At 58.0% G+C, this 115,343-nt stretch carries 79 protein-coding genes and 1 tRNA gene (2 of these 80 only partly in view); 38 read left to right on the top strand and 42 right to left on the bottom strand.

Annotated elements, in window-relative coordinates:
• The 4 genes from ACUZ9Q_RS13210 to ACUZ9Q_RS13195 all read right to left on the bottom strand — a co-directional run.
• On the bottom strand, positions 1–226 hold the 5' portion of the coding sequence (locus ACUZ9Q_RS13210) for a SlyX family protein (protein WP_022657521.1). Its footprint begins 11 nt before the window's first position; 226 of the gene's 237 nt are visible here — the first part of the coding sequence; it begins with the start codon at positions 224–226; the stop codon falls past the left edge of the window.
• Positions 227–259: 33 nt separating this feature from the next.
• Complete coding sequence (locus tag ACUZ9Q_RS13205) at positions 260–2,338, bottom strand: YgiQ family radical SAM protein (protein ID WP_449248145.1); 2,079 nt, start codon at positions 2,336–2,338, stop codon at positions 260–262.
• A 331-nt stretch (positions 2,339–2,669) separates the two neighbouring features.
• Positions 2,670–3,053: an EF-hand domain-containing protein gene (locus ACUZ9Q_RS13200; RefSeq protein WP_192112653.1), complete on the bottom strand. Its 384-nt coding sequence runs from the start codon at positions 3,051–3,053 to the stop codon at positions 2,670–2,672.
• Positions 3,054–3,169: 116 nt separating this feature from the next.
• A complete protein-coding gene (locus tag ACUZ9Q_RS13195; RefSeq protein ID WP_192112654.1) occupies positions 3,170–3,571 on the bottom strand; it encodes a hypothetical protein in 402 nt (133 codons plus the stop codon).
• A 200-nt stretch (positions 3,572–3,771) separates the two neighbouring features.
• Between ACUZ9Q_RS13195 and ACUZ9Q_RS13190 the strand changes: the two genes are divergently transcribed.
• From ACUZ9Q_RS13190 to ACUZ9Q_RS13150, 9 genes are all read left to right on the top strand, one after another.
• Positions 3,772–5,550, top strand: coding sequence for a methyl-accepting chemotaxis protein (locus ACUZ9Q_RS13190; RefSeq protein ID WP_323390222.1), 1,779 nt, complete (start codon positions 3,772–3,774; stop codon positions 5,548–5,550).
• A gap of 536 nt (positions 5,551–6,086) precedes the next feature.
• Complete coding sequence (locus ACUZ9Q_RS13185) at positions 6,087–7,874, top strand: RHS repeat domain-containing protein (protein ID WP_215648256.1); 1,788 nt, start codon at positions 6,087–6,089, stop codon at positions 7,872–7,874.
• Between the two features lie 137 nt (positions 7,875–8,011).
• On the top strand, positions 8,012–8,455 hold the full coding sequence (locus ACUZ9Q_RS13180) for a hypothetical protein (RefSeq protein WP_215648258.1): 444 nt from the start codon (positions 8,012–8,014) through the stop codon (positions 8,453–8,455).
• A gap of 17 nt (positions 8,456–8,472) precedes the next feature.
• A complete protein-coding gene (locus ACUZ9Q_RS13175) occupies positions 8,473–8,937 on the top strand; it encodes a hypothetical protein (RefSeq protein ID WP_215648260.1) in 465 nt (154 codons plus the stop codon).
• A 192-nt stretch (positions 8,938–9,129) separates the two neighbouring features.
• A complete protein-coding gene (locus tag ACUZ9Q_RS13170; RefSeq protein WP_215648261.1) occupies positions 9,130–9,567 on the top strand; it encodes a hypothetical protein in 438 nt (145 codons plus the stop codon).
• 11 nt (positions 9,568–9,578) lie between these two features.
• The gene (locus ACUZ9Q_RS13165; RefSeq protein WP_215648264.1) at positions 9,579–10,049 is read left to right on the top strand and encodes a hypothetical protein; all 471 of its coding nucleotides are present in this window, start codon (positions 9,579–9,581) and stop codon (positions 10,047–10,049) included.
• A 190-nt stretch (positions 10,050–10,239) separates the two neighbouring features.
• Complete coding sequence (locus tag ACUZ9Q_RS13160) at positions 10,240–10,680, top strand: hypothetical protein (RefSeq protein WP_215648266.1); 441 nt, start codon at positions 10,240–10,242, stop codon at positions 10,678–10,680.
• 17 nt (positions 10,681–10,697) lie between these two features.
• Positions 10,698–11,162 (top strand): DUF3828 domain-containing protein, encoded by a 465-nt coding sequence (locus ACUZ9Q_RS13155; RefSeq protein ID WP_215648268.1) that lies wholly within the window; start codon positions 10,698–10,700, stop codon positions 11,160–11,162.
• Positions 11,163–11,286: 124 nt separating this feature from the next.
• Positions 11,287–11,784: a GNAT family N-acetyltransferase gene (locus ACUZ9Q_RS13150; protein WP_215648270.1), complete on the top strand. Its 498-nt coding sequence runs from the start codon at positions 11,287–11,289 to the stop codon at positions 11,782–11,784.
• A 126-nt stretch (positions 11,785–11,910) separates the two neighbouring features.
• Here the strand turns inward: ACUZ9Q_RS13150 and ACUZ9Q_RS13145 are convergent, their stop codons facing one another.
• Complete coding sequence (locus tag ACUZ9Q_RS13145) at positions 11,911–13,176, bottom strand: phenylacetate--CoA ligase family protein (RefSeq protein WP_022659670.1); 1,266 nt, start codon at positions 13,174–13,176, stop codon at positions 11,911–11,913.
• A 148-nt stretch (positions 13,177–13,324) separates the two neighbouring features.
• Positions 13,325–14,719, bottom strand: coding sequence for a chloride channel protein (locus tag ACUZ9Q_RS13140; RefSeq protein WP_449248024.1), 1,395 nt, complete (start codon positions 14,717–14,719; stop codon positions 13,325–13,327).
• A gap of 173 nt (positions 14,720–14,892) precedes the next feature.
• Here ACUZ9Q_RS13140 and ACUZ9Q_RS13135 point away from each other — a divergent pair.
• The 8 genes from ACUZ9Q_RS13135 (at position 14,893) to ACUZ9Q_RS13100 (ending at position 24,407) form a co-directional block, all read left to right on the top strand.
• Positions 14,893–14,968, top strand: a tRNA-Phe gene (locus tag ACUZ9Q_RS13135).
• 396 nt (positions 14,969–15,364) lie between these two features.
• Positions 15,365–16,789, top strand: a complete 1,425-nt coding sequence (locus ACUZ9Q_RS13130; RefSeq protein WP_449248023.1) for a LuxR C-terminal-related transcriptional regulator — start codon at positions 15,365–15,367, stop codon at positions 16,787–16,789.
• A gap of 211 nt (positions 16,790–17,000) precedes the next feature.
• Positions 17,001–17,561: a TorD/DmsD family molecular chaperone gene (locus ACUZ9Q_RS13125; protein WP_449248022.1), complete on the top strand. Its 561-nt coding sequence runs from the start codon at positions 17,001–17,003 to the stop codon at positions 17,559–17,561.
• Positions 17,554–19,824 carry a molybdopterin-dependent oxidoreductase gene (locus tag ACUZ9Q_RS13120; RefSeq protein WP_449248021.1) on the top strand — a complete coding sequence of 757 codons (2,271 nt, stop codon included), beginning with the start codon at positions 17,554–17,556 and terminating at the stop codon, positions 19,822–19,824. Before ACUZ9Q_RS13125 ends, ACUZ9Q_RS13120 begins: the two co-directional genes overlap by 8 nt.
• Entirely contained in the window at positions 19,821–20,378 is a 558-nt protein-coding gene (locus ACUZ9Q_RS13115; protein WP_022659675.1) for a 4Fe-4S dicluster domain-containing protein, read from the top strand. The genes ACUZ9Q_RS13120 and ACUZ9Q_RS13115 overlap by 4 nt, the downstream gene beginning before the upstream one ends.
• 4 nt (positions 20,379–20,382) lie before the next feature.
• Positions 20,383–21,171, top strand: coding sequence for a DmsC/YnfH family molybdoenzyme membrane anchor subunit (locus ACUZ9Q_RS13110; protein ID WP_192112666.1), 789 nt, complete (start codon positions 20,383–20,385; stop codon positions 21,169–21,171).
• Between the two features lie 260 nt (positions 21,172–21,431).
• Entirely contained in the window at positions 21,432–23,006 is a 1,575-nt protein-coding gene (locus ACUZ9Q_RS13105) for an alkaline phosphatase (RefSeq protein ID WP_449248020.1), read from the top strand.
• A 225-nt stretch (positions 23,007–23,231) separates the two neighbouring features.
• Positions 23,232–24,407 carry a YibE/F family protein gene (locus tag ACUZ9Q_RS13100; protein ID WP_449248144.1) on the top strand — a complete coding sequence of 392 codons (1,176 nt, stop codon included), beginning with the start codon at positions 23,232–23,234 and terminating at the stop codon, positions 24,405–24,407.
• Positions 24,408–24,482: 75 nt separating this feature from the next.
• On the opposite strand, the gene ACUZ9Q_RS13095 is transcribed toward ACUZ9Q_RS13100, so the two are convergent.
• The 3 genes from ACUZ9Q_RS13095 to ACUZ9Q_RS13085 all read right to left on the bottom strand — a co-directional run bounded on the left by ACUZ9Q_RS13095 (position 24,483) and on the right by ACUZ9Q_RS13085 (position 33,378).
• The gene (locus ACUZ9Q_RS13095) at positions 24,483–28,457 is read right to left on the bottom strand and encodes a PAS domain-containing protein (protein ID WP_449248019.1); all 3,975 of its coding nucleotides are present in this window, start codon (positions 28,455–28,457) and stop codon (positions 24,483–24,485) included.
• Between the two features lie 225 nt (positions 28,458–28,682).
• A complete protein-coding gene (locus ACUZ9Q_RS13090; RefSeq protein WP_449248018.1) occupies positions 28,683–30,920 on the bottom strand; it encodes a methyl-accepting chemotaxis protein in 2,238 nt (745 codons plus the stop codon).
• 697 nt (positions 30,921–31,617) lie between these two features.
• Positions 31,618–33,378: a methyl-accepting chemotaxis protein gene (locus ACUZ9Q_RS13085; protein WP_449248143.1), complete on the bottom strand. Its 1,761-nt coding sequence runs from the start codon at positions 33,376–33,378 to the stop codon at positions 31,618–31,620.
• A 712-nt stretch (positions 33,379–34,090) separates the two neighbouring features.
• On the opposite strand from ACUZ9Q_RS13085, the gene ACUZ9Q_RS13080 reads away from it, so the two are divergent.
• Complete coding sequence (locus tag ACUZ9Q_RS13080) at positions 34,091–44,893, top strand: VCBS domain-containing protein (RefSeq protein ID WP_449248017.1); 10,803 nt, start codon at positions 34,091–34,093, stop codon at positions 44,891–44,893.
• Positions 44,894–45,008: 115 nt separating this feature from the next.
• Here ACUZ9Q_RS13080 and ACUZ9Q_RS13075 read toward each other — a convergent pair whose 3' ends face one another.
• From ACUZ9Q_RS13075 to ACUZ9Q_RS13020, 12 genes are all read right to left on the bottom strand, one after another.
• Positions 45,009–45,932, bottom strand: a complete 924-nt coding sequence (locus ACUZ9Q_RS13075; RefSeq protein WP_215648288.1) for a phosphoglycerate dehydrogenase — start codon at positions 45,930–45,932, stop codon at positions 45,009–45,011.
• A 248-nt stretch (positions 45,933–46,180) separates the two neighbouring features.
• Positions 46,181–46,363, bottom strand: a complete 183-nt coding sequence (locus ACUZ9Q_RS13070; RefSeq protein WP_022659683.1) for a hypothetical protein — start codon at positions 46,361–46,363, stop codon at positions 46,181–46,183.
• A 131-nt stretch (positions 46,364–46,494) separates the two neighbouring features.
• Complete coding sequence (locus tag ACUZ9Q_RS13065; RefSeq protein ID WP_256267591.1) at positions 46,495–48,450, bottom strand: sigma 54-interacting transcriptional regulator; 1,956 nt, start codon at positions 48,448–48,450, stop codon at positions 46,495–46,497.
• A 335-nt stretch (positions 48,451–48,785) separates the two neighbouring features.
• Complete coding sequence (locus tag ACUZ9Q_RS13060; protein ID WP_192112673.1) at positions 48,786–50,216, bottom strand: SLC13 family permease; 1,431 nt, start codon at positions 50,214–50,216, stop codon at positions 48,786–48,788.
• A gap of 533 nt (positions 50,217–50,749) precedes the next feature.
• Entirely contained in the window at positions 50,750–51,826 is a 1,077-nt protein-coding gene (gene buk / locus ACUZ9Q_RS13055; protein WP_449248016.1) for a butyrate kinase, read from the bottom strand.
• Between the two features lie 151 nt (positions 51,827–51,977).
• Positions 51,978–52,883: a bifunctional enoyl-CoA hydratase/phosphate acetyltransferase gene (locus ACUZ9Q_RS13050; protein WP_308584563.1), complete on the bottom strand. Its 906-nt coding sequence runs from the start codon at positions 52,881–52,883 to the stop codon at positions 51,978–51,980.
• 16 nt (positions 52,884–52,899) lie between these two features.
• Positions 52,900–53,124 carry a 4Fe-4S dicluster domain-containing protein gene (locus ACUZ9Q_RS13045; protein ID WP_022659689.1) on the bottom strand — a complete coding sequence of 75 codons (225 nt, stop codon included), beginning with the start codon at positions 53,122–53,124 and terminating at the stop codon, positions 52,900–52,902.
• On the bottom strand, positions 53,124–53,654 hold the full coding sequence (locus tag ACUZ9Q_RS13040) for a 2-oxoacid:acceptor oxidoreductase family protein (RefSeq protein ID WP_449248015.1): 531 nt from the start codon (positions 53,652–53,654) through the stop codon (positions 53,124–53,126). The genes ACUZ9Q_RS13045 and ACUZ9Q_RS13040 overlap by 1 nt, the downstream gene beginning before the upstream one ends.
• 1 nt (position 53,655) lies before the next feature.
• Positions 53,656–54,486, bottom strand: a complete 831-nt coding sequence (locus ACUZ9Q_RS13035; protein ID WP_449248014.1) for a thiamine pyrophosphate-dependent enzyme — start codon at positions 54,484–54,486, stop codon at positions 53,656–53,658.
• A 12-nt stretch (positions 54,487–54,498) separates the two neighbouring features.
• Complete coding sequence (locus ACUZ9Q_RS13030; protein WP_192112677.1) at positions 54,499–55,626, bottom strand: 2-oxoacid:acceptor oxidoreductase subunit alpha; 1,128 nt, start codon at positions 55,624–55,626, stop codon at positions 54,499–54,501.
• Between the two features lie 524 nt (positions 55,627–56,150).
• Positions 56,151–57,419, bottom strand: coding sequence for a (Fe-S)-binding protein (locus ACUZ9Q_RS13025; protein WP_227118042.1), 1,269 nt, complete (start codon positions 57,417–57,419; stop codon positions 56,151–56,153).
• Positions 57,416–58,807: an FAD-binding oxidoreductase gene (locus ACUZ9Q_RS13020; RefSeq protein WP_192112679.1), complete on the bottom strand. Its 1,392-nt coding sequence runs from the start codon at positions 58,805–58,807 to the stop codon at positions 57,416–57,418. Before ACUZ9Q_RS13020 ends, ACUZ9Q_RS13025 begins: the two co-directional genes overlap by 4 nt.
• A gap of 864 nt (positions 58,808–59,671) precedes the next feature.
• On the opposite strand from ACUZ9Q_RS13020, the gene epsC reads away from it, so the two are divergent.
• From epsC to ACUZ9Q_RS12990, 6 genes are all read left to right on the top strand, one after another.
• On the top strand, positions 59,672–60,583 hold the full coding sequence (epsC, locus tag ACUZ9Q_RS13015) for a serine O-acetyltransferase EpsC (protein WP_192112680.1): 912 nt from the start codon (positions 59,672–59,674) through the stop codon (positions 60,581–60,583).
• Positions 60,576–60,722 carry a hypothetical protein gene (locus tag ACUZ9Q_RS13010; protein ID WP_192112681.1) on the top strand — a complete coding sequence of 49 codons (147 nt, stop codon included), beginning with the start codon at positions 60,576–60,578 and terminating at the stop codon, positions 60,720–60,722. The genes epsC and ACUZ9Q_RS13010 overlap by 8 nt, the downstream gene beginning before the upstream one ends.
• Before the next feature lie 482 nt (positions 60,723–61,204).
• Positions 61,205–61,804 (top strand): MarC family protein, encoded by a 600-nt coding sequence (locus ACUZ9Q_RS13005; protein ID WP_192112682.1) that lies wholly within the window; start codon positions 61,205–61,207, stop codon positions 61,802–61,804.
• Positions 61,805–62,103: 299 nt separating this feature from the next.
• Positions 62,104–63,414: an NCS2 family permease gene (locus ACUZ9Q_RS13000; protein WP_192112683.1), complete on the top strand. Its 1,311-nt coding sequence runs from the start codon at positions 62,104–62,106 to the stop codon at positions 63,412–63,414.
• Between the two features lie 262 nt (positions 63,415–63,676).
• Complete coding sequence (lepB, locus tag ACUZ9Q_RS12995; RefSeq protein ID WP_449248013.1) at positions 63,677–64,297, top strand: signal peptidase I; 621 nt, start codon at positions 63,677–63,679, stop codon at positions 64,295–64,297.
• A gap of 128 nt (positions 64,298–64,425) precedes the next feature.
• The gene (locus tag ACUZ9Q_RS12990) at positions 64,426–65,949 is read left to right on the top strand and encodes a YifB family Mg chelatase-like AAA ATPase (RefSeq protein ID WP_449248012.1); all 1,524 of its coding nucleotides are present in this window, start codon (positions 64,426–64,428) and stop codon (positions 65,947–65,949) included.
• 84 nt (positions 65,950–66,033) lie between these two features.
• Here ACUZ9Q_RS12990 and ACUZ9Q_RS12985 read toward each other — a convergent pair whose 3' ends face one another.
• The gene (locus tag ACUZ9Q_RS12985; RefSeq protein WP_192112686.1) at positions 66,034–67,176 is read right to left on the bottom strand and encodes a D-alanyl-D-alanine carboxypeptidase family protein; all 1,143 of its coding nucleotides are present in this window, start codon (positions 67,174–67,176) and stop codon (positions 66,034–66,036) included.
• 575 nt (positions 67,177–67,751) lie between these two features.
• On the opposite strand from ACUZ9Q_RS12985, the gene ACUZ9Q_RS12980 reads away from it, so the two are divergent.
• Positions 67,752–68,498, top strand: coding sequence for an SAM-dependent methyltransferase (locus tag ACUZ9Q_RS12980; protein ID WP_449248141.1), 747 nt, complete (start codon positions 67,752–67,754; stop codon positions 68,496–68,498).
• Between the two features lie 131 nt (positions 68,499–68,629).
• Here the strand turns inward: ACUZ9Q_RS12980 and ACUZ9Q_RS12975 are convergent, their stop codons facing one another.
• The 7 genes from ACUZ9Q_RS12975 to recA all read right to left on the bottom strand — a co-directional run bounded on the left by ACUZ9Q_RS12975 (position 68,630) and on the right by recA (position 79,036).
• On the bottom strand, positions 68,630–70,783 hold the full coding sequence (locus ACUZ9Q_RS12975; protein WP_192112687.1) for a methyl-accepting chemotaxis protein: 2,154 nt from the start codon (positions 70,781–70,783) through the stop codon (positions 68,630–68,632).
• A gap of 227 nt (positions 70,784–71,010) precedes the next feature.
• Positions 71,011–71,511, bottom strand: a complete 501-nt coding sequence (ahbA, locus tag ACUZ9Q_RS12970; RefSeq protein ID WP_225529942.1) for a siroheme decarboxylase subunit alpha — start codon at positions 71,509–71,511, stop codon at positions 71,011–71,013.
• Positions 71,512–71,528: 17 nt separating this feature from the next.
• Positions 71,529–72,746, bottom strand: a complete 1,218-nt coding sequence (ahbD, locus tag ACUZ9Q_RS12965; protein WP_300553318.1) for a heme b synthase — start codon at positions 72,744–72,746, stop codon at positions 71,529–71,531.
• Positions 72,746–73,732 (bottom strand): porphobilinogen synthase, encoded by a 987-nt coding sequence (hemB, locus tag ACUZ9Q_RS12960; protein ID WP_192112689.1) that lies wholly within the window; start codon positions 73,730–73,732, stop codon positions 72,746–72,748. The genes ahbD and hemB overlap by 1 nt, the downstream gene beginning before the upstream one ends.
• A gap of 271 nt (positions 73,733–74,003) precedes the next feature.
• The gene (gene ahbC / locus ACUZ9Q_RS12955; RefSeq protein ID WP_215648306.1) at positions 74,004–75,188 is read right to left on the bottom strand and encodes a 12,18-didecarboxysiroheme deacetylase; all 1,185 of its coding nucleotides are present in this window, start codon (positions 75,186–75,188) and stop codon (positions 74,004–74,006) included.
• Positions 75,189–75,198: 10 nt separating this feature from the next.
• On the bottom strand, positions 75,199–77,874 hold the full coding sequence (gene alaS, locus ACUZ9Q_RS12950; protein WP_449248011.1) for an alanine--tRNA ligase: 2,676 nt from the start codon (positions 77,872–77,874) through the stop codon (positions 75,199–75,201).
• Between the two features lie 79 nt (positions 77,875–77,953).
• Complete coding sequence (gene recA, locus ACUZ9Q_RS12945; RefSeq protein ID WP_192112692.1) at positions 77,954–79,036, bottom strand: recombinase RecA; 1,083 nt, start codon at positions 79,034–79,036, stop codon at positions 77,954–77,956.
• A 210-nt stretch (positions 79,037–79,246) separates the two neighbouring features.
• Here recA and ACUZ9Q_RS12940 point away from each other — a divergent pair, with 210 nt between their 5' ends.
• The 5 genes from ACUZ9Q_RS12940 (at position 79,247) to ACUZ9Q_RS12920 (ending at position 85,755) form a co-directional block, all read left to right on the top strand.
• On the top strand, positions 79,247–80,398 hold the full coding sequence (locus tag ACUZ9Q_RS12940) for a tRNA(5-methylaminomethyl-2-thiouridylate) methyltransferase (protein WP_215648312.1): 1,152 nt from the start codon (positions 79,247–79,249) through the stop codon (positions 80,396–80,398).
• 333 nt (positions 80,399–80,731) lie between these two features.
• Positions 80,732–81,094: an RNA polymerase-binding protein DksA gene (gene dksA, locus ACUZ9Q_RS12935; RefSeq protein ID WP_022659715.1), complete on the top strand. Its 363-nt coding sequence runs from the start codon at positions 80,732–80,734 to the stop codon at positions 81,092–81,094.
• Between the two features lie 430 nt (positions 81,095–81,524).
• Positions 81,525–83,219, top strand: a complete 1,695-nt coding sequence (locus tag ACUZ9Q_RS12930; protein ID WP_449248010.1) for an NFACT RNA binding domain-containing protein — start codon at positions 81,525–81,527, stop codon at positions 83,217–83,219.
• 42 nt (positions 83,220–83,261) lie between these two features.
• Positions 83,262–83,966, top strand: a complete 705-nt coding sequence (locus ACUZ9Q_RS12925) for a hypothetical protein (protein ID WP_192112695.1) — start codon at positions 83,262–83,264, stop codon at positions 83,964–83,966.
• Positions 83,967–84,378: 412 nt separating this feature from the next.
• Complete coding sequence (locus tag ACUZ9Q_RS12920; protein WP_215648318.1) at positions 84,379–85,755, top strand: hypothetical protein; 1,377 nt, start codon at positions 84,379–84,381, stop codon at positions 85,753–85,755.
• 177 nt (positions 85,756–85,932) lie between these two features.
• Here ACUZ9Q_RS12920 and ACUZ9Q_RS12915 read toward each other — a convergent pair whose 3' ends face one another.
• From ACUZ9Q_RS12915 to ACUZ9Q_RS12870, 10 genes are all read right to left on the bottom strand, one after another.
• A complete protein-coding gene (locus ACUZ9Q_RS12915) occupies positions 85,933–87,144 on the bottom strand; it encodes an acetate kinase (RefSeq protein WP_192112697.1) in 1,212 nt (403 codons plus the stop codon).
• 163 nt (positions 87,145–87,307) lie between these two features.
• The gene (pta, locus tag ACUZ9Q_RS12910) at positions 87,308–89,416 is read right to left on the bottom strand and encodes a phosphate acetyltransferase (RefSeq protein ID WP_192112698.1); all 2,109 of its coding nucleotides are present in this window, start codon (positions 89,414–89,416) and stop codon (positions 87,308–87,310) included.
• 188 nt (positions 89,417–89,604) lie between these two features.
• On the bottom strand, positions 89,605–93,138 hold the full coding sequence (gene nifJ / locus ACUZ9Q_RS12905) for a pyruvate:ferredoxin (flavodoxin) oxidoreductase (RefSeq protein WP_297892677.1): 3,534 nt from the start codon (positions 93,136–93,138) through the stop codon (positions 89,605–89,607).
• 695 nt (positions 93,139–93,833) lie between these two features.
• Positions 93,834–95,543 (bottom strand): FAD-dependent oxidoreductase, encoded by a 1,710-nt coding sequence (locus ACUZ9Q_RS12900; RefSeq protein ID WP_449248009.1) that lies wholly within the window; start codon positions 95,541–95,543, stop codon positions 93,834–93,836.
• Positions 95,544–95,644: 101 nt separating this feature from the next.
• Positions 95,645–97,618 carry a selenocysteine-specific translation elongation factor gene (selB, locus tag ACUZ9Q_RS12895; protein ID WP_449248008.1) on the bottom strand — a complete coding sequence of 658 codons (1,974 nt, stop codon included), beginning with the start codon at positions 97,616–97,618 and terminating at the stop codon, positions 95,645–95,647.
• 135 nt (positions 97,619–97,753) lie between these two features.
• Positions 97,754–98,758, bottom strand: a complete 1,005-nt coding sequence (locus tag ACUZ9Q_RS12890) for a chemotaxis protein (protein ID WP_449248007.1) — start codon at positions 98,756–98,758, stop codon at positions 97,754–97,756.
• A gap of 39 nt (positions 98,759–98,797) precedes the next feature.
• Positions 98,798–99,655, bottom strand: coding sequence for a 4-hydroxy-3-methylbut-2-enyl diphosphate reductase (ispH, locus tag ACUZ9Q_RS12885; RefSeq protein ID WP_192112703.1), 858 nt, complete (start codon positions 99,653–99,655; stop codon positions 98,798–98,800).
• 157 nt (positions 99,656–99,812) lie between these two features.
• Entirely contained in the window at positions 99,813–100,814 is a 1,002-nt protein-coding gene (locus ACUZ9Q_RS12880) for a tRNA dihydrouridine synthase (protein ID WP_449248006.1), read from the bottom strand.
• Positions 100,811–102,718, bottom strand: a complete 1,908-nt coding sequence (locus ACUZ9Q_RS12875; RefSeq protein WP_449248005.1) for a SulP family inorganic anion transporter — start codon at positions 102,716–102,718, stop codon at positions 100,811–100,813. Before ACUZ9Q_RS12875 ends, ACUZ9Q_RS12880 begins: the two co-directional genes overlap by 4 nt.
• A 2-nt stretch (positions 102,719–102,720) precedes the next feature.
• Positions 102,721–103,842: a hypothetical protein gene (locus ACUZ9Q_RS12870; protein ID WP_192112706.1), complete on the bottom strand. Its 1,122-nt coding sequence runs from the start codon at positions 103,840–103,842 to the stop codon at positions 102,721–102,723.
• Between the two features lie 386 nt (positions 103,843–104,228).
• Between ACUZ9Q_RS12870 and ACUZ9Q_RS12865 the strand changes: the two genes are divergently transcribed.
• The 3 genes from ACUZ9Q_RS12865 (at position 104,229) to ACUZ9Q_RS12855 (ending at position 107,569) form a co-directional block, all read left to right on the top strand.
• The gene (locus ACUZ9Q_RS12865) at positions 104,229–105,542 is read left to right on the top strand and encodes a transglycosylase SLT domain-containing protein (RefSeq protein WP_449248004.1); all 1,314 of its coding nucleotides are present in this window, start codon (positions 104,229–104,231) and stop codon (positions 105,540–105,542) included.
• A 155-nt stretch (positions 105,543–105,697) separates the two neighbouring features.
• On the top strand, positions 105,698–106,261 hold the full coding sequence (locus tag ACUZ9Q_RS12860; protein WP_192112707.1) for an OmpH family outer membrane protein: 564 nt from the start codon (positions 105,698–105,700) through the stop codon (positions 106,259–106,261).
• A gap of 324 nt (positions 106,262–106,585) precedes the next feature.
• Positions 106,586–107,569, top strand: a complete 984-nt coding sequence (locus ACUZ9Q_RS12855) for an AEC family transporter (RefSeq protein WP_227118054.1) — start codon at positions 106,586–106,588, stop codon at positions 107,567–107,569.
• Positions 107,570–107,696: 127 nt separating this feature from the next.
• Here ACUZ9Q_RS12855 and lipA read toward each other — a convergent pair whose 3' ends face one another.
• The 3 genes from lipA to ACUZ9Q_RS12840 all read right to left on the bottom strand — a co-directional run bounded on the left by lipA (position 107,697) and on the right by ACUZ9Q_RS12840 (position 110,934).
• The gene (gene lipA, locus ACUZ9Q_RS12850; RefSeq protein ID WP_449248003.1) at positions 107,697–108,578 is read right to left on the bottom strand and encodes a lipoyl synthase; all 882 of its coding nucleotides are present in this window, start codon (positions 108,576–108,578) and stop codon (positions 107,697–107,699) included.
• Between the two features lie 92 nt (positions 108,579–108,670).
• On the bottom strand, positions 108,671–109,450 hold the full coding sequence (gene lipB / locus ACUZ9Q_RS12845; RefSeq protein ID WP_449248002.1) for a lipoyl(octanoyl) transferase LipB: 780 nt from the start codon (positions 109,448–109,450) through the stop codon (positions 108,671–108,673).
• Between the two features lie 29 nt (positions 109,451–109,479).
• Complete coding sequence (locus tag ACUZ9Q_RS12840) at positions 109,480–110,934, bottom strand: BPL-N domain-containing protein (protein WP_449248001.1); 1,455 nt, start codon at positions 110,932–110,934, stop codon at positions 109,480–109,482.
• A gap of 28 nt (positions 110,935–110,962) precedes the next feature.
• Between ACUZ9Q_RS12840 and ACUZ9Q_RS12835 the strand changes: the two genes are divergently transcribed.
• From ACUZ9Q_RS12835 to fusA, 5 genes are all read left to right on the top strand, one after another.
• On the top strand, positions 110,963–113,626 hold the full coding sequence (locus tag ACUZ9Q_RS12835) for a valine--tRNA ligase (RefSeq protein WP_449248000.1): 2,664 nt from the start codon (positions 110,963–110,965) through the stop codon (positions 113,624–113,626).
• Between the two features lie 123 nt (positions 113,627–113,749).
• Positions 113,750–114,094 (top strand): DMT family transporter, encoded by a 345-nt coding sequence (locus ACUZ9Q_RS12830; RefSeq protein WP_192112712.1) that lies wholly within the window; start codon positions 113,750–113,752, stop codon positions 114,092–114,094.
• A gap of 184 nt (positions 114,095–114,278) precedes the next feature.
• The gene (rpsL, locus tag ACUZ9Q_RS12825) at positions 114,279–114,650 is read left to right on the top strand and encodes a 30S ribosomal protein S12 (RefSeq protein ID WP_008683436.1); all 372 of its coding nucleotides are present in this window, start codon (positions 114,279–114,281) and stop codon (positions 114,648–114,650) included.
• 110 nt (positions 114,651–114,760) lie between these two features.
• On the top strand, positions 114,761–115,231 hold the full coding sequence (gene rpsG, locus ACUZ9Q_RS12820; protein ID WP_192112713.1) for a 30S ribosomal protein S7: 471 nt from the start codon (positions 114,761–114,763) through the stop codon (positions 115,229–115,231).
• 102 nt (positions 115,232–115,333) lie between these two features.
• On the top strand, positions 115,334–115,343 hold the 5' end (the start) of the coding sequence (fusA, locus tag ACUZ9Q_RS12815; RefSeq protein WP_192112714.1) for an elongation factor G. The gene runs 2,069 nt beyond the window's last position; 10 of the gene's 2,079 nt are visible here — the first part of the coding sequence; the start codon lies at positions 115,334–115,336; its stop codon lies off the right edge, out of view.

Genomic DNA, 115,343 nt, shown 5'->3' with positions numbered 1-115,343 from the left:
CGGGCATGGAGTGGGGCGGGAGCGAATTTTCCGGCTGGTCGCCAAGTTTTTCTCGCAACAGGCGGATCACGGATGTGGCATCGGAAAAATCCTGCTCCAGCTTGTCCAGTTGCAACTGTTGGGCGGTAAGCGCCGCATCAAGGGCCTTGATGCGTTCCTCCTGAAAAAAGGTCAGTTCTTCCAGACGGGTCAGCCGATCATCTTCAGAAGTCAGTGGGCGGGACATGGTTGCCTCCTTGTGAAACACCTGCTGGCACAGTTAGGCGCGTCTTCCGCCGCGCCGTCCATCGCCTCGTTTGCCGTTGCGGTCAGAGCTACGATCATCAGAACCGAAGCGTGAGTCTTTGCCCCTCTGCGGGCTTTCGCCACGGCCCGGTCTGTCGTGCGCGGCACCACGATCATTATCCTCGCGCCGTGCAGGCCGGTCGTCCCGCTGTCCTTGCGGGCCACGGGAAGGCCTTGCCCTGTCCTGAGGTTTGCCAGCTTTGTCGGGCCGTGGGCCGTCAGGCTTGCGAGCGTCACCATGCGTGCCGGGCCGGGTGCTTGGTCTGGCGCTGGGCCGTGAACCAGGTCGAGAGCCGGGCCGCCGTGGTGCGTCCCCGTCCTCCGTGGCGGGCATGAGGATGTAATGCTGGCGCATGCGCTGGGCATCTGTGCGGGCAACATATATTTGTTCGCCAAGCTCATCGCGCCCGCAATAAAACATGGCCGTGGCAATGGTTCCGGGTGTGGGAATAAAACACTGCGTCTGCTGCGGATTCCAGTGGCGTTGCCGCAGCCAGTGCGACAGGGTGCGCATGTCTTCATCCGTACAGCCGGGAAAGCCGCTCATGAGATACGGCACCACATACTGTTCCCGCCCTGCAGCGCGGCTTTGGCGTACAAAGCTCTCCAGAAAGGCTTCAAACACGTCCAGCGAGGGCTTGCGCATGAGCTCAAGCACAGAGGGCGCACAATGTTCCGGCGCAACCTTGAGCTGACCGCCCGTAAATTCGCCTGTATAGGCGGCAAGGGCCTCGGCGTCACGCAGTGCAAGGTCGGCGCGAACGCCGCTTGCCACGCGGGCCTGCTTGACTTCCGGTAGGGCGGCAACCTTGCGCAGCAGCTCCACATGTTTGCGCTGCGGCGTGATGAAGGATTTGCACACGCTGGGAAAGCAGCAACTGGTGCGGCGGCAGGCGCTTTTGACGCGTGGCTTGGGCATATCGTCGTCCTGCGCAGTGCGACTGTCCAGTGCGCAGTGCCCCTGCCACATGTTGGCGGTGGGGCCACCCACATCAGAAATCGCCACCGGGCCTTTACCTCGGGCCACATTTTGCTGCCCCAGCAGACGCGCCTCCGCCAGGATGGACTGCTCGGAACGCGAACTGATGCGCCTGCCCTGATGCAGGGCCAGCGAACAGAAGGAACACCCCCCGCCGCATCCCCGGTGGCTTGTGATGCTGGTACGCATCATTTCCGCCGCTGGGATAGCCTCCCTGTAGCGCGGGTGCGCCAGCCGGGTGAAGGGGAGGGTGTAGAGATCGTCCATTTCTTCTGTGGTCAGCGGCTGGGCAGGGCGGGCCAGCACCACGGCGCGGTCGCCCACAGGCTCAAAGGCCCAGGCGTCAAGGCGGTGTACCTGCCGCTCCAGTTCCTGCGTCAGTTTGAGCAACTGGAAAGAGTCGGCCAGAATTTCATCGTGCGAGGGCAGGGCAACCCACGGTTCACCCTCAAGGGCAGGCGGCAGATTGGCCGGATGCCCGGAAGCGTCCAGCTTGTTCATCCAGGCCGTACCGGGGATGCCGCGAATGTCTTCCCCCTTGTCCAGGCGCTGGGCGCATTCGATAATGGCCTTTTCGCCCATACCCCAGATGAGCAGGTCAGCCTTGGCATCCATAAGAATGGGTTTGCGCAGGGAGTCTGTCCAGAAATCGTAGTGGGAAACGCGGCGCAGGCTGGCCTCAATGCCCCCAAGAATGATGGGCAGGCCGGGAAAGGCCCGCCGGGCAAGGTTGGCATAGACCAGACACGCGCGGTTGGGGCGCGCCCCTGCCTTGCCGCCGGGCGTGTAGGCATCGTCGTGGCGTTTTTTGCGAAAGGCCGTGTAGTGCGCCAGCAGAGAATCAAGCGCTCCGGCGCTCACCCCGGCAAACAGGCGCGGGCGGCCCATGACGAGCAGATCGTCAGTATCCTCCCAGCCGGGCTGGGCCACGATGCCCGTGCGGAAACCGTGGTGGATCAGCCAGCGGGCCAGTAGCACATTGCCGAACGAAGGGTGGTCAACGTAGGCATCGCCGTTGATCAGCAGCACATCAAGCTGATCCCAGCCAAGTGCGCGCATTTCTTCCGCGCTCATGGGCACGAAACGCGGCTGGCGTAAGCGGCCTTGAGGCTGTGCGCCGCCAGCGCTTGCCTGCGGCGCGTCCGCCCACAGAGATTCTGGGGCAACAGCCTTGCGTTGCTGTGCGCTCTCGCGCAGCAGGTCGGGAAAAGGCGGCTTGCGCGTGGGTGCTGGCTTGTTGTCTGCGCGCGCGGAGGCTCTGGCACCCTGTCGGCGCGGCGCACCCTTGGGCGCGTCAGCAGAAAGCGGAACGGCAGCCGTTTTTGATTTTTCGGGCTGCCGCTCAGGAGCAGCACAGCCCTGGTCGCCGTGCTGACGCCAGGGCTGCGGAAATGGCGCGGGACGTTTATTTGCCATTGGGGGGCGTCACCAGGGGCATGTCTGCGCTGCCGGGAGTGGGCATCATGGCGTTGCCGGGCATGCCGTTCTGGCCGCCCATCATGTTGCCCATGCTGCCACCCATGTGGCCGGAGGAATGGTTGGATACAAACTCGTCCCATTCAGCGCGGTCAATAACTTTATCGCCGTTTTTGTCAATAACGGCAAAGGCTTCTTCGCGCATGTTGGGGAAGTAAGCCTTGAATTCCTCGTAGGACACCTTGTCGTCCTTGTTAGTATCCATCATGGCAAATTTATCAACCTTGGCCGTATCGGTTGCGGCGGGGTTGGCCTGGGCAGATGCGGCCCAAAGGCAGAGCACGGCAGCGAGGGCTATGTGCAGAAGCTTCATGGGGGATCTCCTTGTGGGGTGTTGAGCCGTCAGCGCTTGGGTTCTGCATGCGGCGTTGCTGTATTGCAAGATAAAGCCTTGCCAGTCATCGGCAAGGTCAAAATTTCAAGTCCGGCCTATTCTGTTCTGAAATCAAGGCCCAGTTTTTCCATGCGGTCAATGCACAGAGTAAGATTGTCGGGCTGTCCCGGCTTGTGATTATCGGGGTAGAGCAGGGCTGACATATAAAAAATTGAGTTCAGACGCAAAGACATTCTGGCACTTGCCGAAAAGCCTTCCAGAGCGAGCGCGTAATTGAAGCGCGTTTCGCCCGGCAGCGGTTCAAGCAGGGGCTTGGCGTCTTCGGCCATTGCGGCCAGCAGTTCGGCCTTGAGGCGCATATGTTCATTATGGCCGGGGGTATCCCCGGCGTCAAGGCGGGCAAGGGCCTGCGCCTCTGCCGCCATAACTTCTGCATGGCGGTTGCGCAGCCACTTGATAAGGCTTGCCAAGGCCTGTTCGCTGGTGTTAGCGCTCACGGGATTCTCCTTGCTGGGGTTCGGCGCGGCCTGCTGTGCAGCCGTGCATGATTTTTAAAATGATACAGTTCAGGCAAGAAGGCAACGCCGGGCATGCATTTTGCGGCGTTGACCATAATTGCCGTTGACTAGTGCGGTTTATTGGTAGGATGATCAAAATAGATCCCCCCTCACGATTTATCCGCGTAGTGGAGGACACTATGGACATGTCGCTTCGGGTTAAACTGGCAAGCGGTTTTGGCGTAATCCTGCTGATTTTTGCCATATCCGGCAGCCTGGCAATGCTGGCTTTGCGCGCGCAGCGCGAGACGCTGGGCATGCTGGGCAGGCATGAACTGCCCACTATCAATCTGCTGCACGAAGCATCCCTGGATATGCAGCTCTATCGCAAGGCTGAAAAAGACATCCTGCTGAATATGGGCGACAGCAAGGCGCTCAAAGGATACATGGGCAAGCTGGATGAGGTTTCGGCTGGATTGGGCGAAAACCTGCGAAAGCTGGAGGCCGCCCTGCGGGGCAATCCCCAGGCCGGAGCCAAAGCCGAGGCTCTGGCGCAGGAGGCGACACAGGCATTTGCGGCTTACGATGCCGTGGTGCGCCGCACTTCATCAGATATAGCTTCCGGCTCTGGCAGCATGAGCGCCGCACAGGCCAATGCCTACTACACAACCTACAAGAATCACGTTCATACTACCGAAAAAAATCTGGAAGCGCTGGAAACCCAGTTCATGGAACGCGTGGTATCCAGCCAGCGAGAACTGGCCGAACAAACGCGCGGTACAGAACGCCTGCTGCTGATTTCCATTTGCGGCAGCGTTGTGTGCGGCGCGGGTATTGCCCTGCTGGTGCTGCTGTCTGTAACCCGGCCTCTGGGGCGGGTGATCAGCTTTGCGCGCGCCGTGGCTGGCGGAGACCTCGAGGCCCGGGCCAGCGGCAGTTACAGTGCGGAAATGGCCGCGCTGCGCGACAGCATTGAGGGCATGGTGGGCACGCTCAAGGGCAAGATAGCCGAAACCGAGCGCAAGAGCGCCGAGGCTGCAGAAGAAGGCCGCCGCGCCCGGCAGGCAGCGGATGAAGCTCAGGCCGCCAAGGCAGCAGCAGAACGAGCCAGGGCGGAGGGCATGATGGAAGCCGCCGCGCAGCTTGAACGCGCGGTGGAGGGCATTTCGTCCGTTTCCGGGGATATATCTGCGCAGGTGCGTCAGGCCAGCCTTGGTGCGGAGCGCCAGTCCGCCCGCGTGGGCGAGGCCGCCACAGCCATTGAGCAGATGAACGCCACCGTGCTTGAAGTTGCCCAAAATGCCGCCAGTACCGCGCAAAGCACGGATGCCGCGCACAGCAGGGCCAATGAAGGTTCCGGCGTTATGCATCAGGTGGTGGACGGCATGGGCGAGGTGCGGCGCGTCTCCGCAGAGTTGAAAAAATCCATGGATACGCTGGGCGGCATGGTGGGCAACATCGGGCAGATCATGTCTGTCATTTCGGATATTGCGGATCAGACCAACCTGCTGGCTCTCAATGCGGCCATTGAGGCGGCGCGGGCTGGCGATGCCGGGCGCGGTTTTGCCGTGGTGGCGGACGAGGTGCGCAAACTGGCGGAAAAAACCATGGGGGCCACCCGCGAGGTGGGCGAGGCTGTCAGCGGAATCCAGAGCGGCACCAGCGCCAACATAGAAAATATGGAGCGCGCCCTTGCCGCTGTGGAGCGCACAACGGAACTGGCCGGGCGTTGCGGCGAGGTGTTGCGGGAGATTGTGACCATGGTTGACGGCGCGAGCGATCAGGTGCGCGCCATTGCCACCGCCAGCGAAGAACAGTCTGCCACATCAGAAGAAATCACCCGCAGTATTGATGAAATTAACGGTATTTCGCGCGATACGGCTTCGATTATGAACAAGTCCGCGCAGGCTGTGGAGCAGTTGGCGGGGCAGACGCGCGATTTGCAGGGCCTGGTGCAAAAGATGAAGTCTGGCGCGTAGCAACTACGCCGAATGCCTCGCCTATGGCGGTGGGCAAGGCACATTTTTACCAGATGCTGCATACCGGGCCTTAGTGCTTACCCACGCTGCGAAGCTTCTGTTTGCAAATTGCGCAGACTCACGAGCGATTCATGCGCGGCAAAAAGTGATGTCTTGAAAAAGGCATCACTTTTTATTTTACAAGAAACTGTATCATATTGAATAGTTGCGAGTCTTATGAAGTAAAAAAATACAAATTTTAATCATTTTTTTTATTAAATAAAATCATATAGTTATAAATGTAGTGAAAATTTGCTACTTTCTTTGCTCTCTTGCATCGCTCTTTAACAACCTGAAATATCACGTATTATTAGTGCTGCATGCGCCAAAAATTTACCTCCAGTTTACTGAAATGTTTCAGTCTTACATAATAAAATTTTTGTGGCATTTATTTTGTTCGGACCCCGACTTGAAGTGTGGTGACCAATCTAGCAGCCCGCAGATTTGGAAATCCATGCGTGAAATTCTTGGGATGAACAAAAAACAAAGAGGTTCTTATGCGTGACGCGCAAGTGGTGAGAAGACAGAATGGCCTGGAAATCCAGTATCAGTATGACGCTGCTGGACGCATTGCCCGCAAAACAGAGCAGTTTAACGGGGCCTCAAATGTGCTGGAGTATGCCTACGATGCCGAGGGCAGGCTGACCGAGGTAAAAAACAACGCTGCCATTGCGGAAACATATAAATACAGCGCTTCTGGCCAGCGCGTGCGCAGCAAGGTCTGGTATGACGGCTGCCCTTCTGCATCAACAAGCGCAATGGAAAAATCGCGCTACAGCTATAATGACAAAGGCCAGTTGGAAAGCGACGGGCAAAACCGCTATGCCTATGACAAATACGGTTCGGTAAGCAGCATCGCAGGCAAGCGCGGCCTTCGCCTTGCCTACGGCAGCAGTACCATGCTGGGCAGGGCCGAGCTCAATGATGGTTGCGAGCTGCGCTACGCCTACAAGGGCACAAGGCTTTACAGGCGTTACCGCCACAACGACATTACTGGCGAATACCGCTGGAACGATCAGGCAAGGCTCGCAGGCTTCCGCGACCATGAACTGCGGCTGGAGTATGGCTATGCCTATGATGCGGACGGCACCCTGAGCAGGATAGTCATTCGCCCCTTGGGCAAAACGGTTCTGGCTGCTGATGCCGCTCCGGAAAATGAACGCAACGGCTCGGACGGCTGGTTGCACTGGTTTGGCGCAGCAAATCGTAAGGAAAGAGTGTGCCAGTGCCTCTCTGCATACCAACAGTTTCGCAACTCTTCTGATGCTGGCAAGCCGGAGAAGTCCGCTCTGGGAGGGGCAATGACCGGGAGCGCGCCTGCCGGGGCGGCATCGGCGCGGTCGTCACTCGTGCTGGCGTGCTGCTGCGATCATCTGGGCACGCCACGCCTGTTTGTGGGGCCAGACGGCAAGGTGGTCAAGGAGGTGGTGCGCAGCAGTTTTGGCAAAATTGTTTATGATTCCTTACCCTGCCTCTATGTGCCCATAGGTTTTTGCGCCGGGCTGGAAGACAGGGACACCCACCTCATACGGTTTAACTGGCGCGACTATGATCCACGCATTGGCAGATTTATGTCGCTTGACCCTGCAAACGACACGCGCGGCGATGGTGACCTCTACGACTATTGCGTGGATGACCCGGTCAACAGGCACGATGCCAGCGGGCTGGCCTGGGATGAGAGCAAGCATCCACGCAATGTCGGTGGTCAGTTTACCAACGCGGGGGGCAGCGCAGCAGGTTATTCTACCTATGGGCATGAATTGAGAGCGCCAGTATCCCGAGAGGTTATGTATCGGGCAGATGTTGGTCGCAATGCCATGAGCGAGAGGGAAGAGCTTAAACGGTCTGCCATATCGCGCAACGGCATGATGCGGAGGGAGGAGATTTTGCCGAATGACAAGCCATTGCCCAAGTGGGATCTCGACGCGGCTATAGCGCATCTGCAAAATGCGGCGCATGAACATTCAAAGAGTCGGTGCGGTGAATATGTCCACAAGGCAATTGATGCAGGCGGAATTAGACTCAACACAGCATACAATCCTAATGGGGTCAGTGCTAGTGGGTATGGCCCAATTTTACGGCACGCGGGTTTTCTCACCGTGGCCCCAGGCGAGAAACTACAAAAGGGAGATGTTGTCGTTTTTCAGCCCGTTAAAGGGCATCCAGATGGGCATGTTGCCATGTTTGATGGAAAACAATGGATATCTGACTATAAGCAAGACAGCATATACGCTGCCTCAGCCTATAAAAATGGTGCGCCTTATGTTGTTTACCGACGACCATAAATGAGCTAAGTGATATAGGTGGTTAAATCATTGCCTTCATTAGGGGGGCGTGACCGCTGACAACAGCCAAACCCGGCTCTCTGGTGGCAAACACAGCCACCGGGGCAGGGGGGCAAAGACAATAGAGGTATAAACGCATGCGCTTTCGTAAAATACTCATTTGTGTGCTCACAAGTATGCTGTGTTTTAGCATTTTTTGCCCCAAGGCGGCAGACGCAGCACAAACGCCGCAGGAATTTGTTAAGAAATTTTATGAGTGGTATCTTATAAAAGATTATGATCTCTCGGATGCACTCAAACAAGATAAACTGGCTGAGTATGTTGATGAGGAGCTGATTGCAGAACTCAGAGAAGAAGAAAAATGTCATGAGATGAGTTATTTCACGCAAATGGGCCCATTCTTTATCGGATTTAAAAATGCTAAAGTTCACGTTGGCGGTGTGCTGCATATGACAAACGATGTATTTGTCGTGCCTGTTACAATTACCAAAGAATCAATAGAAAAAATTGTGATCGTCTACGTACATAAAAAAGACGAAACATTTAAAATTCATTCCGTCTCAGACGCATATCCATACTAATTCGCGGGAATACCAATATGAAAAAGATTTTTCTTGTCTGCATGCTTCTGCTCGCGAGCTTGTTTCAAGCAAGCCCTCAATTTGCCCAAGCACAAGATGTAAAGTCTTTTGTGCGTAACTTTTATAGCTGGTATATTAAACAGTCTCTGCCGTTACACGGTAATCCTGTTTTTGATGATGCCATATTCAAATACGTGTGCAAGGATACTGCGAGAAGAGTGCGGCTTGATTATGAAAGATCGGTTGCAGATGCGGATTATTATCTGAAAGGGCAAGATGTTGATGAAAAATTATTGGAAAATCTTATAGTTGATAAATCCATTGCCGTAAATAATAGCCTCAGTCTTGTATCTGTGAGCAGGAGCTTTAGAAAGGAATACGTGCCCAGTGTTGTGGTATATGTAGAAACGACGAAGGGCGGCATGTGCATCAGCAAAGTAGAGCGCATTGAAGGGCGTAACCGTCGCGGTGAGGCGTACTGATTCACTACGATTATTGGTTGGTCGAGGTTTGCCATGTGCTCTCAGGCTGAGATCCGCGCGGTTGTGCTGGGCATGCATTCTCTCGCGTGTTCAAAACTGGCCGCAATCCGCGCTTAAAAGTTATCCATGCATGTGTCCGGTGAGCAATGTTTCGCCGGGCGCAGTTTGCAAAATCAACGTAGGAATAAGCATATGCACATTCGTAAAATACTTATTTGTGTGCTCACAAGCATGCTGTGCATTGGCATTTTTTGCCCCAAGGCAGCAGACGCAGCACAAACACCGCAGGAATTTGTTAAAGAATTTTATGAATGGTATATTATCAAACATTATGAGCAGAATGATATTCTTGAAAATGAAAACTTGCCGAAATACGTTGATGAATCGCTCATTGCGTATCTCAAGAAGAAAGGATCATCAGACTTGTATTACTTCACGCAAATGGGTGAAACACTGGAATTTAAGGAAAGTTGTATTTTTGTAAAAAGTGTTCTCTCTATGGCGGATGGAGTCTTTGTCGTTCCTGTGACATTCAAAGGTAAAGACTTTGAGTACTATGTGATTGCATATATAAAAAAGACTGAATCGAGTTATAAAATAGCATCCATATCTGATGCCTACCCATACTAAAGGGAAAACATATGAAAAAGATTCTTCTTATCTGCCTATTTATAATCATGAGCTTGCTGCAAGCCAGTCCACAAGTTGCGTACGCGCAAGACGTGGAGTCTTTTGTACGGGACTTTTATAAATGGTATCTGAAGCAATCGCTGGCGACAGACGATCTTCCTGTTTTTGATCAAGCCATATTTAAATACGTGTGCAGATGTACAGCCAAGCGAGTTCAGTTTGACTATAAGAGGGGAGTAGGCGGGGATGATGCTGATTACTATCTGAAGGGGCAAGACGTTGGACGAAAAGATCTGGAAAACCTGATGGTTGGTAAATCAATTTCCGTAAACGAGAGTCTCAGTCTTGTGCCTGTGAGTATGAGCTATCGCAAAGAATACGCACCTTACGTTGTGGTTTATGTGGAAAAAAATAAGGGTCATATGTGTATCAGTAAGGTAGAGCGTAACATTGGATTCAATCGTCGCGCGCCTGTGTATTGATTCGTTGTGATACTTGGTTGGCGGAGTCTTGCTATGTGCTCTCAGGCTTGAATCAGAGCCTTTGTGCTGGCATGTCTTCTCTGCATATTCAAAGCTGGCCGCAATCCGCGCTTAAAAGTTATTCATGCATGCGCCCGGTGAACAGTGTTTCGCCGGGCGCAGTTTGCAAAATCAACGTAGGAATAAATACATGTGCATCCGCAAAATGCTTATTTGCGTGCTCACAAGCATGCTGTGTCTCGGCGTTTTTTGCCCTAATGCGGCAGATGCAACGCAAACGCCGCAGGAATTTGTTAAGGAATTTTATGAGTGGTATCTCGTCAGGTACTGTGAATTAGTTGATATTTTTAAAGAGGAAAAGTTGCCAGAATATGTTGATGAGTCACTTATTGAGTATCTCAAAAAGAAAAGATCACCAGATTTATATTATTTTACGCAAATGGGCGAAACGATGCAATTTAATAAAGATTGCCGTGTGCTTGTGAAGAATGTTCTTACGATGACAGACGATATGTATGTTGTTCCTGTAATATTTAAGGGAAAAGATTTTTATAATGTCGTAATCGCGTATGTAAAGAAATCTGGATCAGAATTTAAAATTGCATCCATATCCGATGCCTACCCATACTAAATTAGCAGGAAATGTATATGAAAAAATTTCTCCTTATATGGTTTGTTTTTGGAATAGGATTGCTTCAATCCTGCCCACAAGTTGCGCGCGCACAAGATGTGGAGTCTTTTGTGCAGGATTTTTATAAATGGTATATGAAGCAATCGCTGCTGACAGATGATCGTCCTGTTTTTGACGATGCCATATTTAAGTACGTGTGCAAATGTACAGCAAAAAGAGTACGCCTTGATTATAAAAGGATGGTTGGTGACGCTGATTATTATCTTAGGGGGCAAGACTTTGGAAAAGAATTGCTGGATAACCTTATTGTAGGTAAATCCATTGATGTGGACGATAGCCTCAGTCTTGTGCCGGTGAGTGTGTCCTTTAGGAATGAGTACACACCGTATATTGTAGTTTATGTGGAAAAAACAAAGGGTCGCATGTGTATAAGCAAGGTAGAAGATTCCCATGGGCCTAATTTCCGTGAGTCTGTGTACTGATTCGTTGTGATACTTGGTTGGCGGAGTCTTGCCATGTGCTCTCAGGCTGAAATCAACTTGGTGCAAACCATATCGGCTAGAGACATGGGCAGGCCAGCAAAATCACCAATAAAGAGTAAACTACATGCAAGAATTCGCAGTTAGAAGTGTTCGCCAGAATGATTTGGAGAGTATAGCTGAAATAGAATCCGTGTGCTTTCCTGCGGCTGAAGCCGCCTCACGGGCCTCCTTTAAGGAAAGGATTGCGGCTTTTCCTGAGTCTTTTCTTGTGGCTGAAGTTGGCGGTAGATTGGTAGGGTATATTAACGGATGCGCTACCGATAGCCCCGTCATATACGATGAACTCTTTTATAGCACCTCTCACCACAATAAGACTGGGGAAAACCTAACTGTTTTCGGGCTGGCTGTGATTCCAGAATTTCGGAAGCAAGGCATTGCCTCCCAGCTCATGAAGAATTTTGTGCAAACAGCTAAAAAGTTAGGCAAAAAGAAAGTCATACTGACGTGCAAAGAGCGACTGATTCGCTACTACGAATGCTTTGGTTATATGAATGATGGAATTTCGAAATCAAGTCATGGCGGGGCGCAGTGGTTTGATATGACGCTTGGGCTTGATACGTAAAGTAAACTGTAAAAATTGCAGTGTGGAAAAAGTGGTTTGCTTCTTTTCCACGCCGCTTGCGGTTCTTTTGGAATTGCCAAAAAACAAGCCCGGCTCTTGGCCGGGCTTGTTGCGTATATCTGCGGGTTAATCCCAGTGACGCTTGTCTTCGATGGGTCTGATCTGCGGGGGCAGGCTGCCGGGAGCCAGCACGCGCAGTTCGGGGCGCAGTTTGATCTTTTCGCGGAACTGGTGCAGCAGCTCTTCTTCGCGCTTGAAGCCGCTGGTTTCCACAAACAGGGTCATTTCGTCGATGCCGCCGGGGTTGGTGACTTCGATCTGCCAACGCTTGATTTCTTCAAAGCGGCTCATGACCTGTTCAACCTGATGCGGGTACACAAACATGCCCATGATGCGGGCGGTGGTGTCCACGCGGCCCACAATGCTGCCAAGGCGCGGGCTGGTGCGGCCGCAGGCGCAGGGGCTGCGGTCGATGTATGAAAGGTCGCCCGTGGCAAGGCGGATGAGCGGGTAGGTCTTGTTGAAGGCCGTCACCACGATTTCGCCCACTTCGCCGTCCTTCAGCGGGATGCCCGTGTCAGGATGGCAGATTTCCACGTAGCAGCGGTTGGCAATGTGCAGGCCGGTTTTGTGGAAGCATTCGTAGCCGATGCAGCCCACGTCGGCGGTGCCGTAGCCCTGACGCATGACGAGGTCGTACTTCTTTTCCATCTGGGAGCGCATCTTTTCAGACAGGCGCTCGCCGGTGACAAAGGCCACTTCGAGGAAAAGATCCTTGCGCAGGTTGAGGCCTTTTTCTTCGGCTTTTTGCGCAAGGTGCATGAGAAAGCTGGGCGTGCCCACATAGCCGGAGACGCGCAGCTTCTGCATGATGTCGAGCTGGGTGGCGGCGTCTGTGGGGCCGGCGGGAATAACCGCGCAGCCCAGATTGCGCAGCGGCTCTTCAAACATGAGGCCAGCGGGCGTCAACTGGTAGTTGAACGTGTTCTGCACGGCGTCGCCGGGGCGGAAGCCAACGGAATAGAAGGCTTCGGTGTAACCCCAGTAGTCTTCTCCACGGTCTTCGGGATCGAAGATGGGCCCAGGCGACAAAAAGATGCGCTTGAGCTCGCCGATATCCTTGGTCAGCAGACCGCCCAGGCGCGGCCCCATGGACTGAAGGAAGATAAGTTCTTTCTTCTTCAGGATGGGAATGTGCTTTATATCGGTAAGTGTTTTGAATTTCTCCACATTGAACTGCGCACGGTCGAAGCGTTTTTTAACGTCTTCTGAATAGCGGTATGCGTAGGAGAGCAAATCTTTGAGCTGAATAAGGCAGTACTGACGACGCTCACTTTCGTCCAGTACTTCTCGGCGGCTGTATATGCCTTCTGTGCGGTCTTTACGGGTCATACCTACTCCATGGGGCGCGGTTGGTTTTACAATTGGTGAACATAGACACTCCAATTGTAAAACGCAAGCATTTTTTTAAAAATTCAAGTATAACAAATAGTTATATGAATAAATTTTTTGCGGCATCGTGCGCCTTTTGCACGACCTTTCATTTTTGCAGTTGTGTTGCGCTGCCTGACGCATCGGTATCATTGCCATTTTTGTCGCTTGGGGCTGCCGCGCCAGCCAGATCAAGGCAGCGGGCGCGCAGACTGTCGTACACAGGCTCGGAGCGCAGGGCATTGGCGGTGAAGGCGGCAATATAGGCCGTAAGCACCACCGTGGGAATATTGTGGAACGATCCTGTCATTTCAAGCAGCAAAAATGCGCCAGTCAGCGGCGCGCGCACAGAACCGGCAAAAAGGCCTGTCATGCCGAGGGTCAGCACTGTGGCGGTCTGTTCCGGGCTGATAACTCCGGCAGATTGCAGGCCCGAGGCCATGCATGCCCCGCCAATGGAACCCATGAGCAGCACGGGCATCAGCAGGCCGCCGGAAACGCCGGAGGCAAAGCTTATCCATGAAAAGGCCATCTTTACCGCCAACAGGCCAAACAGGCCCAGCAAGGGCAGGGGCAGGCTCTCAAGCTGCAAGGTGCTGAAGCCAATACCCACAAGCACCTGCGGGCAGAGGTAAAGCAGCGCGCCAGCCAGCATGAAGGGCAGGAGCACGCGCAAAGGGCGGGGCATCAGGGGGCTGTGGTCGGCCCAATGGGTGAGCCGCAGCAGTATCAGATTATAAAAAGCGCCCAGAACGCCCATGCCAATGCCGACAAAGGGGATGATCCACCACTGCGTCCAGTGGATGAAGGGCTGTTGCGCAAAGGGGAACACCAGGCCGAATCCAAGCAGAACCTGCACCACAAACCACGCGGCAAGGGCGCACACGCCCGTAAACAGCAGCATGGGGGCGCTGAGGATGGTTTTCATTTCTTCAAAAGCAAAGAACATGCCCGCCAGGGGCGCGCCAAAGGCGGCGGCAAGCCCGGCAACGCTGCCTCCCACAAGATAACGCGGCAGGCTCTGCCCGCTGCGCTCGCCCCACAGGTGCCCCACGCCAGCCCCCACGGCCGCGCCCATCATGATGGAAGGCCCCTCACGGCCCACAGACAGGCCGCCACTGAGGGAAACGAGGGTTCCGCCAAATTTGCACAGCAGCACGCGCAGCCAGTTCATGCGCATCTGCCCGCGCACCATCAGCTCCACCTGCGGAATGCCGCTGCCGCTCACAAGGGGTTCAAGGCGCAGGGCCAGCAGTGCCAGCAGAGCCAAGATCGCCAAACCGCCGAAAATCCAGGCAGCCACAACAGGGTCATAAAGGTCGTGCTGGCGTATGGTGTGCACAAGCGCGGCGTTGATGTGGTCGTAAGCAAGGCGAAAAAGGCCGATAACGCCGCCAGTGACGCCGCCGGTAACAAGGGCCTGCATGATGACGCGCCTGACGCCAATGTTGCGCAGGGCATCGAGATCCCGCAAGGTTGGGGGGATGGGGCTGTGAAAAGGCACGATAAATCCTTGATTTGATCTGTTGACGGGGGAAAGTATGGCCGGAAGAAAGCCATATTTCAAGCCGTTGTGCAAAATTCTTAAAAAAAAGCTTGCCAAAGTGAACGCAAGTAGATAGAAGACTTTTCCAGCCGCTGTGAAAGAGCAAACGCTCTGGCGGCAAGCCCTAATGGGCCGAGGTAGCTCAGTTGGTAGAGCAGGGGACTGAAAATCCCCGTGTCGGCAGTTCAATTCTGTCCCTCGGCACCATATAGATTTCAAGGACTTATGCATGATTTGCATGAGTCCTTTTTCTGTTTATTTCTAGATTTTGTCCCTTCCCTGTCCCTTGTTTGGGGCGCTGGATTGCTCATTAGCAACACTGGTGCCCCTTATGCCTATTCCTTCCTGCCATGCATTCGGGCGGGAGCGCCCATAATTGCTTTTATTGCAAGCCTTTTGTCTGTCACGCGCGCACTGCCCTTTCACGCTCTTGACAGAAAGAGTGATTGTGCGTCACATTTTTGTAAGGTTCATGCGTTCCCGGTAATCATTGGCGCATGCCGCACCCGTCCCATGTCCGCGATCTGTTTCACGCCCGCAACCTGTCCTTGCCCTGAATCCCGCGCAGCCCTTTTTGCAAGCCCCATGCGCGTTAAGGCAGCCATGTCAAAAGCGACTTCCGATAGTCATACATCCCACCTAGCGGAGCAGAATGCGTCTTCCGGTCTTTTTGACCTGAGCGGCGAAGAGTGGCGGTGCGCGCTTGGCGCGGTGAACCACTTTGACGACTGCGCCGAGGTTTTTCTCGGGCAGTGGACGCTGCGCATGAAAGCTGCGGGCTACCTGTCCTTTACCACAGCCCGGCGGGAGGACTGCATGACCTCCTGCGACGGACTGCTGGACGCGATGAAAGGCCATGCCGACCGCAACACGCCGCCTTCGTTCGAAACGCTGCGCACCAATGCCGACGGCTGGGCCGACGCGCTGAAAAGCTCGGGTCTGCGCCATCTGCGGCGGGGCATCACCAGCAGCATGTTTCTGGGCTGCTACAAGACCTTCACGCTGGCGGTGCAGGATGCCCTTGAGGCCCTGCCGCGCCTCGCCCCTGAGGTAACGGAGCGCGCAGCGGCCCTGGCCGCGCGGCTGGTGGAGGTTTACAGTCAGGCTTTTGAAATTGTGTGGATGGAAACCTGCATGCAGGCGGCCCAGTGCGCCCACACCTTTGATCAGGACGAGCTGTTTCGCCTGCTGACCGTTGAAAAATGCCGCTTTGAAAACGTGTTCAACGCCACATCCGACGGCGTGCTGGTCATGAATTCCGCCTGCCGCATAGTCACCGCCAACCGCTCCTTGCGGCAGTACGCGGGCGAGAATCTTGAAAACAAATACGTCTGGGATGCTCTCGGCCTGGAAGAAACAGACGCAAAAACATTCTTTGCCCGCTACAAGGTGGGGCAGACTGTCGAGATTTCGCCCTTTGGCAATGGCTTGGTGTTCCGGCTTTCCATGGCCTCGCTGGGCGATCTGAGCATGGCAAGCTCCGGCGACTTTTTGTTGCTGCTGAACAACATAACGCCGCACGTGCTGCACAGGGAAATGCTCGAAGACGCGGTGCAGCGGCAAACGCAGGACCTTCAGCAGGAAAAGCAGCGCCTTGAAGAGCTGAACATCACCCTGCGCAACGTGCTGCGGCATGTAGAGGAAGAACGCTGCCAGCAGAGCGATGAGCTGGCCGAAAACGTGCGCAGCTTCCTGTGGCCCGCCCTGGCGGAGCTGGGCAGGGAGCAGGATGCAGCGGCTCGCAAACAGGGAATCGAGCTTGCGCGCGAGCAGCTTGAGCGCATCCTTGGCGGCACAGGTTCCGCGCAGGAGCAGATGGTTAAAGACAAGGGGCTGGGCAAGCTGACCCTCGCCGAACTTAAAATCTGCCAGTGGATCCAGACCGGGCGCACGACCAAGGAGATTGCCGCCATCCTGCGTATTTCGCCGGAGACAGTGCAGACCCACCGCAGAAACATCCGCCGCAAACTTGGCGTGCGCGGGCACGATACCCAGCTTGCCATGTACCTGATTACCAGTCAGGCCTGAGGCTCTGCCGGATTGCATCCGCAGCCCGGCGCTTCCTCACTTCGCTCCTTCGTTTTCCCCTTCCTACCCAATTCCGATTAATCGGGTATAGCTGTATACCCGATCTCTCACCAAACATTCACTCTGGCGCACTACACACAGAGCGGGCATTTTAATAACGTATCAAAATGCTCGTGATGCCCCGCTTGAGGCATCCTGCCCGGAGGCTTGAATGTCCCCATCGTTACCAGAAATGCAGACCCTGGCTCAGGCCTTGCGCGACTTTTTCAGCAGCACAAATGCTGAGGCGCTGGCTGCGGCGGCCACGCGCTTTGCGCCCGTGGAAATCCTGCCCGACAGCATAAACTGGCAGGCGGAAGAATACGCCTTTAACCGGCTGTTTGTGGGGCCGCAGGCCGTGCCCGCGCCGCCCTACGCCTCGGTGTATCTGGAGGCGGAACCTCGGCTTATGGGCAATGCCGCGGCAGACATGCGCGAAATGCTGCAAGCCCTTGGCCTTGCCGCGCCGGAGGGCCAGCCGGACGACTTTATCGCCTGCGAGTTGGAGGTCTGGATGATGCTGACCTTGCTGCTGCGCCCCGAGCGCGGTGAGCACTTGCGCGCCCATGCCTGCGAAGCCCTTGCCTGGCTTGTGGATGAGCACATGGCGCGGTGGCTCCCCGCATTTGTGGAAAGGGCAGGGACGGACGCGCCCACGCCCGCAATACAGGCGGCTCTGCGCTGTCTTGAATATTGGCTGCGTCATTGCACGCAAAGGAGTATGTATGCATAAATCTGATTGCTCAAAAGAACGGCGCGGCTTCCTTAAAGGATTGCTGGCGACCGGGGCTGCGGGCGCGCTTGGCGGCGTTTCCGGTTCGCTGCTCCTGCCTGCGCGCAGCGAGGCAAAACCCTTTGACCCCTCGGCCTATCAGGTGTTTCGCAACGCCTGCCCCCGCAACTGCTACGATACATGCAGCATTAAGACCTACGTCAAGGACGGCATCGTGCAGTTTGTGGAGGGCGCGCCGGAATCCTCTTTCACTCAGGGGGCCTTGTGCGTAAAGGGCTATTCCTACCCCCGGCGGGTCTACAGCCCTGACCGCATCAAGTATCCCATGATTCAGGAGGGCCGCGGCTCGGGCAACTGGCGCAGAATCAGCTGGGACGAGGCCATGGACCGGATTTCAGACAAGATTCTGGAGTTGAAGAAAAAGGACGGCAACCTGCTGGGGCTGGGCCTTACCAAGTATTCCGGCAACTTCGGCATCACCAACTACGGCGTGGAAGGCATGATGTCTTCCCTCGGCTACACCAGCCGCTTTGTGGGCACGCCCTGCTGGCCTGCGGGCATTGACGCCCAGAACTATGATTTTGGCGACATGTGGTGCAACGACCCGGAAGATATGGTCAAGGCCAAGTATATCATCGTGTGGGGCGCAAACCCGGCGTGGTGTTCCATGCACTCCATGAAGTACATCTACGAGGCCCGGCAGAAGGGCGCCAAGGTGGTGGTTATTGACCCCATCTTTACCCAGACTGCGGCCAAGGGCGATGTGTACTGGCAGGTGCGCGCTGGCGGCGATGGGGCCCTTGCGCTCGGCATGGCCCGCCATCTGCTGGATGCCGGACTTGTGGATCAGGATTTTGTCAAAAACCGGGCCGTGGGTTTTGACGAATTTGCGGCCTACCTGCGGGCCAACGTCACCGTGGAGTGGGCGGCGCAGGTTTCTGGCGTACCCGCCCATGAAATCCGCGCGGTGACGGAAGAATTTGCTTCGGCCCACCCCGCGACAGTGTGGATTGGCTACGGTATGCAGCGCCACACCAACGGCGGGGCCATGGTGCGCGCCGTGGATGCCTTTGTGGCCATGACAGGCAACGTGGGCGTTGAGGGCGGCGGCGCACGCTACGGGCATTTGCAAACCTGGGGTTTCAACTACCACGCCATGACGCAGCAGCGCCCCGTAGGCTCCAAGGGTTTTGTGGGCGGCGGCGGCCCCAAGGGCGAGTTTGACTTTGGCGGCGGGGAAAAGGCCGCCTATACCGACCGCTCGCTGAACATCAACAGGATTGCCCAGGAAATTCTGGATGCCAAGGATCCCGAGCTGAAAATGCTCTGGATATCCTGCAAAAATCCCTTTGCGCAGGATTTTGATCGCAACAAGCTGGAACGGGCTTTCAAAAAGCTGGATATGGTTGTCTCCGTTGAGCAGTTCTTTACGGAAACCGTGCGCCATTCCGACATCGTGTTGCCGGTGACAACGCTTTTTGAGGAATGGACGATCAACGTATCTTACTGGCACTACTGGCTTTCGCTCAACGAGCAGGCCATCAAGCCCATGCACGAGGCGCGCTCGAACATCGAAATCGCGGCGGCCCTCTCCCGCGCCATGAACCGCAAGGAAGCCGGGTCGTGCACCTTTCCGCAGGAAGTGGACGGCAAGGAATGGATGGCAAAGGAATGCAACAAGGGCATTTACGACCTGTTTGGCATCCCGGGCTGGGAGGCGCTGCGCCAGGGGCCGGTCAAGGCCAAACGCAAATCCTCTGCCGCATGGCCGGAGCGTACCTTCAAAACTCCCTCGGGCAAGTACGAGTTCAAGTCCGACCTCTGCGCCAAGAACGGCTTCAAGGCCCTGCCAGAATTTGTGGAAGGGCGCAAGGCCTCCGGGCCGTTCCGGCTGCTGACCCCGCATGTGCAGTTTGGCCTGCATTCCCAGTTTATCAATCTGGACTGGATGGAAAACTTCTATCCCGAGCCGTATGTCTACATCCACCCCAAGGCGGCGCAGGAGCGCGGCATCAGGGATATGGGCATGGTCAAGGTATTCAACGGCATTGGCGAGGTGCGGCTGCGGGCGCGGCTCAGCACCAACGTTGCCGCGGATTGTCTGGTCATGTACGAGGCATGGTTCCGCAAGCTCGACTTTAACGTGCAGAATGTTGTGGACGATTGCCCGTCAGACATGGGGGCCATGAAAACCGGTTCGCCGGGTGTTGCCATTCACGATCAGTTTGCAGACGTGGTTGCGGTGAACGGAGGCTTGGCATGAGTAAAAGACGCGCGTTCTTGATGGATATGGATAAGTGCATTGGCTGCCGCTCTTGCGCCATGGCCTGCAAAAACTTCAACCAGCTGGAGCCGGATATGGTCTGGCGGCAGGTGTATCCGCTGGACGAGGCCATTTATCCGCACCACGACAGGGCCTTTCTCTCGCTGGCGTGCAACCATTGCGAGCATCCCGCCTGTATGGATGCCTGCCCAACGTCTTCGTACGAAAAGCGGCCTGACGGCGTGGTCGTGCACCACAAGGAAACCTGCATCGGCTGCACCAACTGCATCCGCTCCTGCCCTTACGGCGCGCCGCGTTTCAACAAGGCAGAAAAGCACGCGGAAAAATGCAGCATGTGCCATGAGCGCCTGGATGCCGGACTGTTGCCCGCCTGCGTGCAGGGTTGCCCCACTGGCGCGCTGGAGCTTGTGGATCTGGAGCAGTTTGACGACACCAACGCCGTGCAGAATCCGGCTGGCTATCCCGCCATGCCGCGCCTTAATCCTTCCACCCGGTTTATCCTGCCCAGGATGCCGCGTCAGGTCAGGGGGTAAAACCATGCATTACGAATTCCCTCTTGTCTTCTTTACGGTGCTTACCCAGCTTGCCGTGGGCATGGCCGTATTTGCGGCTTTTGGAATGCTGCGCCCGGCTGACAAGGCTGTAAGCACGGCCCCCGGACAGGCCGCAGGGGTTGGCCCTTTTGGCGGTAAGGAATGGTACGTTGTGGCCGGTGCCGCCCTGCTTGGGCTAGCGGCTTCCATGCTGCATCTGGCCCAGCCCTGGCGCGCCGCAACGGCGCTCACCAACATGGGCGGCTCCTGGCTCAGCAGGGAAGGGCTGGTATTCGGCCTGTTCGCCGCGCTGGCCTGCCTTTGCTGCTTCAAGCCTTCGCGCCTGCTGTGCGCGCTTACTGCCGTGGCGGGGCTTGCGGGCATCATCATGCAGGGCATGACCTATGCCGTCATTTCCATGCCTGCCATCAGCAACGGCGTACCCATGTTGCTCTTTGCCCTCACCAGCCTTTCACTGGGCGCGGCCTTTGCGCAAAACCGGGTTGGGGTGCTGCGGGTGTTTCTGGGCATGCTCATGGCGGTGCTGCTGATTGTGCCCTGCGTGTGGGCCTCCGGCGGTACGATTATGCAGGCCACGGCCCATGCATGGCTGGCTTCCCCCCTGTTCTGGGGCGGGCTGGCGCTGCTGGGCGCGGCCTTTGGGCTGACGTACGCTGCGCGGCAACGCGCCTGCGCGCTTGGCCTGCTGGTGCTCTGCGCCGTGCTGCTCAGCCGTATTGTCTTTTTCAAGGATACCATCCACACCGCAACAGGCCTTGGTTTGCCCTATTAACTGGGTGGCAACGCCTTATGTGAACGGCCTGTCCGCAGTTGCGGGCAGGCCGTTTTTGCGTTGCCTTGCTTGTCAAAGCTGCGGTAACAGGTTGTACCGCGCCCGTCACGCAACATGCGTCTGCCCGTAACGCAGGCGTCACCCGCATGGGCGAGCGTTAGCCCATTGCAGAGCCCGCAGGCAGCCTTGTATGGTTTTGGGGAAGGCTGGCCGATTTTCGGGGGCTTTCCACCATCGCATTCATGCAGGAGGTTCGGGTCATGGCCCAGTTTCGTTGGCACAATGCTGCTCGCGCGGCTTTTGTTCTTTGCGTCATGCTGTTCGGCTTTATGGGGGTTGCCCACGCAGGGCAGGCCAAGTACGTCATTCTGCTCATAGGCGACGGCATGGGCATGGCCCAGCGCAACGCGGCGGAGTTGTATCTGGCTGCGCAGAAGGGCGACACCACCCCCGGCATCGTCAAGCTCAACATGAGCCAGTTGCCCGTGCAGGGCGCAACCACCACGTATTCCATTGATTCGCTCATTACGGATTCCGCTGCCGCCGGAACCGCCATGGCCTGTGGCGTCAAGACCACCAATCGCGGCCTTGGCGTGGACGGCAAGAACGTGCCCGTGGTTTCCATTGCCGAAATGGCGCGCGACAAGGGCATGAAGGTGGGCATCGTGTCCACCGTGTCGCTCGACCACGCCACGCCCGGTTCTTTTTACGCGCATCAGCCCAGCCGTAAAAATTATTACGAAATTGGCCTTGAACTGGCCGCGAGCCGCATGGATTATTTTGCTGGCGGCGGCTTTCTTGATCCTGCGGGCAAAAAATCCAAGATGGAAGGCGACAAGCGCAACGTGCTGGACGCCATCCGCGCCAATGGGTTCCACTATGTGAACAGCGCGCAGGATTTTCGCTCGCTCAAGCCCGGCAAGGAGCGCGTGGTGTTCGTCAATCCGCGCCTCCAGGACGAATCAGCCATGACCTACGCCATGGATGCCGCCAAGGACGATGTTTCGCTGGCCGAGATGTCGCGCAAGGGCTTTGAACTGCTGGATAATCCCAAAGGCTTTTTCATGATGATCGAAGGCGGCAAGGTTGACTGGGCCTGCCATGCCAACGACGCCGTAAGCTCCATTACCGATGTGCTGGCGTTTGACGCCGCCGTGGCCGAGGCCATGCAGTTCATGCGCAACCACCCGGATGACACCCTGGTCATTGTTACGGGCGACCACGAAACCGGCGGCATGTCCATCGGTTTTGCGGGCACCAAGTACGATTCGTACCACACCCGCCTGAAAAACCAGAAGATATCCTACGTGGCCTTTGACGAAAAATTCAACGCCTTCCGCAAGGCCAATCCGCAGGCAAAGCTGGAAGACGTGCTGCCGCTGGTGAAGGAAAACTTTGGCCTTGTGGTGCTTTCTGATGCGGAAGCCGCCGCCCTGCCCAAGGATGGCGACGCCGCAGGCATGGTGCTGAAACCCTACGAGGAGGACGAACTGCGCGCGGCCTTTGAGCGCAGCATGAAGGGCGGCGACCGCAAGAATCTTTCGGATCAGGATTACCTGCTCTACGGCGAGTATGAGCCGTTCACTGTTACCCTTACCCATCTGCTCAACCAGAAGTCGGGCATCGCGTGGACAACGTATTCCCACACGGGCGTTCCGGTGCTGACCTCTGCCGGGGGCGTGGGCGCTGAGCGCTTTGGCGGGTTTTACGACAATACAGACATCTTTGCCCGCATGGCCGAAATCATGGGGATGAAAAAATCCTCCGCCGCAGTCAGCCCTGCCGTAAATACCGTTGTAAGCCCGGCAGTCAGCCTGGCGACAGCCGCTAACTAACGAAGCCTTGGCACAAGACTGGCGTAGTGTTGCAGGCCGGGCGGCGGGGCTATATGCCTGCTGTCCGGCCTGTTTGTTATGGCGTTAAAAGGGCAAAGGCGCGAGTGCAGCACAGGAGTCATCATGGCGCAGCAGAGTGAAGAAAACGAATTTTCGGGCAACACGGCGGATGTAACCGGGGCAGATCAGGCGCATCCGCAAATACAGGCTCAATCGTTGGCCCCGATGCCGATTGGGGCCGCCGCAGGGCATATGCCCTTGCGCTCCACCCGGCGCGATGCCCTGCTGTGCGTGGTGTTAGGGCTGGCCTGTCTTGCGCTGTATCTGCTGCCCACTGGTTTTGAAAACCGCCTGCCGGATAATGCGGTGCGCTGCCGTGCAACGGTGCTGAGCGTGGACAACGAGCGGGTGCACCAGTACGGCATTGTGCGCATGGGTACGCAATATGTGACCATGCGCGCCATCGATGGCCCCTATGCAGGGCAGACATGGCAGGCGGGCAACGATCTGGTGGGCAAGATGGAGCTGGATAAAGTATTCGCCCCCGGCGACACAGCCCTGATGGTGCTTACCCTGCGTGATGGCAAGGTGGCCGATGCCGTGGCGCAGGATCACTACCGGCTGCAGACGCAAGCCGTGGCCTTTGGCATATTTGCCCTGTTGCTGCTGGCCTTTGCCGGGGCCACAGGCCTCAAGGCTTTGCTCTCCTTTGTGTTTTCTGCCCTGATGATCTGGAAGGCGCTGGTTCCGGCCCTGCTGCGCGATGTAGATCCCATACTGCTGGGGCTGGGTGTCACCACTGCCATAACAGCCGCAACCATCCTGCTTGTGGGCGGCATGAACCGGCGCGGGCTGGCTGCATGGCTCGGCTCCCTGCTGGGCATTGGCACCACCTGTGCGCTTGCGCTGGCTTTTGCAGGGCCGTTCCAGTTGCACGGGGCCGTGCGCCCCTATGCGGAAACCGTGCTCTATTCCGGCTATCCGCATCTGAACATGACGCGCATCTTTCTTGCCAGCATATTCATGGCTTCTTCTGGCGCGCTGATGGATCTTGCCATGGATGTGGCTGCCAGCATGGCCGAGCTGGCGGCGCAGAATCCGGGCATTTCGCGCCGTGCGGCGCTGGCCTCGGGCCTGCGTGTGGGCCGCGCCGTTGTGGGCACCATGACCACAACCCTGCTGCTGGCCTATTCCGGCGGCTACATAGCCACCTTGATGCTGTTCATGGCGCAGGGCATCCCGCTGGAAAACGCCCTCAACCTGCCCTTTGTTTCCGCTGAAATAATGAACACATTGGTGGGCAGCATCGGGCTTGTGACGGTTGCGCCCTTTACCGCGCTCACAGGCACATGGCTGCTCATACGGCCCGGGCACGCAAACAGCGCCAGCGCCGGGGCCTGAGGCATCGGGGCAGCGCGGCAAAAGTAGCGCTTCAACAGTACAGAGGGAACAGTGCGAAGGGCGAGGAGGCGGTTCCTACAAATCGATTGTTTGCTGTAGTCTGTCCCCACCGGATTTGCGGCACCAGCGCATGGCAACTTCTGTCAGAGCCGTGGGGTCGATGGGCTTGGAAATGTGGTCGTTCATGCCCGCCTTGAGGCATTTTTCCCTGTCGCCCACCATGCCGTGAGCTGTGAGGGCAATGATGGGCAAATGGCGGAACCCTGGTGTGGCGCGTACCATGCGTGTTGCCTCAAATCCGTCCATTTCGGGCATCTGTATGTCCATGAAAACAGCCGCGTACGCACCCTTGTAGATCATATCCACGGCAATGCGTCCATTATCGGCGATATCCACCACAAGGCCCATGCCTTCCAGCAGCTCCTTGGCGACAATCTGGTTGATTTCATTATCTTCAGCCAAAAGCACACGCTGGCCTTCCAGCCCCTCTATAAACCTCGGCAGCTCGTTGCCGGCCAGCAGGTTGTCTTCTGCCGGCTGGTTGCGGCGCGTGGCCTCCTGAATGGCGCGCAGCAGCGTTGTTCTGCAAACAGGTTTGCAGAGAACATGATTGATGCCCAGGGCGGTTGCCTGCGTATTGAGTTTGCCCAGATTGTGAATCCCGGTCAGGATAATGACGGGCATGTTCTGCAATTTTTTAATCCGCGCTGCGGCTTTCAGATTGATTTTTTCAGACTGCTTGCAATCAATCAGCGCTACCTCGTAGGCCATGCCTGCCTTGGCGGCTTTTGCGGCAACGCGCGCACCCTGTGTGCAGTCTGCTGCCTCGCCGTATTGCAGCCCAAGGCCTGCGAGGGTTTGCCCCAGTTTCTCCCTCTGGGCGCTGTCGCTGTTGACCACAAGGGCGCGCAGGCCAGAGAGTTCCTGCACCTCCGGCAGTGTGGCATGCCCAGCCGGGGGCAGGTCAAAGGATGCGGTAAATAGAAATGTGCTGCCCTGATCGGGCGTGCTTTCGACCGTGATAGTGCCACCCATCATTTCCACAAGCCTTTTGGAAATGGAAAGCCCCAGACCTGTGCCGCCGAACCTCCGTGTTGTGGACATATCGGCCTGCGAGAATGCGTGGAACAGCTTTTGTTTCTGCTCTTCCGACATGCCGACGCCAGTGTCGCGGATGCTGAAAAGCAGGGTTATTTTGTTGCCCACGGCACCACACCGCTGCACCCGCACGCAAACCTCGCCCTGATCAGTAAACTTGATGGCGTTGCCCACAAGGTTGATAAGCACCTGCCCCAGCCGCAGAGGATCGCCCATGAGGGTGAAGGGAACGTCCGGCTCCACGTCAATCAGCAGTTCGACCTTGCTTTCAGCCAGTTTGACAATATCGAGGCTTGCCAGCCCTTGCAGCACTTCGTCCAGCTCAAAGCCCACATTCTCAATATCCATGCGGCCCGCTTCAATCTTTGAAAAATCCAGAATATCATTGATGATGCGCAGCAGTGATTTGGCGGAATCCTTGATGCTGGAGAGGTAGCTGTGCTGCTTGCCCGTGAGCTTGGTTTGCAGGGCGAGATAGGCCATGCCGATAACGGCGTTCATGGGGGTGCGGATTTCGTGGCTCATGTTCGCCAGAAATTCGCTCTTGGCGCGGTTGGCTTCTTCCGCAGCCAGGGCAGCCTGTTGCATGGCCCGCTGGCTTTTTACAAGCTCTGTAACGTCGCGGCAGTCTTCAATGGCCCCCAGCAGTTCTCCTTCGGGCGAAAGAAAGGGCGTAGCCACAACATCGCAGTAAATCTCATCGCCGTTCTTGCGGCGGCGCATAGTGGTTTCCGCAGCTTTGGGAGCGCCGTTCAGCACTCGTGTAACCGCGCAGGTGGCGCATTTTTCGGAATTTTGCGTGTAGTCGGAACAGCGGACGCCGATCACTTCCTCACGGCAGAATCCGTGCAGCTTCAGAAAAGCGTCATTGGCCTGCAAGACAATGTGATTGGTGTCCAGCACGCGCATGGCGCTGCCCGCAGCGTTGAATATCTGGGCCATCTCTGTCTGCGTGCGCAGGGCCTGCCGCTCGGCCTTGCGTCGCTCAGTAATGTCTGTGGCTGTAATGACAATGCCAAAGATGTTGCCGTTGTCGTCCTTGAGCGGAACCTTGCAGGTGTCAAGATCCCGCAGGTCGCCGCTGGCATTGCGGTAGGATTCTTCACTGGTAAGCGGCTCCCCGGTTTTCAGAACTTCTGCATCAGCAAGTGTTGCGGTAGCGGCAATTTCCGGGGGCAGGTTGTCTTCGTTCTGTTTGCCGATCATGTCCTCTGCCGGACGGCCTATAAAGCGCTCAAACTGGCGGTTGACCAGTATATATCTGCCAGCCGTGTCAATCAGCATGACCATGCTTGGCTGGTTGTCCATAACCGTTTTAAGCTGCCTCTCCCGTTGGCGCAGGGTGCTTAAGGCAATCTGGGTGGCCTGGCTTTCGCGCGCAAGTCTGTGGTTGGCAATCAGTATTACACACAAAAAACTGCCAACAAGCAGGGCAACCACGCCGCCCACCTGTTTGATGCGTTCCCAGTCTATGTCCTTTTCAAGCCGCAGGCTGCCCCAGCGTTGGGCCATTTCCAGCAGGTTGGTGTAGGGGATGCTCTCGTAGGCTTTTTCAAAAATTCTGGGGAGTTCTGGCCAGTCAGAGCGAAAGGCAATTTGCGCAGCATAGCGCAGATCGGGCAGCCGGGTATGCCTGAGATCGTTACGCTCGCCATTGGTCAGAAAAAAACTGACGGATACAGAAAGGCCCACCACAGCATCGTAGCGCCCTGATCGCAGCCCATTAAGGGCGTCGTCCATGACCTGCAAGGGAACCACAATGGCGTTGGGCACGAGTTTTTCCAACTGGATTGCAACGCCGGGGTATGCCAGCACGGCTACGGTCTTTTTTGCCAGGTCACGGGGGCTGGTAACGGAAAAACCCGCATTGGCCCTGGTAACCACATCCAGCGGCAGATAGAACAACAGGCTGTGCTGGTGCGTATTTTCGTGCACTGGCGGGAGTTTTTCGCTGAAAGGCACCACGTCTATCTGCTGGGTTGCCAGATCTGTGCTCAGGTTCCGGGTAGAAGCTTCGGGATGGGGGACAATTTCCACGCCCAGAATCCCTGCGACAGCCCGCAAAATATCAGCGCTGATGCCGTCAAACTGCCCCTGTTTATTGGTAAAGGCGAGGGGTGCCCCGTCTTTAAGAAACCCAACGCGCCAGCGTGAATGCGTTTCAAGCCACTGGCGTTCATGCGTGCTGAGGTTCAGGGGGCGGCGCACCCTGTTTGTTTCGCGCATGGCGGGTACGCGCACCCAGTATTCCTCAAGGGCGATGAGTTCCGCTCGGGGAATCTGGGCCATGCCCTGTTCCACAAGTTCCAGAGTGTCCATATCGCCTTTGCGCACGCCGGGCCGGAGTGTGTCTTCCAGCAGGGGGAAAGGCTCGGTGGAAAATTTTTCGTTGAGTCCCAGGCGGTCGATGGCACTGATAAGCGGCAAGAGTGGCCCGGCAACGCCTTGAGCCAGGCCGCCGCCCACAGCCATGATCATGTCCTTGAAGGATGCCAGCGACAAAAGACGCAGTGTGGGGTAGCGGGTGCGCAGGTGCGTTTCAAGGATGGTGCCCTTGAGGGTGGCGATAACCGGCGCCGGAGTGCTGTCCATATCGGCGTTGGCGCCCGAAGCCATAATGATCACGCCGCGCGAGGGAAAGAGCGCTGGGCCGAAATCCAGCAGCAGGGAGCGGGTGGCGGAGCGAAAAAGTCCGCCATGGATTTGCGATTGACCGGAGCGGACATCGGTCAGCAAGTCAGGCCATTCCCCCATGCGAAATTTGATATCTCGCCCGACCTTCTCGCCCCACAGTCGCCAGATATCCACAAGCAGGCCAGATGGCTCACCAAACATGGATACAAAGGAATAAGGCTCGTTTTCACGGGGAAGGGAAACAATGATCGGGTTTTGGCTGTCGGCTGCCAGAGCGCGGGAAGGAACTGCGGCGGTCGTAATGGATGCGATCGCCATAAAAAGCAAAATTCCAGCAATAAAGCCGCGCATAGAATTCCTGGGCCGTTGGAGTTGCATGTCTGTCAGGCTTGCCAGCAGTTTCAAAATATTATTTCAAAAAATGCAGCATCGCTGATTGGAAAATTCTCTCCTAGTTTAATGCAGTGAAAGTGAAGGTGTGTCAATGGCTTGCCCAGCCTCAGCGAGAGGAAGGGCCGGGCAAGCCATTATGTATTACATTGATTATTTCTGTGTTTTCATTTCGTGAATGAGGTTTTGCAGTACTTTTGACTGTTGCGCAAGTTCAGACACGGCGCTTGATGCCTGTTCCATTGCCTGCGCTGTTTCAGCAGAAATTGCAGAAACCTGTTCAACAGACTTGTTGATTTCTTCACTTGCTGCAGATTGCTGCTCGCTTGCAGTAGCAATCGACTGCACCTGGTCGTTAACCTGTTCAACGAGGTTGAATATCTGGCTCAAGGCTTCGCCGGAACGTACGGAAAGGTCTGTAGCGCTTTCGATGGTTACGGCAGCCTTGTCCACGTTGGCAATGTTTTTGCGGGTGCCTTCCTGAATGTCGCGGATGGCCTGTCCCACTTCCTGCGTGGCGGCCATGGTCTTTTCCGCCAGTTTGCGCACTTCATCGGCCACAACCGCAAATCCGCGTCCGGCATCGCCAGCGCGGGCGGCCTCAATGGCGGCGTTAAGGGCCAGCAGGTTGGTCTGGTCGGCAATGTCGGCGATCACGTTCATGATCTGGCCAATGCCTTCGGCCTGCTTGCCAAGGGCGTTCATGTCTTCCTTGATGGCCAGCGACTGATCCCGAACAGTTTCAATGCCCTTGACCGCATCGCTGACAATATTGGAGCCCTCAAGGGCCTTTTGCTTGGTCTGGGTGGAGGCATCCGCTGCCTGCTGCGCGTTGCGGGCCACTTCAAGCACGGTGGCGTTCATTTCTTCCATGGCTGTGGCGGTTTCGCGCACCCGTCCAGACTGCTCGTCCGCGCCGCGGCTCGATTGCTCAATCTGGGATGAAAGCTGCTGCGAGGCCGCAGTGACGATTTCCACCACGCCTTCAAGCTGCCCGGCAGCGTGCAGCATGCCCTCGGCCTTGGCACGTTCGGCCTGGGCCTTGGCGGCGTGGGCCTCCTCCATGGCGGCCTGCGCTTCTTTCATTGCTTTTTGAGCTTCCTCGCCCTTGGCGTGCGCCTCCGCGATCATTGCTTGCAGATTGGCGACCATTGTGCGCAGAGAGTTGGCCAGTACGCCGATTTCATCCTGCTGGTTCACCACCAGTTCTCGGCTGAAATCACCTGCGGCCACGCCTTCGGCGTAGTCCTTGGCCCTGATGAGCGGCCGCGTAAGCGAGCCCGCAAAGAACCACAGGCAGATTATGCCCAGCAGGGCCACGCCTGCGCCCACCATGATCTGATTCAAGGCATCGTTCTTGGCGCGCTCGTTGAGTTGCGCCTCAAGGGCATCGGCATCAGCCAGCACAACATCTCTGGGCAACCTGACAAGTACGGACCAGAATTTGCCAGAGCGGCCAAGTTTCACCGGGGCGTATGCCACAATGGATTTGCCGTCCACGCTTAACCCGGCATAGGCCTTGCCTTCACGCACGTTGGGCATGACCTTGTCCGCATTGGGCAAGCCGTTGCTCAATGCTTTGCCGACCATTGAGGCGTCGCCGCTGTTGGCAACTACCAGACCGTCATAGCTGATAATGAATACATCGCCCTTGCCGCCGTAGATTTTGGCATCAACATCTTCTGCCATCTTCTGCAAGAAGGTGAGGCGCAGGTCTGTGCCGGAAACGCCAAGGAACTTGTTGTTTTCCTTGACGGGCACGGAGATTGTGGTCAGCCACTCTGTTTTGCCCTGCACAATGTAGGGGAAGGGGTCAAGCACGCTTTCCTTGCCGGTTTCCCTGGGGCCAAGGTACCAGCCGCCCTTGCGTACGCCGTTGGCGTGCTTGGCATCGCTTTCGTACTCCACCAGAGCCTGTCGGCTGATCTTGCCTGTTTCATCGCGGTTCCAGTACGTAATAAATCGGCCCGAAGCATCGTGGGCTTCTGTATTGGCGTACAGGGCATCCATGCCGTCAAGGGCGTTTGGCTCCCATGCGGAATATGAACCCAGATATGTGGGGTTGTTATCAAGGTTGGCGCGTAGAATTTTAACAAAAAGATCGCGCAGGTGCTCGCTGCCGAGATTGGCGCGCAACACCTCGAAAATCTTTCCTGTTGTGCGGGCGGTGTCAATGTTGTCCTGAAGGGCAGTTTCCACAACGGAGGCCCTGTCAGAAACCAGAGATTCAAGTGATGAAATGGCGCTTTTTTCCAGAAGTTGCGAAACGCGGTTGGAAACAAACTCCTTGGTGTTGCTGGTGGAGTACAGCCCGAAAGCCATCAGTATGGCAGCCGTGGCAATCAGCCCAAGACCCGCAGCCAGCGCAATTTTTTGCTTGATAGAACGCATAAGTCCTTGCCCCCCTGAGATTGGCGCCGAAAGATCGGCACAGGATTGTACCTCTATGCTATGAACAAAATTATTATTTTATTGAGCGTTCAACCAACAGGAATCGGTATTCAACTAACTTATCGGCTGATTATGCAATAAGATTAGAGCGAAGAATATGGCTTGTAAAGAATGTAATTGGTTGAAGATGGTTGTAAGGGTGTGTAAAAAAAATTAACGAAATCGTATTTGTAATTAAATTGTTTAAGAAAGATGAATTAATTGAAGTTTTGTTTGTAGTAAATGTAGATTTGAGAGTTTGAAAAAATATTGTGAATGTAGAATCTGTATAGTAGCGGCATAATATCTAACGGCAGAGTGGAGTTTAACAATTGGGGATTGTGCTATTGTGGCGCTATGATACATTTTTGTATCTGATGCCATTGCGGCATCGGAGGAAGGCGGGCCACCATAGCAAAAAACGCCGGGAGAATTGGCGTTTGTGTTTGATCATGTCAACGCAACGGGGAAGCAGGAGCCAGCTACGCCCCTGCTGCGCGAGGACATATGGCGAGCGAGTTTTTTACCTTAACTCGTAGTCATGCCGCCAGTGGCGGGGCAAACCCCGCAAAACGGAGTTTGCCCGAAAGGCGACTGCAAAGCCGGAGGCAGGCGGTTGCAACAGGTGATTCTGCACGGTGTAAAGCAGCAGTTCTGCCTATGCGGCTTCACCCTGAGCCTTCATTTCAGAAATAAGGCGTTGCAGTACCTGTGATTGCTCCAGTAATTCGGAAACAGCGCGCGAGGCCTGTTCCATGGCCTGGGCGGTTTCGGCAGAAATGGTGGCGACCTGTTCCACTGACTGGTTGATTTCCTCACTGGCGGCGGACTGTTCTTCGCTGGCAGTGGCGATGGACTGCACCTGATCGTTTACGTGTTCCACAAGGGTGAGAATCTGTTGCAGGGAATCGCCTGATTTTACAGAAAGGGTGGTGGCGCTTTCAATAGACGTCGCCGACTTGTCCACGTTTTCAATATTCTTGCGGGTGCCTTCCTGAATATCGCGGATAGCCTGCCCGACCTCCTGCGTGGCGGACATGGTTTTTTCCGCCAGTTTGCGCACTTCGTCAGCAACCACGGCAAACCCGCGCCCGGCATCGCCCGCACGTGCCGCCTCAATGGCCGCATTTAGGGCCAGCAGGTTGGTCTGGTCTGCAATGTCGGCGATCACGTTCATGACCTGGCCAATGCCTTCAGCCTGCTTGCCGAGGGCATTCATGTCTTCCTTGATGGCCAGCGACTGATTCCGGACAGTTTCAATGCCCTTGACCGCATCGCTGACTATGTTGGAACCTTCAAGGGCCTTTTGCTTGGTCTGGGTGGAGGCGTCCGCCGCCTGCTGTGCGTTGCGGGCCACTTCAAGCACGGTGGCGTTCATTTCTTCCATGGCTGTGGCGGTTTCACGCACGCGGCTGGACTGCTCGTCAGCGCCACGGCTGGACTGTTCGATCTGGGCGGAAAGCTGCTCGGAGGCCGTGTTGACAATGCCCACAACGCTTTCAAGCTGGCGGGCGGCCTGCAACATGCCCTCGGCCTTGGCCCGTTCGGCCTGCTTGCGGGCAGCCTCTGCCTCAAGGGTTGCCTGCTGGGCTTTTTTCGACTCTTCCGCAGCCTCCAGGCCTTTTTGTTCGGCTTCGGCGATCTTGGTTTTCAGCGTGGTCACCATGTTCTTCATGGCGCCAAACACGCCCTGTTCTGTGCGGGCCGGGTCAAAGCGCGCGTCCAGATCTCCACCGGCGATTGCCAGAGCCAGCTTTGAAAGTGAGGCGGGCTCATCGCCCAACTGGCGCAACATGTTGCGGGCCATGGAAAAGCCCAGCCCAAGGCCCACCAGCACAGAGGCAATAATGCCAATGATGGTGATAAGGCGTGAGGTTTCATACATGCGGGTGCTTTCGTGGTTCAGCTCATCAGCGCGCATAAGCTTGAAGTCGACGACCTTCTGAATGTCTTGGGCCAGAATGCCCACAGCTTGCCGGGCCTGTGTGGTGGAAAGCTTTTGCGCCTGCTCGTTCATGGCGGCATCGCTAGTTTTGCCGAGTTCGACAACTCTTTCATGTACTGCAAGCCATGCTTTAACAGACTGGATCATTTTTTCGCAGAGCGCCTTGCCTTCACCCGATGTGAAATATTGGGGCAAGGTTTGCATCTGGACTTCCAGATTTTTTCGTTCCGCAGTGAGTACGTCAAGATATCGCCTTATTTCAGACTCATCGTTCGTCAAAATAATATTTTTTTCTTCTCTTATTAATCTCAATACTGTTATATTGACATCGCGCGCAGCATTAAGACCCTTGACATGTACGTTATACAAATTGTCTATTCCATCAGATAGTCTGCTGAGGCTGCCAACTGAGTATGTACCGATGGCAACTGTAAAGAGTGAAAGAATTAATGACAGCCCAAATAATTTTTGCATAGTCGTAAGCTTAATCATTTTCCCCTCCGCACGATGGATATTGCCAGTTAATGGTGCAGAAGCGTCTGGGGGAACGCTTGTTAATGCAATTTCATTCGGCGCATTTCTGGTTTATCATAGGGTATAATACAAAAAATTTTTCAGTTGTAAATGATATTACATATTATATGCAAATATTTTATATATGATAGTAATCAATATTATAGAGAGGTTGCGTAAGATGAGTTGTTTGAACAGTGCAGACGGCTGATCCGTGAGCATGTGGATATCTTTGAAAAAAACTGGAATTGAGGCGTTCGCCAGAGTACGGAGAAATATTTTGCCCCGGCGGAGGAAAAATGTACGGGCTGCTTGACATATCCTTGCAAACCACGGCAAAGTATTTTTGCCAAAGCTGGGTACCATGCGTGGCGGCAGCAGCCGTATTTGCGCGGGCCAGTGGCGGAGGCCGACCCTGAGCCTCTCATAGACATGACTACTACGCCGAGCCTGCTTCGGGTTCCGGTGTGTCGATAAAAAGGGCTGTCGGCAGCATTGGCTGCTGGACGCTTTTCCTTTTTATTCGCGAAGGTTTCCCCTTCTTTATTCCCCGTCATTGCGGCGCATTGGCGCCTTTTTTCCGCAAACGCGTGAGTGCCGTTTTTGCGGCTTATGCCGTTTTGCGCGTTAAACCGGGTGTTTTTGTAATGCCCAGTAAAAAGAAGGTATTTCCATGGCAGACATCAAGCTTGTTCGCCCCTCCGCCGGTCAGACTGCCGTTATTCCCAGCGCGCCCGATGCCCGCATGGTTCTTGATTTCTCTGCTGACCAGGTCAGCATTGAACGCCCGCAAGGTTCCGACAGCCTCTTTTTCCGTTTCGACGATGGCGCAGCCATTGAATTGCAGAATTTTTACACCCAGTACAACAAGGACGACATTCCCTCATTTGAGGTTGACGGTCAGCTCATTGCGGGTGCGGATTTTTTCAACGCCTTCGGGCCAGACCTTGCCCCTGCCGCCGGCCCTTCGGCTTCGCCCACTCGCAGCGGCAGATACAGCGATTTTGCCAACGCGGGGCTTGAAGACGGCGTAAACCACCTTGACGGGCTTGATTACCGTCTTGGTTTTGGCGGCGACACCCAGCCGAACATCAATCCCTACGCTTCGCCCTTTCTCACCAATGCCGCACCCACGTTGTCCACTGGCGGCGCAGCCATTGCCATTGGCCTTACGGAATCTGCATGGGACGGCAAAACCGCCAGCGCCGCGCCTGTGGTCAGCCAGAGCGGTTCATTTTCTGTGGCCGACCCGGATGGCGACAGTCTGACCACCACCGTGAGCATGGGCGGCAAGGTTGTAGCGGTCAGCACCGCTGGCCCCACGACTGTTGAGAGCGACTATGGTACGCTTGTTATCACGCCCTCAGGCGGCGGCAGCAACATTACCTTTACGTACACCTACACCCTCAAGCAGGATCCCGACAGCCCCACGGACAGCCTTGCCCAAGGCGAGAAACAGGCCGACAACATTGTTTTCTCCATCAATGACGGGCAGGGCCATACCGTGACCCAGCCCATCAATGTTGTCATCACTGGCAGCAACGATGCGCCGGATATTACGGGGGTTGGCTCTACGCTGACGCTCAAGGAAGGCGGCGTCTACGCCGACCAGCCTGTGGGGGACAAACTGCATGCGGATGAGCTGAACGGCGCACCCGGTGTGCAGGCTACCCTGAGCGGCACCATTACGGCTCATGATCCCGACCACGGCGCGCAATTGTATTTTGGCCTCAAGGACGTGAACGGCAATCTGCTGGACATGACCAGCGTCAACGCTGACGGCACCCTCAAGGGCACGTTTGTGATCGGTTCTGTTAACAATCCCGACCATACTACTTCCGATGTGGTGGTGACGGGCATAGCCGAGCAGGGCGGGCAGATTGTCATCAGCACCAATTATGGCGATCTGGTGCTGGGAAAAACCAGCGACACCACGGCCACGTATACGTTTACGCTGAAAAACGCCGATGGCGAGGGGGCCACCAACAAACTGGCCGAGGGGCAGCAGGTCAGCCTGAAGTTTGCGCCCTATGTGCGTGACGAGCACGGCGCTGAAGACGGCAACAGCTCAACCCTGCGTGACGGCACCGCGGCGGGCAACGCCATTGTTATCAACATTCTGGGCACCAACGATGCGCCCACCATTACGCAAAACGCATGGAACGGCCAAAGCGGCAGCACCGCCCTGAGCGCCACCCTGACTGAAGCCAGCGACAGCACCGCCCAAAGCTCTGTGACCGGCACGATCATTGGGCATGATGTGGATAATGGCGACTCGCTGCACTACGGTCTGATCCAGCCCGGCAGCGACACCATGCACGGCAAGGTGTATGTGGTGCTTGCCAGTGACGGGCACACCTTAACGACCACCACGGATGCATCCACCGCCGCTACGGCCAAAAATTATGTGGGCGAATTCACTCTGACAGAAGATGCAGACCCCACCAAGGGCGCATCCTACAAGTTCACTCTGTACAATGATTCGCCCGCCGTGCAGGGCATGCAGGCTGGCGACTCGCAGGATGTTTCCATAGGTCTGGTGGCGCGCGACAGCTTTGGCGCCTATGTGCAGGAAAGCGTCAGCGTTACCGTCAAGGGTGCCAATGACACGCCCGTTATCACTACCGCACCGACTCTCGCCGCATTGTCGGTGGTGGAACTCGGCGTCAAGAATGTGCACGGCGATCCCAACGAGGCTTTTGCAGGCACATCCAAGGATGCGGATTCTGGACACAGCTTTACTGTGACCGATGTGGACAATAACGACACCCAGGCCGTCAGTATTGCGGTGAAGGAATTGCCGGGCGCGGCTTTTAAGGACAACCATGACGGCACCTATACCGTCACCACTCCCGAAGGCACGTTTACGCTCACGGCTGGCGCTGCCGTTGCCAATGATTCCGGCAGCAGCAAAACCTACACGTATTCCTACGAGCTGAATAACAGCGCCAGCGAAACGCAGGCCCTCCATGAGGGCGAAACGCGCAATTATACCTTTACGGTTACTGTCACGGACAGCAAGGGCGCGCATGTTGATCAGGCCGTCAGCCTGACCATCACGGGCACCAACGACCAGCCCCAGTTGACCATAACTCCCGGCGACTCCGGCACGTTAAAGGAAGACACTGCCACAACCACATCCGCAGGCACCTGGGCCGTGGCCGATCCTGATAACGATGGCGCCAGCCAGACTCTCTCCATTGCGGGCATGGGACAGGCCGCCAGCGGCTCAATGAATATAAACAGCCATGCTGGCAGCCCCGTTTCCGTCGCAACGGACTACGGAACATTGACCCTGAAGTCTGACGGCACCTATACCTACGAGCTGGATAACAGTAAGCCCGCCGTGCAGAAACTTGGCGAGGGGCAGTCGCACACGGAAAGCTTCACCGTTACCACCACAGATATCCATGGAGCCAACCACTCCCAGGCAATAACAGTGGTTATTAACGGCACCAATGACAATCCCGTCATTGGCAGCTCCGTTATCGCTGTTGACGTGATTGAAAAGGGCGTGCAGGGCAGCCATGACCCCGCCCACTCCAATGATCTTTTCAACGGCACGGTTGCGGCTCAAGGCTACGTTACCGCCACGGATGTGGACGATAACGACAATTCTGGTGGCAAACCCGCGCTGACCTTCAGCGTGGCCGCCGGAACCGGCACCACGGTGGACAACAGCGGAACCAACAGCGCAACAACCGTAACCACCAGCTACGGCACACTTGTTATTGACCCCAAGACTGGCGCTTACACCTACACGCTCGACAACACCAAGGCCGATGCGCTCAACGAAAACCAGAAAGTCACGGAAACCTTTGTGGTCAAAGTGGCTGACGGACACGGCGGGTCAGTAACCCAGCCCATTACCGTGACCATCACAGGCACAAACGACAGGCCCGACCTTTCCCTGGCAGCACCGAGCGCCAGTTCCTTTAAGGAAGACAGCGGCAGCTATCAGGCCAGCGGCACCTTTACTGTGGCTGATGCCGATGCTGACGGCGCGTTCAAGGGCAGCACCAACGGTGCGGCCAACCATAGCTATGCCATCGCTGGCGGCACCTCCGGCGGTGAAACCACTACCGGTACGGTCAGTGTGGATCCAGGCACTGGCGTGGCTACCTATACGACCAAGTTCGGCGTTCTTACCGTCAATCCGGACGGCACCTACAAGTATGATCTGAACAATGGCTCCAATGCTGTGCAGAATCTGGGCGAGGGACAAACCCATACCGAAACCTTCCAGGTCAAGGTAACGGATCTGCACGGCTCCACAGACACGGAAACCGTTTCCTTCACGATCACGGGCGCCAATGATCAGACCCTGATTGACAAGACCAGCGGCACCCTGACGGTCAAGGAAGCGGGCGTGGTTTCTCTGGCGGACCCGGCGCACACCGGTTCTGGTTCGTCCATCCCGGGCTACAACAATGTGGCCGCCAACGGCAGCAAGCTGAACGATGGTTCCAAGGCAGTGAGCGGCGGTTCGTTTACCGTGACGGACATGGACACCAATGATGTTCTCAAGGCTACGCTCAGCAGCTCATCTGGCATCAATGTCAGCAAGCTTCCTGTCCTGAACGGTGCAGGCACATGGACCGTCAATGATACCTACGGTACCCTGACAGTCACTGGAGTGAGCAGCGTCAACAGCGACGGGTCGGAATCCATCACCTATTCGTACAGCTACGCCGTCAATCAAACCAAAACCGCAAGTCTGGCCGAAGGCGAAACTAAAACCCTGAATTACACCATTTCCGTTACGGACGGTCATGGCAATCCTGTGGCGCACAATATCGCCATCAACGTGCAGGGCACCAACGATGCGCCCACAGTGACGGGCAAGACCCTTACGCTGAAGGACGACGGACGGCTGGACGGCGGCAACGCCCATATGCCTTCCGGCACAGGGGATCCTGCGGCCCATGGCAACAGCTATAAAGATTCGGTTGAGGGCGCGTTGACAGGCAAGGATTCCGATACCGGCGCCACATTGACGTATGGCCTCATCACCGCTACTTCCGGCGCAAATGCCTACAAGCATTTGGGCACAGATTCCGGCGAGCTTTCGACGGGTTCCGTGGCTGGCACCTTTGTTAAGGATGGCGTGACCCAGACCACTGCCATCGGCGCAGACATGGTTGCGAGCACTGGCGCATATCCCGGTACTGGTGGCGGCAATGCCACGGTTATCAACGTCTACGCCGCCGGGCAGCCGCATTCTGCGGAGTCTCTCTACGGTACGCTGTATCTCAACGAAGCCACCGGCAAATATACCTTTACCCTGGCGACGGGCAGCAATGCCGTTAACGCCCTTGGCTCTGGAGAGAAGCTCACGCTGAACTTCAAGGCCGTGGCCGTGGACGAACACAGCGCATCTTCCACAGCGATTACCATTCCCATTGTCATTTACGGCACCAACGACAAGCCCGTGCTGACCCTGACCGACAGTTCCCTTGAAGTGACCGATGGCGGCCCTGTTTCTGACACCGCCCTGGCAGGCAGCGTCAAGGTGACGGATGCGGATGTTAACGATTCGCATACCTTCGGCATCGTGGACAACAGCGTTACCGAAACTGGCAATACCCCTGCAATGACTTCGTCTGTGGCAGGCAACTACGGTACGCTGAGCATCAACCAGCAGACGGGTGAATACACTTACACCCTCGCCAAGAATAACGCCGCCGTCATCAGCCTGGACAAGGGTGAAACGCTTCCCGAAACCTTCCAGATTGCCGTGGTGGACAAATACGGCGCGTACAGCCTGCAAACCATCACGGTTACAATTAACGGCAAGGACGATCCCACCATTATCAATACTGGCTGGGTCACGCCCAGCAATGCCGTTGTGGAGTCTGGGGTAAACCCGGTCACCAGTGCCGCTGCTGCTGCCAATGCCGCCAAAATGCAGGACGGTAGCGCTGGCGTGCGCACTGCCACTGGCTACATTGGCGCGCATGATGCTGATACCACGGACAACAACGCTCTCGCCTCCGCTGCTGAAAGTGCCAAGCTGCACTATGTTATTCAGGTGGATGGCAAGAACTGCGATCTGAATGCCCTCATGGCTGGCACAGGTCTGCAAACGGGCACAGCCAGCATAGATGCCGATGGCAAGCTGACCCTTACGGGTGGTTCTGCCAGCACTCTTGACGTGGGGCAGGCCGCCAAAGATGCCAGCGGCAACATTGTCATCAAGCTGGAAAACGGTTCGCTGACAATCTCCAAGGATACCTCGCATACTGACGCCAACGGCGCGTCCGTGTTCAAATACGTTTACACTGTGGACAATACCGATGCGGATGTGCAGGAAAAGAACTTTCATGAACACACAGAGGACAATTTCTCGGTAGTCGTTCATGACACTGCAACCAATACGGATGTGGCCAAGGCCCCAGTTTCCATACGCATTGAGGGCGCCAACGACAGGCCCATCATTACGCAGGCCCCTGCCGTCACCCTTACTGAAAGTGATGCGCATTCCACGACCGGACAGGTAGAACTGCTGGATTATGAACAGACCGGGGGCACAGCCCAGACGGTATCTTCGGGTTTCACCTTCTCGCTGGTAAAGTCCACCACTGACTACTCTGGCGACACACCAGTTCAGCAAGGCACGTACGGTCGCCTGATTATTGATCAGGCCACTGGCGAATACCGTTATGAGCGGACAGAAGATCTGACGTCCCTTGCCAAGGGCAGTTCTGTTACCGATACCTTCTATGTGCGCGTCAAGGATGCCGACGGCGCGTATTCTGAAATCAAGCCCATTGTCATTACCATCACAGGTGAGGATGCCGCAGGCAAGCTGGCAGGCAACGCCCTGACCGTCAAGGAAGACGGCGTCACAGGTTCAATCCAGGGCGTTCTGCACTATACCGAAGCTGACAAGCTGGGCGCCAACAAGGCACAGCCTGTTGATGCCAGCGGTGGAACACTCGCTGCCGGGGTTATTCGCGGGCATCTTGGAGTGAATGATCCGGATACCAATCTGGATGCCGATGGACATGCCCTCAAGAACCTCACCGCAGGCGCGGAGAAAGACAGCTACAGCACCTACACATACAAGACCCTGTCCTATACTGACGGCACGGGGACGCATGATGTTGGCGGCAGCGGCAATGCCACTGCCGGGTATGACTACAAGGTTGGCGACTACGGCACATTGCATGTGAATGAAGATGGTTCCTATACCTTCACGCCCAATACCAGCAGCACGGCATTCAACGGTCTGGCCCAGGGTGAAAATGTCAGTGTGAACCTCGGCATAACCGCCCACAGCGACAGTGCTTCGCATGGTCAGTCCATTGACGGCTCTCTCAGCATTACCATCAACGGCACCAACGATGTGCCGGTGGTGAAGGCCGCGGCCCCATCGTTTACGGTGCAGGACTACACGGATGCCTTTACCGGGGGGAATGAGGACGCCAGCTTTACCACTCTGGCGAACCCCGCCACTGCCATTACCTATCTGACTGACCACCCAGATCTCATCAGGGCATATGTCACTCAGGGCATAGATAACATCATGGACGAGGTGAAGAGCCATTCTGGCCCATTCGGTAAGATCATCGACTTCTTCCACGGATGGGACGATGTGCAAAATTGGCTGACCAAGGTTGCCAACGGCGCGGCCAAAACTCTTGATGATTTTGGCAGGCTCGATAACCTGCTCACCAGTCTGAATCTCGGAAAGGACGTGAGTTCTTTCCTCTCCACCGTGGTTGGTGCTGAACGTGTCATTGTGGTGGATTCTGATGAAATTGCGGGCTGGTCCAATGGCTCATTGTTTTCTTCCCCTTCTGGCGACCCTGTGGTGCGCGGTACGCTCAATACTGCGGACCTCGTGACTGACAAGGATCATGGCTCCAGCCTTACGTTCTTTGCTGTTGAAAAGGGCGGTTCTGGCAATCTTGTTCAGGAAATAAAGGGTGAATACGGTACGCTGATCATCAGCCCCAATGGTACGTACCAATACGTGCTGGATCGGGCGGGCAGCAACTACCAGAATTATGTGAAAAATCATGCCAGTGGTGACACCACCACGGAAACGTTCACCATCTATGCGCGTGACGACCATAACGCCGTGGCCGAAAAGCCCATTGAGCTGATCATCAATGTGGGCAAGATGGGCGATAGTGTTGGCGGAGACGGCACAAAGTCCGGCAATCTCCCGATCAAGGATGTAACTGATTCCGTACAGGAAGACGGCCTGATTGGTGAACAACATACTGGCAAAACTGTTACCGCGGGCAGCGTAACGCCGAGCAACAATGGCAAGTATGATGCCGATATGTTCCTGATTGACGGGGCTGGGCATGAGACATCCGTTATTTCAGATAAATACGGAACGATTACCTTGTTGCCCAATGGCAGATACAGCTACACGCTGAACAATGACCATCCGGACGTGCAGGCGCTGACAAAAACGGATACGATCATTCAAAAGTTTACGGTCACCAACGGCAGCGATTACAGAACTATTACCATCACCATCAATGGCAGCAACGACAAGCCATACGTGGTTTCGCAAAGCGACACCGTGGCCCTGGAACAGCATGCGGACGGCACATGGGCGCAAACAGACCCCTCTGGTTCCTTCACCCTGGCCGATGTTGACAGGGGTGAAACAGACAAGCTCGAACCGACCTCGTACACGGTTGCAGGCAAGCTCGGCGGCATATTCACTGTCACCAAGGGCAGCAACGGCAACTTCTCCTACACCTATGCGGCTCCCGCTGGCGGCACGAACTACAGCGGGCATATGGAAGACAGCGCAACGCTGACTCTTTCCAATGGCAACACTGCTGGCGACAAGGTGGATGTCAAACTGTCCGCCGATCTTAATTACGCCAACGACAAGCCCAGCGCCCCTGTGCTGGTGGCTGGTTCTGATGTCGCGGTAACGGAAGATTCCCCGGCGGACATGGTGGCCAAGGGCTCCATTACCGCTACAGATCCGGACGTAACCGCGACCGGTGCGCCCAAGGATGCGCTTAGCTTCGCCATTGTCGGCAGCGACGGCAAATCCACGGGCATGGTCACGGACAAGGATTATGGCACCCTGATCATGGGCAAGGATGGCAAGTACGAATTCCATCTCAATACCAGTAGCGAGGCTGTGCAGCAGCTTGGCGACGGAAAATCGCATGAAGTGACCTTCACTGTCCGCGCGAGCGATGGACATGGCGGCTACACCGATGCGCCCCTCACAATCACAGTGAATGGTGTCAACGATGCCCCTGTCATTACCCTCCATGCCGATGGTTCCAGCGTGGCTGGCTCGGGCGCGGCCCTCTTTGTGGCTGACGGGCAGGCAAACCTGACAGTCGGCGGAACGGCCGTGACGTACGATGTTGATGCAGGCGACAGCCTCACGCTCAAGCTCAACGGGCAGGCCATCGCATCGGGCAGCACTTCCGTCACAGAGGATGTTTACGCTTACAAGGACGCCTCTGGCTGGCATGTGGGCACCAGCGCTTCATCTGGTGCTGTGCTCATGGGCCTGCTGGAACTGAACAAGGACGGCACCTACAACTTCCAGGGCGACAAGGGCGGTATTGCGCATCTGGCCCAGGGTGAAACCCTGACCATCGACGCCAGAATCGGCGTGAGCGATGCAGCCGGAGCAACAGATACAGCAAAGGTTGCCGTCACTATCACAGGCACCAATGACGCCCCCAAAATGGAAGCCTTTAATGCTGACGCAACAACGCTTACAGATAATGGCGCTAGCGTTCAGACGCTTTCGGGCACCATTGCCGCCACCGATGTGGATGGCGACACGCTGACCTACTACATCATGTCTGGCGGCAAGTATGTGACGGAGCTGCATGACGGGCACGGTACACTCAAGCTTGATGGCAAGAATTACACCTATACGCTTGATGCTGCTTACGCCAAGAGTCTCGAGGCTCAGGGCAAGGATGTTACAACAGAAGGTGGCGCGTTTACCGTTGTGACCGTGGACAAATACGGCGTGGAAACCAGCCAGACCCTGGCAATCACGCTCAAGGGCGTGAACAACGACCCCACCTTCACCGCGCCCAGCCTTTCCATTGTGGAGGGGGCAAGCCCACTCACCGGCAATCTGGGGGCTACGGACGTGGACACCTCTGATGCCCTGACATACAGCCTTGCCTACGGCTCTAACAGCGCCACTGCTTCTGGTGCAACAAATGCTGTTGTGGAAGGTCACTACGGGCAACTGACTCTGGACGCCTCCGGCAACTACAAGTACACCCTGACCAACCACGAACTGGCCCAGGGGGCGAAAGCCACGGAAACCTTTACCGTTACAGTGAATGACGGGCAAGGCGGCACGGTAAGCCATGACGTTGTTGTCAACATCACCGGCACCAATGATGCTCCGGTGGCGCACCTTGATGCCTCAAGTCATGCGCTTTCAGCCACAGACGTTGATCTGGGGGATCACCTGGCGTTTTCCGTGAACGGGCACGAGCTGAATGCTGTTCCGCAGGGCACCACAGAGGTGCATGGCGCGTTCGGTACGCTGACCTTTACCGCTGATGAAACGCATAAGGATATGTTCTCCTATGGCGATTACAAGCTTGATTCCAGCTACGATTCCATAAGCAAGCTGGCTGCCCTGCACGAGGCAGGCTCGGACCTGAAGGACACTTTTGGCTATACAGTGTCTGACGGTCATGCCACCAACGGACAGGCAAGCGGCACTATCTCTGTGGATATCAATACTGACAACTGGGATGGCCAAGGCGGGCATTTGCTCTTCGCCCAGGAGAACTCCTCGACGCATACCTATGAGGCCGCAGGCGGAGCTGGCAGCGACATACTGATTGGCGGCAGCCATGACGATATCCTTTACGGCGGCGCTGGGGACGACATCCTCTACGGTGGTGCAGGGCACAATGAATTGTATGGCGGAGACGGCAACGATACCCTCTATGCCGGCAATGCAGGCGACCACCTCTATGGCGACGCAGGCAATGACCATCTCTACGGCGGGACAGGCAACGACTTCCTTGACGGCGGGGCCAATACCTTCGCCACCGATGGCGGCGGCAACCATTTGTATGGCGGCGCAGGCAACGATGTGCTGGTGTTCCATCAGGGCGACACCATTGACGGCGGCAGCGGCACAGACATGCTGCTGGTCAAGGGCGGCAGTGTGGATGCCCTGTTTACAGGAGCGGAACACGCCAAGGGCGTAGACAGCATCACAGGCGTGGAGGTAATGGTCAGTACTTCCGGCGATGCCTTGAACAACCTCACCGATATGGCAGAAATTGCGTCCAAAACCGGGGTTTCCATCAGTACTGGCAGTGACGGCAGTACCGCTGTGTCATTTGATGCTTCGCATTCATGGACAACCACAACGCAGACTGCGAGCAATGGCACCGTGTGGGATGTGCACAGCACAACTATAACTACCGACAGCGGGAGTGAAGCCGTACAGGTTGCCGTGCAGCATCTGACGACCAATCAGGGCGGCTAGTGGAGCGCATGCTCTTCTAAGCAGTCAATAACAGGCCCGCCCGCATTCTCCTGGAGGATGCGGGCGGGCTGCATTTCGCGCCCACAGGCGCGCACTATTCAGGCAGTGAAGCTGCTTACAGCCCCAGATCGCGCAACAGGTTGTCCACAGCCATGTTGCCCATGGTTTCCGTGGCTCCAGCGGTGGAGGACGAGCAGTGCGAACCCATCACAAGGTTGTCCAGCTCATACCACGCCGGATCAGCCGGGGGCTCCTGTTCAAATACGTCAAGGCCCGCGCCGTAGATGCTGCCTTCTTTCAGGGCTGCCATCAGGGCAGCTTCGTCAATGAGCCCGCCGCGCGCGGTGTTGATCAGCACGGCGGTCTTTTTCATGCTTGCAAGGCGCTGGGCATTGATGAGGTTGCGGGTTTCGTCCGTCAGCACCGTGTGCAGGGTGATGAAATCGGCCTCGCGGCAAATGCGGTCAACATCTGCGCGTTCCACGCCTTCCTTGGCGGTCCAGGCATCGTCCCACACAACGTCGTGGGCCAGAATCTTCATGCCAAAACCCTGTGCGCGTTTGACCACGCAGCGGCCAATGGCCCCAAGGCCGATGATGCCGATGGTTTTGCCGTACAGGTCAATGCTGGTGATCTTGCCCCAGTCTTTCTGGCGGCAGCGGCGGTCAATAAGCCCGGCCTTGCGCGCCACCATGAGCATGAGGGTCAGGGCGTAGTCGGCAACGGCATTGCTGTTGGCCCCTACGGTGCGCGAAACCGCGATGCCGCGCTCCTTGCAGGCCGCAAGGTCGATGTTGTCCAGCCCAACGCCGTATTTGGCAATGGCCTTGAGGGCGGGGGCAGCAGCCAGCACAGGGGCGTCCATGGGGTCAACGCCAAGAATAACGCCAGCGCAGTCGGCCAGTTTTTCCTTCATCTGCTCGGCGGAGAGAATGCCGCCCGTGTCGTTGCGTATCACTTCCAGCCCGGCCTGGGCCAGACGGTCAAACAGCTCGGGATTGGTTTTGCCGAAAGAACGGGGTGTTACAAGAATTTTCACAAAAACTCCTTGTGCGGATATGGGCAGAATCTGGGCCGGGAACCGGCGCATACAGCCTTACTACTCTGCGGGTATTTGTCAACGAGTGCGGATAAACGAAAAACCGCCGGAACGGCGGCAGCGGAATGCGCAAAATGGCCGCTTGCAGCCGGGCCGCAGGCTGATCCTGATTCCTGGCATGTCCTCGTAACGCGCAACAGCCGCCGGGTAAAACCCGGCGGCTGTTCCTCTTCGTACGGCAAAGCGTATTATGCCTGCACGTCCAGCTTTCCGCCAATGCCCTCGGCGGCAAGCCCTTGGCTGCGCATGTTCTGCTCCATTTCCGCGCCCTTATCAATAGTGCCACTGATAAGCGCTGCAGACATGTTGGCCTGAATGTTCAAGGCGCTTCTGGCCAGGCTTACGCTCATGCCCATCTTCACATCGTCCATGGCTTGCTCCTTGGCCGCTTGTGCGAACCTGTGCATCCATCTGATCGGTCAAAGCGCAGAAAACTGTAGGGCAAAATACAAAGGCAAAACCAGCCGCGATTGGCTTCGGGTCATACTCGCATCACTTGGGGTCAGTCCTGCCCCTGCTCTTCGCCTTCAAGCTCCTTGAGTTTTTTCCACACGGTCACGCGGCTGATGCCAAGAGCGTCAGCCAGGGCTTTTTTGTTGCCGCCGTGCTCTTCAAGCGAGGCCTCCAGAATGAAGCGCTCCATCTCTGCCATGGTGCCGCGCGGCACCTGCAAAACATCATCCAGCGGATGGCATGGGCCAGCCATGCCCTGCCGCAGGCAGTGTCGCCGCATGATGTCTGTAATCAGCGCGTCAAAGTCCTGTTGTTCGTCATAGAGGGTAAACACGCGCTCCAGAATATGCTCCAGTTCGCGCACATTGCCCGGCCAACCGTGCGCTGACAGTGCGGAAAGCGTTGCATCGTCAAACTTGAGGCGGCTGCGCCCGGCCACGTGTTGATGGTTCTTTTTGATAAAATGGGCAATGAGCGTGGGAATGTCTTCCTTGCGCTTGCGCAGCGGCGGTATTTGCAGCGGCAAGATATTGAGCCTGAAGAACAGATCGCGCCGAAAAGAACCTTCTTGCGCCATGGCGTAGAGGTCGCGGTTTGACGCCGCAATGATGCGGACGTCAATGTTGATTACGCGGTCGCCGCCAATGCGGAAGATTTCTTTTTCCTGCAAGGTACGCAGCAGGCGCACCTGTGTTGCGAGGCTCATTTCGCTGATTTCATCCAGAAACAGCGTTCCCCGGTGAGCCAGTTCAAACATGCCCGGCTTGCCGCCCTTGCGCGCGCCGGTAAAAGCCCCTTCCTCATAGCCAAAAAGTTCGCTTTCCAGCAGGTGCTCGGGCAGGGCCGCGCAGTTCAGGGCCACAAAGGGGCCTTTTTTGCGCTCGCTGAAATTGTGGATGCTCTGGGCAAAAAGCTCCTTGCCGGAGCCTGTTTCTCCTTCAATGAGAATGGATGCGCTGCTGCGGGCATAGCGCTTGGCTTCGGCCACAACCGGGCCAAGGGTGTTTTTTGAACCGATAATGTCCGAAAAATTGTATTTTGCCACCAAACCCTTGCTGGCAAGCTGTACGCGGGCCTCAGCTTCGATTTTCTGGATTTTGGAAAGTTCCTGAAAAACAATGATGGTGCCCTGGTCATGCTCGCGCACGCGGATAGGCACGCGGTTGACCACCAGGGTCTTGCCCTTGAGGGGCAATACCTTGTCCACTGTGTATTCACCGTTGCCGAGCATCTGCTTGAGTTCCGGCGGCGTTGACGGGGCATCAATGTTCATGCCCACCAGCTTTTTGCCGTGCAGGTCAAGCATCTGCTTTGCCGGGCGGTTGCAGATGGCAATGGTTTTGTCTCGATTGACGGAAACAATGCCGCTGAGGGAATAGTTGATAATATTGTTCAGGCGGCGGGAGCGGGTACGCTCCTTGATGTGCTGGTCAACAATATTGCGGGCGGAAAGCACCGCCTGATGCACGCTGTCCTTGCTGGAGCGTATGAGATAGTAGGGCAGGCCGTACTGTGCCGCCTTTTCAATGACGCATCCGCCAAATCCGACAATGGCAACATCTTTCAGCGTGGGAAGACGGGCAATAATACTGTTGAAGTCCTGCTCGTTGCGGTAGATGACCTGACGAAAATTTTTAAGTCGCGCAAAGGCCGCCAGCGATTCAATATCAACGCTCAGATTGCTGTCGTAAGTGATGCAGAGCAGGTTCTGATGACGCTCTGACGCTTCGCGCAGGGGGGTGACAATGTCGTTGGCTGTAATCTGGATGGGCACTACAGGTGTTTTGACCATCTGCTGGATGGCGATGGCCGTTCCCGCCTGGCTGATGATGACATCGTAACGGTTTTCCACCTCAAGCGCGTGGAGGTGCCCGCTATTGTAAATGCCGCCATCAAACACATCAACCTCAACGCCGAACTGGCCTGCGGAGTGGCGCACAAGCTGGGCCATTTCATCATAAATGGAAACGCAAAGAATACGCGGTTTGAAACTGGCTGGCAGCATGGGAGCCTCGTCATCTGATGGATTCGCACATGGCGTATGTGCCGGGCGGTGTAAAAAACATAAACCTCGCTGTATGCAAAGTAAACATGAACAGCATGAAATATTGAATGAATACAGCGGGTATTGAGTACGCGCAGGCCAAAGCCTGTGTTGCGTCAGCGCCGCATTACCCTGCCATGCAAGCAACGCAAGTCAGGAATGTCTTGCACCATTTATGCCGCGATTATTCCGTATCTTCTGTTCAACGACGCAGTCACGGCAAGGATTTCACAATAAAATCCATGCCGCGACTGCGTAATAAATCCGACTTGCGTACCGGATACGCCGGAATCGCGCTATTTTATGAGGCCGAGCATCTTCCAGTAAGGTATGCTGATAAGAAAGGCCACTATACATATGGCGGTATAGGCAGCCGAGAGTTTGATCATGGCTCCGTGCCGCGCCATTTTGCCCTGTGTGCCGAAATGGGCGCAAAGGTAAATGGAGTTCATGTAGCTCAGGTACCAGATATCGCTGCCGGCAAAAGTGACCATGCAGGCGATCCAGGGGTTCATGCCGTGGGCAATCATGATAGGCGGAAGAATCAGCACAAAGATTGCCGAGGCGGATGTGAGCGACACAATAACCAGTTTGACGAGCGAGGCCACAACGACCAGCGTCACAATGAACAGGGCGGGTTCGGAAATCACGTTGGCAAGAAGGGGCTGCAGCTCCGTACCAAGCCAGCGGTCAACCTTGAGCGACTGGATAACCGAGGCCATGTTCAGGATGCTGCCCACGAAAACAACGGACGACCAGTCGATGCCTGTCTTGAAATCGCTCTTGTCCATAACCTTGAGCAGCATGAGCACGCACATGGCCATGAGGGAAACTTCACCGGCAGATATCTTGTGCAGCGATTCGGTCATCCACATAAGCAGGGTGACGATAAGCACGCCCATGCACAGTTTTTCATTTCGGGTCATGGGCCCGAGCTTTTCAAGCTGGGCGTTGCTGTAGCCTGCGGGCAGGCTGACCTTTTCCTTGGGCTTGTAGCAGGTCACGATGAAAAGACCCATGCCGAGGAAAACGCACACGCCATAGGGCAACGACCACAAAAGCCACTGCAGCCACGTAACGCCGCGATAAGCCTCGGGCAGCATGCCCACCAGCACATAATGGCTGAACGAGCCGCTCATGAACATGTGGCCCATGAGGATAAAGCCCACATAGCATGCGCCAAACAGGCCGTTTGCCGCGTTGGACTTGCGTTCAATGCCAAGTTCATCGCTGATGCCCATGGCAATGGGCGAAGAAAGCGTGGCCTTGGCGTTCATGCTGGGAATGAGCGGCCCGATCACCGTGCCCGAACCAATCAGCCCCCATACCTGCCCGGCAAAGCTGGCAGGGAACAGCTTGAGCACCCAGAGCGAGATACGCTTTAAAAGGCCCGTTTTGCCAGCCACTGCGCCCAAGGCGAATGCGCCGACCATGATCCACCAGCCGGAGGTGGAAAACGTGGCAAACGCTGTTTTAAAGGGCACGCACTTGAAGGCCGACCACAAGATACACATCATCAAACCGGTGACAAATTCGGGCACGATTTCGGTAATCCACCAGCCCACAGCCCACACGGTGATGCCAAGAGCAATCATGGTCTTTTCGTTCAGGCCTTCCGGCGGCGCTTGCAGGGCGACCCAGATACCAAGAATGATGGAAAGAACAGACCCCGCAAGGCGAATGTTTTTGACCAGATTCCCTTTGTTTTCAGCAGCGATTTCAGCCATGACACTCCCTTTGTGTAAAAAATGGAACGGCCTCGGGGCATAAGAATGGACGAAAAATTGTAGGCCCTGAGCAGGCCGGAAAAGCAAAGGAGGCGCTATTTACCCAACCTGAAAATGTACTTTACTTCATATGTTAAGTGTCACATCAGATACAAACACAATAACGCCCTTGCTATCCTCTATTGTGCGGCAGACCGAACACAGACAACCAGTCGTTCTCAACGCGTTTGAGATACCCACGGCGCTCTTTCATGAGCGCTACTATTGATACCGCTTTGAGCAATTTTTATGCCATAGTTGTCTTGTAAAATTATTGTTTATTTTCAGTTAATTGCCATGCAGCGTGCGCACATGTGCTTTTTTTGCGCTAAGTAAATTAACACGCAAGTTAAATATTGTATTGTTAGAAATGCACCACCTGCCAGAAGCCGCTGATCATCGGGCAGGGACAAGGCGCAGTATGCGCCCTGCCCCTGAGGGTCTGCTTGAATGACAGGGATTGGGGCAAGCAGAGTGACACGGGTAGCACCTGACTATTCGTGGAAGGTATGGAAACCTTCTTCCTTGCGCAGTACGCGCAAAATTCCGTAGGCCAGCGCTTCCAGCTCGTTTTCTCCCGGCAGCACCATGACTTCGCCGAGGAACTGTATCCGGGGCACCACACGTTCAATGATGTATGAGGAGTTGGCCAATGCGCCGGTAAGCACCACAACATCCACCTGACCGTTGATGACCGCAGCCAGCGAGGCAATGTGCTTGGCTACCTGATAGGTCATGCCGTCGTACACAAGGCGGGCTTTTTCATCGCCTTCGGCAATGCGTCGTTCAACCTCAAGGGCGTTGTTGGTGCCAAGGTAGGCCATCAGGCCGCCCTGACCGCGCGTGCGCCGCGTGGCTGAATGGCGGTCAAACTTGCCCGAAAAGCACAGGTCGATAAGCTGCCTGTTGGGCAGGCCGCCTGAGCGTTCGGGCGAGTAGGGGCCTTCCTCATCGGTGATGACGTCAATCATGCGCCCCTGATGAATGACCGTGGCGCTGATGCCTGCACCCATGTGGCTGACGATGATGTTTTTGTCCGCCAGCTTCCAGCCCTTGTTTGCGGCGGCCTTGATGGCCATGGCGCGCATGTTGAGGGCATGGCACGAGGCCTTGCGGCGAATTTCCGGCAGGCCGGAGAGCTTGGCGATGTCTTCCATCTGATCCATCACCACGGCGTCATAGATGTAGGAAGGGATGTTCAGCGGCTTGGCGATTTCGTGCGCCAGCAGCGCCCCGAGGTTGGAGGCGTGGTCGTCAATGGGGCGGTGCCGCAGAAAGTCCAGCATGCCTTCATCAACAAGGTACGCGCCCTGCAACAGCGGGGGCAGTTTGCCGCCACGACCGGCCACGGCGGAGAGCTGGTGCAGGTCAAACTGCTCTTCTTGCAGCGCCTTCAGTATGGCATCCAGCCGGATGGGAAACTGGGCAACGTTGCTCTCAAAATCGCGCAGGGATTCTGCCGGATGATCCACCTTTTTCTGGAACAAAAGCTCATGGTTCTTGTAAACGGCAATCCGCGTCGAGGTGGAACCGGGATTGATGGAAAGAACGGTATAGTTGGTTTCCGCCATGTCATATCCTTATGGGACAATGTGAAATGCTCTTGCTGTCATGGGCTGCCGCGCCTGATGCGCTGAGCTGCATTGCGGCGCGGCAGCCTGAAACCTTGCCGCGCAGTTGCCTCAGGGGAGCAAGCGGCAGGGCCAGCCCATCCGCAGTTGGCTACCCCGCGGCAGAGGCCGCAAGAACCATGGTTCTGAACTTGTCTTCAGCGCTTGCCGCGCGGGAATTAAGCACCACCGGCACCCTGCCGCCCACCACGATGCCTGCGGTCAGTGCGTTGGCCGTATGGCGCAGGCACTTGATAAGCACGTTGGCGGTGACAATATTGGGGCACACCAGCAGGTCTGCGTCGCCAGCAACGGGGCTTTCGTAGCCCTTGGTGGCGGCTGATTCCGCGCATACCGCCAGATCGTAGGATATGGGGCCTTCAATCAGGCAGCCGGTGATCTGGCCGTTTTTGTTCATTTCTTTCAGCGCCGCGGCGTCAACGCTTTCAGGCATTTTTTCATTAACGGTTTCCGCAGAGGCCAGCACCGCAACCTTGGGGTTATCAATGCCCATGCGCGCAAGGGCATCCACCGCGTTCTGGATAATGTCGCGCTTCTGTTCGAGCGAAGGCGCAATGTTGATGGCGGCATCGCACAGAGCCAGAAGCTTGGGGTAGGTGGCAACCTGCACAATGTTCATGTGCGAGATCAGCCGCCCGGTGCGGAAGCCGGTTTCTTCCTTGAACAGTCCCTTGAGAAGAACGCCGGTCTGGATCAGGCCTTTGAGAATAAAGTTGGCCCGGCCTTCCTTGACCGCCATGCCCGCCCCTGTGGCTGATTCCTGCGGCGTGGCAGTTTCAACAATGGGATAGGCATCGCCCGGCAGGCCTATGGCCTTGAGTTTGGCTGCGATATCTTCCCGCTTGCCAAACAGCAGCGGCTCCACAAGGCCCACTTCAACAGCGTGCCGCACAGCTTCAAGCACATGTTCGTCTGCGGCTTCCACCACAGCCACCTTGCACTTGTGGGCTTTTTGCATCACTGCTGCTTCAAGCTCGTCAAAGTTTTTGTATACCATGACAGACTCCGGCCTGTTATTTTTCCAGAACTTCAATGGCAAAGTCGGGGCAGACCATCATGCACGTGCGGCAGCCTATGCAGGCCTGCGCATTGACCGGAGTCATAAAGAGGTAGCCCGCCGCATTGTATTCCGTGCCGAAGTCGTAAACGGACTTGGGGCAGAGTTCCTTGCAGTAGCCGCAGCCTTTGCAGAGCACGGCGTCCACGCAAACTTCAAAAGTTTTCTTTTCCTCGCTCATCAGTTTCCCCCCCCGGCGGCTTCGGCAGCAGCAGCGCCCCGCCGGATCACTTCCATGTTAATCTTGGCCACGTCGGGTTTGCCCTTGCGCTCGGCGATGCTCAGCAAGGTGTCCAGCGGCAGCGCCCCGGTAAGCGCCATGGCCGCCCCAAGCCCGGCAAGGTTGGCCGATTTGGGCGCGCCCAGCTCGTGGGCGATCTCGGTCATGGGTATGCCGATCCAGTTGCTCATCTGGCGGGGTTTCATGAGCGAGGTGTCGTACACAACAGGGGCTACGGCTTTGTCGTAGCGGGTACCCACAACCTCGTTCAGCGCAATGATCAGGTTGGGTTTGACGACCTGCTGGAAAAGGATTTCCGCATCGTCCATCAGCACTTCGGCGCTGATAAAGCCGCCGCGCTGCGAGATGCCGTACGACTGGGACTGCACCACGTTGCGGCCACCCAGAATGGCAGCCTCAGCAAGGAAGGACGCGCAAAACACAAGGCCCTGCCCGCCGGTGCCAGCCATGATAAATTCATACTGGGCCATGCTACTTTCCTCCCTTGGCGGCCGTGATCACCGCACGTTCGGCCTCGTAGCGAGTGTTGAAATCGTGAACATCCTTGTCGGCGATGACGCCGGTGACAAAGTAGCCAAGATCCGCGGCATTCTCGATGGAATCAAACTTGGCCTGGGAAACGGCCTTTTCCTTGAGATTGCGCAGCATATCCACAGGCTGCTTCATCTTGTTGCGGGGGCCGAACAGGGTGGAGCAGGGGCTCATGGCTTCGATAAGCGAAAATCCTTTTTTCTGGACACCGGCAACGATGCGGTTTTTGAGACGCATGCCGCTGGTGACGGATTCGCGGGCCACAAAGTTGGCTCCCGCCGCGCGCACCAGGTCGCACACGTCAAAGCCGCGCTCGGGGTTGCCGCCAACAGACGTGCTGGTGATGGCCCCGTTGGGCGTGGTAGCCGAATACTGGCCGCCGGTCATGCCGTAGTTCAGGTTGTTCACAATGATGGCCGTGAGGTCCATATTGCGGCGGGCCGTATGGATAAGATGGTTGCCGCCAATGGTGGTGCCGTCGCCGTCGCCCATAAGAACGATGACGTGGAGATTGGGGTTGGCCGCCTTGGCGCCGGTGGCGAAGGTGAGGGCGCGCCCGTGCGTGGTATGCAGGGCATTGGCGGAAATATAGTCATCGGCCTTGCCCCAGCAGCCAATGCCGGTGACGACAAGAACGTCTTCCTTTTTGAGATTCAGCTCGTCCATGGCGCACAAAAGCGCGTTCAGGACAATGCCGTTGCCGCAGCCCGCACACCACATAAGCGGCAGTGCCTCTTTGTTAAGAAGCGAGCGTGAAATAGCCTGTGCCATTGTATTTCTCCTTTACTTCAAGGCGGCTGCAATCTGGGCCGGGGTCATGATGCTGCCGTTGTAGCTGTTAACCCCAACAACCAGCGAAGGATCCGGCACATACTTTTTCACTTCTCCGGCCAGCTGGCCGGAATAGTTCATTTCAGCAACTACAATGCGCTTGGCCTTGCGTGCGGCTTCCCGCACTTCCACATCGGCAAAGGGCCACAGGGTTTGCAGCTGGAGAACGCCAACCTTGCCGCCGCTGGCATTGGCCTCTTGCGCGGCGCTGCGGGCCGCGCGGGTGACCACGCCGGAAGTAATGATCAGGGTTTCGCAGTCTTCTTTACCGAAGTAGCGCGTCATGACGATTTCATCACGGCCCTTGGCAATCTTGGTATGCAGCTGGGCGACCCTGCGCCCGGCATTTTCGGGCGTATTGCAGCTAAAGCCGTTTTCGCCGTGCATGGAGCTGGTGACATGGAAAACATAGTCGCTGCCATAGCTGGCCAGGGGTGCAACAGCGCCTTCATCAAAGCAGAAGGGCTTATAGTCGGCGGGTGCGCAGGTGGGCTGGCTGCGGTCAACAACCTCCACTTCACCCTGGGCAGGAATGACAATGTTTTCACGCATGTGTCCGCAGACTTCTTCCGGGGCCATGATGACCGGCACGCGGTATTTTTCGGACAGGTTGAAGGCCTTGACCGTCAGGTCAAAGCATTCCTGCACCGAGGCCGGGGTCAGCGCGATAATTTCCTGGTCGCCATGCCGCCCCCAGCGCAGCTGCATGATGTCGGACTGGGCCGGTTTGGTGGCAAGGCCTGTGGATGGGCCGGAACGTTGCACGTTCACTACCACCACGGGCACTTCGCCCATGGTCGCCATGCCGAGGTTCTCCTGCATAAGCGAAAAACCAGGGCCGCTGGTGGCGGTGAACGACTTCACGCCTGCCAGTGATGCCCCCACAATGGCGCCCATGCTCGCCAGTTCGTCTTCCATCTGCATGAAAATCCCCCCAAGCTTGGGGAGCTCGCGCGAGGCGATCTCAGCAATTTCAGACGAAGGGGTGATGGGATACCCGGCGTAGAACCGCGCTCCTGCGTAGAACGCGCCTTGGGCTATGGCGGCGTTGCCCTGGATGAGCTTGCTTTGTTTTTTCATTGACTTTCTAAACCTCGTTTCCGTTGTTGTGCCACCAGTCAGTATTCTGCCATTGCTCATTTTGTGCGTTAATCTGTGTGCAAAGCAACTTCATTTCCCGCAAATAACGGCGTTGATTGCAGTGAGTATGGCTGTGATCTTCCTTTTTATACGGAAAATACAAACATCTTAGAGAGTATTTTTCCTGCCATTATTCAAAAGTTGCAGTCAATAGATTAGCAAGTAACATGCCAAAAAATTTATGACTACAATATGCTGAAATGGTTGATCTTTTTTCTAAAAGCTGGATTGCTTTGTTAACTATGTTTTCGGCCCTGTTGCGAAAGTTAACGTTGAATCCTGCTGCGAAGTATTGGGGTGATCCGGTATTCCCGCAAAAAAAATTAAATAACAGGGTGTTATGAATATTCTGCGGTTGATTGGATATTGTTTCCCCTGCGGGCATGCTCGCTGTGCAGATGGCTCAATCGAAACAGCAAGCATGCCCGCAAGGGATGCCGCGTAGGGGACGCGGCATGGCCCTGTTACAGGCCATATGCCTTGGCAAGCAGTTCGGCAGTGTGCAGCACGCGAATGTTTGCGCCGCGGTGGCTCAAACCGTCGATAAGCTGCATCTTGCAGGCAGAACAGCCAGTGGCGACAACATCCGCCCCAGTGGACAGAATGTCGCTGGTTTTATCCGCAAGGATCTGCTGGGACAGGTCATAGTGGGTGGCGCTGAACGTGCCCGCGCAACCGCAGCAGACATCGGGGCGGCTCATTTCCACAAAGCGCAGGCCGGGTATGGCGCGGATGAGGCTGCGGGGCTGCTTGGATACGCCCATGCCGCGCACAAGGTGGCAGGCATCGTGATAGGTCGCCTTGAGGGGGACGTTCTGCACATAGGGGATAGGGCCAAGCCTGGTGAGAAAGTCGGAAAAGTCGAAGACCTTGTCCTTGAATCCTTCCCACGCAGAAAGCGCGTCGCTGTTTTGCAGCACTTCGCCGTATTCCTTGCTCAGGGCCGAACCGCAGGTGGCGCAGCCGGTGATGACGGCGTCAAAGCTGCCGCGCGAAAGGATGCGCGCGTTGTTTTCAGCCAGCAGGGCTGCGCCGTCAAAATCGCCGGATGAAAACAGCGGCGTGCCGCAACACTGAAGGTTGTCCAGCAGGTGCACTTCGACGCCGTTGGCCACCAGTACGTCTATGAGGGCTTTGCCCGCATTGACGTAGACATAGTTGAGCATGCAGCCGGGGAAAAAGGCCACCCGCGCACGGGCGGAGCCCTTGGGGCTGCTGACGGCAGGCATGACCTTGCGCAGCGGTTTGTCGGCCAAGGCCGGAACAACGCGGCGCAGGTTCAGCCCTGCGGCGGGGATGGGAATGCGTGAAACCTTGCCCGCGCCGTTTTCAGTATTTTTGAAGAGTATGGACTGAAAAGGTTTGGCGTGGCTCAGGGCCATATCAAACAGCCGCCCCTTGGTGACCGCCTTGAAGGCGATACTCTTTGCGGCTGGCAACTGGCCTTCTTCCGCCATCTTGCGGCGCAAGGCCATGATCAGGTCGGTAGTGTTGACGCCGGAAGGGCAGATGGCCTTGCAGCGCATGCACAGGGTGCAGCGGGCAGCCAGTTCCATCAGCTCCTTGGTGGGCTTTACCGTGCCATCCGCCAGAGAACGCAGCAGAAAAAGCTTGCCGCGTGAAGAATTGGATTCTTCGTATGTCTTGCCGTAAACCGGGCAGATGGTGAGGCACTGCCCGCAACGGGTGCATTTGAGGGCGGCTGCTTTCAATTCGTCCAGGGACTTGCTCATGCCTGGCCTCCGAAGATGCAGCCAGGATTCAGGATATTGTTGGGATCAAGGGCCTTTTTGATGGCCCGCATGGCCCCGACCTGAGCTTCGCCCAGCTGCTTGGTGATGTAGGGCGCTTTTTCGCGGCCCACGCCGTGTTCCGCAGAAACTGTCCCGCCCATCTTGATGATTTCGTAATGGAATTCGGAACGGGCCTTGGCGGCTGTTTTCTTTTCTTCATCAGAATTGAAGAAAAAGTGAGGATGAATGTTGCCGTCGCCCGCATGTCCCTGACAGCTCACCTTGATGCCGTGCTTTTTGCCCACTTCAAAGAGCATGTGCACGGCCTGGGCAAGCTTGTTGATGGGCACCGCCGGGTCGCCGCCCAAGCGTCCCTTTGCCACGCGGGCAAGGGCGGGCAGGCCGGAACGGCGCGCAACCCAGAGCTGCTCGGCCTCTTCTGCGGTTTCTGCCACGTGAAAATCGACCATGCCCAGCTGTTCGCATACCCGGCGGATGACCTCCACCTGCGGCTTGAGGGTGGAGACATCGCCGTCCACCTCGATGAGCAGCATTGCGCCCGCATCCACGGGCAGGCCCGCATGGGTGTAGTCTTCAACAGCGCGGATCAGGGTCTGTTCCTGAAATTCCATGATGGAGGGCACAACGCCGCTGGTCATGATTGCAGAAACAGCCTTGGCGGCGTTTTCAATGTTGTTGAAGGCAACGCGCATGGCGCGCTTTGCCTGCGGCAGGGGAATGAGCTTGAGGGTGATTTCTGTAATAACGCCCAGCGTGCCCTCGGAACCCGTGAAGAGCTGGGTGAGGTTGTAGCCGGTCACGTCCTTGATGCACTTGCCGCCAGCGCGGATAATTTCGCCCGAAGCCAGCACGACCTGCATGCCTGTGACGTAGCTCTTGGTGGTGCCATATTTGACGCACTGCAAGCCGCCTGCATCGGTCGCCACGTTGCCGCCGATGGAAGAAAACGTGAAGCTGGCGGGATCCGGCGGGTACATGAGGCTGTGCGCGGCGGCGGCTTTTTTGATGTCAGCGGTGATTGCGCCGGGGCCAACAACAGCCATCAGGGTTTCCGGCTCCACGATGATGGAATTCATGCGTTGCAGCGAAATAATGATGGAATAGTCGCTTTCAGTAATGGCGTTGACGCTGAGGCCGCTCCCCTGCGAGCGTGTAACCACGCTGATTTTGTGCTCATTGCAGAAGCCGACGATCTTGGAAACCTCTTCGGCGGTGACGGGCAAGGCTACCAGAATGGGCAGAAAGGCCGATGGAGCCGCCCCGCCAGCATTGTAGGTGTAGCAAACGAGGTCTTCCTGCTTGGTGAGCATGTTTTTTTCACCGATAAATGAAGCGATATGTGTGCGAACATCCTCTTTTGTCAGCATTTCTTCTCCTCGCTAACCGCATTGGCGCGGTGTGCAAAATTTTGGGGACCTTCCAAACGCCTGCCGATGGGCATGCGCGTCCAGCAATGCAGCGACGACATATTCAATAAAATCGCGGACACTCCGCGCGTAACTTGTATGTTTTGACGTAACTTGAGCCGTCATTTATCGGGAACTTGCGGCGCTTGTTACGAATTACCCACAAATAAGCAGCAATCATGCCACATGGGAAATAGTATTATTTTTTAGATAGTTAGCTGTATTTTTCTGAAGTTGCGCTGCGCAGAAGCCCCATTACGCGTTTATATTGCGTACGTGCTGGTTGTAAAAATTAACACAGCGATAAATGAAGTAATCAAACCTTGAGGCGGTGAGCATGGCTTTGTTTGCCCGTGCGGGGGCTGTGGCTGGAATGTTTCAGTGATTGGGAGTCTGCACCTGGCCTGCGGGTATGGCGGCGGCGCGTCTGTCCACCTGCCTGAATGTGGGCGGGCAAGACAGCCGGGATAACCGCTGAAAACAGTTTTATGGATTTAAGCTGCGGCTGCGGCCTTGCTTATGCCCGGAGCGTGCTTACTGAATAACAATGGGCCATTTTTTAGGCCGCGCAGCGTGTGGAATATTTCTTCTGCATTGAGCGTTTTTGTGAAGGGATGTTGGGTGGTTTGAAATAAGGCACGCCAGCTTGCGTTAAAAGTTTTAACGAAGGGCTTGATTCATTGTGTATTTTCTGGAGCTGAGCTGGCTGCCCATTGCGGCAGCGGGCAACTCCATGTAGACTAATAAGAATTACCGGGACGCCCGCAGCCGGCCTGTGCCGCCTGTGGTTTCAAGCGCAACCGAATATTTCCGCAGGATTTTGCCATGAACAAAAAGCAGGACATCACCACGACCGGCATGCCCCTCATAGACAGCGTTGTTGAACGCCTCTGCCGAGAAGATTCGCTCAGCACCGTGTGGCACCGCTCGGGGCAGGGCGCGCCCATGCCATCTTTGCCGGTGCTTTCCGAAATACTTGAGCGCCTGCGCGCGGCTATCTTTCCCGGCTATTTTGGCGCGGCCACAGTGCGGCGCGAATCCATGCGCTATCACCTTGCCGCCAACCTGGACAGCATCCACCGTCTGCTGGGCGAGCAGATCGTGCGCGGCTTCTGCTTTAGCTGCGAGGGGCTGGGCATCCCCTGCACCTCGTGCGAAACAGAGGGCCAGCAGGCCGCTTTGGCCTTTATGGACAGCCTGCCGGAAATACGCCGTTTGCTGGCGGGCGACGCCAAGGCCGCCTATGAGGGAGACCCTGCGGCCACCAGCCCCGGCGAGACCATTTTTTGCTATCCTTCGCTGCGGGCCATGTTTCACCACCGCATCGCGCATGAACTCTATAAGCTCAAGGTGCCGGTCATTCCGCGCATCATTTCTGAAATGGCCCACGGCACAACGGGTATCGACATCCATCCCGGCGCAGCCATTGGCGAGGAATTTTTCATCGACCACGGCACAGGCGTGGTTATTGGCGAAACCTGCATCATCGGGCGTAACTGCCGCCTGTATCAGGGTGTGACCCTGGGCGCGCTCTCCTTTCCCAAGAATGCGGACGGAACCCTCACCAAGGGCAATCCCCGGCACCCCATACTGTGCGATAACGTCACTGTTTACGCCGGGGCCACGATTCTTGGCCGCGTGACAGTTGGCAAGGGGGCCGTCATCGGCGGCAATGTGTGGATTACTCAGGATGTACAGGCGGGTGCCCGCATTACTCAGGAGAAACCCCGTGATTAAAGGCCGCAAGCTGTTGCGCCGCCTGGCGCTGCTCTTGTCTTGCGTTGCCCTGTGCGCCGCCTTGCTGAATCTTGGCGGCTGCGGCCTCAGTGTAAAACCCAAAGGGCAGGTGGTGACAGACGTCAGCGTGGGGCATTGACCCGGCTTGTGCCCCTGCCTCAAATTGACAAACCCTGTCGTTCTTGCACGCTCCTGTGGCGCGCAGGAACGGCAGGGTCTGTTGTTTGCTTTTGAAGCATTGATCAATGTTGCAGGCATGCTGGCAGCGGGTGCTTGAAATCGTGCCGGCATCAGGCCGTGCAGGGCGCGCCAGTGTAGGAAATTTCAGGCTCAGGCGGGCTGACGGTATGGACATGACGCCTCTTGCATGACATACTCCCGCCTTCATAAATTTGGGCCTTTCGCAGCGCGTGTTCCTTGGTGTGTTTTCATTTTGAAATGTTTGCTTGCCAGCAGTGCCTCCAGACTGTCTTCAGGGGTAACGTCCTGCATGGCAACAATTGGGGCAACGGGCAAGACGCATTGCCTTGCAAGCATTTTATGGCGCGGATTTTTGCAACAATTCGTGCAGGGCGGCAGTTGCTCTAAGGCCAGGCTTCCGGCGCAGGAAGTGGAGTTCACATGGAATTTTTTACTGAAGTTGTGGGCACGAGCATCAAAATTTATGCGCTCATGACGCCCCCTGCGGTGCTGAGCGCCTTTATCAGCGGCACCAAGGGCTTTGACAAAAAACAGAAATCCAGGGTGGCCGCCAAAGCCTCTGCGGCCATCTTTCTTATCGGCGTAACGCTGTTCCTGTTTGGCCCGCACCTGTTTTCGCTCTTCGGTTTCACGCTTGACGCCTTCCGTATCGGCGCAGGCGTGCTGCTTTTTCTTACGGCAGTTTCCCTCATGAACGATGACGGCAAGGACGCGCTTTCCGGCAAGGAGGGCGACATCAGCGTTGTGCCGCTGGCCATACCGCTTGGCATGGGGCCTGCCTCCATCGGCGCGGTGATGGTCATGGGCGCGTCCGCCACAGAGATGCACCAGGTGCTGGTGGGCGTTTTTTCGCTGCTGGCCGCGGCCTTTGGCATGTTTGTGCTGTTGCGCATGGCCGATGGCGTGGTGCGCGCCCTGCACCGCACGGGCATTGCCGTGCTGTCCAAGTTGACGGGGCTTCTGCTGGCAGCCATTGCGGCGCAGGTGATCTTTACGGGTATACGGGCCTTTCTGGGGTAGAATATTTGCCCGTTGCCTGCTGTCTCGGGCAAACAATGCGAACAGGCGGCGAAACATACTGATTTCGCCGCGCTTTCTATAAAATAAACAGAATTTGGCGGTAGAGGGGTAGGCCGCCCCGTCTGTGGTTCAGGTACAACCCTGGGCGCAAGCAAGGGGCGAAGCCCGGAGCGATGGCCGCATGCGGCAGCGCTGCAAAGGGCAGACCGAAGAGGCGATTAACGGCATGGGGGCTGCTGCCCCGGCGCAAAACAACTCGATATTTTGGGCGCGCGGTGCGGCAACAAGAGGAGGATGTCATGGGCATACTGGAAAAAATGTTTAATCCTGCGGCCAGAGGCAGCACGGTCCGGCGTGAAATGCTGGCCGGACTCACCAGCTTTATGGCCATGTGCTATCTGATTTTTGTGGTTCCCGGCATGCTTGCTGACGCCGGTATGCCCAAGGATTCCGCCGTGGCGGCCACCATCTGGATTACCGTCATCGCCACGCTGATCATGGGCCTGTGGGCCAAGTTCCCCGTGGGCGTCGCGCCCGGCCTCGGCATCACGGCCTTTTTTGCGTACTACGTTTGCGGCCCGGCGGGCTATACATGGCAGACCGGCCTCGGCGCTGTGTTTATCTCCGGCGTGGTCTTTCTGCTGCTCACCGTCACCAAGGTGCGCCAGCTTATCATCAATGCCGTCCCAATGGATCTCAAGTACGCCATTGTTGTGGGTATTGGCGCATTCATCGCCTTTATCGGCATGAAGAGCTGTGGCCTTGTGGCCGCCAGCCCCGCCACCTTTGTGACGCTGGGCAACCTTGGCGACCCCAAGACCCTGCTTTCTGTGGCAGGCATTTTCCTCATCGGCGCGCTGCTTTCCCTGCGCGTGCCCGGCGCCATGATCATCGGCATTGTGGTTATTGCCGCCGCTGGTATGATGCTTGGCGTGTCGCAGATGCCGCAGGGCAGCATTTTCAACGCCGCCCTGCCCCTGCCTACCGAGACCTTCATGGCGATGGATCTCAAGGGCGCGCTGCACCACGGCCTGATCTCCATCATCTTTACCCTGACCATGGTTGACCTGTTCGACAACATGGGCGTGCTGATCGGCCTTTCGCAGAAGGCCGGATTCATCCGTGAAGACGGGCACATCGAAAATCTGGACAAGGCCCTGATTTCCGACTCCATTGCCACCATGTCCAGCGCCGTCATGGGCGCGACCACCGCCACCAGCTATCTGGAAAGCGCCGCAGGCGTGGCCGAGGGCGGCCGCACCGGCCTGACAGCCGTGACCATTGCCGTGCTCTTTTTCCTCACCCTGTTCTTTGCGCCGCTGGTGAGTATGGTGCCTGCCTATGCCACGGCCCCGGTGCTGATCATCGTGGGCGCCATGATGATGCAGGAAGTGGGGCGCATCAAGTTCAAGGACTTTACCGTTGCCTTGCCCGCCTTTTTGACCATCATCAGCATGCCGCTTACCTTCAACATCGCCACGGGTTTTGGCTTTGGCTTTGTGAGCTGGGTCGGCATCAAGGTGCTTTCTGGGCGTTTCAAGGATCTTAACGTGGTGATGCTGATCATTGCCCTGTGCTTTGTGGTCAACTTTGCCCTGCGCCTTCAGTAGAGTGTTTTGCGGCGCGGATTTGCAAGATTCGCGCGGGCAGCCGAGCCTTGCAAGGGCAGCCTGCTCCAGGCCACATAACGGCAACGCACTGTGATTGCTGAACAGGCTCCTGTTCCGGATGATGCCGGGCGGGGGCCTGTTTTTTGCTGGACCGCGGGGAGAAGAAGCACTGCTCCTTGCCTTTACTTTCGCATCAGGGCATACTTTGCGACCGAAAATGTAACGCTCACCAGCCCCAAGGGCACATGAGGAATATTCGCACATGGCAATGCTTCTGCAATCACAGCGCCCCCCCAAACCCCTGTGGCGGGAATATGGCGAAGCTCTGTTCGTCGCGCTCATTTTGGCTCTGGTCATCCGCACCTTTGTGGTGCAGGCATTCAAGATTCCTTCGGAATCCATGGTTAAAACCCTGCTTGTGGGCGATCACCTGCTGGCAAGCAAGTTTTCCTACGGCGTCAAGATTCCCTTTACCCACTCCTACATTTACAAGGGGAGTGACCCGGTCAAGGGCGACATTATCATTTTTGAATACCCCAATGATCCCAGCGTGGACTACATCAAGCGCATCATTGGTACGCCCGGCGACACCATTGAGGTGCGCAACAAACAGTTGTTCCGCAACGGCGAGCTGGTAAAGGAATCTTACATTCGCTTTACGGAGCCTGACCGCATCCAGCCGGTGCGCGACAATTTCGGCCCGATCACCGTGCCCGCAGACAAGTATTTTGTCATGGGCGACAACCGCGACAACTCGATGGATTCGCGCTTCTGGGGCCTCGTGGATCGTAGCGCCATACGCGCCAAAGCCTGGCGCATCTATTGGTCGTGGGGCGGTCTGGGCGATATCCGCTGGGATCGCATCGGCAAGGCCGTGCAATAGCATCTGGCGGTACATTCTGCTTGCAGGCGCGACGGGATTTGCCCGGTGCGCCTGACGGCAAGATTTTTGCGGCGCGGGTAGATGCAACAATCCACGCCGCTTATCATTTGCAGGGCCAAGGAGAACGCATGGTTGTCCGTTTGAACAGCGGCGGGGTTGAGGGTGTGGATGCCTACCCCGTGGAACTGGAAGTGGACTTCGTGCGGCAGGGGCTGCCCGGCTTCACCATGGTGGGGCTGGCGGAAACAGCGGTGCGCGAGGCCAAGGACAGGGTCTTTGCCGCCTTGCGTGCCTGCGGCTTCAAGCTGCCCCCGGCGCGGATTACGGTAAACCTTGCCCCGGCTTGGCGACGCAAGAGCGGCGCAAGTTATGACCTGCCGCTGGCCGTTGGGCTGCTGGCAGCTGCGGGCATTATACCTGCGGAACCTTTACAGGGAATGTATCTTGCGGGCGAACTTTCGCTCAACGGGGCGTTGCGCCCGGTGAGCGGCGTGCTGCCTCTGGCCCTGCTGGCGCGCCAGCAGGGAGCCGCAGGTCTGGTGGTTCCTCCCGGCAACGGCGCGGAAGCTGCGGTGGTTCGCGGGCTCAAGGTGTTTGCGCCCGAGGGGCTTGGCCATTGCGCGGCCTTTCTGGCTGGCGCGGAGCCGCTGGAACCGCTGAGCGAACCCGTGGCCGATATGCTTGAAGCACCTGCCTACAGGCAGGATTATGCCGAAGTCAAAGGCCAGGAGGCCGCCAAACGTGCGCTGGAAGTGGCTGCGGCTGGCGGCCACAATGTGCTGCTCATCGGCCCGCCCGGCAGTGGCAAAACCATGCTGGCCCAGCGCCTGCCCACCATTCTGCCGCCGCTGGACTTTGAAGAATCCCTGGAAGTCACCAAGATTTACAGTGTTTCAGGCAAGCTGCCGCCCGAGGGGGGGCTCATGCGCGTGCGGCCTTTCCGCGCGCCGCACCACACCATATCCGATGTGGCGCTGGTGGGCGGTGGAGGCTATCCGCGCCCCGGCGAGGTGAGTCTTGCCCACCGGGGGGTGCTGTTTCTTGACGAGCTGCCGGAATTTCGCAAGACAGCACTTGAAGCCTTGCGCCAGCCTCTGGAAGGTGGCGTGGCGGCCATTGCGCGCGCCGCGCACAGTGTGAGCTTTCCTGCGGCCTGCATGCTGGTGGCAGCCATGAATCCCTGCCCCTGCGGCTATTACGGTGATCCCACGCACCAGTGCACTTGCCGCGAGGAACAGCGGGTGCGCTATCAGTCACGCCTTTCCGGCCCCATGCTGGACCGCATTGACGTACATGTGGAAGTGCCTGCCGTGCCCTATGCGGATTTTCGCGGTACAGGCAGCGGCGCTTCGTCCGCCCAGATGCGCGAACGCGTGCTCAAGGCTCGGGCAACCCAGCGGGCGCGCTACGGCAGCGATGGGCCACGCTGCAATGCGGAACTTTCCGGCGCGCTGCTCGACCAGCATTGCGCGCTGGATGCCGAAGGCCATGCCTTGATGGAGGCTGCGGTCAACCGTCTTTCCCTTTCCGCGCGGGCATGCGCCAGAGTGCTGCGCATGGCCCGGACCATTGCCGATCTGGACGATGCCGCCAGCATTGCCACGCGGCATCTGGCCGAAGCCGTGTCGCTCCGAGTGCTGGACAGGGGCTAGCATACTTATCTCTGGGATATTGCTGCATACAAAAGCGCCCGTGAGCATATGCCCACGGGCGCTTTTGTAAATCTGCGCTGCGTCCTAGCTGGCGTTGTTGGCAACGCGGCGGGCTGCCTGCCCGTCATTGTCATTGCTGCGATGGCGGGCGACCTTTTCCACGTTCTTCTTTTTGTTCTTGGCCGTCCTGGTCGCCTTGGCCTGCTTGCTGTGGTTGGTTGCCTTGGCGCGATGTACAGTCTGGGCACCCTCGCCCCGGTCGTTTCCGGCAAACTGATGGTATGCCTCGCGGGCATTTTTGCGGATGTCGGGGTGATACTTTTCGCGCGGCAAGGTGTCCAGAGCGGCCAGCACTGTGGGGGCCTCGTTGTTGCATACCTCAAAACCGGCATCCAGCAGGCGGAAGGCTTCAATGCTGCGGATCTGCGAATCGGGCGCGCCCATGATAACGGCCAGAAGGCGTTTGTCGCCCTTGAGCGCCGTAAAAACCAGATTGTAGCCCGAGGCGTTGATCCAGCCGGTTTTAAGGCCGTCCGCGCCAGGGTACTGCCCAAGCAAGGGATTCTTGTTCCAGGTGACACGGCCCCGGTAGTTCAGCACATGGGTGTTATGGAAGCGCAGCGCATCGGGGTAGGCATGCAGATAGGCGCGGGCAAGGGTCAGCATGTCGCGCGCGGTGGTGTACTGACCCTTGGCCGGGAGACCGTGCGGATTGACAAAGTAACTGTCGCGCATGCCCAGATCGCGGGCCTTGGCGTTCATCATGTTGATGAACGCGGGCACGGAGCCGCCCACATATTCGGCCATGGCCGTGCTGGCGTCGTTGCCGGAAGAAACAGCCATGCCCGTAAGGAGCTGGTCAAGCGTAACCTGCTCGTTCTCGTTGAGGCCCATGCGCGAGCCGCCGGTGCGGGCCGCATTGCGGCTGATCGTAGTGGTATTGTCAATGCGGGCCAGGCCGGAGTTGATCTGATCCATGGCAAGAAACATGGACATGATCTTGGTCAGCGAGGCAGGGGGAATGCGCTGGTCGGCATTTTGCTCAAACAGTATGGCGTCGCGGTCAAGGTCGTACAAAATGGCTGAGCATACGCCAAGGGAGCTTTGCGGCGGAATGGCCGGGGCCGAAACAGCAGCGCCTGGGTGCGACAGAAGAGCTGCACAAAGCAGGGCGGCGATAGCAAAGAGCGTGCGGAGCGGCAGGCAAAAACGACGGGTGCTGGTCATGCACAGTCCTTATGCGTTGGCTGGACGTCAAGCCTCAAGTGCGCTGCGCTACGCGGCTGCAACGGCTGGGCCGTGGGGTCGCGGGCGTATGTGTTGAGGAAAGCCACGAGAAAAAGTTTAGAGATTTGCTAAATGGAACAACGCAATGCTTGTGTACTAAAGATGGGCAGTTATGGCAAGCAGACAGTGCGCCCCCGCTTTGCGATCTTTTTGCGCGCTTGTGCGTGCCAGCCCAGGGAAAACGTTGTTCCAACTCCGGTTGCAGCGGAATTTAGCGGCAGGGACTTCATTGGGTGCGGGAGTGCTTCATGCGTAATCGGTGTCTGATGCCATATGGGAATGCGCGTGGCGGTTATTCATTTCTGAAGCAATAAGTAGAATGCTTTTGCTGTTGGTGCAGCATAGTATGCGTTTGCATGTGGCGCGTGCGGTATATGACGGCATGGCATCATGACTGCATAACCAGCAGAAGAAAAATACCTTTATCTTTTTATTGCAAGATGCAGGAGCGACTGGCTGGTGGCACAGGCCACCCCATATTGCGGTGCATGAAACATTGCAAGGAGGCTACAGTGTTGGACATCCCCCGTATTTTCACCATCACGGAAGGCGAACACCGCATCCATAATCCGTATACTTCAGAAAAGCTTGCTACCCTCGGCGCAGCGTTGCGGCTCAAACCGGGAACCCGTGTGCTCGACCTTGGCAGCGGTTCGGGCGAAATGCTCTGCACATGGGCGCGTGACTACGGCATTACAGGCCTTGGCATAGACATGAGCCCGCTGTTTTGCGGGCAGGCACGGCTCCGCGCGCAAGAGCTGGGCGTTGCCGGTCAGGTGGAGTTTGTCCATGCCGACGCCGCAGGCTATGTTGCGGCTGAAAGGGTTGATCTGGCCGCCTGCGTTGGGGCCACATGGATAGGCGGAGGCGTTGCGGGCACCATTGAGCTTTTGACGCAAAGCCTTTGCCCCGGCGGGAGTATCCTCATTGGCGAGCCGTACTGGCGCTGTATGCCGCCCACGGAAGACATTGCCAGAGGTTGCGGAGCAACTGCCATTGCCGACTTTCTCCCCCTGCCCGGGCTCATCGAATCCTTTGGCAACCTTGGCTATGATGTTGTGGAAATGGTTCTGGCAAATCAGGATGGCTGGGACAGGTACGAAGCTGCCAAGTGGCTGACCATGCGGCGGTGGCTTGAGGCGAACCCGGATGACGAGTTTGCCCAAGAAATTCGCAGCCAGTTGACCAGCGAGCCAAAGCGTTACGCCAAGTACACGCGCGAGTACCTTGGCTGGGGCGTGTTTGCGCTCATGGCGCGGTAACCAACGGTTGCCTTGGTGAAATGTATTCCCAAAGCTATTGTTCCCCAAGGGTGGGTTACAAAAACCGCCATGCCTCGAACCTATGAAAGAACGAGGCATGGCGGTTATGTGTGATCGGGCTAGGTTCGGGCCTAGGCTTTTTCCAGCTCTGCTATCAGTTCGGCCAGGGCAGAAGACTGGCGCTTGAGTGCCTCAACCGCGTTGGCGGCCTCCTGCATGGCAGTAGCTGTGCCTTCGGCAATGCTGCTTACGGCAGACACGGAGGCGTTGATTTCGCCTGTGGCGGCAGACTGCTGCTCGGAAGCCGTGGCGATGGCGCGCACCTGATCGGAAGATTCCATGGCGAGGCTGACAATACTTCCGAGCAGGCTTTCCGCCTTGTTGACCTCCTGCATGGATTTTTCAAGCACTTCCTTGGTGCTGCCCATGCTGCCGAGGGTGCCGCGCACGGCCTGCTGGATGGAATCAATGGACTGCCCCACCTCGCGCGTGGCGGTCATGGTTTTTTCCGCCAGTTTGCGCACTTCATCGGCCACAACGGCAAAGCCGCGTCCGGCTTCACCTGCCCGGGCGGCTTCAATGGCCGCATTGAGGGCCAGCAGGTTTGTCTGGTCGGCAATATCTTCAATAGTCTGGGCAATGGCCCCGATGGCATCGGCCTTGTTGCTCAGGTCGTCCACAGAGTCGCAGGCAGTCTGAAAATCCTTGTGAATGGCGCTTACGTCCTGCAGCACGGTTGCAAACTGTTGCGAACCCTGCTCGGCGGCATGGCGGGAGTCTTCAGACAGATTTGCGGTGGTTTCCGCGTTCTTGGCTATTTCGAGCACGGATGCGCTCAGTTCTTCCACGGCAGAAGCTGTTTCCGCAATTCGGTGTGTTTGCGTTTCCACGCCTTCCGATGTTTCATCCACGCGGGCAGCCAAACTGCCAAGGGCCGCTGTGAGGGCCGCCACAACCTGGCTCAGGCGCTGGGCGGCGTCACGCATGCCCTCTGTTCTGGCGCTTTCGGCCTTGCGGGTGGCTTCTTCTGCTGCATGTTGCGCCTGCTCGGCATTTTCTGCGCTTACGCGCGCCTCGGCGGTGCGATTATCAGCTTCGCGCATTTTTTCTTTCAGCGATTCCAGCATGGATACCATCGCGTTGCGTAAAACGGAAAATTCGCTCTGGTAGGCAGATGAGATGGGTGTTTCAAGGTTGCCCGCGGCAACAGAGCGGGAGAATGCGGCCAGTGAAAGAATGGGGCTGATGATGGTTCTGTTCAGCACCAGAATAACCACGCAGGCCAGCACAAGGAGTATGCCCACAGCACCCATGGCGGTGTGGCGGTTGCTCTCGGCCAGCTGCCGGGCCTCTGCAAAGAGTTCGGCGTCGGGAATGGCTATGCCAAGGCCCATGCCGGTGGGTGATACGCTGTAAAAAACCGTGGTGGGCTGACCGCTGACCATAAGAGTGTACTGGGCGAGGCTGCCGGGCGCTGTGGTGGTGAGCTCGTTTTTTGCCCCGTTGAAGGGCAGCTTTGTCACCGGCTGCAACAACAGGGCGCTGTCAGCGGGAAATGCGGCGATGAGCCCGCTTCTGCAATCAACGGCAAAGGCGCGGGAATTGGGGCTGATTCTAATGCCAGCAACGGTCTTGCGGAGGTTTTCCAGGCTCACGTCCAGAGTGGACACGCCGACAATACGCTCTTGGCGGTCATGCATGATGCCAGCCACGGTTATCATGAGCTTGTGGGAGGTCTCGTCCAGATACGGGGCAGACCAGTAGACGCTGTCCTGGCGTTTTTTGCTTCTGTCCCACTGCTCGGGAATGGCCTGAGTATACCATGGCTGCCTGGGGTAATCGTACTCAGGCGTGCTGTATTCCATGGTCATTTCAATCTTGCCTTTGTCCCAGTATGCGTAGGGGCCGTAATAACGCTGATCGGCCCGGAAAGAGCCCGGCTCAAACCAGAGGCCGCATCCCGAAGCCTCGGGGTAGCGGGTGAGACTCGCCTTGAGCATGGCCGCAACGTCATCGCCGAGATCCGCTTCGTGCCCCTGCTGGACATGACGCAGATTTTGCCCGGCTATGGCTATGGCGGCGGCGCCTTCCTGCACCAGCGCCATATATGTGTTAATTTTTTCTGCCTCGGTGCGGATGCTCTGTTCAACCGCTGTCTTGGTCTGCTCGTTATATTCCTGCTCCATAGTCGCCATATTGAGCAGCAGCAGAGCATATCCACCAAGCGATACCAGCATCATTGTGCTAACTAGCAGCAATGCCTTGAATTTAACAGAAATATTCATTCTTCCCCCTATGCTGGTTCTTGTCTGAAAGACTTTTCGGATCGGGCAGGTAAATAGTTTAGGCATCAAAATGAAATTAGTATTCAATTTTAATGACAGGAAACCAAGGGGGAATCCCCACCCTGGGTGCGCTTATGTGAGCGCACCCAGGGTGGGGTTGTGTTAGGCTGAAAGAATCCGTAGTGGGCAGATGTGCCCGGCAGTCAGACGCCGATTACCTGACTGTTTCAATTATCCATGCGGAAATCCACACGGATTTTATACAGTTTGGTGGCAGGCAGGTTAAGAATGGCAATGCCGGTGGCCTCGGTGAGGGCATCAAGCGTGGCCTGGCTTTCCTCCCGCGAGGGGCTGATAAGCGTGAACCAGATGTTGTAGGCATGCTCGCGCAGGTAGTTGTGCGTCACGCCGGGGCAGGCGTTTACCCGGGCCACAAAGTCGTCCATCTTTTCGGTTGGTACCTTGGCGGCGCACAGGGTGGACACAAAGCCCAGCTTGGCCGACTGGAAGTTGGCCCCCAGACGGCGGATGATCTTGCGGGCCTTGAGGCCGCGCACACGCTCGAGCGCTTCTTCCTCACCGATGCCGAGCATCTGGCCCAAATCTGCATAGGGGCGCGGGGTGAGGGGAAAGCCTGTCTGGATGATATCCAGCAGCTGGCGGTCAACGCTGTCCATCAGCGTTTCAGTGGTGGCAGGGGTGGCCGCGTGGGCCGTGGGCTGCGTCATGGCGTTCCTCGTGTGGCTCAGGGGTTTTCCTTGCGGCGCAGTTTGGCCGGAATATAGGTGCACAGGGGTTCCTCACCCATGTGGTCGCCGTCCATGCTGTGGGCGCGGGCGCGGCAGCCGCCGCAGACCTTGTGGTATTCGCACACGCCGCACTTGCCCGTGTAGCAGGACTGGTCGCGGAACTGCAAAAAGTATTTGCTCTCGCGCCATATCTGCGGAAAGGGCGTTTCGCGCACGTTGCCGCAGTTCAGCTCAAGGTAGCCGCAGGGCTGCACCTGCCCCACGTGGCTGATAAAGCAGAAGCCCGTGCCGCCAAGGCAGCCGCGCGTGAGCGCGTCCATACCGAAGGTTTCGGGTGTTACGCTGATGCCTTCTTCCTTGGCGCGCTGGCGCATGATGCGGTAGTAGTGCGGCGCGCAGGTGGCTTTGAGGTGCATGCTGGTGCTCTTGCGAAAATCATACAGCCAGTGCAGCACGTCTTCGTATTCCTGCGCGGTGATGACCTGATCGGCCAGGCCGGAGGCACGGCCCATGGGCACCAGCAAAAAGATGTGCCATGCGGCTGCGCCGATACGCTCGCACAGCTCGAATATCTTTTTGAAGCTGCTCAGATTGTTGCGCGTGACCGTGGTGTTGATCTGAAAGGGCACGCCCACGGATTTAAGGTATTCGATGCCGCGCAGCGAAGCCTCGAACGCGCCGGGTACGCCCCGGAAGCTGTCGTGACTGGCGGCGTCTGGCCCGTCAATGGAAATGGAGCAGCGGTTGACCCCGGCATCCTTGATTTTTTGCGCGTTCTCGGGGGTTATGAGGGTGCCGTTGGGCGAAAAGGCGCAGGGCAGGCCCTTGCTGTGGGCATAGGCCACCAGCTCGTACACGTCGGCCCGCATCATGGGGTCGCCGCCGGTAAAGATGATGATGGGCTTGCCCACCTGCGGGAAGGTATCGATGAGAGCCTTGGCTTCTTCCGTAGAAAGCTCGCCGGGGTAAGGCTCCGTGTGGGCCTCGGCACGGCAGTGCTTGCAGGCCAGGTTGCAGGAACGGGTCACTTCCCAGGCGATGAGGCGACAGGCGGGGCTGCCGTCCTCAAGAGTGCGCAGGGGGGGTGATATGCCGTCCGGATGCCCCGAGGAAGGATTGCCCGCAGCGCCTGCGGGGTGTCCGCCCGGGTGCCCGCTCGGATGGCCAGCGGGGTGCCCGCCGGGGTGTCCCATGTTGTGAGGATGATTGCTCATTATCGTGCCAGTCCTTCGCGCAGGATGGTTTCTGTAAAGTAGGTGATGATCATGTCCGCTCCGGCGCGCTTCAGGCCCGTGAGGGATTCCAGCATGACGGCGCGCTCGTCAATCCAGCCGTTGAGGCCAGCCGCGCGGATCATGGCGTATTCGCCGCTCACCTGATAGGCGCACAGGGGTACGCTTGTATTGTCGCGCACGGTGCGGATGATGTCGCTGTAAGGCCCGGCGGGCTTCACAATCAGGGCGTCCGCGCCTTCTTCAAGGTCGGCAAAGGCCTCAAGCAGGGCTTCGCGGGCGTTGGCCGGGTCCATCTGGTAGGATTTGCGGTCGCCGCAGGCCGGGGCGCTTTCCGCCGCTTCGCGGAAGGGGCCGTAGTAGGCCGATGCATACTTGACGGCATAAGACATGATGGGCGTTGCCGTAAGGTCGCCTTCGTCAAGCGCCTCGCGGATGGCGGCTACCCGGCCATCCATCATGTCGGAAGGGGCAACCATGTCCGCGCCTGCCGCGGCATGGCTCACCGCTGTTTTGGCAAGCAGGGGCAAGGTGGCGTCGTTGTTCACTTCGCCAGAGGGCATGAGCACGCCGCAATGGCCGTGGCTCATGTATTCGCACAGGCAGACGTCAGTGATGACGTAAAGCTTGGGCCAGCGGTGCTTGAGCAGACGCACGGCCTCCTGCACGATGCCGTCTTCGGCGTAAGCGCCGGAGGCGTATTCGTCCTTGAGTTCGGGAATGCCGAAAAGAATGACGGATTTCAGGCCCGTATCCACGGCCTTTTCCACCTGCTTTTCCAGCTCTGCAAGGCTGAGCTGGAACTGGCCGGGCATGGAGCCTATTTCTTTACGAAAACCCTTGTCGTCAGTTTCCACAACGAAATAGGGCATGATGCAGTCTTCAACCAGAAGGGGCGGGGTTTCGCGTACTAGGGAGCGCAGTTCCGGGGTGGCGCGAAGGCGGCGGCCTCTATGGAATGTGGTCATGGCTGTTGTCCTTTATTCTGCGAGTTGCAGGTCGGTGCTTGCCCAGCCTGTGCGGCAATGCTGCCGGTGATGCAGTAGTTGTTATGTATGCAAAGACGCGGCTGCTGTGACTGCTGCTTGGGCAGCGGCAGCAGGGTGCTTTGCGCAGTGTCAGTATGCCCTTGTGTCCGTATAAAAAACAAGCGGCGCGCCTGGGCGGAACGTAGCGGGCTACGACCGGGGCGCGCCGCCATGCTTGCACATTCAGCGGAAAAAGGGCTGCGCCGGAGCGCTACTTGATGCCGATTTCCTCATCAGTCAGATAGCAGGCAGGGTCCTGAGCCCATTCGTCGCCGTAGTAGGCTTCGGCACGGGCGCGGAAGTTGCCGCCGCAGATGTTCAGGAACTGGCACTTGGCGCAACGGCCCTTGACGTGGGTCTTTTTGTCCTTGAGCTTGTGCAGCAGTTCGATCTGCGGGTCGTCCCAAATCTGCGAGAAGGGGCGTTCCAGCACGTTGCCAAAGGTGTGATCGCGCCAGAACTGGTCGGCGTGAACCTTGCCGTCCCACGAAATACAGCCGATACCGCGACCAGAGCTGTTGCCCTCGTTATACTGCAAGAGTTCAAACACTTCTTCGGCACGCTTGGGATCTTCGCGCTTCATGCGCATCCACACGTAGGGGCCATCGGCGTGGTTGTCGACAGTGAGGATTTCCTTGGGCTTGCCGGCGTCAAAAAGGGCGCGGGTTTCGTCCATGATAAGATCGAGCACGTGGCGGGTTTCGGCGTGATCCAGATCTTCCTTGATCAGTTCGGAACCACGGCCAGAGTACACCAGGTGATAGAAGCAGGCGCGGGGTACTTCCAGATCCTTGAGCAGGCGGAAGATACCGGGAATTTCAGACACGTTGCGCTTGTTGATGGTAAAGCGCAGGCCCACTTTGAGGCCTTCGGCCTGACAGTTGGCAATGCCTTCGAGCGCTTTTTTGAAAGCACCGGGCACGCCGCGAAACTTGTCGTGCACGGCTTCCATGCCGTCCAGCGAAATGCCAACGTAGGAAAGCCCCACTTCCTTGAGTTCGCGGGCCTTTTCCTTGGTGATAAGCGTGCCGTTGGTGGAAATAACCGCGCGCATGCCCTTGGAGGTGGCGTGGCTGGCAAGCTCCACCAGATCCTTGCGCACCAGCGGTTCGCCGCCGGAGAACAACATGACCGGCGCGCCGTAGGCCGCCAGATCATCGATCATGGTTTTTGCCTGCTCGGTATTGATATCGTCCGAACCGTCAACTTCAATGGCGTGGGCGTAGCAATGCACGCACTTGAGGTTGCAACGCTGGGTCATGTTCCAGACCACAACGGGCTTTTTATCTTTGGAGAACTGCAACAGGTGCGAGGGCAGCTTGCCCGATTCGCGTCCGTAACGCAGGGCGTCGGAAGGCTCGACCTGTCCGCAATACAGCTTGGAAATGCCTATCATGGCCTTGTCCTTATTGTTCGATGCGTTGTTTCAGCACGGCAAAGGCCTCGTCAATACCATCGGCCTTTGTGCCGCCCGCCTGAGCCAGGTCGGGTCTGCCGCCGCCGGAGCCGCCGCAGGGAGCGGCCACGTCCTTGATAAGCGCGGGAGCAGTGAATTTTCCGTGCAGGTCTTTGGAAACGTAAAGCAAAAGCCCCACCTTGCCGTCTTCAGCCGTTGCCAGGCAGACAACGGCATTGTCGGTAAGGCGCGAGCGCACATCGTCCATGACTTCGCGCAGGGCTTTTACAGGAACATTGTCAAGCTTGGCGGCCAGCATGCGCACTCCGTTGACGTCCTGCGCGCGGGCGGCCAGATCGGCCCCGGTGGCAGGCGCGGCGGCGGCCTTTTCCGAGGCTTTGCGCAGCTTTTTCACATCGCCTTGCAGGGCGGTCACGCGTTCGGCCAACTGGCCGGGGCGCGCCTTGAGTATGCCCGAAAGCGCGGCAAGTTCCGCGCGCTGTTCAACAGCCTGGGCATAGGCGTTCCAGCCGGTTACGGCCTCTATGCGCCGCGTGCCGGCGGCCACGCCGCTTTCAGAAACGATCATGAAGGCTCCGGCCTCGCCGGTGCGTTCAAGGTGTGTGCCGCCGCACAGTTCCACGGATTCAGGTTCGCCTTTTTCCGCGCCCGAAACTGTGAGCACGCGCACAATATCGCCATATTTTTCGCCAAACAGGGCCATTGCTCCGGTTGCCATGGCTTCGGCTACGGGCATTTCCCTGGCGGCCACAGGCAGGTCGGCCATGATGGCGCGGTTCACGTCGCGCTCCACCGCCGCCAGTTCTTCGGGCGTGAGGGCCGCAATGTGTGAAAAGTCAAAACGCAGGCGGTGCGGGTCAACCAGCGAACCGGCCTGCTTCACATGGGTGCCCAGCGCGCGGCGCAGGGCGGCGTGGAGCAGGTGGGTGCAGGTGTGGTTGCGGGCAGTGGATTTACGCTGGTCGGCGTCCACTTTGAGGGTGGCCTCGCCGCCCTTGTGCAGTTCGCCCTTGGTCACTTCAATTTCATGCACCAGCAGGGTGGGGGCAGGTTTGTGGGTGGTCAGGACCCGCGCCTCGCCGGAGGTGCTTGCCAGCGTGCCCATGTCGCCAGCCTGACCGCCGCCTTCGCCGTAAAAAGGCGTGGCAGCGGTAATGGCGTAGCCGGTATCGCCCTCGCCGAGGTCGGCCACTTCTTCGCCAGCGGCATTGAGCAGCAGGGTCAGGGGGCTGGTTTCGGTCAGGCGTTCATAACCCACAAAGGTGCTGGTTACGCCAGCGTCCAGCAGGGGCTTGAACACGTTTGCGCCGTCAGCCTGGCCCAGCAGGCCGCCCTTTTTCTGATGTTCACGGGCGCGCTTGCGCTGTTCGCCCATGTGCTTTTCAAAGCCCTTGGCGTCAGCGGTGAAGCCGCGCTTTTCGGCAACGTCAGTCACGATATCGAGCGGGAAGCCGTATGTGTCGTACAGCTTGAAGCAGAACTCACCAGGAATCTGCATCTGCCCGGCGGCCTTGAGGGTCGCCAGTTCTTCATCCAGAAGCTCCAGACCCTTTTGCAGGGTGAGGGAGAAACGCTGTTCTTCCTCATGCACTGCGCGGGCGATAAAGTCGGCATGTTCGGTCAGTTCGGGATAGGCGTCGCCCATCACTTCCGTAACCTTGCGGGCCACCTTGTACATGAAGGGTTCGTTCACGCCAATGAGCGTGGCAAAGCGCAGGGCGCGGCGAATCAAACGACGCAGCACATAGCCACGGCCCTCGTTGGAGGGCAGCACGCCCCCAGCCACAAGGAAGGCCGCCGAGCGGCTGTGGTCGGCAATGACGCGCAGGGCCGTATCCACATCGTTGGTGTCGGGCGCGCTGAAGCTGTAGCTCACATTGGCAAGCGATGCGGCGTACTGGATGATTTCCTGAAACAGGTCGCAGTCAAAGTTGGAGCGCTTGCCCTGCGCAACGGCGGCCATGCGTTCAAGGCCCATGCCCGTATCAATGTTGGGATTGGCAAGAGCCACGCGGGTGCCGTCGGCAGACTGGTCAAACTGGGTGAACACGAGGTTCCAGATTTCAAGGAACCGGTCGCAGTCGCACTTGCCGATGCCGCAGTCCGGCCCGCAAGACATGTCTTCGCCCTGATCCACATAAATTTCGGAACAGGGGCCGCAGGGGCCGGTATCGCCCATGGTCCAGAAGTTGTCTTTTTCGCCCATACGGACGATGCGGTCGGCGGGCAGACCGGCAACCTCGGCCCAGATGGCCGCAGCTTCGTCGTCCTCGCGGAACACTGTGACCCAGAGCTTTTCCTTGGGCAGTTCAAGCTCCTTGGTTACAAATTCCCAGGCCCAGGTGATGGCTTCGCGCTTGAAATAGTCACCGAAAGAAAAGTTGCCCAGCATTTCAAAAAACGTGTGGTGGCGCGCGGTGCGGCCCACGTTTTCAAGGTCGTTGTGCTTGCCCGAAACGCGCAGACATTTCTGGCAGGTGGTGGCGCGGCTGTATGCGCGCTTTTCCTCGCCAAGAAAGAGCTTTTTGAATTGCACCATGCCAGCATTGGTGAACAGCAGGGTGGGGTCGTTGGGCGGAATGATGGGGCCGGATTCGACAATTTCATGCTGGTGGCGTTTGAAAAATTCGAGGTAGCGGCTGCGGATTTCTTTGGCGGTGAGCATTTACTGGCTCCGTAATGGGGTCTGCGCGAACAACGACCGCGCACCACCGAGGCGCGCGGTCGCAGGTAAAAAATGGCCTTTATTCGTAAGTGGGCGCGGGGGCTTCCCCTTCGTCCAGGTCTTCCACTGTGGGCGTGAATTCCTTGGGGTTCAATCCCAAGAATTCCACAACCTTGGCTTCAATCTGGTTGCGCAGATCAAGATTTTCGTCCAGCAGCGCGCGTACTTTTTCACGCCCCTGGCCGAGCTTTTCGCTGCCAAATGCAAACCACGAGCCGCTCTGGTCGATGATCTTGGCTTCAATGCCGAGGTCAAGCAGCTCGCCGGAGCGCGAAATGCCCTGACCGTACAGAATGTCAAAAATGGCGCTGCGGAAGGGCGGGGCAACCTTGTTTTTGACCACCTTGACCCTGGTGCGCGAGCCGAAGGATTCTTCCTTGTCCTTAAGGGTCTGGATGCGGCGGATGTCCAGCCGCACGGAAGAATAGAACTTGAGCGCGTTGCCGCCAGTGGTGGTTTCGGGGCTGCCGTAGCCGGTCACGCCGATCTTCATGCGGATCTGGTTGATGAAGATGACGGACGTGCGCGATTTATGGATGGTGCCGGTGAGGCGGCGCATGGCATGCGACATGAGGCGGGCGTGACCGCCTACCTGTGATTCGCCCATGTCGCCTTCCAGTTCGGCCTGCGGGATAAGCGCGGCCACGGAGTCAACCACCACGAGGTCAACAGCGCCGGAACGCACGAGCATGTCGGCAATGTCCAGCGCCTGTTCGCCGTAGTCGGGCTGCGAGATGAGCAGCTCGTCTGTGTTGACGCCGAGCCGCTTGGCGTAAGAAACGTCAAGGGCATGTTCTGCGTCCACAAAGGCGCAGGTGCCGCCCATTTTTTGGCATTCTGCGATGATGTGCAGGGTCAGCGTGGTTTTGCCCGAAGATTCCGGGCCAAAAATTTCGCTGATGCGCCCGCGCGGAATGCCCCCCACGCCAAGGGCCAGATCAAGGCCGATGGAACCTGTGGGGATCACGGGAATATTGACGTGGGCTTCGTCGGAAAGCTTCATCACAGCGCCCTTGCCGTACTTGCGTTCAATGGTGGCAAGTGCGGTGCCCAAGGCTTCGGCGCGCGCGTTTTCCTGACTCATGGCCGGTTTCTTCGCCATAGCTCATTGCTCCGGGTAAAAATATCTTCAAGCGCGTTAGTGTAGCAGACCAAGGCGAGCAAGGCAAATGCCAGATGGGCGGTGAGCCTGCGCTTGTACTGTTATTAATTGAGTGTAATTCCTGATAGTGATAATTGCAAGCAGGTAAAAGCCGCGCAAGGCAGCATGCTCCCCTTGCGCACGGGCGCTTGCTGTCGTACAAGCGCGGGCATGAGCGATTCTCCCCAAATCATCGTACTATTTTCCGGCGGGCTCGACAGCCTGCTCACAGCAAAACTGCTTGAACGTCAGGGTCTCGCCGTGCGTTGTCTGCATTTTTATTCGCCCTTTTTTGGCGGCGAAGCTGTGGCGGCACGTTGGCGCAAGATTTACGACCTTGATATTGTTACTCAGGATGTCGGCCCCCAGTTCGCCGCCATGCTGCGCCAAAGGCCGGAACACGGTTTTGGCAAGGTGCTGAACCCCTGCGTTGACTGCAAGATACTGCTGCTGCGTGAGGCCCGCAAATATATGGAAAGCGTGGGGGCCAAGGCCCTGGCTTCGGGCGAGGTTCTGGGCCAGCGCCCCATGTCGCAACGGCGCGACACGCTGAACGTCATCATGCGCGATGCCGCCGTGGCCGATATTCTGCTGCGGCCACTGTGCGCCAAGCATTTGCCGCCAACCCCTGTGGAAGAAAGCGGGCTTGTGGATCGCTCGCGCCTGCTGGGCATCTGGGGCAGGGGCCGCACCGAGCAACTGAACCTTGCCAAGGAATACGGCATCAAGGAAATTCCCACTCCGGGGGGCGGCTGCCGTCTGACCGAGCGCGAGAACGCCCGCCGCTACTGGCTGGTGCTTACGCGCTTGCCGGAGCCGAGCGCCAGTGATTTTACCCTTGCCAATCTTGGGCGTCAGTTCTGGCACAGCGAGGGGCAGAACCACTACTGGCTGTGCGTTGGGCGCAACAGTGCAGACAATGATCTGCTGGCCGCGGCCGCAGGCCCGGACGACCTTATCCTGCGCATGCGCGACATGCCTGGGCCGCTGGCTCTGGCCCGCAACGGAGCCTTGTGGCCCGAGGACGTGCTGCGCACCGCCTGCCAGATGACAGCCTCCTACGCGCCCAAGGCCGTTGCCACCGGGGGGGATGTGTTTGTGCGCGCCCGCCGTGGCGAGGAATTCACAGACGTATCCGTTCCCACGCAGCGTTGCGAGGATCTGTGGAACGAACCCGCCTGGGACGAGATCAAGGGCGTTATCCGCGCTGAAGCGCGCGAACGGCAGGCCGCACAGGATGCCGCCAAGGCAGCAGCACGCGAAGCCCGCTACGAGGCCGAGCGACTTGAAGCCGGACGGGAAGACGATCCAACTGGTGCCTGATTGGCACGCAACGTTCACCATAACTTCTTATTGTTGTGCTTTTATGACACCTTAGGCCCCGGTTTCACCGGGGTTTCTGTTTGCGCCAGTCGCCAAAGTGCATGCTTTGCGTAATCTTGAGGGCACAGCTTTACAAAGATTGCGCATGTAGCTATATGAGTCCATTGCATCAAAAGAGCATTTTCATTGAGAGGTGCTCTGAGCGGGCCATGCCGCCGCATGGCTGGCCAACGCAGGATATGCGGTGCGAATCGCTTGCCCCATGCATGTTCCTGCAAGGCCTATTAGTAGACCGTTCATGCGCCCCCCAGCGGCGTCCGCCGGAGGATTTAAATGGATCACAAGGATTTGGAATACTTTCGCAAGCTTCTTTCCGACATGCTTGAAGAAGCGAAGCAGAAGGGTGACAGCACCCTGGAAGAACTGACGGATAGCAACGAAGTGTTTGCCGACCCGGCTGACCGCGCCACTGCAGAATCCGACAGGGCCTTTACCCTGCGCATCCGTGACCGTGAGCGCCGCCTGATCCGCAAGATCCAGGCAGCCCTTACCCGCATTGACGATGGCACCTACGGGATTTGTGAAGACTGCGGCGACGACATCAGCGTTCCCCGTCTCAAGGCCCGGCCTGTGACGCGTTTGTGCATCAACTGCAAAGCCAAACAGGAAGAAGACGAACACCTTCGCGGCGATTAACGTCATTTCTTTGCCTTAACGGCACTGTTTTTGTTGCTTTCGGCCAGGCGGGCTCTGCGCTCGCGCACTCCCGCTTGCGCCTGACGGCATGCATACTTCGGGCAGACTCCCGGTGGTTCCGCCGCGCGGCGGGGGTCTGGCGAACTGGGTCTGCGAGACTTCTGGCCTGTTCGCAACGGTCGTACCATGCCAATGGAAAGAGCTGGCGAGGCTGTTACCCAAACCGTCTGCGCAATTATGCCAGCCTGCGGTCTGCCATCGGTTGCGCCTGGAACTGCGTTTGCCGCTGCATCTGCGCATGCGCTGGGGACGTTGTGCGGCCTTGTCTTCAACAGGGCAAGGTCTTCCCTCCCGATCCCCTGCCGCGCCTTGCCGCCTTGCCCCCGTATACTCCCCAGCCATTCACCTTGCCCCGAAGCCGGTTTTTTCTATGGATGCCCATCTTTTCCGCCGTTTTTGTGAAGACCTGACCCCCCTGCTCACTGGCGCAAGGGTGGAAAAAATTCAGGAACCTGCTGATGGCCTGCTGGCTCTCATGGTCTACAGCGGTGGGCGCAAGCGGCAGCTCTGCCTGCGCTTTGGGCGCAAGGAACCGTTCTGCTTTATTACCTCACAGCGCATCAGTGTTGGCCGTGCGCCTTCAGCGCCCATCATGCGGCTGCGCAAATATGCCGCTGGTCGGCGTATTGTTGCCTGCGTGGCCCGCTGGAGCGAGCGCTGTTTGTGGCTGCTGCTTGGCGGCGGCGCAGAGGCTCCCCAACTGCCGCCATTGCCGCAACAGGGGCAGGCTGATGCAGGTGCGGAGCAGTCCCCGCGTCTGACCTGGCTGCTGCTTGATCTGCGCGAAGGGCCTTCGCTCCGCTTTCTGACCGAGGATGAATCGCCGGAAGATGAGCAGGCCGTCTGGCCCGAGCCTGCGCAACTGGCGGATGCCCTGAACAACTGGCGGCAGTGGCCTGTGCTTACCCCCGCCCTGCGCCGAACTCTTGCCTGCCTTGAAGAACCAGAACGGTGGGCCTTGCTGGAAGACCTGAGGGTGGGCGGCGGGGATGTGTTCTGCTACGGCCCCTGCGCGCCTGACTCCGGCAATGCCTCTGCACCGGCCATGCCACGTCCTGTGCTCGCCATAAGCGCCTGGCCTTTGCCCCCGGAGCAGCAAAAGGCCTTGCAGGGCAAGGATGCGGACGCTCCACCCGTCGCGGAATATTGCGGGCCGGATGCCTTGAACCTGACCGAACTGGCAGGGCAGGACATGGTGCTTGCCCGTCTGGCTCTGGATCAGGCGCGGGAGGCGGCCCAGCCTCTGGACAGGCGCGCGCGCAAGCTCGCAAAGCTGCTGGAAAAATTGCGAGAGGAAGAAAATCGTCTTGGCAGGATGATGGCCTGCCAGGCAGACGCTCTGGCGCTTCAGGCCGGGTTATGGCGCTGGCCTGCGGATTTTCGCGCGGCTTCCGTCACCGTGGAGGAAGGCCCGCACGGCCCGGCGCGGGAAATACCGCTGGATCTGCGGTATTCTGTGCGCGAGCAAATGGCCCGCCTTTTTCACTCGGCCCGGCGCGGTCAACGCGGCATGGAGCATCTGGCCGTGCGGCGCGCGGCGCTGGAAGACGAGATGGCCTCCTTGCGTCAGGCCCGGCCCGGCATCTGGCCTGGCAGCCTGCTGGGCGCCACTGCGGGCGCTGCCGATGAGGCGGCTTCCACCGGGCGCGCGACAGGTTCCGGCATGGCCGCCACCCTGCCCAAGAATGTGCAGATGTTTATAAGTTCAGATGGCTTTGTGCTGCTGCGTGGTCGCGATTCCAAGGGTAACCTGGCCGCGCGCAAGCTTGCAGCCCCGCACGATATCTGGTTGCATGCGGAAAACGGCCCCGGTTCGCACGTGATTATCCGCCGCGCCCACGGCGGGCAGGAAGTGCCGCCGCGTACCCTTGACGAGGCTGGAGCGCTGGCCGCCTGCAAAAGCTGGCAGCGCGACGCCGCTCGGGCGCGCATACAATATGCCGAGGTGCGTCACGTCAAACCCATGCGCAACGCCCCTGCGGGCACGGTGCGCATCGACAAGTCGCTGCCCTCGCGCGAGGTTCCAGTGGATCTTGCCCTTGAGGAAACTCTGCTGCCCCGGTAAAGGGAAGCAAGCCCCACGGGCGTATTAGGGAGAGAGGTTTTCATGGATTTTACAGTTGAAGGCAAAGTTTTTCGGGCACGCGCCATTGAGGCCCAGGTGCTGGCAGTTGCCCCCTGGCAGGCATCTGTCCCGGATCAGGGCATAGCTTTGGGTGGAGGTGCAAACTTGCGTATGCCCCGGGGCCGTAAGCAGTGGCAGTGCGCTGTGGTTCGGCTTGAAAATGGCTGCGAGGTGCAGTTGCCCCTTCCGGATTCCTGTCCTGTTGCGGTCGGCGACTGCCTGAAGCTCGGTTGCCTTGGCCCGGCCTGCGTCGCAGAGGGCGGCGATGGCACGGCTCTGGAAGTCTATGCGGTGAGCAACCAAACATCGGGCTGGAAGCATGATTTTGTGGATGCCGCTGCCTTGATGAAGCGCTGCGGCGTGAGCCGCGTTACCGAATATGACCTGGAATCCTACCCTCTGAAAAAGGTTTGCAAGGTCAGCGCCATTGTTTTTCTGGTGGGGCTGGTCTGTTTCAGTTTTCTCATGCACCTGTTTACGGAAAGCATGGATGAGCTTGCACGCCGGCTGCCCGAGGCCCTGTATATGAGCGCCAAGTTCGGCGGTATTGCCGCCCTGGTGGTGGCTGCTGGCGGCGGCCTGTATATGAAAAGCTCCAACGACTACAACCGTAAAAAGAAGCTGGATAGCTACACTCAGCAGTTTGAGCAAGCCATGACCAAGGCTTTGCCGCAGGCTTCTGCGTAACGCGCTGGTTCTGAATTTGTCGGCGGGAGCATCTGCGCCGCCAGCAGGGTCGTCCTCAGGGCGGCCTTTTTTGCATGAAAAACATACAAATCCACAAATACATAAAATCACAATTTTGTTTCATGGGTAGGTCCTCTTTACGGATTTGTATCAAACTCATGCCAGTTTATGATTTTTATGTATATTTTATAAACAAATACAGCACATTGAAGTTTTATTAATGGCACACAAACTGCAACATTTTTGTCACGTACAGGTTTCCTCTAGCTGTGAAGATTCAAATGTTGAACCACGCTTGGGGCTGAGTCTCCTTGGCATGGCAGTGCAAGGAACAAAACTGATTGCAGGAGTGTGCGATATGCAAAAATGCAGATTATGGGTGTGCTGTTTGTTGGTTGCAGCGGCGATGTTCATGGCTTCAGCCGCTGGCGCAGCGGATACTGTCATGTTGCAGCGCGAGGGGTGGGATCCCACCGTCAGGCAGAGCCTCAATGAAATGTTTGTGCTCTATGGCAAGGGCAGCCCCAACTATAATCCTTCCATCCGGCCTTACGCTGTTTTTGATTTTGACAACACTGTTTCCATTCTGGATGTGGAAGAGCAGCTTGCAATCTATCAGCTGGAGCACATGCGCTTTGCCGTCAAGCCTGAGCAAATGTACGCCGTGCTGACCACCGGTGTGCCGGATATCAACATGGATCTGGGCAAGGAATATAACAACCTCACGGTTGCCACGGTTGCTGCCGATGCCGCTGCCGCATACAAACGGCTGTACGCGCAGGGTTACGTTTCCCCCGCCGGAGTTTACGGCGAAAAAATGCAGAAGATGCAGGCAGGCGACGACTGGAAGGAATTTGCCACCAAGGCGCGCTGGCTTTATGACGCCATTGGCGACACCATGGATGTTTCTGTTTCCTACCCCTGGATCACCTACTGGTTTACGGGTATGACGCCCCAGCAGGTTTACGGCATGGCGCACGAGGCCTTTGTGCACTACCGCAAGGCCAGCGCCGACCCTGCCTTCTGGCAAAAGCGCAAGTGGCAGAGCCCTGCGGCCTATAAGGGCAGCAAGGCCGGGCAGATCTCGGTATCATACAAGCAGGGCATAACGGTATCGCCTGAAATTCAAGAGCTGTTCCATGCGCTTGAAGCCAACGGCTTTGACGCCTGGGTGTGTTCTGCCTCGTTTATTGATGTCATCTCCGCTGCGGTCAGCCCCGAAGTTTTTGGCATTGAAGGCGTGGACGGCGTACTTGCCATGACCAACAAGGAACAGAACGGCAAGTACATCAATGCCTATGATTATGATTTTCATGCGCAGACCCAGGGCAAGGGCAAAACATTGAGTATTTCAAAGCTCATTGCGCCCCTGTACCGTGGCCGTGGCCCCGTGTTTGTGGCCTTTGACTCGCAAGGTGATTTCAACTTTGTGAGCGAATATGCCGACACCGCCGTGGGCCTTGCGCTCAACCGCGCCCGCAAGGACGATGCCGGTATTCTGGCAGCCGTGGCCCTGTACCAGAACCAGAAAAAGCTCACTGTGGCCAAGGCCGTGCAGCAGGGCAATACCCGCTACCTTCTGCAAGGACGTAATGAAAACGGCGGATATTTGTGGCCCCGGCCCGAAGTGCAGCAACTGGGCAAGGACAAGCCCGAACTGCTCAGCAGCAAGGCCGAGGGCTGGCTGAAAAAGCTCGAAAGCGGCACCACGGTACCCGTGCTGATCAATGACGCTCCCAAGCTTACGGGCAAGCTCAAAACTTACGACGGGTATAAGTCCATACGTTAGAGGCTGGGGAATTGGATTTTTGCGGTGAGGCTTACATCCTGACACATTACGTTAGGGGTTAGCTTGCGGTGAAGTCACGCGCGGTGCGCACTCCAGCGAGCAAACACACGACAAAACAAAAGGCCGCCTCCTTTCGGAGGCGGCCTTTGACATGCAATAATGCAAAAGTAAGGGAGCTTACTTTTTAAGCACTTCCACCGTGGCAAGGGCGATCTGGAGCTCTTCGTTGGTGGGGATGATGATCACGGGGATCTTGCTGTCCGGCGTGGTGATGATACGCGCGCCGGGCTTGCGGGTGCTGTTTTCTTCCTTGTTCAGCTTGATGCCGAAGGCTTCAAGGCCTTCGCAGACCATGGCGCGGACGATGTCGTCGTTTTCGCCGATGCCGGCGGTGAACACCAGGGCGTCCACGTTGCCTTCAAGCAGGAAGAAGTAGGAACCAAGCGTCTTTTTGATGCTGCGCACGAGCAGCTTGAGGGCCAGTTCGGCGCGCTCGTTGCCCTTGTCCACCTGGGCATGCACATCGCGCATGTCGGTGTAGCCGCACAGGCCAAGCAGGCCGGACTTCTTGTTCATCAGGGTGTCGGCTTCGGAGGGGCTGAGGCCCTTCTTTTCCATGACAAAGGGCACGATGGCCGGGTCAATGGTGCCGCAGCGGGTGCCCATCACAAGGCCTTCCAGCGGGGTGAGGCCCATGCTGGTGTCAAAGCACTTGCCGTTTTTCACGCAGCTCATGGAAGAGCCGTTGCCGAGGTGCATGGTGATGGAGCGCAGCTCGGAAAGGGGCTTGCCAAGGAACTCGGCGGTGGCGTTGGCAATGTACTTGTGCGAGGTGCCGTGGAAGCCGTAGCGGCGGATGCGCAGTTCTTCGTACAGCTCATAGGGCAGAGCGTACATGAAGGCTTCCTTGGGCATGCCCATGCCGAATTCGGTATCGAACACGGCCACGTTGGGAACGCCGGGGAAGAGCTTTTCAGCCACTTCAATGCCCATGAGGTTGGCGGGGTTGTGCAAGGGGCCAAGCACGGCGCATTCTTCCACAATCTGCTTCACGCGTTCATTCACCAGCACGGGATCGCTCACGGCTTCGCCGCCGTGCAGCACGCGGTGGCCGATGGCGTAAATTTCGCTCTTGTCCTTGATAACGCCCTTGTCGGCGTCGGTCAGCAGAGCGATGACCAGTTCCATGGCTTCCACATGGGTGGGGAAGAAGGCCTCGCGAACAAGCTTTTCTTCCTTGTCCGTATCGGGGGCGATTTTGTGGGTGAGGCGTCCGCCTTCCTGGCCGATGCGCTCGGCAAGACCGGAGCAGAGCACGCTGCGCGTGTCCATTTCCAGCAACTGATACTTGCAGGACGAGGAACCCGCGTTAATCACCAGAATTTTCATAACTCTTCCTTTCCTTGAACTTGTTTATTCTGATCGCGGGCCGGCAGTTTGTGGCGCATGCCTTGCGTCAGTAATGTTTTTGCGGCGGCAGGCTTTATGCGGCGGTTTGCCCTGTCAGGCAAACCGCCGAAAGCTCATGTCAGCCGGGGCTGAATATCTGCAACTATTTCTGCGCGGCCTTTTCGGCAGCGGCCTGCACCGCAGTGATGGCCACGGTATTGACGATGTCGGGCACGGTGCAGCCGCGCGAGAGATCGTTGACAGGCTTGTTCAGGCCCTGGAGCACGGGGCCGATGGCCACCGCGCCAGCGGCGCGCTGCACGGCTTTGTAAGTATTGTTGCCGGTGTTGAGGTCGGGGAAGATGAACACCGTGGCCTTACCGGCAACCTTGCTGTCGGGCATCTTGGTTTTGGCAACCGAGGGGTCGATGGCCGCGTCGTACTGCAAGGGGCCTTCCAGTGCGAGATCGGGGGCCATTTCCTGCGCGATCTTGGTGGCTTCCACCACAACGTCCACGTCCGCACCCTTGCCGGAAGTACCGGTGGAGTAGGAAAGCATGGCAACGCGCGGCTCAATGCCAAACACCTTGGCCGTGTGGGCCGAGGCAATGGCGATTTCAGCCAGTTGCTGCGCGGAGGGGTTGGGGTTCACGGCGCAGTCGCCAAAAGCCAGCACGCGATCCTTGAGGCACATGAGGAAGACCGAGGAAACCACGGTGAATCCGGGCTTGGTTTTCACAAATTCAAAGGCCGGGCGGATGGTGTGCGCCGTGGTGTTGACCGAACCGGAAACCATGCCGTCGGCATCGTCCTTCTTGACCATCATGGTGGCAAAGTAGGTGGCGTCGGTCATGGTGTCGCGCGCCTGTTCAGGGGTAATGCCCTTCTTTTTGCGCAGTTCGTAGTAGGTATTGGCGTAGTCTTCAAACAGCTCGGATTTCACCGGATCAATGAGTCGGGCCTTGGCAATGTCCAGGCCAAAGGCGCTGGCCTTGGAGCGGATTTCTTCCACATCGCCCAGCAGGATGATTTCGGCCACATCACGGCGCAGAAGGATATCCGTTGCGCGCAGGATGCGTTCCTCGGTGCCTTCGGCCAGCACGATACGCATTTTGTTGGCCTTGGCGCGCTGGATCAGCTCGAATTCAAACATCATGGGCGTAATGCGGCTGCTGCGCTCGCCGCCGATGCGGTTTTCGATTTCCTTGCCGTTGACGTACTGTTCAAACAGGCCCAGCACGCTGTTGATCTTGCGCAGATCGCCCGGTTCGATGGGGGCGATGATGCTTTGCAGGGCCATAAAGGCCTTGTAGGTGTGGTGCGGCGTCAGCAGGATGGGCAGGGGCGAGCCTGTCCAGCCTTCAATGAATTTGCAGACGTTTTCGGAGGGACGGATGCCCCCGGTCAGCAGCACGCCCGCAATGTCGGGAGTAGAAGACGACAGGCGCGAGGCAATGGCTGCCAGGAGCACGTCAGCGCGGTCGCCAGGGGTGACGATGAGCTGGTCTTTGGCAATGTAGTTGAGCACATTGTCCACATGCATGGCGGCGATAAGGTAGTCGCCCACCAGCGCGTCCAGGCGCTTTTCGCCAAACAGCACTTCCGCGTCCAGGCCCTTTTTCACATCAGCCATGGTGGGCTGACCGATGGTGGGGTCGTTGGGAACGGAGAAAATCAGGGCTGGGCTTTCCTGCGTGCTGAAATGGGCGCGCAGTTCGTCCAGTTCTGTCTGCGTGAGGTTGCGGCGGTTCACAATGGTGGCAACCACGTCCAGCGCATAGGGTTCAAGGCTGTCCATGGTGATCTGGAGCGAGTCACGAATATCTTCGGCGCTCACATTGTAGCCGCTGGTAACCAAGAGAACCGGGCAGCCAAGGTTGGCCGCGATTTCGGCATTGAGTTCAAACTCGAAAACCGGGTCTTTGGCAAGAAAGTCGGTGCCCACGCACACAACGAAATCATAGGTTTCCAGCAGTTTTTTGTACTTCTGGATGATGTTTTCGATGAGCAGATTGCGCGAACCCTGATTGATGATCTGGCGGGCTTCGCGCTGGGTGTAGGCGAAGGTGTCGGCGTAGTCCATCTTGAGCTTGAAGTACTCAAGCATCAGATGGATGTCGGGGTCGCGGTCGTCCCACAGAGGTTCGTTGATGATGGGACGGAAAAAAGCCACCTTGCGCATGCTGCGGGTGAGCAGCTGCATGGCCCCAAGGGCAATGGCGCTCTTGCCCGTCATGGGCCCGGTGGCGGTGATGTATAGACCGTTGTGCATAGTGCCTCCCCTGCTGTGCCGGCAGGCTGGCGGTATTAACGCGAAAAGGGCGCGAGGGCTTTCCTCGCGCCCAGGCCTTTAACCTTTGATCCCAAGCGTGTGACGTAGCCCGCGCCCGCAGCAGAAGGCTGCCCCCCGGAGAGGAGCCAGATGCTGGCGGGCGCGGATAGTCATAACGTCAGACCTCTCTACTCGGCGCTGGTGCCGGGGTAGGGCAGATCAGCCAGCTGCTTGAGCATGGCGTAGCGTTCAGTATAGGCTTCGGCCAGTTCGGCGCGCAGCTTCTTGGAGACTTCGGGAGCCATCTTTTCCAGAGAGGCAAAACGGGTTTCGCCGCCCAGGAATTCCTGAATGTCAGCAGAAGGAGCCTTGCTGTCGAGCTGGAAGGGGTTCTTCTTTTCCTTGGACAGTTCGGGATTGTAGCGGTACAGGGGCCAGTAGCCGGAAAGCACGGCCATCTTGGCTTCTTCCTGGCTCTTGCCCATGCCCTTGCGCAGGCCCTGGTTGATGCAGGGAGCGTAAGCGATGATGAGCGAGGGTCCCTTGTAGGCTTCGGCTTCGCGGAAGGCCTTGAGCACCTGCTGCTTGTCCGCGCCCATGGACACGGAGGCAACGTACACATAGCCGTAGGTCATGGCCATGCGGCCAAGGTCTTTCTTGCCGGTACGCTTGCCTGCGGCGGCAAACTGGGCCACGGCGCCAAGAGGGGTGGCCTTGGAGGACTGACCGCCGGTGTTGGAGTACACTTCGGTATCCATCAGCAGCACGTTGATGTCGTCGCCGCTGGCGAGAACGTGGTCAAGGCCGCCGTAACCGATGTCGTAGCCCCAGCCGTCGCCGCCGAAGATCCACACGCTCTTCTTGGTGAAGAGGTCGTCCATGTGCCACAGTTCATGGGCCAGGGGGCTGTCAAAGCCTTCCAGGTTGGCCATGATCATTTCGCCGTACTTGCGGGAGCCTTCGGCATCGTCCTTGTTGTCCAGCCAGCCCTGGAGGGCGGCCTTCAGTTCGGGAGAAGCGGATTCTTCCTTCAGGGCCTCCTGAACCTTCATGGCCAGCAGACCACGGCGCTGTTCGTAGGCAATACCCATGCCGCAGCCGTATTCGGCGGCGTCTTCAAACAGGGAGTTGCCCCAGGCCGGGCCGAAGCCGTCCTTATTGGTGCAGTAAGGCGTGGTGGGCGAAGAAGCGCCCCAGATGGATGAGCAGCCCGTGGCGTTGGCCACGATCATGCGTTCGCCGAACATCTGGGTGAGCACCTTGACGTAAGGCGTTTCGCCGCAACCGGCGCAGGCGCCGGAGAACTCATGCAGGGGCTGCTGGAGCTGCGAACCCTTGACGGTGTCGCGAGCCATGAGCTCGTCCTTGAGCGTGATGTTGGCTTCGGCGAAGGCCAGATTTTCCTTCTGGGTGGGCATCTGGGTGTCAAGGGGCTTCATGACGAGGGCCTTGACCTTGGCGGGGCACACTTCGGCGCAGGAGCCGCAGCCCAGGCAGTCTTCGGTGTACACCTGGATGCGGAACTTCATGCCCTTCAGTTCTTTGCCGATGGCGTCCTTGGTCACAAAGGACGCGGGCGCGCCGGCCAGTTCTTCCTCGGTGGCGAGCACCGGGCGGATGGCGGCGTGGGGGCACACAAAGGAGCACTGGCAGCACTGGATGCAGTTTTCAACCTGCCATTCGGGCACGTCGATGGCGCAGCCGCGCTTTTCGCAAGCGGCGGTGCCGAGGGGCATGAAGCCAGCCGGATCCATGGCGGACACGGGCAGCTTGTCGCCCTGCTGGGCCAGAATGGGACGCACAACGGCGCTGATGTATTCGTCGTCATCGCAGTGGCAGGCAGCGGCGCCTTCGGTGGCAGTGGCCCAGGAAGCGGGGTATTTCACTTCTTCCAGAGCGTCCATGCCCTTGTCCACGGCGGCAATGTTCATGTTGACGATCTTGTCGCCCTTGCTGCCGTAGGTTTTCTTGATGGATTCCTTGAGCAGGCCCACGGCCTTTTCAAAGTCAAGCACGTTGGCAAGCTTGAAGAAGGCGGTCTGCATGATCATGTTGATGCGGCCGCCGAGGCCCACTTCCTGGGCAACCTTGACGGCGTCCACGTTGTAGAACTTCAGCTTCTTGCGGGCGATGACGCGCTTCATGGAGGCGGGCAGGTGCTTTTCCATGTCGGCAAGCGACCAGTTGGAGTTCAGCACGAAGGTGCCGCCTTCCTTGATGCCTTCAAGAATGTCGTACTGGGTCACGTAGGCGGCCTTGTGACAGGCAACGTAGTCGGCCTTGGTGATCAGGTAGGAAGAGGTGATCTGTTCCTTGCCGAAGCGCAGGTGCGACACGGTGAAGCCGCCGGACTTCTTGGAGTCGTAAGCAAAGTAGGCCTGAGCGTAGAGATCTGTGTTGTCGCCGATGATCTTGATGGCCTGCTTGTTGGCGCCCACGGTGCCGTCAGCGCCGAGGCCGAAGAACTTGCACTGCACGGTGCCAGCGGGCACGGTGTCGATTTCTTCTTCCACGTCAAGCGACGTGTAGGTGACGTCGTCGTTGATGCCCACGGTGAAGTGGTTCTTGGGCTGAAGGGCCAGCATGTTGTCGTACACGGCCTTGGCCATGCCGGGGGTGAAGTCCTTGGAGCCCAGGCCGTAGCGGCCGCCCACCAGGGTGGGAGCTTCGCCCTTTTCGAGGAAGGCGGTGCACACGTCCTGATACAGGGGATCGCCAAGAGCGCCGCTTTCCTTGGTGCGGTCAAGCACGGTGATGCAGGTCACGCTGGAAGGCAGGGCGCGCAGCAGATGCTCGGTGGAGAAGGGGCGGAACAGGTGCACCTTCACGAGGCCCACGCGCTGGCCCTGTGCGTTGAGGTACTTCACGGTTTCTTCAATGACTTCACAGGAAGAACCCATGGAAACGATCACGCGGTCGGCTTCGGGGTGGCCCACGTAGTCAAAGAGGCGGTACTTGCGGCCAGTGATGGACTCGACCTTCTTCATGTTCTCAAGCACGATGCCGGGCACGGCGTCGTAGTAGAGATTGGAAGCTTCGCGGTTCTGGAAGTAAATGTCGGGGTTCTGGGCGGTGCCGCGAATGTGCGGATGCTCGGGGTTCATGGAGGTGGCGCGGAATTCGGCCACCTTTTCCCAGTTCACCAGGGGGCGGATGTCTTCGTAGTCAATGGTTTCGATCTTCTGCACTTCGTGGGAGGTGCGGAAGCCGTCAAAGAAGTGGCAGAAGGGCAGGCTTGCGTCGATGGCGGAAAGGTGCGCAACGAGGGCCAGGTCCATGCATTCCTGCACGGAGGAGGAAGCCAGGAAGCAGAAGCCCGTCTGACGGGCGGCCATCACGTCCTGGTGGTCGCCAAAGATGGACAGGGCATGGGAAGCCAGGGCACGAGCCGAAACATGGAAAACGCCGGGAAGCAGTTCACCGGCGATTTTGTACATGTTGGGGATCATGAGCAGCAGACCCTGGGAAGCCGTGTAGGTGGAGGTGAGGGCGCCGGCGGAAAGCATGCCGTGCACAGCGCCAGCGGCGCCGGCTTCGGACTGCATTTCGCGCACATTCACGATCTGGCCGAGCAGGTTTTTGGTGCCCTTGGCAGCCAGCTGATCCATGACTTCGCCCATGACGGACGAGGGGGTGATGGGGTAAATGGCTGCCGTTTCCGACAGAGCGTAGGCAATGTGCGCGGTGGCGTTGTTGCCGTCCATAGTTTTCATATGAGCCATCTGTTCCTCCTTGGCGCCAACAGGCGCGCAATGTTTTTACAAAATCAGCTTGGGTCGGATCGGCCCCTGAGATAAGGCCCCGCACTGGGCAGGGACGGGCAACGGCTATTGCCGTAAAGTGAACACAAAATGGAGGCTGGGAGTGGAATCGTGGTAGAAAAACCCTACCCAATCCGCCTTTTCGCGTCCACCAAAAAAGCTTGGTATCACTTGTTTTGGAGCCTTGCTGCACACACTCGTCTGCCCCGACGGAATGTGCGTTTTTGCGCTTACCATAAAATTGTTTGTTTGAACAGTTTAATCGAGGGCGCAACAAAAAAAAATGTGACAGACGCAACATGCGGAAAATAGTGATGAATTGTGAAATCTGGCAAGGAGGTTCGGGGCAGGCAGGAAGGGAAAACCTATGATGCCAGCACGTTGGAATGTGCTGGGCAAATGAAAAAAATGTTACAAATGTTTCATGGCAGAAAATCTGCGGCTTGCCCCTGATTCAATGTTACGGATTTTGGGCGGTTGCGGGCTGACCCCTTGATGGCATTCAGTCAAAATCCGCCCTGCGGGCAGTGCGCTGAGCTGATTGTGGCAGAGTCTGCCAGGTGGAGAAAGCCTGTTTCGATCGAAACGGGGGAGGAACCCTTTTGCAAAAGTTCCTCCCCCTAACGCGTTCAGATGCGTTCTTTCTTGCGGGTATGTTACAGCGAGAGGCCCATCTTGATGACCGCCTGCATGCCGCCCGTGGAGTTGACCACGTTGGTCACGCCATTGCGGGCCAGCACCAGCAGACTGTCATAGGCGCGCAGGCCCGTATTGCAGATAATGGCAACAGGGCGGTCCTTGGGCACCTCGCTGATTCTGGCGGCGATTTCTTCCAGCGGGATGGCGTGCCAGTCGGGATGTTTTTCCTGCGTGGCCTTGCCCGCTGCCGCGGGGCGGGAATCAATGAAGAACACGTGGTTTTCGCTGCGTTTCTTCCACAAGTCCATGAACTGGTCGGCGGTCACCGGGGTGAAGCGCCCGGAAAGGGCGTTGTCGGCCACGTTGGCAACCACGTTGACCACGTCCATTGCCGAGGCAAAGGGCGGGGCGTATGCGATTTCAAGGTTGGAGATGTCTTCCACCGTGGGCTTGGAGTATTGCAGGGCCGCAGCCACCGCATCAATGCGGGCCTTGAGCGAGTCGGGGTCGGCGCAGGCGCCCTGAATGCCAAGCACCCGGCTGGTGGCCTTGTCTACCACCAGTTCAAGGCTCATCATGGCTTTTTCGGGGTAGAAGTGGGCGTGGTCGAGCTGCTCCACGCTGACGCTCATGGCATCAAAGCCTTCCTTGCGGGCGCGGTCAACTGTAAGGCCCACGCCGCAGAAGGAAAGGTCAAAGAGTTTGACGGCCCAGGTGCCCACAAAACCGGGGAATCTGGCATTACCGCCAGCAAGGTTGGTGCCGATGGTGCGGCCCTGGCGGTTGGCCATGCTACCCAGGGGCAGGTAGCCGATCTTGCCGGTGATGATGTTCTTGATGGCCACGCAGTCGCCGCCCGCATAGATGGAGGGGTCGGTGGTGCGCATGTGCTCGTCCACCACCACCGCGCCAAAGGGGGCAACTTCCAGCCCGGCATCCTTGGCAAGCTGCCCGTTGGGGATGAAGCCAGCGGCAAAGATCACCAGTTGGGCGGGGATTTCGCGCTTGTCCGTGACCACCTTGGTGACCGTGCCGTTTTCGCCTTCAAGGCGCAGCACTTTTTCAGAGGTGAAAACGTCAACCTTGTGGGTCAGGCAGTCGTTGGCGGCCATGAGCGAAAGAGGCTGGGAAAGCACGCCGGGCAGAATCTGATCCATCATTTCCACAACGCTGACTTTCACGCCCCACATATCGGCCAGGGCCACGGCAGCCTCAAGGCCGATGAAGCCGCCGCCCACAATGACCGCCTCGCTCACCTTGCCCTCCTGGCAGGCGGCGCGGATGGCTCCGGCGGCTTCAAGGCGGGTCAGGGAAAGCACGTTTTTCAGATCCTTGCCTTCAATGGGGGGCACGCGCGGGCTTGCGCCGGTAGCCAGCACCAGCTTGTCGTAAGGCAGCTTTTCTTCCTTGCCGGAAACAACGTCCTTTACGAGCAGGGTTTTGGCAGCCCGGTCAATGGCCAGGGCGCGCGTCTGGGTGCGCACGGTGATGCCCTTCATATCGCGGAAAAATTCGGTGTCGCGCACAGTATGATAGGGAGTGGAGCGCAGGTCGTCGAGATTCTGTATCTCACCGGACACGTAGTAGGGGATGCCGCAACCGCCGTAGGAAATGAAGACGTTTTCGTCCACAAGCATCACTTCCGCATCGGGCATGAGGCGCTTGCAGCGGCAAGCCGCCTTGGGCCCCAGGGCAACACCACCAACTACCAGAATTTTTTCAGACATATCCGGGCTCCTTAGTGAAGAGTTATGAGCAAATGAGCATTACTGAGATATATGAGCATTCAAGGCAAGAATGCAAGGACAATTCCTGTTTACGGAACAACCTAACGCCCGCGAAAACGGCGCTGGTCGCCCACGCGCACGGTTATGCGCTCATTATCCATATATTCCAGCAAGGCGATCAGATATTTGCGCGAAAGCCCCAGGAGTTCTTTCAGGCCGCCCACATCAAGATTGTCGTGGGTGGTGAACCAGCCGCGCACACGTTCAAGAATATCGGCCAGGGCCGGGCCGTGGTAATACAGGCCGTCCTTGATCTTGACCAGTTCGCCAGCCTCGCAGAGCAGGCGCAGCACCGGGGCGGCCTCCTTGGGCGTGACGCCAAGCTCCTCAAGCACGTCCTTGGCGTTGGGCGGGGTCAGCCCTGCGCTGGCATGCGCGTCCAGCAGCTTTTGGCGCAGGCCTGCCTGATCGGCGGCCAGGCTTACCGTATGCGATTGCAGGCGCAGCCCCTCGCCCTCGATGACCAGATCGCCCTGCTTGAGGGCCTGATCCAGCACTTTTTGCACCAGCTTGGGGGGCAAGTTGCGGCTCCAGCCCGTGCACAGGGCCCCCCGGGTGAATCCGGGTTTGAGAGGTTCGCGGCGGTGCAGGTCAGCCCCGCGTTCCAGGCTGGCGGCCAGCAGTTTTTCAAAGGGAATTTTGCCAATCCAGCAGCGGTTTTCCTTGTCCCAGCAGATAGCGTCGCCACGGGTGGAAAGCAGTTGCAGCGCCGCCTCCACAGCGGATCGGGCAAGGCCCGTCAGGGCGCGCAGCCGCGCTTCGTCAGCGCCTTCAATACCGCGCAGGGTCAGTGCGCCGCGTACCAGCGCAGCCCTGGCTTCATCGCGCGCCTTGGCTTCGGCCTTGCCGCCGCCGATGGCTTCTGCCGCATCGCGAAGTTCTGGCAGCTCCTGCAACAGCCGGAGCTTATCGGCCAGTTCAGGGTCTTTGGCCCGCAGTTCGGGCGGCAGGGGGCTGACCAGCAGCCCGCCAGCAACCGTGCGCAGGGGCGAATAGGCCCGCAACACGCAGTGGTCGCCAAATACGCCCACCATGGGTTCCTTGAAACGCAGTTCCGCCAGCGCGGTTTCGCCGGGGGCCAGCTTGTCCCTGTCGCGAAAGACCACCCGCGCCGCGCATTCGCGCGTACCGTGGTGGAAGTGGATTTCCACCCTTTGGCGCATGGCTCTGGGGGCGGAGGAAAGGCAGGTGAGCCTGACCAGCCAGCGGTTGGAGGGGAACAGTTCGCCGGGGCGGGCCAGCACAAAGCCGCGTTCGATTTCCTCCACATCCAGCCCCTGCACGTTGACGGCGCAGCGCTGGCCCGGCTGCACCGAATCGGCGGCCTTGCCATGACGTTGCAGCCCGCGTGCGCGGGTGGGCAGATCGGGCGGCATGAAGCGCAGTTCATCGCCAAGGTTGCACACGCCGGAAATGACAGTGCCCGTCACAACGGTGCCGTGTCCCTTCATGCTGAATACGCGGTCCACCGGCAGGCGAAAAATATCACTGCGCCGCTGGGCGGGCAGCTCGGCAGCCACGCGCGCAAGGTGGTCGCGCAGAGTGTCCACGCCATCGCCTGTGGTTGCGGAAACGGGGAAGATGGGCGCACCTTCAAGAAAGGTGCCTTGCAGGAACCCGCGTACTTCTTCCTGCACCATTTCGAGCCAGTCGGCGTCCACCATGTCTGTCTTGGTAAGGGCCACAAGACCGGTGCGTATGCCCAGCAGGGAGCAGATTTCAAGATGTTCCCGCGTCTGGGGCATGATGCCTTCGTCCGCGGCAATAACAAGCATGACAAAGTCCACGCCAGCCGCGCCAGCCACCATGTTTTTGACAAAGCGCTCATGCCCCGGCACATCCACGATGCCCAGCCGCTCGCCGCCGGGAAGGTCAACCCAGGCGAAGCCAAGTTCAATGGTGATTCCCCGGCGTTTTTCTTCTTGCAGGCGGTCGCAGTCAATGCCTGTAAGCGCCCGTACCAGCGAAGTTTTGCCGTGATCTATATGCCCTGCCGTGCCTAGCACTACTGCCATAAAAGCTCCTTGGTGGTCTTGGGCCGAGTTTACACTCTGGCAAGCGCCTTTGCAAACAGCGCCCGCCCGGAAACGTAAAGGGGACCCCTTGCGAAAAGGAGTCCCCTTGAAAACGGCAAAAGCGGTTGGGAGCTTTTAAGCCTGACCCTGCTCCCTGGCCTTGATGAGGGCCATGGCCCTGTGAGCCAGCTGGGTAACTTCCGGCTTGGAAATCTGGTCGTCCGCCCCCACGCTCACGCCCTTGTGGCGCAGCTTTTCGGTAATGAGTGAAGAAAAGAGCAGTACCGGCAGCTTTTTGAGCATGGAGTCTTCCTTGATGCGCAAGGTGAGATTGAGGCCGTCCATGACCGGCATTTCGATGTCTGAAACCACCACATGCACGAAGTCGGTGATGGGGCGGTTGCCTTCTTCGGCGCTCTTTTTGAAGTCCAGCAGACGATCCCAGGCAGCGCGTCCGTTGGAAACAACCTCAACGGTAAAGCCCGCCTTTTCCAGCAGGTCGCGTTGCATTTCGCGGATAAGGGCGGAATCGTCGGCTACAAGGGCCCGGTACCCCTCATTTGTCCAGTCGTCGCCCAGGTCGTCAAGCCGCAGGCCCAGCTTGGGATTGAGGTTGGCGACCACTTTTTCAAGGTCGAGGAGAAAGATGATGCGGTCTTCAAGCTTGACCACGCCGATGACCGTATTGTTGGACACGGCAGCAACGTACTTGTTCGGCGGTTCAACCTTCTCCCAGCTGATGCGGTGGATTCGGTTGACGCCGGAAACCATGAAGGCCGTGGTGACGTTATTGAACTCCGTCACAATGGTTTTGGGCTGTTCTTCTTTTGCTGGGTGGGTTTTGCCCAGCCACATGGCCAGATCCACCAGCGGAATAATGCGCGAGCGCAGGTTGAAAGCACCCAGCACGCTCGGGTGCTGCACTTCGGGCAGTGCCGTCACCTTGGGCATGCGGATAATTTCAAGCACCTTGGCCACGTTGACACCGTAGTAGCCGCGATAGGGCTTGGCGGGAACGGGTTCGCCATTTTCGTCCAACTGCGGCGCATCGGCAGAAGGAGGGGTGAATTCTTCAAGATAGAACTCCACCACTTCCAGCTCGTTGGTGCCGGCTTCCAGCAGAATATTGGTCTGGGCCATGCTGCCTCCAGAAAAGTACCGCTTCAGGAGCAAACGGGATTAAAGCGACTGCAGCCACAAATGAGCCGCGTCAATAAGACTTTTCGGCGTAGATGCGCCAGCCGTTAGACCTGCACGATTTTTTTGCGAAAAATTTTCTGCGGCCAGCTCTTCGACACGCTCCACAAGGTAGGTGTCGATACCGTTCAAAGAGGCCACATCAGCCAGTCTGCGGGTGTTTCCGCTCTGCCTTCCACCTATGATTACCATGACATCCACACAGGAGGCAATGTTACGGGCTTCCTCCTGCCGCTCGCGGGTGGCGTCGCAAATGGTGGAAAGCACCACAAGGTCAGCAATGCGCGTGCGCAGATCTTCCACAATTTCCTGAAATATCTGTCGATCCTGAGTTGTCTGCGAGGCCAGCACATAGGCCTTGTTTTCGGCAAGGTGCAAGGACTCAAGCTCTGCCGCCGTGCCGAACACATGGGCCGGGCCGCAGGCGTAAGAAACCAGCCCGCGCACCTCAGGGTGATCCGCCTCGCCAAAAAGCAGCAGGGTTGCGCCATCAGCGGTGGCCCGCCCGATGGAAAGCTGGGCTTTTTTTACCTTGGGGCAGGTGGCGTCCACAATGTCGGCCCCGCTTTGCTTGACCTGCTCCTCAACCTGCCGCGTGATGCCGTGCGCGCGGATAACCGCCACATCGCCGGGGTGCAGTTGCGCGGCTTCCTTGACGCAGACCACGCCGCGCGACTCATATTCTGCCAGAACCTGCGGATTGTGGATGATGGGGCCAAGGGTACAGATGCGGGTCGTCTCGGGGGCGCCCCCCTTGCGCTCCAGCGCAGTGTTAAGTTTTTGCAGGGCCAGGCTCACGCCCATGCAAAAGCCCGCTGTCTTGGCTCGGTAAACATCCATCACGGCTCTCCTTCAAGGGGTGGCGCTTTCAGGCGTGGAGCCGTGGCTGCACTGCCCCTCGCCCGACCCAAACCCATCAACCTTAAAAATTTTATCTGTATGCAATACGGTATTGCAGAGGCACAGCAAGCGTAACCGCATGCGCCTTTGTTCCCTGCTAGCCGGGGCTTCCCAGAAAAATATCCAGTAACCGGTCAAGCTCTTCCCAATCATTACAGCGGCACAGCTCCTGACGCAAGGCCCGTGCGCCGGGCAGGGTGCGCACGTAGCGCGGCACCACGGAGCGCATTTTCCACAGGGCGGCCTTGCCGGGGCAGTGGGCGCGGGCAAGCTCCAGATGCCGGGAAATCATGGCCCGCAAACGGGGGGCATCGGCCTGAACCGGTGCGTTCCCGGCCAGAAGGGCCGCGTGGTCCGCAAAGATGGCTGGATTGTGCATGGCCCCACGGGCGTACATGACGCCGCTGGCCCCGGTGCGCTCAAGGCAATTCACGCCGTCTTCCGCGCTAAAGAGGTCACCGCTGGCGAGCAGGGGAATGGTCAGGCGTTGGGCCAGCATGGCAATAGCCTCCCACTGCGCTGCGCCGCCAAAACCCTGACGGGCTGTGCGTGGGTGCAGGGTCAGCCAGCCAGCGCCCGCATCCTCAAGGCGCAAGGCCAGGTCGGGCAGCACCGGGCGGGCGTCGTCCAGGCCCAGACGCAGTTTGAAGCCCACGCGCCCACTGCCTGCAGCCTCAATCATGGCGCGGGCCACGACAAGCACGTTTTCCGTATCGCCCAGCATGGCCGCGCCCGCGCTCTGGCGCAAAACCTTGGAAACAGAACAGCCCATGTTCAGGTCAAACCAGCCAAAGCCGGACTGACGCAACAGTTCCACCGCGCGCCCCAGAAAGGAGGCCTCCGCGCCGAAAAGCTGCACCACCAGCGGCTGGTCTTCGGGCAGGGTCATGAGCAGTTCGTTGGTGCCGGGGCTTTCATAAACAAGGCCCTTGGCGCTGACCATTTCGGTAACGCACACGGCTGCGCCGTATTCACGGCAAAGCAGACGAAAGGGCAAATCGCTGTATCCGGCCAGCGGGGCCAGCCAGGGATGCTCGGGGCCAAAGGGCAGGGAATCTGGGTTTGCGGGGCAGGTTGGCAGTTGAAAAACCTTGGTCACGGGCGCTCCTTGGTCACGCGCGGCGGTTCGGCGGAATTTTCCGCAGGGGCGGTTTGTTCGGCGGGCAGTACGTTGCCTTGGGGATCCAGCGTCACGCGGGCAGACTGCGCCATATAATCCGGGCCGGGGCTGGCGGGGGCAGGCGGGGCTGTCTGCACAGGTTGCTCTGGCTGCGCACCGGCTGCATCTGCGCCCACTGTCGCGCACTGGGCATCGCTGCATGCAAAGCGGTTCAGCATGGCTGCGGCCAGCCGCAGGCCTTCGCCCGTGGTGTCGGCCACAAAGCCGTTGCTGAGATAATCCAGAAGGCCTGTGCGCCGCAAGATGGTACGCACCGAGGGGCTGCCCACCACAAGAATAACCGGCAGGCTGCGGGCGTAACAGCGCTCGATAAATTGCGACAGCGCATGCGCCCCTGATGCATCAATCCAGAACACGCGCGAAAGATGCAGCACCACAAGCCGGGTGGGCTCGCTGTCCTCGGCATACAGCAGGCGTTCAAGTTCGTGGATGGCCCCGAAAAACAGGGTTCCTTCAATCATGTACACGGTGATGCCCTGCGGCAGTTCGGCAGGGCCTTCGCGCAGCAGCGGATCGCCCTTGTGAAGCCTGTTCACACGCGGGTGGGCAGTCTTGTAAATAAACAGCGTGAGGGAAAGCAGCACACCTATGAAGATGGCTTTTTCAAGATCAAACAGCAGAGTGGACAAAAAGGTGATGAGCAGCACGGCCCTGTCCACGCTGGTTGCCACAACGCACAGGCGGATAGCGTCAATCTCTATCATCTTGAAGGAAATGAGCAGCAGTATGCCGCTCAGGGCGGGGAGCGGCAGCCAGCTTATGAGCGGGGCCAGCACAAACAGCAGCGGCAGGGCGAGAATGCCGGAAAACACCGTGCCCATGCGCGTTCTGCCGCCGGATGTGACCACAAGGGCGCTACGGGTAAAGGAGCCGCAGCCGGGAATGCCCGAGGTAAGGCCAGCGGCGATATTGCCGAGGCCCTGGCCGATAAGCTCCTGGCTGCCGTCAAACGCATCACCCTTGATGTTGGCCAATTGTTTGCCAATGGCCAGTGATTCCACCGTTCCCAGCAGGGCAATGGCCAGCGCGGGCATGAACAGGTCGCGTACCGCGTCCAGATCAAAGGATGGAGGCAGGGAAAAAGGCGGAACAACGCTTGGGATGGCCCCAACCAGCGGAACGCCCCTTTCGTCCACGCTGAACAGGGCGGCAAAGAGCGTAATCACGCCGAGCGCGGCCAGTGATGCGGGAAAGCGCGGCGACAGGCGCTTGAAAAACACGGTCAGAACAATGGTGCCAACGGCAATGCCGAGGCTCCAGTAATTGATAAAGGGCAGGCCGTGCAGCGCCCCGAACATCTGGTTGAAAAAGCCCGAGGGTTTGGGGCCGGTCAGGCCCATAGCCATGTAGAGTTGCCCTGCGGCAATGAGCAGCGCCGCTCCGGTGGAAAAGGCCACCATGACCGAATGCGAGATGAAATTGACCAGATCGCCCAGCCGCGCCAGCCCCATGCCCAGCTGGATAAGCCCGCACAGGAGCGCCATGCCGAAAATATAGGACATGCGCGATTCTTCGGGCATAGTGCTGATCAGTTCGCCGCCCACGCTGATGGTAGCGAGGGTGGAGAAAATAATCATGGAGATGGCGTTGGTGGGGCCGGCGGCCATAAAGCGGGAGGATCCCCACAGAGCGGCCAGCACCACGGGCAGCATGCAGGCATAGATGCCGTACTGCGGGTGAACCCCGGCAATAATGGCATAGGCCATGGCCTGAGGCACAGCCATGGGCGTCACGGTAAGGGCCGCCGTCATGTCCGCCTTGAAATCCTGGGCGGAATAATTCCTGATGGTCTCAAGAAAGGGAAAAAGCCGGGCGGCTCGCATGACTAATCCTCGCGTGTTACATCGTCCTCAAGGCGCAGCACATCGTGCCCAAGGGCGTAGTGCATCAGGCGTGGCCGGTCTGCGGATTTTTTGAGCGAATTGATAATGCGCGTCATGCGCCGCGTACCTTCAAGCACGCCGCCCAGATGCCCGGCCAGTTCGGTGAGGTCGTTGCGGGCGAGCGCGCGTTCCAGCTCCATGCCGAGCATGCGCCCGCGCGAATTTTCAGGAAATTCGGCCAGCAGCTCGCGCGCAAGGCGCAGGCTGCGCGCCTGGTTGGCGTCCAGATCTTCCACCAGTTCGCCGCAATATTCCGCCTGATTGCGCATGACGTTCAGGGCGTTGTTGCCGTAGTGGGCCATGGCTCCGGCGGCTTTTTCCAGCGTATCGCGGGCAACAGCCACGCGGCGGCCCACGGTGAGCGAAACAATGCTGGCACATTTTGAAAGAAAACGTTCGTCAAAGCTTTCAAAGCCATACTCACGTTTGGTATACAACATTACGAGGCCAAAGGGAGGCTTGTTGCTGCGCTCTCGCAGCACAAAGGCCAGACGCGAACGGTAGCCTTCCTTGTAGATGATGCAGTCAAAGGATTCACCGCCCATGGCCAGGGCCTGCAGGTTGTTGGACACCACATAGCGGGTGTGGCCTTCAAGAATGGCGCGCATCACGGGGTGTTCGCGCAGGCCTTCCTCCAGCATTGGGGCCACGATGGGTATGCTGCCGCCGTCCACCTGATTGGCCGAGCGCGCCACCCATTCGCCATTGGCATTGCGCAGGCGGCACACGTACATATCGGCGTACAGGGCGTGGACAAGAATTTCAGCGCTTTGCCGCAGCACTTCCCCAGGAGGGGCCATACGGTCGGCAATGGCGAGCAGATCGTTGGAAACGCGCAGCAGCATTTCGGTATCGTTCTGCATGGCAGATATGGAGGTGAGCAGCATGAGCAGGCAGCGCCAGCTGCGCATGGGCACCCCGCGCAGGCAGGGGTGATAGCCGGTGTTGAGAGAGCGCTTTGCGGCGGGCAGCAGGGCAATGGCTGCGGCGCGCATTTCGGGCGGCGCATATTTGAGGAGGCGTTTGATTTCTTCGCGAATGTATTCTGGCGAATGCTGGGACACGGTTTGCTCCATTTCCCCGGGGTGCCTGTGTTGGCTGACAGCATGGGGAACCGGCGCGGCTATGCGCGTATTAAGACGTTGTTGCCCGGGCTGAACCGCCTGATTCCCAGAGAAATGACCGCCTTGAGGGCTCTTTTGAGGCCCGGGCGGCGGCTCTCGCGCGCATGGCGTGCAAGCCTTTTTTCACAGAAATAAGTATAGGTGGGAAAAAAGGTCTGGTCAACGGTAGCTCATAAATGGGGCCGTCTGTTCTGAATTAAAGTACACATTTTGTAAAGTGGTTTGTCTGGGACGTGTGGAGAATTGGCAAAGGAATTGCAAGAAGTGTTGCGGAAGATTCTCGGCTGTCGGATTTCCGACGCATATTCTGCCTGCGGGCAGGGTGTATGAGATCAGCCCTACAACCGTCAGACGGCGGCAGGCTCAAGGCCGTGCCGACGCCCACGGGGATGCCCATGAAACAACGTAACACAATATTGCTCATATCGCTCGGCCTTGCCGCCGCCTTGCTGGTGCTCGGCCTGCTGGCCGGTTTTGTGCCGCAGAGCGAGGGGCCGGAACTGCGCCGCCGCGCCAGCGGCATGGTGGCCCGCCTGCGTCCCGAAGACATGCCCGTTCCCATTCAGGCGCAGGGCGACGGTGTACGCCAGTGGGCCGTGCGCGGGGCGGTGGAGCCGCATTCTGAACAAACATCCGGGGGCAGTCCGCGGACGCGTCAGGCTGCCGATGCCAGCGCATCTGCCCGCCCGGTACCTGGTACGGACAAAACTCAGGGGACATCCTCAGCGATGGGCTCTGCGACAGGCAAGGCTACAGGTCAGGCCTCAGGTCAGGATATGACCCGGCGCATTGTTTCCTTTGGGCCAGCCGGCGTCATCCTTGATACTGGCGAACCATCACTGGCCTTTTCAGGCGACGCGCAGGGCGATTTTGCACCTCTGCTGGCCCTGGACGGTGTTTCCATCCCGCTTCTGGTCAGCAACCAGCCCCGCGATTACGGCGATGCCCTTGATGCGGCGGGCCGCCCGCTGCGCTGGGTGACTCCCGCGGCCATGCTGGCGGGCTATTCGCCCCGCATGGTGCGCAGGGCGGCCATTGAAGTGCTGCGCCACGGCACTGTTTTTGATAATTTTGTGGGCGATATTGACGATAATGACATGGAAAAACTACAGGCCAGAGCCCGCCGTTATCAGAATCTGGTGGAGAATTTTTCGCGCCGCTACAATTTGAGCACCGAGCTTGTGTACGCCATCATCCACAGCGAAAGCGACTTTTCGCCAACCCTGGTCAGCAACAAGTCGGCCATGGGCCTCATGCAGGTAGTGCCCGATACCGCCAACGACGAGGTGCACAAATACCTTTACGGGCGCATGGGCGACGTGGGTTTTGACGACCTGCGCGTACCGGAAACCAACATCCGCTATGGCACCACCTACCTGCACATCCTGTTCACCCGGTATTTTTCCGGGGTGCACAACCCGCTGGCAAGAGAATATTGCGCAATTGCCGCCTACAATATGGGGCCGAACCGTTTTCTGCGGCTCTACGGCAAAACCATGGAAGAAGCCGTGGACACCATAAACGCCATGACGGTTGACGCTTTTTACAGAGATCTTGCCACGCGTCTGCCTGCCCGTGAAACACGTTTCTACGTTGCCCGGGTGCAGAGAATGAAGGCCCAGTACGCCTCGCTGCGCTGATGTGGATTTTCCTCGCGAAGGGGCGCGCGCAAAGCGCCGCCCAAGAGGGAATTTCAGCGAAAAATGGTTGTGGTGCCTATAAAAACAACGTACATGTTCTTCAACGCCGAGCCCCAACTCTATGCCCGGCATTTATTAGAGGAGTGGTCACAACCATGCGAATCCGTTTTTTTATGCCGCTGGCTCTGCTGCTGAGCTTCATGCTTTTTGCCTGCCAACAGGGCGACAATAATGCCCAGCCCAAGGTGGCGGTGGTGGATATGGCGCGCGTGATGCGCGATAGCGAACCTGGCAAGGCCGGCGTGAAGTTCCTTGAAAGCCTTCAGGGCGACATGCAGACCAAGCTTAACGACATCCAGCAGCGCCTGGAAGCCAACCCCAAGGACGCTGAAGCGCAGAAAGAACTGCAGGCTGTCTACATGTCTGCCCAGCAGCGCATGCAGGTGGAACAGCAGAATGTTGTAAACCTGCTGTATGATGCCATTCAGCGCGTGATCAATACCTATCGCACTGAAAAGGGCTATGCCGTCATTATCAGCACTGAAGCTGTCGCCGCTTTTGATTCCAAGAGCGACGTGACCAATGAAGTGCTGGAACTTGTGAACAAGCAGAAGCTTGATTTCAAGTCTGTTACGCCCGAAGCTGAAAAGGCTCCGGAAGCCGCCGCCCCCAAGGCCGAAACGCCCAAGGACGACAAGGCTGCCAAGGCCAAAAAGTAAGACAGATTCTTTCGGCTGTATTTAACGGCTGAATGTTTGGCAAAGCCCTTCGTCATTGACGGAGGGCTTTTTTATGGCCTGTTTGCGGGTTTGGGCGAGGCTGGGCTGAAAAGCGGGCGTGTTCGAACCTCTGGCAAAGGGTTGGCAATTGTTTGAAACAGATGATATAATTTTTGTAATATTCTGTAATTATACATCTTAAAAACTGTTTGAACGAACAAACAGTTTTTACTGGACAAGGTGGACAAGCCGCGCCATAGTTTCGCCGTCGCCAGCCGGGTATGCCGGTGGGTGAAAAACGCATCCGAATGGAAAAGGTTTGTTATGTTTCAAGCGCTGTTTGCCGTCATGCCCGTATTTCTGATTATTGGCGCGGGCGTTCTTTTGCGCAGTCGCGATGTATTGCCCGAAAACGCTGGCCCTGTTCTTGGCATCTATGTGCTCAAGCTGGCTCTGCCGTTGCTGATTCTGCACCTGCTGGCTGGGGCCAGCCTGAAGGATCTTGCCCATTGGGCTTTCTGGGGGGGCATTCTTGGCTCCCAGCTCGTGGTGTATTGCATCGGCTATGTGGGCGACAGGATTTTTTGTCGGCGCGGCGTTGGGCCGGGCGTCATTGCCGGGCTTTCCTGTTCCGCCTGCAATGCCGCCTTTGTGGGGCTGCCCATCGTGTCCAACCTGTTCCCCGGCAATGCCACAGCCATGCTCATTGCCGGTCTGTGTACCCTCACGCCCAATGTGGTCATGATCATCGGGCAGTCCCGTCTGGATGCGCTGGCCGGGTCGCTGGCCTGGGACGGCGGCAATCCCCTGAAATTTGTGGGCAAGCTTCTGAAGGTTTTTATCCTTGGCAACCCCATTCTGCTTTCGACCCTGGCAGGCATAGCGCTTTCCGCCTCCGGGCTTGGGTTGTGGGCTCCGCTTGACCGCGCGGTGAGCCTTGTGGGCTACACTGCGGCCCCCTGCATGCTGCTGGCTTTGGGGCTGGATTTGCGGCAAAAGCTGGTGGTGGCCACGCGGCAGGCGCACGGACACGCTTTTGCGCGGCAAACGTGGTTTATTCTCTGCAAGCTGGTTCTGCACCCGCTGCTGTGCTGGGTCATGCTGGCGGCCTTGGGTGTTTCGGGCCTGTGGCTCGTAATCAGCGTGATTGTCAGCGCTACGGCCACGGCTCTGGTGGTGACGGTCATTGCCGAGGTGTACAGCACCGTGCCGGAAGAAGCGGCCCTTACGGCAGTGGTCGCCAACGGGCTGAGTATTTTTACCCTGACAGGTTTTGTCTGGGGTTTTCAGGCCTTGGGTATGGTTTAAGCCGGGTCTTGAAATTTGAGGAACGAAAAGCGGGCTTTGTTCTCCGGCAGTGATCCGGGGAGCAAAGCCCGCTTTTTATGGTTGCGCGGTTGAGGCAGGTAGAGGCTGGCCAGCGACCGGCCCGCAATCAGGCAAAGTTGGCTGCGTGGTAGCTGCTGCGCACCAGCGGACCGGAAAACACGTGGCGCAAACCCAGCGATTTACCGTAGGCGGCGTACTCTTCAAACTGTTCCGGCGTCACATAGCGGTCAAGCTTGTGGTGCTGGCTTGTGGGCGGCAGGTACTGGCCGATGGTCACAATGGAGCAGCCCACGGTGTGCAGGTCCTTGATCACCTCAAGCACCTGCGCGTCTGTTTCGCCCAGCCCCACCATGAGGCCGCTTTTGGCCGTCATGCCGCAGTCGTTTACGCGGCGCAGCAGTTCCAGACTTTGCTCGTAATCGGCCTGAGGGCGCACCTGCGCATAGAGCGCGGGGTGCGTTTCCACATTGTGGTTGATGATATGGGGTTTGGCGTCCATGACCGTGCGCAGGGCATCGGCGTTGCCCTGAAAATCGGGGATAAGCACCTCGACACTGCTCTGCGGCAGGGCCTGCCGGAGCGCCTGAATAACGGCGGCAAACTGGGCGGAACCACCGTCCGCAAGATCGTCACGCGTCACAGAAGTGACAACCACATGCCTGAGTCCCAGCGTCACGGCGGCCTGAGCCACGCGCTGAGGTTCCGTGGGGTCGGGGGCGCTGGTCTGGCCGGGGTGGATATTGCAGAAGCGGCAATTGCGCGTACAGGTTTCACCCAAAATCAGAAATGTGGCCGTGCCGGAAGAAAAGCATTCCTGCCGGTTGGGGCAGTTGGCCTCCTTGCACACGGTGGAAAGCCCCTGCTCGTTCAGCAGGGCGGAGGTGGTGAAAAAGCGCCTGTCGGAGGCCAGCGGGCGGCGCAGCCATGCGGGCTTGCGCAGAGGGGCGTAGGCAGAACCGGAATTATCGGAAGAATCGGGTTGAGTCATCTGTTTCGTCCTTGCTGCGGCACCTGCGGCGGCATGCCGCAAATTGCCTGAACTGGTGTTGGGCTGGTGATTTGATCCGTCCTGCATGTCCGTTACGGTTGGCCCGCGAGCAGGGCTTCGCAGGCTTGCGTCGATTGCAGGGGCGGCAGCGGCTGGCTGAAAACCTCGCAAAAGGCTTCAAGAAAGCATGCTTTCACAGCATCCATAGTCGCCGGGTCGCCGTTCTGTTCCCGCTGCACCGAGGTGGCGGTCACGCCATCAAGGCCGCATGGGGTGATGATGTTGAAGAGGGAAAGATCCCTGTCCACATTCATTGCCAGACCGTGCAGGGTCACGTGGCGCTGCACGGCAATGCCCAGAGAGGCAATCTTGCTGCCGCCCACCCATACGCCGGGAAAACCCGGCTTGCGGGCCGCTTCAATGCCAAAGCGCCGTACCGTGCGGATGGCGGTTTCTTCCACATCATTTACATAGGCCCGGACGCCGCCGGAACGTTTTTTCAGGTTGATGATAGGGTAGGCCACCAGCTGACCGGGAAAATGGCAGGTAATATTGCCGCCGCGCGTGCTGTGCACAACATCCACAGCCGAACCCCAAATGCTGGCGAGGTTGGGAGGCAGATTCTCCTGGCCGGAGTTTTTGCCAAGGGTGACGGTGGGCGGATGCTCCAGAAGCAGCAGAATGTCGTCGCCGCCCTGAAGCACGTAAGCCTGCGCCTGTTTTTGTATTTCAAAGGCGCGCTGGTAGGGGGCGCAGCCGAGATCAAATGCGTACATGTGAGCCTTGGGCATTGAAGGTTGATGCAAAAAGCCCTCATAGCGGCTTGCGGCCCCGGCGTCCAGCGTTTGCGGCGCGCAGAGGCGGCGGGGCATGACGCCGCGCCAGGTTAGTTGCAGCGGAATCAGGCCAGATCGCAGGGGATGGAAGTCTGGGAAAGGTAGACGAGCTCTTCGGTCATTTCCAGCAGCTCTGCCAGAATGCCCCCGCCGTTCATGGGGTGACCGAACAGCGATTCGCGCTGGTGGTCAAGCCCGCGCTTGTCAATGGCGTCGGGCATTGTGGGGGAGAGTGTTTCCGCAAGGCGGCAGGCCAGAAAATAATCTTCCGCCCCGGCGGCAAACAGGCCTTCGAGCTTGGTAAAGCGCGGGGACACCTGCTGCCAGTAGACCAGCGCCGCCGCAGACGGTTCAAGGCTTGCCGCCGTACACAGGGCCGCGTGCAGGTTGTTGCAGGCCGCGCCGGGCAGGCCCGTGCGCCAGCCCCACAGCCAGTGGGTGCGCCCAAAGAAAAGATGGTGGGCCACTGCCAGATCAAGCAGCTCGCGCATGTGGCGCAGGGCGCTCAGCAGGGGGCCGCCCGAACCTTCTGGCCATGCAGCGCAGGGGTGGCGCAGCTGCCACAGGGGCACATCTTCGCGTGTTGGCTCAAGGCCTGTCATGCTGCGCAGCAACTGGGCCAGCCACGCGTTGGCGTCGGGGCTGTGCGGCGTTTCAAGGTGCGAATAGCTCAGCACATACTGCCCCTGCCCGTAAGCTCCGGTCACGGCCATGGGCTGGCCTTCAAGAAAATCTGCCGAGAGGTTCAGACCGTAAAGGTCGCGCCAGTGAGAAAAAACCTTGGAGGGCAAGCTTTGCAGGGGCAGGTCCGCCAGCCAGAAATCCGCATCCGGCGAACCGTAGGAGGCCAGCACGGTGACGTGGTTGTTTTTTTCCGGCGCAAAGCGCCCCGGCCACCAGACAGGAAGAGAGGGAGAAAATATTTCAGACGCTGCTCCGCTCTGGGCCTGTCGCGCGGCAGCGCGGCGAACACCGGGGCACAGGGGGGCAGTCGCGCCTGTATCATTGTGCCCGTTCACGGGCTGTCTGTCTGGCTCGGCAGGCCTGCGGGGCGAGAATTCATGCCCGCTGGCAACGTGGGCGCGCACATGCCCGGAAATAAGATGGTACAGACGTTCAGGGTAAGCGGCCCGCGCCCAGGGGCAGATATTCAGGCCGTGGTCTGGGTTTGGGTGGGTCAGGGCAAGGCCGGAACCACCGCAAAAGCCCAGATAGTTGCCGCCGCGTTCCACCCACTGACGCACGGCCTCGCGCCCGTTCTTGCCGAGGGCCGCAGCCTTGAGCCTTGCGTTGCCGCCGGGAACCAGCAGCAGGCGTACGCCCGCGCCGCTCTGTTGCGGGCCGCCATTGGGGCTGACGCCCCCCGGCTTGCCTAAATACGCGCCTTCGGCTATTTCTTGTCCCTTAACCAGGCGGCAGGGCAGTCCCAGCGCGCGAACAGCGCGCCAGGCCATGAGGCCCCAGATGTGGGACGCGTCCCATAAAATGCAGATTGGCTGTGCGGCAAACATATACCGCATTATCGCCGCCTTTCATGGAGAAAGCAAGATGGCGGATACGCTACCCAAGGGCTATGAGCCCCATGACGTTGAAGCCCGGTGGCGCAAGCACTGGGAAGATGACAAAACCTTTACGCCCGATCCGGACGCTCCCGGCGAGCCGTATTCCATTGTCATTCCGCCGCCCAACGTCACGGGCGCGCTGCACATAGGGCATGCGCTCAACCATACACTTATTGACGTGCTCTGCCGTCACGCCCGCCAGAAGGGCAAGAACGTGCTCTGGGTGCCCGGCACCGACCACGCGGGCATTGCTACGCAGAACGTGGTGGAACGCGCCCTGGCCAAGGAAGGCAAGAGCCGCAAGGATCTTGGCCGCGAAGCCTTTATCGACCGGGTGTGGGAATGGCGCGATGAATACGGCCACCGCATTCTTGATCAGGCGCGCGCCCTTGGCGATTCCGTGGACTGGACGCGTCTGCGCTTCACCATGGATGAAGGCCTTTCCGCCGCCGTGCGCAAGGTTTTTGTGCAGCTCTATAATGAAGGGCTGATCTACAAGGGCGACTACATCATCAACTGGTGCTCGCGCTGCCACACGGCTCTTGCCGATGACGAAGTGGAACACGAGCAGAGCCGGGGCAAGTTGTGGAAGGTGCGCTATCTGCTGGCCGACGGCAGCGGGCATATCACCATTGCCACCACCCGGCCCGAGACCATCCCCGGCGACACCGCCATTTGCGTGCACCCCGAAGATGAGCGCTACACCGCCCTCATAGGCAAAAAGGCCGTGGTCCCCGTGCTTGGGCGCGAGATCCCCATTATCGCCGATGCCTATGTTGACCGCGAATTTGGCACAGGCGCGCTCAAGGTGACGCCCTGCCACGACCATAACGACTGGATGCTGGGGAAGAAGCACGACCTCGTCTTCCTCAAGGCCATTGACGAAAACGGCATCATGACCGCCGAGGCCGGGGCCTATGCGGGCCTTGCCAAGGAAGAATGTCGCACCCGCATCGTGGCCGATATTGAAGCCGCCGGGCAGCTTGAGGGCATAGAAGAAATCGATCACGCCGTGGGCCATTGCTACCGCTGTCATACGGTGGTCGAACCGCACGTTTCCACGCAGTGGTTTGTGGCCGCCACCAAGATGGCCCCTGCCGCGCGCGACGCCGTGCCCGGCATGACCAAGATTTTTCCCGAAACGTGGCTCAAGACCTACTATCACTGGCTTGATAACATCCGCGATTGGTGCATCAGCCGTCAGATTTGGTGGGGGCACCGCATCCCGGCCTGGAACTGCGAATCCTGCGGTGAACTGGTGGTGGCCGAAGAATCCCCCGCAGTCTGCCCCAAGTGCGGCGGCGCGCTGAAGCAGGAAGAAGACGTGCTGGACACGTGGTTCTCCTCCGCGCTGTGGCCTTTCTCCACCATGGGCTGGCCTGAGGACACCAAGGATCTGCGCCGCTGGTACCCCACCTCGGTGCTGGTGACGGGCTTTGACATCCTGTTCTTCTGGGTGGCCCGCATGATGATGATGGGCATCCACTTTATGGGCGAAGTGCCGTTCAAGGACGTGTACCTGCATGCCCTGGTGCGCGATGCCTCTGGCCGCAAGATGTCCAAATCCACGGGCAATGTCATTGACCCGCTGGAAATGATCGACAAATACGGCTGCGATGCCCTGCGCTTTACCCTGACGGCCTTTGCCGCCATGGGGCGCGACATCCGCCTTTCCGAGGAGCGCATCGAGGGCTACCGCCACTTTGTGAACAAGCTCTGGAACGCGGCCCGCTTCGCCCTCATGAACCTGCCGGAAGAAGCCCCGGCCCCTGTGGCTCCCGAGGCTGTTCCCGGTCTGCACCACCAGTGGCTGCTGCACCGGCTTGAAGTGGTCAAGCAGGACATGGACAAGGCCTTGGCCGATTACCGCTTCAACGATGCGGCGCAGTTGGGTTACAAATTCCTGTGGAATGAATTCTGCGACTGGTATCTTGAGCTTATCAAGCCCGACATGCAGTCTGAAGACCCCAAGCGCAAGGCAGAGGCCCAGTATGTGCTGTGGCTGGCCCTGCGCGAGCTGCTGGTGCTGCTGCATCCCATCGTGCCCTTTGTGACCGCAGAAATATGGGCCGCGCTGCCCGTGGCGGCTGGCAAAAAGGCCACAGATATCGCCCGCGAGCTGTATCCCGCAGCGCGCCCTGCCTGCCAGCGCCCGGTGGAAGCTGGTCGCATGGAGCTGATTCAGGGTATCATTGTGGCAGTGCGTACCATCAAGGCCGAGCTTGGCATCAGCCCCAGCCACAAGGTCAGCCTCATGCTGCACCCTGTGGACGCGGCTCAGGCCGAACTGCTCGAGGCCAGCAGTCAGTGCATGACCACCCTGGCGCGGCTTGAAACCCTCACCATCGGCGCGGATGTACACGCGCCCAAGGCTTCGGCCTCTGCGGTGGTGGAAGGCTGCCAGGTTATCGTGCCCCTCAAGGGCGCGGTTGATCTGAACGGCGAGCTTGCCCGTCTGGACAAGGAAATCGCCAAGCTTGAAAAAGATGTGGTGGGCGTGAACATGAAGCTGAGCAACGAGAGCTTTGTGAGCCGCGCCCCTGCGGACGTGGTGGCCCGCGAGCGCGAACGCGCCGAAAAACTGCTGGACGCCAAGGAAAAAATGCAGGCTCTGCGCGCCCGCTTTGCCGAGGCCCTGAACGAAGAATAACCGGCTGTCGCCCCAAGGGGTTTCCGGTCTGAATATGCGGCGCGGACGGCGGGCGGTTGCCTGTTGTCCGCGCCGCAGTTCCTGCGGGTGGCGCTACTGCCCCGATATACAAAAGAGGTTGGTATGAGTCCTGCCGCAATGGCATATGTTCAGCTTGGAGCGGCCATTCTGGTCGAGGTGGGGGCTACAGCCTGCCTCAAGCATTCGGAGGGTATGAGCCGTCTTTTGCCCACCCTTGCTTCGCTGCTCGGCTACGGTATTTCATTCTACCTGCTTTCCAAGGTGCTCAATGTGGTGCCCATGGGCATATCATACGGCATCTGGAGCGGCATCGGCATTGTGCTGGTTTCGCTTCTGGGCTTGCTGGTTTTTGGGCAGAAGCTTGACCTTGCCGCCTGCCTTGGCCTCGGGCTGATTGTGCTTGGCGTGCTTGTCATACATTTTTTTTCAGGCTCCATGCCCCATTAAAACGGACTTACTGATGCCGCCCGTTGGCTAACAGCTTGTTTTTTTGTCAGCCTTTGGTATAAAAATAATTTTTTTGTGCGCGTGTCCGCCGAGGCCTGCCTATTGACAGGCCTCGGCGGACACGCTATGTCCTGTCGTTCAAAAAGCTCTTTTTTGAGCGCAATATCCCATATGGAGGGAAATAATGCCCACGATTAACCAGCTTATCCGCATCGAGCGGAAGGCCGTGGTGAAGCGCAAGAAGACCCCCGCCCTGCAGGCTTGCCCGCAGCGCCGTGGCGTTTGCACCCGCGTTTACACCACCACCCCGAAAAAGCCTAACTCGGCTCTGCGTAAGGTCGCCCGTGTGCGCCTGACCAACGGCATCGAAGTTACGGCCTACATCCCCGGCGAAGGCCACAACCTTCAGGAACACTCCGTGGTCATCATCCGCGGCGGTCGTGTAAAAGACTTGCCCGGTGTCCGTTACCACATCGTGCGCGGTACCCTTGATACGTCCGGCGTGGCCGATCGTCGCAAGAGCCGTTCCAAGTACGGCGCCAAGCGTCCCAAGTAGTTTTATTCTTTCGGCGCGTGCCATGCGGCCCGCCTGGCTGCTTCCCCTGGGGAGCGCCGGTCGCCGCGGGGTTTGGTGCCGCCGCAAAACAAGCATGAAGGAGAAACCCCATGCCCCGTAAAGGTCCTATCCCGAAGAGGGAAGTGCTGCCCGATCCGTTGTACTCCAGCCGCCTTGTCACCAAGTTTGTGAACAGGCTTATGTTCGACGGCAAGAAGGGTGCAGCCGAAAAGATTTTCTACAGCTCCCTTGAGACCCTGGCTGAAAAGACGGGCGAAGAACCCATGCGCGCCTTTGAAAAGGCCCTGGACAACGTGAAGCCCCACATGGAAGTCAAGGCCCGCCGCGTTGGCGGCGCCACCTACCAGGTGCCCATGGAAGTGCGCCCGGAACGTCAGGTCTCCCTGTCGATCCGCTGGCTTATCAACTATGCCCGTTCGCGCGGTGAAAAAGGCATGACTGCCAAACTTTCCGCCGAACTGCTGGATGCTTTCAACGGTCGCGGCGGCGCGGTGAAAAAGCGTGAAGACACGCACCGCATGGCCGACGCGAACAAGGCTTTCGCTCACTACCGCTGGTAAGAGGGCCTTCCGTTTTTTATCTGAATTCAGCCCGACGCCGCGTCCGCAAGGAAGCGGCGTCGGCTTTGCACCACACCGCATCCGCAGTATGGAGGAAACACCGTGTCCCGCA

This window comes from Desulfovibrio desulfopostgatei, from assembly GCF_053570645.1.
This window is presented reverse-complemented; position numbering and strand designations above follow the sequence as displayed.

Bases quoted from the DNA above. Each gene is read 5' to 3' on its own strand.
- ACUZ9Q_RS13205 (WP_449248145.1), bottom strand. From the start codon at position 2,338: ATGAGCGCGGAAGAAATGCGCGCACTTGGCTGGGATCAGCTTGATGTG.
- ACUZ9Q_RS13200 (WP_192112653.1), bottom strand. From the start codon at position 3,053: ATGAAGCTTCTGCACATAGCCCTCGCTGCCGTGCTCTGCCTTTGGGCC.
- ACUZ9Q_RS13190 (WP_323390222.1), top strand. From the start codon at position 3,772: ATGGACATGTCGCTTCGGGTTAAACTGGCAAGCGGTTTTGGCGTAATC.
- ACUZ9Q_RS13185 (WP_215648256.1), top strand. From the start codon at position 6,087: ATGCGTGACGCGCAAGTGGTGAGAAGACAGAATGGCCTGGAAATCCAG.
- ACUZ9Q_RS13180 (WP_215648258.1), top strand. From the start codon at position 8,012: ATGCGCTTTCGTAAAATACTCATTTGTGTGCTCACAAGTATGCTGTGT.
- ACUZ9Q_RS13175 (WP_215648260.1), top strand. From the start codon at position 8,473: ATGAAAAAGATTTTTCTTGTCTGCATGCTTCTGCTCGCGAGCTTGTTT.
- ACUZ9Q_RS13170 (WP_215648261.1), top strand. From the start codon at position 9,130: ATGCACATTCGTAAAATACTTATTTGTGTGCTCACAAGCATGCTGTGC.
- ACUZ9Q_RS13165 (WP_215648264.1), top strand. From the start codon at position 9,579: ATGAAAAAGATTCTTCTTATCTGCCTATTTATAATCATGAGCTTGCTG.
- ACUZ9Q_RS13160 (WP_215648266.1), top strand. From the start codon at position 10,240: ATGTGCATCCGCAAAATGCTTATTTGCGTGCTCACAAGCATGCTGTGT.
- ACUZ9Q_RS13155 (WP_215648268.1), top strand. From the start codon at position 10,698: ATGAAAAAATTTCTCCTTATATGGTTTGTTTTTGGAATAGGATTGCTT.
- ACUZ9Q_RS13150 (WP_215648270.1), top strand. From the start codon at position 11,287: ATGCAAGAATTCGCAGTTAGAAGTGTTCGCCAGAATGATTTGGAGAGT.
- ACUZ9Q_RS13145 (WP_022659670.1), bottom strand. From the start codon at position 13,176: ATGACCCGTAAAGACCGCACAGAAGGCATATACAGCCGCCGAGAAGTA.
- ACUZ9Q_RS13130 (WP_449248023.1), top strand. From the start codon at position 15,365: ATGTCAAAAGCGACTTCCGATAGTCATACATCCCACCTAGCGGAGCAG.
- ACUZ9Q_RS13125 (WP_449248022.1), top strand. From the start codon at position 17,001: ATGTCCCCATCGTTACCAGAAATGCAGACCCTGGCTCAGGCCTTGCGC.
- ACUZ9Q_RS13120 (WP_449248021.1), top strand. From the start codon at position 17,554: ATGCATAAATCTGATTGCTCAAAAGAACGGCGCGGCTTCCTTAAAGGA.
- ACUZ9Q_RS13115 (WP_022659675.1), top strand. From the start codon at position 19,821: ATGAGTAAAAGACGCGCGTTCTTGATGGATATGGATAAGTGCATTGGC.
- ACUZ9Q_RS13110 (WP_192112666.1), top strand. From the start codon at position 20,383: ATGCATTACGAATTCCCTCTTGTCTTCTTTACGGTGCTTACCCAGCTT.
- ACUZ9Q_RS13105 (WP_449248020.1), top strand. From the start codon at position 21,432: ATGGCCCAGTTTCGTTGGCACAATGCTGCTCGCGCGGCTTTTGTTCTT.
- ACUZ9Q_RS13100 (WP_449248144.1), top strand. From the start codon at position 23,232: ATGCCGATTGGGGCCGCCGCAGGGCATATGCCCTTGCGCTCCACCCGG.
- ACUZ9Q_RS13095 (WP_449248019.1), bottom strand. From the start codon at position 28,457: ATGGCGATCGCATCCATTACGACCGCCGCAGTTCCTTCCCGCGCTCTG.
- ACUZ9Q_RS13090 (WP_449248018.1), bottom strand. From the start codon at position 30,920: ATGCGTTCTATCAAGCAAAAAATTGCGCTGGCTGCGGGTCTTGGGCTG.
- ACUZ9Q_RS13085 (WP_449248143.1), bottom strand. From the start codon at position 33,378: ATGCAAAAATTATTTGGGCTGTCATTAATTCTTTCACTCTTTACAGTT.
- ACUZ9Q_RS13080 (WP_449248017.1), top strand. From the start codon at position 34,091: ATGGCAGACATCAAGCTTGTTCGCCCCTCCGCCGGTCAGACTGCCGTT.
- ACUZ9Q_RS13070 (WP_022659683.1), bottom strand. From the start codon at position 46,363: ATGGACGATGTGAAGATGGGCATGAGCGTAAGCCTGGCCAGAAGCGCC.
- ACUZ9Q_RS13065 (WP_256267591.1), bottom strand. From the start codon at position 48,450: ATGCTGCCAGCCAGTTTCAAACCGCGTATTCTTTGCGTTTCCATTTAT.
- ACUZ9Q_RS13060 (WP_192112673.1), bottom strand. From the start codon at position 50,216: ATGGCTGAAATCGCTGCTGAAAACAAAGGGAATCTGGTCAAAAACATT.
- buk (WP_449248016.1), bottom strand. From the start codon at position 51,826: ATGGCGGAAACCAACTATACCGTTCTTTCCATCAATCCCGGTTCCACC.
- ACUZ9Q_RS13050 (WP_308584563.1), bottom strand. From the start codon at position 52,883: ATGGTATACAAAAACTTTGACGAGCTTGAAGCAGCAGTGATGCAAAAA.
- ACUZ9Q_RS13045 (WP_022659689.1), bottom strand. From the start codon at position 53,124: ATGAGCGAGGAAAAGAAAACTTTTGAAGTTTGCGTGGACGCCGTGCTC.
- ACUZ9Q_RS13040 (WP_449248015.1), bottom strand. From the start codon at position 53,654: ATGGCCCAGTATGAATTTATCATGGCTGGCACCGGCGGGCAGGGCCTT.
- ACUZ9Q_RS13035 (WP_449248014.1), bottom strand. From the start codon at position 54,486: ATGGCACAGGCTATTTCACGCTCGCTTCTTAACAAAGAGGCACTGCCG.
- ACUZ9Q_RS13030 (WP_192112677.1), bottom strand. From the start codon at position 55,626: ATGAAAAAACAAAGCAAGCTCATCCAGGGCAACGCCGCCATAGCCCAA.
- ACUZ9Q_RS13025 (WP_227118042.1), bottom strand. From the start codon at position 57,419: ATGAGCAAGTCCCTGGACGAATTGAAAGCAGCCGCCCTCAAATGCACC.
- ACUZ9Q_RS13020 (WP_192112679.1), bottom strand. From the start codon at position 58,807: ATGCTGACAAAAGAGGATGTTCGCACACATATCGCTTCATTTATCGGT.
- epsC (WP_192112680.1), top strand. From the start codon at position 59,672: ATGAACAAAAAGCAGGACATCACCACGACCGGCATGCCCCTCATAGAC.
- ACUZ9Q_RS13005 (WP_192112682.1), top strand. From the start codon at position 61,205: ATGGAATTTTTTACTGAAGTTGTGGGCACGAGCATCAAAATTTATGCG.
- ACUZ9Q_RS13000 (WP_192112683.1), top strand. From the start codon at position 62,104: ATGGGCATACTGGAAAAAATGTTTAATCCTGCGGCCAGAGGCAGCACG.
- lepB (WP_449248013.1), top strand. From the start codon at position 63,677: ATGGCAATGCTTCTGCAATCACAGCGCCCCCCCAAACCCCTGTGGCGG.
- ACUZ9Q_RS12990 (WP_449248012.1), top strand. From the start codon at position 64,426: ATGGTTGTCCGTTTGAACAGCGGCGGGGTTGAGGGTGTGGATGCCTAC.
- ACUZ9Q_RS12985 (WP_192112686.1), bottom strand. From the start codon at position 67,176: ATGACCAGCACCCGTCGTTTTTGCCTGCCGCTCCGCACGCTCTTTGCT.
- ACUZ9Q_RS12975 (WP_192112687.1), bottom strand. From the start codon at position 70,783: ATGAATATTTCTGTTAAATTCAAGGCATTGCTGCTAGTTAGCACAATG.
- ahbA (WP_225529942.1), bottom strand. From the start codon at position 71,511: ATGACGCAGCCCACGGCCCACGCGGCCACCCCTGCCACCACTGAAACG.
- ahbD (WP_300553318.1), bottom strand. From the start codon at position 72,746: ATGAGCAATCATCCTCACAACATGGGACACCCCGGCGGGCACCCCGCT.
- hemB (WP_192112689.1), bottom strand. From the start codon at position 73,732: ATGACCACATTCCATAGAGGCCGCCGCCTTCGCGCCACCCCGGAACTG.
- ahbC (WP_215648306.1), bottom strand. From the start codon at position 75,188: ATGATAGGCATTTCCAAGCTGTATTGCGGACAGGTCGAGCCTTCCGAC.
- alaS (WP_449248011.1), bottom strand. From the start codon at position 77,874: ATGCTCACCGCCAAAGAAATCCGCAGCCGCTACCTCGAATTTTTCAAA.
- recA (WP_192112692.1), bottom strand. From the start codon at position 79,036: ATGGCGAAGAAACCGGCCATGAGTCAGGAAAACGCGCGCGCCGAAGCC.
- ACUZ9Q_RS12940 (WP_215648312.1), top strand. From the start codon at position 79,247: ATGAGCGATTCTCCCCAAATCATCGTACTATTTTCCGGCGGGCTCGAC.
- dksA (WP_022659715.1), top strand. From the start codon at position 80,732: ATGGATCACAAGGATTTGGAATACTTTCGCAAGCTTCTTTCCGACATG.
- ACUZ9Q_RS12930 (WP_449248010.1), top strand. From the start codon at position 81,525: ATGGATGCCCATCTTTTCCGCCGTTTTTGTGAAGACCTGACCCCCCTG.
- ACUZ9Q_RS12925 (WP_192112695.1), top strand. From the start codon at position 83,262: ATGGATTTTACAGTTGAAGGCAAAGTTTTTCGGGCACGCGCCATTGAG.
- ACUZ9Q_RS12920 (WP_215648318.1), top strand. From the start codon at position 84,379: ATGGCTTCAGCCGCTGGCGCAGCGGATACTGTCATGTTGCAGCGCGAG.
- ACUZ9Q_RS12915 (WP_192112697.1), bottom strand. From the start codon at position 87,144: ATGAAAATTCTGGTGATTAACGCGGGTTCCTCGTCCTGCAAGTATCAG.
- pta (WP_192112698.1), bottom strand. From the start codon at position 89,416: ATGCACAACGGTCTATACATCACCGCCACCGGGCCCATGACGGGCAAG.
- nifJ (WP_297892677.1), bottom strand. From the start codon at position 93,138: ATGGCTCATATGAAAACTATGGACGGCAACAACGCCACCGCGCACATT.
- ACUZ9Q_RS12900 (WP_449248009.1), bottom strand. From the start codon at position 95,543: ATGTCTGAAAAAATTCTGGTAGTTGGTGGTGTTGCCCTGGGGCCCAAG.
- selB (WP_449248008.1), bottom strand. From the start codon at position 97,618: ATGGCAGTAGTGCTAGGCACGGCAGGGCATATAGATCACGGCAAAACT.
- ACUZ9Q_RS12890 (WP_449248007.1), bottom strand. From the start codon at position 98,758: ATGGCCCAGACCAATATTCTGCTGGAAGCCGGCACCAACGAGCTGGAA.
- ispH (WP_192112703.1), bottom strand. From the start codon at position 99,655: ATGGATGTTTACCGAGCCAAGACAGCGGGCTTTTGCATGGGCGTGAGC.
- ACUZ9Q_RS12875 (WP_449248005.1), bottom strand. From the start codon at position 102,718: ATGCGAGCCGCCCGGCTTTTTCCCTTTCTTGAGACCATCAGGAATTAT.
- ACUZ9Q_RS12865 (WP_449248004.1), top strand. From the start codon at position 104,229: ATGAGATCAGCCCTACAACCGTCAGACGGCGGCAGGCTCAAGGCCGTG.
- ACUZ9Q_RS12860 (WP_192112707.1), top strand. From the start codon at position 105,698: ATGCGAATCCGTTTTTTTATGCCGCTGGCTCTGCTGCTGAGCTTCATG.
- ACUZ9Q_RS12855 (WP_227118054.1), top strand. From the start codon at position 106,586: ATGTTTCAAGCGCTGTTTGCCGTCATGCCCGTATTTCTGATTATTGGC.
- lipA (WP_449248003.1), bottom strand. From the start codon at position 108,578: ATGACTCAACCCGATTCTTCCGATAATTCCGGTTCTGCCTACGCCCCT.
- lipB (WP_449248002.1), bottom strand. From the start codon at position 109,450: ATGCCCCGCCGCCTCTGCGCGCCGCAAACGCTGGACGCCGGGGCCGCA.
- ACUZ9Q_RS12840 (WP_449248001.1), bottom strand. From the start codon at position 110,934: ATGCGGTATATGTTTGCCGCACAGCCAATCTGCATTTTATGGGACGCG.
- ACUZ9Q_RS12835 (WP_449248000.1), top strand. From the start codon at position 110,963: ATGGCGGATACGCTACCCAAGGGCTATGAGCCCCATGACGTTGAAGCC.
- ACUZ9Q_RS12830 (WP_192112712.1), top strand. From the start codon at position 113,750: ATGAGTCCTGCCGCAATGGCATATGTTCAGCTTGGAGCGGCCATTCTG.
- rpsL (WP_008683436.1), top strand. From the start codon at position 114,279: ATGCCCACGATTAACCAGCTTATCCGCATCGAGCGGAAGGCCGTGGTG.
- rpsG (WP_192112713.1), top strand. From the start codon at position 114,761: ATGCCCCGTAAAGGTCCTATCCCGAAGAGGGAAGTGCTGCCCGATCCG.